General features: G+C 69.4%; 86 protein-coding genes and 21 pseudogenes. 66 read left to right on the forward strand and 41 right to left on the reverse strand.

What is annotated here, in order from left to right; all coding sequences use genetic code 11:
- Positions 1–218 precede the first annotated feature (218 nt).
- Both ACH4F6_RS36685 and ACH4F6_RS36690 read right to left on the reverse strand, forming a co-directional pair.
- Entirely contained in the window at positions 219–1,340 is a 1,122-nt protein-coding gene (locus ACH4F6_RS36685) for a hypothetical protein (protein ID WP_397964774.1), read from the reverse strand.
- 418 nt (positions 1,341–1,758) lie between these two features.
- Positions 1,759–1,971 (reverse strand): annotated as a pseudogene (locus ACH4F6_RS36690) (hypothetical protein); the annotation flags it as partial.
- 542 nt (positions 1,972–2,513) lie between these two features.
- Between ACH4F6_RS36690 and uvrA the strand changes: the two are divergent.
- The 4 genes from uvrA (at position 2,514) to ACH4F6_RS36710 (ending at position 6,235) form a co-directional block, all read left to right on the forward strand.
- On the forward strand, positions 2,514–4,982 hold the full coding sequence (uvrA, locus tag ACH4F6_RS36695) for an excinuclease ABC subunit UvrA (protein WP_397964775.1): 2,469 nt from the start codon (positions 2,514–2,516) through the stop codon (positions 4,980–4,982).
- Positions 4,983–5,157: 175 nt separating this feature from the next.
- Entirely contained in the window at positions 5,158–5,820 is a 663-nt protein-coding gene (locus ACH4F6_RS36700; RefSeq protein WP_397964776.1) for an SDR family oxidoreductase, read from the forward strand.
- A 23-nt stretch (positions 5,821–5,843) separates the two neighbouring features.
- Entirely contained in the window at positions 5,844–6,074 is a 231-nt protein-coding gene (locus ACH4F6_RS36705; RefSeq protein ID WP_397964777.1) for a hypothetical protein, read from the forward strand.
- Positions 6,071–6,235 (forward strand): hypothetical protein, encoded by a 165-nt coding sequence (locus tag ACH4F6_RS36710; RefSeq protein ID WP_397964778.1) that lies wholly within the window; start codon positions 6,071–6,073, stop codon positions 6,233–6,235. Before ACH4F6_RS36705 ends, ACH4F6_RS36710 begins: the two co-directional genes overlap by 4 nt.
- Before the next feature lie 64 nt (positions 6,236–6,299).
- Here the strand turns inward: ACH4F6_RS36710 and ACH4F6_RS36715 are convergent.
- Positions 6,300–6,555 (reverse strand): annotated as a pseudogene (locus tag ACH4F6_RS36715) (thioredoxin family protein); the annotation flags it as partial.
- A 218-nt stretch (positions 6,556–6,773) separates the two neighbouring features.
- Between ACH4F6_RS36715 and ACH4F6_RS36720 the strand changes: the two are divergent.
- On the forward strand, positions 6,774–8,555 hold the full coding sequence (locus ACH4F6_RS36720) for a PucR family transcriptional regulator (RefSeq protein WP_397964779.1): 1,782 nt from the start codon (positions 6,774–6,776) through the stop codon (positions 8,553–8,555).
- A gap of 76 nt (positions 8,556–8,631) precedes the next feature.
- Here ACH4F6_RS36720 and ACH4F6_RS36725 read toward each other — a convergent pair.
- Positions 8,632–8,831, reverse strand: a pseudogene (locus tag ACH4F6_RS36725) (transposase); the annotation flags it as partial.
- 427 nt (positions 8,832–9,258) lie between these two features.
- Between ACH4F6_RS36725 and ACH4F6_RS36730 the strand changes: the two are divergent.
- Positions 9,259–9,579 carry a DUF2795 domain-containing protein gene (locus tag ACH4F6_RS36730; RefSeq protein ID WP_397964780.1) on the forward strand — a complete coding sequence of 107 codons (321 nt, stop codon included), beginning with the start codon at positions 9,259–9,261 and terminating at the stop codon, positions 9,577–9,579.
- 31 nt (positions 9,580–9,610) lie between these two features.
- Here the strand turns inward: ACH4F6_RS36730 and ACH4F6_RS36735 are convergent, their stop codons facing one another.
- The gene (locus ACH4F6_RS36735) at positions 9,611–9,868 is read right to left on the reverse strand and encodes a hypothetical protein (protein WP_397964781.1); all 258 of its coding nucleotides are present in this window, start codon (positions 9,866–9,868) and stop codon (positions 9,611–9,613) included.
- A gap of 408 nt (positions 9,869–10,276) precedes the next feature.
- Here ACH4F6_RS36735 and ACH4F6_RS36740 point away from each other — a divergent pair, with 408 nt between their 5' ends.
- The gene (locus tag ACH4F6_RS36740; protein ID WP_397964782.1) at positions 10,277–10,447 is read left to right on the forward strand and encodes a hypothetical protein; all 171 of its coding nucleotides are present in this window, start codon (positions 10,277–10,279) and stop codon (positions 10,445–10,447) included.
- A 196-nt stretch (positions 10,448–10,643) separates the two neighbouring features.
- On the opposite strand, the gene ACH4F6_RS36745 is transcribed toward ACH4F6_RS36740, so the two are convergent.
- The 3 genes from ACH4F6_RS36745 to ACH4F6_RS36755 all read right to left on the reverse strand — a co-directional run bounded on the left by ACH4F6_RS36745 (position 10,644) and on the right by ACH4F6_RS36755 (position 12,879).
- Positions 10,644–12,068 carry an NAD-dependent succinate-semialdehyde dehydrogenase gene (locus ACH4F6_RS36745; protein ID WP_397964783.1) on the reverse strand — a complete coding sequence of 475 codons (1,425 nt, stop codon included), beginning with the start codon at positions 12,066–12,068 and terminating at the stop codon, positions 10,644–10,646.
- A 143-nt stretch (positions 12,069–12,211) separates the two neighbouring features.
- Positions 12,212–12,493 (reverse strand): glycogen debranching N-terminal domain-containing protein, encoded by a 282-nt coding sequence (locus tag ACH4F6_RS36750; RefSeq protein WP_397964784.1) that lies wholly within the window; start codon positions 12,491–12,493, stop codon positions 12,212–12,214.
- A gap of 8 nt (positions 12,494–12,501) precedes the next feature.
- On the reverse strand, positions 12,502–12,879 hold the full coding sequence (locus tag ACH4F6_RS36755; RefSeq protein WP_397964785.1) for a DUF2267 domain-containing protein: 378 nt from the start codon (positions 12,877–12,879) through the stop codon (positions 12,502–12,504).
- Between the two features lie 684 nt (positions 12,880–13,563).
- On the opposite strand from ACH4F6_RS36755, the gene ACH4F6_RS36760 reads away from it, so the two are divergent.
- The 13 genes and pseudogenes from ACH4F6_RS36760 (at position 13,564) to ACH4F6_RS36820 (ending at position 26,766) form a co-directional block, all read left to right on the forward strand.
- The gene (locus tag ACH4F6_RS36760; RefSeq protein ID WP_397964787.1) at positions 13,564–14,013 is read left to right on the forward strand and encodes a DUF1931 family protein; all 450 of its coding nucleotides are present in this window, start codon (positions 13,564–13,566) and stop codon (positions 14,011–14,013) included.
- A gap of 220 nt (positions 14,014–14,233) precedes the next feature.
- Positions 14,234–14,800, forward strand: coding sequence for a type 1 glutamine amidotransferase domain-containing protein (locus tag ACH4F6_RS36765; protein ID WP_397964788.1), 567 nt, complete (start codon positions 14,234–14,236; stop codon positions 14,798–14,800).
- A 534-nt stretch (positions 14,801–15,334) separates the two neighbouring features.
- On the forward strand, positions 15,335–15,862 hold the full coding sequence (locus ACH4F6_RS36770; RefSeq protein WP_397964789.1) for a general stress protein: 528 nt from the start codon (positions 15,335–15,337) through the stop codon (positions 15,860–15,862).
- An 81-nt stretch (positions 15,863–15,943) separates the two neighbouring features.
- The gene (gene dnaK, locus ACH4F6_RS36775) at positions 15,944–17,848 is read left to right on the forward strand and encodes a molecular chaperone DnaK (RefSeq protein ID WP_397964791.1); all 1,905 of its coding nucleotides are present in this window, start codon (positions 15,944–15,946) and stop codon (positions 17,846–17,848) included.
- A gap of 10 nt (positions 17,849–17,858) precedes the next feature.
- Positions 17,859–18,443 carry a nucleotide exchange factor GrpE gene (locus ACH4F6_RS36780; protein WP_397964792.1) on the forward strand — a complete coding sequence of 195 codons (585 nt, stop codon included), beginning with the start codon at positions 17,859–17,861 and terminating at the stop codon, positions 18,441–18,443.
- Between the two features lie 6 nt (positions 18,444–18,449).
- Positions 18,450–19,388 carry a DnaJ C-terminal domain-containing protein gene (locus ACH4F6_RS36785; RefSeq protein WP_397964793.1) on the forward strand — a complete coding sequence of 313 codons (939 nt, stop codon included), beginning with the start codon at positions 18,450–18,452 and terminating at the stop codon, positions 19,386–19,388.
- Positions 19,385–19,759 (forward strand): chaperone modulator CbpM, encoded by a 375-nt coding sequence (locus ACH4F6_RS36790; protein ID WP_397964794.1) that lies wholly within the window; start codon positions 19,385–19,387, stop codon positions 19,757–19,759. The genes ACH4F6_RS36785 and ACH4F6_RS36790 overlap by 4 nt, the downstream gene beginning before the upstream one ends.
- The gene (gene clpB / locus ACH4F6_RS36795) at positions 19,750–22,389 is read left to right on the forward strand and encodes an ATP-dependent chaperone ClpB (protein ID WP_397964795.1); all 2,640 of its coding nucleotides are present in this window, start codon (positions 19,750–19,752) and stop codon (positions 22,387–22,389) included. The genes ACH4F6_RS36790 and clpB overlap by 10 nt, the downstream gene beginning before the upstream one ends.
- A complete protein-coding gene (gene trxA / locus ACH4F6_RS36800; protein ID WP_397964796.1) occupies positions 22,386–22,832 on the forward strand; it encodes a thioredoxin in 447 nt (148 codons plus the stop codon). The genes clpB and trxA overlap by 4 nt, the downstream gene beginning before the upstream one ends.
- 5 nt (positions 22,833–22,837) lie before the next feature.
- Positions 22,838–23,101 (forward strand): UBP-type zinc finger domain-containing protein, encoded by a 264-nt coding sequence (locus ACH4F6_RS36805; RefSeq protein ID WP_397964797.1) that lies wholly within the window; start codon positions 22,838–22,840, stop codon positions 23,099–23,101.
- Positions 23,101–24,915, forward strand: a complete 1,815-nt coding sequence (locus tag ACH4F6_RS36810) for an FAD-dependent oxidoreductase (protein WP_397964798.1) — start codon at positions 23,101–23,103, stop codon at positions 24,913–24,915. Before ACH4F6_RS36805 ends, ACH4F6_RS36810 begins: the two co-directional genes overlap by 1 nt.
- Positions 24,916–25,073: 158 nt before the next feature.
- Positions 25,074–25,466 (forward strand): DUF2267 domain-containing protein, encoded by a 393-nt coding sequence (locus tag ACH4F6_RS36815; RefSeq protein ID WP_397964799.1) that lies wholly within the window; start codon positions 25,074–25,076, stop codon positions 25,464–25,466.
- Between the two features lie 208 nt (positions 25,467–25,674).
- Positions 25,675–26,766 (forward strand): annotated as a pseudogene (locus ACH4F6_RS36820) (IS630 family transposase).
- Here ACH4F6_RS36820 and tap read toward each other — a convergent pair.
- On the reverse strand, positions 26,763–28,763 hold the full coding sequence (tap, locus tag ACH4F6_RS36825) for a telomere-associated protein Tap (RefSeq protein WP_397964878.1): 2,001 nt from the start codon (positions 28,761–28,763) through the stop codon (positions 26,763–26,765). The pseudogene ACH4F6_RS36820 and the gene tap overlap by 4 nt on opposite strands.
- Positions 28,764–28,985: 222 nt before the next feature.
- Here tap and ACH4F6_RS36830 point away from each other — a divergent pair, with 222 nt between their 5' ends.
- From ACH4F6_RS36830 to ACH4F6_RS36850, 5 genes and pseudogenes are all read left to right on the forward strand, one after another.
- A complete protein-coding gene (locus ACH4F6_RS36830) occupies positions 28,986–30,443 on the forward strand; it encodes an aldehyde dehydrogenase family protein (RefSeq protein ID WP_397964800.1) in 1,458 nt (485 codons plus the stop codon).
- A 7-nt stretch (positions 30,444–30,450) separates the two neighbouring features.
- Positions 30,451–30,954, forward strand: a pseudogene (locus tag ACH4F6_RS36835) (SDR family NAD(P)-dependent oxidoreductase); the annotation flags it as partial.
- Between the two features lie 82 nt (positions 30,955–31,036).
- Positions 31,037–31,330 (forward strand): hypothetical protein, encoded by a 294-nt coding sequence (locus tag ACH4F6_RS36840; RefSeq protein ID WP_397964886.1) that lies wholly within the window; start codon positions 31,037–31,039, stop codon positions 31,328–31,330.
- Complete coding sequence (locus tag ACH4F6_RS36845) at positions 31,327–32,568, forward strand: low temperature requirement protein A (RefSeq protein ID WP_397964879.1); 1,242 nt, start codon at positions 31,327–31,329, stop codon at positions 32,566–32,568. The genes ACH4F6_RS36840 and ACH4F6_RS36845 overlap by 4 nt, the downstream gene beginning before the upstream one ends.
- A 66-nt stretch (positions 32,569–32,634) precedes the next feature.
- Positions 32,635–32,991 (forward strand): hypothetical protein, encoded by a 357-nt coding sequence (locus ACH4F6_RS36850; protein WP_397964801.1) that lies wholly within the window; start codon positions 32,635–32,637, stop codon positions 32,989–32,991.
- A 181-nt stretch (positions 32,992–33,172) separates the two neighbouring features.
- Here the strand turns inward: ACH4F6_RS36850 and ACH4F6_RS36855 are convergent.
- A pseudogene (locus ACH4F6_RS36855) lies at positions 33,173–33,526 on the reverse strand (helicase); the annotation flags it as partial.
- Between the two features lie 116 nt (positions 33,527–33,642).
- Between ACH4F6_RS36855 and ACH4F6_RS36860 the strand changes: the two are divergent.
- The 6 genes and pseudogenes from ACH4F6_RS36860 (at position 33,643) to ACH4F6_RS36885 (ending at position 39,552) form a co-directional block, all read left to right on the forward strand.
- Positions 33,643–36,402: an ATP-binding protein gene (locus tag ACH4F6_RS36860; protein ID WP_397964802.1), complete on the forward strand. Its 2,760-nt coding sequence runs from the start codon at positions 33,643–33,645 to the stop codon at positions 36,400–36,402.
- A gap of 160 nt (positions 36,403–36,562) precedes the next feature.
- Positions 36,563–37,387 (forward strand): alpha/beta fold hydrolase, encoded by an 825-nt coding sequence (locus ACH4F6_RS36865; protein ID WP_397964803.1) that lies wholly within the window; start codon positions 36,563–36,565, stop codon positions 37,385–37,387.
- A 66-nt stretch (positions 37,388–37,453) separates the two neighbouring features.
- On the forward strand, positions 37,454–37,777 hold the full coding sequence (locus ACH4F6_RS36870; protein ID WP_087788960.1) for a putative quinol monooxygenase: 324 nt from the start codon (positions 37,454–37,456) through the stop codon (positions 37,775–37,777).
- Positions 37,778–37,906: 129 nt separating this feature from the next.
- Positions 37,907–38,366, forward strand: a pseudogene (locus ACH4F6_RS36875) (SDR family NAD(P)-dependent oxidoreductase); the annotation flags it as partial.
- Positions 38,367–38,391: 25 nt separating this feature from the next.
- Positions 38,392–39,153: an IS6 family transposase gene (locus tag ACH4F6_RS36880; RefSeq protein ID WP_397964804.1), complete on the forward strand. Its 762-nt coding sequence runs from the start codon at positions 38,392–38,394 to the stop codon at positions 39,151–39,153.
- Positions 39,154–39,318: 165 nt separating this feature from the next.
- Complete coding sequence (locus ACH4F6_RS36885) at positions 39,319–39,552, forward strand: hypothetical protein (protein ID WP_397964806.1); 234 nt, start codon at positions 39,319–39,321, stop codon at positions 39,550–39,552.
- 410 nt (positions 39,553–39,962) lie between these two features.
- On the opposite strand, the gene ACH4F6_RS36890 is transcribed toward ACH4F6_RS36885, so the two are convergent.
- Together ACH4F6_RS36890 and ACH4F6_RS36895 are read right to left on the reverse strand one after the other, a co-directional pair.
- Entirely contained in the window at positions 39,963–40,451 is a 489-nt protein-coding gene (locus tag ACH4F6_RS36890; RefSeq protein WP_397964807.1) for a hypothetical protein, read from the reverse strand.
- Positions 40,452–40,490: 39 nt separating this feature from the next.
- Entirely contained in the window at positions 40,491–41,585 is a 1,095-nt protein-coding gene (locus tag ACH4F6_RS36895; protein ID WP_397964809.1) for a hypothetical protein, read from the reverse strand.
- A 407-nt stretch (positions 41,586–41,992) separates the two neighbouring features.
- Here ACH4F6_RS36895 and ACH4F6_RS36900 point away from each other — a divergent pair, with 407 nt between their 5' ends.
- From ACH4F6_RS36900 to ACH4F6_RS36910, 3 genes are all read left to right on the forward strand, one after another.
- Positions 41,993–42,736, forward strand: coding sequence for a hypothetical protein (locus tag ACH4F6_RS36900; RefSeq protein WP_397964810.1), 744 nt, complete (start codon positions 41,993–41,995; stop codon positions 42,734–42,736).
- Between the two features lie 66 nt (positions 42,737–42,802).
- Complete coding sequence (locus ACH4F6_RS36905; RefSeq protein ID WP_397964812.1) at positions 42,803–44,647, forward strand: FG-GAP-like repeat-containing protein; 1,845 nt, start codon at positions 42,803–42,805, stop codon at positions 44,645–44,647.
- Between the two features lie 206 nt (positions 44,648–44,853).
- On the forward strand, positions 44,854–46,338 hold the full coding sequence (locus tag ACH4F6_RS36910; protein ID WP_397964813.1) for an RICIN domain-containing protein: 1,485 nt from the start codon (positions 44,854–44,856) through the stop codon (positions 46,336–46,338).
- A 420-nt stretch (positions 46,339–46,758) separates the two neighbouring features.
- Here the strand turns inward: ACH4F6_RS36910 and ACH4F6_RS36915 are convergent.
- Positions 46,759–48,990, reverse strand: a pseudogene (locus tag ACH4F6_RS36915) (Helicase associated domain protein).
- Between the two features lie 50 nt (positions 48,991–49,040).
- Positions 49,041–49,469, reverse strand: coding sequence for a hypothetical protein (locus tag ACH4F6_RS36920; RefSeq protein WP_397964814.1), 429 nt, complete (start codon positions 49,467–49,469; stop codon positions 49,041–49,043).
- A 94-nt stretch (positions 49,470–49,563) separates the two neighbouring features.
- Between ACH4F6_RS36920 and ACH4F6_RS36925 the strand changes: the two genes are divergently transcribed.
- The 3 genes from ACH4F6_RS36925 to ACH4F6_RS36935 all read left to right on the forward strand — a co-directional run bounded on the left by ACH4F6_RS36925 (position 49,564) and on the right by ACH4F6_RS36935 (position 54,263).
- Positions 49,564–50,378 (forward strand): IS5 family transposase gene (locus ACH4F6_RS36925; protein ID WP_397964880.1). Its coding sequence is split into 2 segments (ribosomal slippage): positions 49,564–49,906 and positions 49,906–50,378, totalling 816 coding nucleotides; the frame shifts between segments, so codons are not numbered across the junction.
- 603 nt (positions 50,379–50,981) lie between these two features.
- Positions 50,982–53,885, forward strand: a complete 2,904-nt coding sequence (locus ACH4F6_RS36930; RefSeq protein ID WP_397964816.1) for a hypothetical protein — start codon at positions 50,982–50,984, stop codon at positions 53,883–53,885.
- A gap of 12 nt (positions 53,886–53,897) precedes the next feature.
- Positions 53,898–54,263, forward strand: coding sequence for a hypothetical protein (locus ACH4F6_RS36935; RefSeq protein ID WP_397964817.1), 366 nt, complete (start codon positions 53,898–53,900; stop codon positions 54,261–54,263).
- Between the two features lie 129 nt (positions 54,264–54,392).
- Here ACH4F6_RS36935 and ACH4F6_RS36940 read toward each other — a convergent pair.
- Positions 54,393–54,793, reverse strand: a pseudogene (locus tag ACH4F6_RS36940) (transposase); the annotation flags it as partial.
- 48 nt (positions 54,794–54,841) lie between these two features.
- Here ACH4F6_RS36940 and ACH4F6_RS36945 point away from each other — a divergent pair.
- A pseudogene (locus ACH4F6_RS36945) lies at positions 54,842–55,794 on the forward strand (transposase family protein).
- Positions 55,795–55,936: 142 nt separating this feature from the next.
- Here ACH4F6_RS36945 and ACH4F6_RS36950 read toward each other — a convergent pair.
- Both ACH4F6_RS36950 and ACH4F6_RS36955 read right to left on the reverse strand, forming a co-directional pair.
- Positions 55,937–56,929, reverse strand: coding sequence for an alpha/beta hydrolase fold domain-containing protein (locus ACH4F6_RS36950; RefSeq protein ID WP_397964819.1), 993 nt, complete (start codon positions 56,927–56,929; stop codon positions 55,937–55,939).
- A gap of 178 nt (positions 56,930–57,107) precedes the next feature.
- Positions 57,108–58,031: an SDR family oxidoreductase gene (locus ACH4F6_RS36955; RefSeq protein WP_397964881.1), complete on the reverse strand. Its 924-nt coding sequence runs from the start codon at positions 58,029–58,031 to the stop codon at positions 57,108–57,110.
- A gap of 136 nt (positions 58,032–58,167) precedes the next feature.
- Here ACH4F6_RS36955 and ACH4F6_RS36960 point away from each other — a divergent pair, with 136 nt between their 5' ends.
- Positions 58,168–58,791 (forward strand): TetR family transcriptional regulator, encoded by a 624-nt coding sequence (locus tag ACH4F6_RS36960; RefSeq protein ID WP_397964821.1) that lies wholly within the window; start codon positions 58,168–58,170, stop codon positions 58,789–58,791.
- A gap of 66 nt (positions 58,792–58,857) precedes the next feature.
- Positions 58,858–60,142: pseudogene (locus ACH4F6_RS36965) on the forward strand (IS256 family transposase).
- Positions 60,143–60,169: 27 nt separating this feature from the next.
- On the opposite strand, the gene ACH4F6_RS36970 reads toward ACH4F6_RS36965, so the two are convergent.
- Positions 60,170–61,078, reverse strand: a complete 909-nt coding sequence (locus tag ACH4F6_RS36970; protein WP_397964822.1) for a LysR family transcriptional regulator — start codon at positions 61,076–61,078, stop codon at positions 60,170–60,172.
- Positions 61,079–61,216: 138 nt separating this feature from the next.
- Here ACH4F6_RS36970 and ACH4F6_RS36975 point away from each other — a divergent pair, with 138 nt between their 5' ends.
- Both ACH4F6_RS36975 and ACH4F6_RS36980 read left to right on the forward strand, forming a co-directional pair.
- Complete coding sequence (locus ACH4F6_RS36975) at positions 61,217–62,035, forward strand: 3'(2'),5'-bisphosphate nucleotidase CysQ (RefSeq protein ID WP_397964823.1); 819 nt, start codon at positions 61,217–61,219, stop codon at positions 62,033–62,035.
- 41 nt (positions 62,036–62,076) lie between these two features.
- Positions 62,077–62,673: an NADPH-dependent F420 reductase gene (locus tag ACH4F6_RS36980; RefSeq protein ID WP_397964824.1), complete on the forward strand. Its 597-nt coding sequence runs from the start codon at positions 62,077–62,079 to the stop codon at positions 62,671–62,673.
- Between the two features lie 204 nt (positions 62,674–62,877).
- Here the strand turns inward: ACH4F6_RS36980 and ACH4F6_RS36985 are convergent, their stop codons facing one another.
- A complete protein-coding gene (locus ACH4F6_RS36985) occupies positions 62,878–63,246 on the reverse strand; it encodes a Tn3 family transposase (protein WP_397964826.1) in 369 nt (122 codons plus the stop codon).
- Between the two features lie 989 nt (positions 63,247–64,235).
- Complete coding sequence (locus tag ACH4F6_RS36990; RefSeq protein ID WP_397964827.1) at positions 64,236–64,358, reverse strand: hypothetical protein; 123 nt, start codon at positions 64,356–64,358, stop codon at positions 64,236–64,238.
- Between the two features lie 144 nt (positions 64,359–64,502).
- On the opposite strand from ACH4F6_RS36990, the gene ACH4F6_RS36995 reads away from it, so the two are divergent.
- Positions 64,503–65,432 carry an ADP-ribosylglycohydrolase family protein gene (locus tag ACH4F6_RS36995; protein WP_397964829.1) on the forward strand — a complete coding sequence of 310 codons (930 nt, stop codon included), beginning with the start codon at positions 64,503–64,505 and terminating at the stop codon, positions 65,430–65,432.
- Positions 65,433–65,750: 318 nt separating this feature from the next.
- Positions 65,751–66,152 carry a hypothetical protein gene (locus tag ACH4F6_RS37000; protein WP_397964830.1) on the forward strand — a complete coding sequence of 134 codons (402 nt, stop codon included), beginning with the start codon at positions 65,751–65,753 and terminating at the stop codon, positions 66,150–66,152.
- Positions 66,153–66,162: 10 nt separating this feature from the next.
- Here the strand turns inward: ACH4F6_RS37000 and ACH4F6_RS37005 are convergent.
- Positions 66,163–66,303 (reverse strand): annotated as a pseudogene (locus ACH4F6_RS37005) (ATP-binding protein); the annotation flags it as partial.
- Between the two features lie 152 nt (positions 66,304–66,455).
- Positions 66,456–66,620, reverse strand: coding sequence for a hypothetical protein (locus ACH4F6_RS37010; RefSeq protein ID WP_397964831.1), 165 nt, complete (start codon positions 66,618–66,620; stop codon positions 66,456–66,458).
- A gap of 159 nt (positions 66,621–66,779) precedes the next feature.
- Here ACH4F6_RS37010 and ACH4F6_RS37015 point away from each other — a divergent pair, with 159 nt between their 5' ends.
- Entirely contained in the window at positions 66,780–68,006 is a 1,227-nt protein-coding gene (locus ACH4F6_RS37015; protein ID WP_397964832.1) for an ADP-ribosylglycohydrolase family protein, read from the forward strand.
- A 142-nt stretch (positions 68,007–68,148) separates the two neighbouring features.
- On the opposite strand, the gene ACH4F6_RS37020 is transcribed toward ACH4F6_RS37015, so the two are convergent.
- From ACH4F6_RS37020 to ACH4F6_RS37040, 5 genes and pseudogenes are all read right to left on the reverse strand, one after another.
- A complete protein-coding gene (locus ACH4F6_RS37020) occupies positions 68,149–68,664 on the reverse strand; it encodes a GNAT family N-acetyltransferase (RefSeq protein WP_397964834.1) in 516 nt (171 codons plus the stop codon).
- A gap of 840 nt (positions 68,665–69,504) precedes the next feature.
- Positions 69,505–69,786 carry a hypothetical protein gene (locus tag ACH4F6_RS37025; protein WP_397964835.1) on the reverse strand — a complete coding sequence of 94 codons (282 nt, stop codon included), beginning with the start codon at positions 69,784–69,786 and terminating at the stop codon, positions 69,505–69,507.
- Positions 69,783–70,515, reverse strand: a pseudogene (locus tag ACH4F6_RS37030) (GntR family transcriptional regulator). Before ACH4F6_RS37030 ends, ACH4F6_RS37025 begins: the two are co-directional and overlap by 4 nt.
- Before the next feature lie 7 nt (positions 70,516–70,522).
- Complete coding sequence (locus ACH4F6_RS37035) at positions 70,523–70,747, reverse strand: hypothetical protein (RefSeq protein WP_397964837.1); 225 nt, start codon at positions 70,745–70,747, stop codon at positions 70,523–70,525.
- Positions 70,748–71,270: 523 nt separating this feature from the next.
- On the reverse strand, positions 71,271–71,549 hold the full coding sequence (locus ACH4F6_RS37040; protein WP_397964882.1) for a hypothetical protein: 279 nt from the start codon (positions 71,547–71,549) through the stop codon (positions 71,271–71,273).
- A gap of 119 nt (positions 71,550–71,668) precedes the next feature.
- Between ACH4F6_RS37040 and ACH4F6_RS37045 the strand changes: the two genes are divergently transcribed.
- The 8 genes and pseudogenes from ACH4F6_RS37045 (at position 71,669) to ACH4F6_RS37080 (ending at position 76,545) form a co-directional block, all read left to right on the forward strand.
- Positions 71,669–72,208, forward strand: coding sequence for a transposase (locus ACH4F6_RS37045; RefSeq protein ID WP_397964839.1), 540 nt, complete (start codon positions 71,669–71,671; stop codon positions 72,206–72,208).
- Complete coding sequence (locus tag ACH4F6_RS37050; protein ID WP_397964883.1) at positions 72,205–72,753, forward strand: transposase; 549 nt, start codon at positions 72,205–72,207, stop codon at positions 72,751–72,753. Before ACH4F6_RS37045 ends, ACH4F6_RS37050 begins: the two co-directional genes overlap by 4 nt.
- Positions 72,754–72,776: 23 nt before the next feature.
- Positions 72,777–73,534, forward strand: a pseudogene (locus tag ACH4F6_RS37055) (GntR family transcriptional regulator).
- Between the two features lie 597 nt (positions 73,535–74,131).
- A complete protein-coding gene (locus ACH4F6_RS37060) occupies positions 74,132–74,266 on the forward strand; it encodes a hypothetical protein (protein WP_397964840.1) in 135 nt (44 codons plus the stop codon).
- 3 nt (positions 74,267–74,269) lie between these two features.
- On the forward strand, positions 74,270–74,758 hold the full coding sequence (locus tag ACH4F6_RS37065) for a hypothetical protein (protein ID WP_397964841.1): 489 nt from the start codon (positions 74,270–74,272) through the stop codon (positions 74,756–74,758).
- A 56-nt stretch (positions 74,759–74,814) separates the two neighbouring features.
- Entirely contained in the window at positions 74,815–75,069 is a 255-nt protein-coding gene (locus ACH4F6_RS37070; protein ID WP_397964843.1) for a hypothetical protein, read from the forward strand.
- 17 nt (positions 75,070–75,086) lie between these two features.
- On the forward strand, positions 75,087–75,347 hold the full coding sequence (locus tag ACH4F6_RS37075; protein ID WP_397964844.1) for a hypothetical protein: 261 nt from the start codon (positions 75,087–75,089) through the stop codon (positions 75,345–75,347).
- Positions 75,348–75,426: 79 nt separating this feature from the next.
- Positions 75,427–76,545, forward strand: a complete 1,119-nt coding sequence (locus ACH4F6_RS37080; RefSeq protein WP_397964846.1) for a hypothetical protein — start codon at positions 75,427–75,429, stop codon at positions 76,543–76,545.
- A 183-nt stretch (positions 76,546–76,728) separates the two neighbouring features.
- Here the strand turns inward: ACH4F6_RS37080 and ACH4F6_RS37085 are convergent.
- The 5 genes and pseudogenes from ACH4F6_RS37085 to ACH4F6_RS37105 all read right to left on the reverse strand — a co-directional run.
- A pseudogene (locus ACH4F6_RS37085) lies at positions 76,729–76,986 on the reverse strand (DUF6236 family protein); the annotation flags it as partial.
- 21 nt (positions 76,987–77,007) lie between these two features.
- Positions 77,008–77,514 (reverse strand): annotated as a pseudogene (locus ACH4F6_RS37090) (transposase); the annotation flags it as partial.
- Positions 77,490–78,086, reverse strand: coding sequence for a transposase (locus tag ACH4F6_RS37095; RefSeq protein ID WP_397964847.1), 597 nt, complete (start codon positions 78,084–78,086; stop codon positions 77,490–77,492). The gene ACH4F6_RS37095 and the pseudogene ACH4F6_RS37090, both read right to left, overlap by 25 nt.
- Before the next feature lie 313 nt (positions 78,087–78,399).
- Entirely contained in the window at positions 78,400–80,247 is a 1,848-nt protein-coding gene (locus tag ACH4F6_RS37100; protein WP_397964849.1) for a leucine-rich repeat domain-containing protein, read from the reverse strand.
- 596 nt (positions 80,248–80,843) lie between these two features.
- Positions 80,844–81,326 carry an Lrp/AsnC family transcriptional regulator gene (locus ACH4F6_RS37105; RefSeq protein ID WP_397964850.1) on the reverse strand — a complete coding sequence of 161 codons (483 nt, stop codon included), beginning with the start codon at positions 81,324–81,326 and terminating at the stop codon, positions 80,844–80,846.
- Positions 81,327–81,414: 88 nt separating this feature from the next.
- Here ACH4F6_RS37105 and ACH4F6_RS37110 point away from each other — a divergent pair, with 88 nt between their 5' ends.
- Positions 81,415–82,425 carry a DMT family transporter gene (locus ACH4F6_RS37110; RefSeq protein ID WP_397964851.1) on the forward strand — a complete coding sequence of 337 codons (1,011 nt, stop codon included), beginning with the start codon at positions 81,415–81,417 and terminating at the stop codon, positions 82,423–82,425.
- A 921-nt stretch (positions 82,426–83,346) separates the two neighbouring features.
- Here the strand turns inward: ACH4F6_RS37110 and ACH4F6_RS37115 are convergent.
- Positions 83,347–83,952 (reverse strand): annotated as a pseudogene (locus ACH4F6_RS37115) (SARP family transcriptional regulator); the annotation flags it as partial.
- Positions 83,953–84,027: 75 nt separating this feature from the next.
- Between ACH4F6_RS37115 and ACH4F6_RS37120 the strand changes: the two are divergent.
- Complete coding sequence (locus ACH4F6_RS37120) at positions 84,028–84,906, forward strand: alpha/beta fold hydrolase (RefSeq protein WP_397964852.1); 879 nt, start codon at positions 84,028–84,030, stop codon at positions 84,904–84,906.
- A 940-nt stretch (positions 84,907–85,846) separates the two neighbouring features.
- Here the strand turns inward: ACH4F6_RS37120 and ACH4F6_RS37125 are convergent.
- A complete protein-coding gene (locus ACH4F6_RS37125) occupies positions 85,847–86,431 on the reverse strand; it encodes a TetR/AcrR family transcriptional regulator (RefSeq protein ID WP_397964854.1) in 585 nt (194 codons plus the stop codon).
- 90 nt (positions 86,432–86,521) lie between these two features.
- Here ACH4F6_RS37125 and ACH4F6_RS37130 point away from each other — a divergent pair, with 90 nt between their 5' ends.
- From ACH4F6_RS37130 to ACH4F6_RS37155, 6 genes are all read left to right on the forward strand, one after another.
- Positions 86,522–87,400: an SDR family oxidoreductase gene (locus ACH4F6_RS37130; protein ID WP_397964856.1), complete on the forward strand. Its 879-nt coding sequence runs from the start codon at positions 86,522–86,524 to the stop codon at positions 87,398–87,400.
- 69 nt (positions 87,401–87,469) lie between these two features.
- Positions 87,470–88,207, forward strand: coding sequence for an SDR family NAD(P)-dependent oxidoreductase (locus tag ACH4F6_RS37135; RefSeq protein WP_397964857.1), 738 nt, complete (start codon positions 87,470–87,472; stop codon positions 88,205–88,207).
- A 252-nt stretch (positions 88,208–88,459) separates the two neighbouring features.
- Positions 88,460–88,831 (forward strand): DUF2255 family protein, encoded by a 372-nt coding sequence (locus tag ACH4F6_RS37140; RefSeq protein ID WP_397964859.1) that lies wholly within the window; start codon positions 88,460–88,462, stop codon positions 88,829–88,831.
- 454 nt (positions 88,832–89,285) lie between these two features.
- On the forward strand, positions 89,286–89,558 hold the full coding sequence (locus ACH4F6_RS37145) for a hypothetical protein (protein ID WP_397964860.1): 273 nt from the start codon (positions 89,286–89,288) through the stop codon (positions 89,556–89,558).
- Between the two features lie 430 nt (positions 89,559–89,988).
- Positions 89,989–90,558 (forward strand): hypothetical protein, encoded by a 570-nt coding sequence (locus tag ACH4F6_RS37150; RefSeq protein WP_397964862.1) that lies wholly within the window; start codon positions 89,989–89,991, stop codon positions 90,556–90,558.
- A gap of 484 nt (positions 90,559–91,042) precedes the next feature.
- Positions 91,043–91,267: a hypothetical protein gene (locus ACH4F6_RS37155; protein ID WP_397964863.1), complete on the forward strand. Its 225-nt coding sequence runs from the start codon at positions 91,043–91,045 to the stop codon at positions 91,265–91,267.
- An 8-nt stretch (positions 91,268–91,275) separates the two neighbouring features.
- On the opposite strand, the pseudogene ACH4F6_RS37160 reads toward ACH4F6_RS37155, so the two are convergent.
- A pseudogene (locus tag ACH4F6_RS37160) lies at positions 91,276–91,615 on the reverse strand (IS5/IS1182 family transposase); the annotation flags it as partial.
- A gap of 223 nt (positions 91,616–91,838) precedes the next feature.
- On the opposite strand from ACH4F6_RS37160, the gene ACH4F6_RS37165 reads away from it, so the two are divergent.
- The gene (locus ACH4F6_RS37165) at positions 91,839–92,240 is read left to right on the forward strand and encodes a hypothetical protein (protein ID WP_397964865.1); all 402 of its coding nucleotides are present in this window, start codon (positions 91,839–91,841) and stop codon (positions 92,238–92,240) included.
- A 474-nt stretch (positions 92,241–92,714) separates the two neighbouring features.
- Positions 92,715–93,182: an SLC13 family permease gene (locus ACH4F6_RS37170; RefSeq protein ID WP_397964885.1), complete on the forward strand. Its 468-nt coding sequence runs from the start codon at positions 92,715–92,717 to the stop codon at positions 93,180–93,182.
- Here the strand turns inward: ACH4F6_RS37170 and ACH4F6_RS37175 are convergent.
- Together ACH4F6_RS37175 and ACH4F6_RS37180 are read right to left on the reverse strand one after the other, a co-directional pair.
- Positions 93,111–93,389: pseudogene (locus tag ACH4F6_RS37175) on the reverse strand (transposase); the annotation flags it as partial. The gene ACH4F6_RS37170 and the pseudogene ACH4F6_RS37175 overlap by 72 nt on opposite strands.
- A complete protein-coding gene (locus ACH4F6_RS37180) occupies positions 93,362–94,807 on the reverse strand; it encodes a hypothetical protein (RefSeq protein WP_397964867.1) in 1,446 nt (481 codons plus the stop codon). The pseudogene ACH4F6_RS37175 and the gene ACH4F6_RS37180, both read right to left, overlap by 28 nt.
- 614 nt (positions 94,808–95,421) lie before the next feature.
- On the opposite strand from ACH4F6_RS37180, the gene ACH4F6_RS37185 reads away from it, so the two are divergent.
- Positions 95,422–96,597 (forward strand): MFS transporter, encoded by a 1,176-nt coding sequence (locus ACH4F6_RS37185; RefSeq protein WP_397964869.1) that lies wholly within the window; start codon positions 95,422–95,424, stop codon positions 96,595–96,597.
- A gap of 228 nt (positions 96,598–96,825) precedes the next feature.
- The gene (locus ACH4F6_RS37190) at positions 96,826–97,401 is read left to right on the forward strand and encodes a TetR/AcrR family transcriptional regulator (RefSeq protein WP_397964871.1); all 576 of its coding nucleotides are present in this window, start codon (positions 96,826–96,828) and stop codon (positions 97,399–97,401) included.
- A gap of 39 nt (positions 97,402–97,440) precedes the next feature.
- Here ACH4F6_RS37190 and ACH4F6_RS37195 read toward each other — a convergent pair whose 3' ends face one another.
- The gene (locus ACH4F6_RS37195) at positions 97,441–99,114 is read right to left on the reverse strand and encodes an amidase (RefSeq protein ID WP_397964873.1); all 1,674 of its coding nucleotides are present in this window, start codon (positions 99,112–99,114) and stop codon (positions 97,441–97,443) included.
- Between the two features lie 118 nt (positions 99,115–99,232).
- Entirely contained in the window at positions 99,233–100,648 is a 1,416-nt protein-coding gene (locus ACH4F6_RS37200) for an amidase (protein ID WP_397964875.1), read from the reverse strand.
- 459 nt (positions 100,649–101,107) lie between these two features.
- On the opposite strand from ACH4F6_RS37200, the pseudogene ACH4F6_RS37205 reads away from it, so the two are divergent.
- A pseudogene (locus tag ACH4F6_RS37205) lies at positions 101,108–101,821 on the forward strand (CocE/NonD family hydrolase); the annotation flags it as partial.
- Between the two features lie 333 nt (positions 101,822–102,154).
- Here the strand turns inward: ACH4F6_RS37205 and tnpA are convergent.
- Together tnpA and ACH4F6_RS37215 are read right to left on the reverse strand one after the other, a co-directional pair.
- Positions 102,155–102,457, reverse strand: a pseudogene (tnpA, locus tag ACH4F6_RS37210) (IS200/IS605 family transposase); the annotation flags it as partial.
- A 15-nt stretch (positions 102,458–102,472) separates the two neighbouring features.
- Positions 102,473–103,281 (reverse strand): IS5 family transposase gene (locus ACH4F6_RS37215; RefSeq protein ID WP_397964877.1). Its coding sequence is split into 2 segments (ribosomal slippage): positions 102,473–102,939 and positions 102,939–103,281, totalling 810 coding nucleotides; the frame shifts between segments, so codons are not numbered across the junction.
- Between the last annotated feature and the right edge of the window lie 134 nt (positions 103,282–103,415).

Raw genomic sequence — 103,415 nt, forward strand, 5'->3', positions numbered from 1 at the left:
TCCGTGGCTCCGGCACGCCTCTGCGGGCCGCTCACCCGGATCAGGTGGAACGGTGGTTTGGGCCGTCGGCCCGCCAGGCGGAGCTCGGCGCTCCGGCGGCGTGCCGCCCGGGTCCCCGTCGACCGCCGACGCGAAACAGCCACGCACCGACCAATCAGCGGAATCTCCGGACCCGGACGACCACCAACCGGCGGCACATCTCCGACTGAGGTCATCCGCTAGTCACCGTGGTCGTCCTGCAGCACGCTGCGACGCTCCTGTTCGCGCTTGGAATAGGCGGCTGCCCGGATCGCCTCGTCGCTCTCCAAGCCCGATCCCAGCGCGCCGCCCACCGTGGCGACCGAAGCGACGAACCAGGACAAGGTCCAGTACTCCGCGGCATGCAGCGGGGTTCGTGTCGTGGAAGCGAACACCCGGTCGTTGAGGATGAACAGCGCCCACACCAGGTTGATGACCACCAAACCCACGTAGCAGACGATCACCCCGATACCCACGGTCACGACCGTCGAGGCGTTGTAGAGAGCCGCCTTCTTCCTCGCTTCCGGCGAAACCTCATCCGTTCGATGCCACAGGTTCGCGTCCACGATCAGCCAGCCGATCATGAGCGCGACGGACCCGACTGTGGCGATCACTAGGCGTGGCGTGCTCAGGGAGGTGGCCAGGTTCCAGATGGTGGAGTTCACGGTGGCAGCTGCTCCCGTGGCGAGGGCGGCCGCCAGGGCTTTCGACAGACCCGGCACCAAGCGCCACGGCCGGTTGGCGCGGACCATACCGGCGAGCACCCTCAGGTAACCGCGCGGCCCAGTGATGACGTACCGCAGATCGGCGATCTCCTCCTCACCGACCTGGCCCGGATGGATGGGCGCGAGACGACCGATGAAGGGCCCGCGCAGCGGCTGACTTCCCGGAGGCCCCTCAGTCCCTGTGGCCTGCGGGCCCGCCAAACTGAGCACGGCTTCTTCCACGGCCTGCCGGGCCTTGGTCTGCAGCCGGAAGCCCCCCAGCGTGGGAAGGGACAGCAGCGCCAAGCCGTGTTCGTGACTCAGATCCACCACGAGCTTGCGCCCGTGCGAGTGCAGCGGAAGATCGGTGAGTGCCACGACGATGTCCCAGTTCCCCTCACTTCCGCGGTCCATGATCCGGCGCGTCAACGTGGAGAGGTCCTCGGTCCTCGCGGTGAACGGCTCACTGACCACCTCGACGTCGAACCGTCGCCCTTGGCCTGACCTGTCGGCGAGCCGATCAGGAAGCATCCGGGCCATGCGCCGTGCGATCTCCGTCGGCGTATCCGGATCCGCCAGAAGAGCCACCACCGTAACGCCCTGAGACGACACCCGCATGACTCCCTCTCGTCGGCTGCCCCCGCGATCGCGAATGCCCACAGGATGCCCTCGAGGTAACGCCGACGCCGCGTGACACGCTGGCCCCTGCCAGCAGGTGCAGGGGGTACGGTCACATCTCCTCGTCCTCCGCCGTGCAGGACCTGCCCCACCACCGGGCCACACGGCTGCGTGCGCCACCACGAACACCGGCTCCGCGCCACCCCGGTCCGCACCGCACGCCGTGCCACCGGCCACCCCGCTTCGATGTCCGGCCTGGGAGCAGCGGCTCGATCCGCGCCCACGGCGCGTCGGTCAACGGCGCGCCCCGACTAGCGATCCGATGATCCGAACAAAACGGCTGACCTGGGCGGGATGGCCCGCGCCAACCGGCCCAGGCTGCTGTTCACGAGTCTCTTCCGAGCGCTCGCCGGCGTGTTCACACCCGCGACGTTCGACCTCGTGAGCAGCTACCTCCTGGCCACCTCTCCGTGGGGCCGCTCTGCGACACGGCGTTCACCCTGTTGTCGATCACCGCGTTTTCCCGGTGCTCGTGCACGAGGCGGATCGCCATGGCACCCTCACCGACCGCCGAGGCCATCCGTTTGACCGAGCCGCTCCCGACGTCGCCGGCGGCGAAGACCCCGGGAAGGGGGGCTCCAGCACGGGCGGGCCGCACTGGTTCGACATGTGTCAACATAGGCAGGTCTCGCCCATCAAGGCGCTGCCGCTGCTGGAGCCCAGGTTTCCGGTGCGGTGGTGTCGTGCTGGCCGTCCTTGCCCCCTCGGTCATGGCCGCCATGGGCGCACGCTCGCGACTTGGGGCTGAGCCGCCAGGCGAGTACGCCACCGGGAGGCGAACCACCGCGTTCGCCGAAGCGCGCCGGCAGGGGGCAGGCGAAGGCCCCGACTGGTTCGGGGGATCCCCAGTCGGGGCCGATCGAGAGTGGGCGCGAAGAGCGGTCGCCTCGCGGCGGGAGCTCCATGAGGCTTAAGCCGAACGATCGTCCTCAGGGGCAAAGGGTGAGGCCCGGGGACGCACTTCCCCTCACGCCACATGCGAATCAACGGTGACACACTCTCGAATGTTCCCCGGAGTGTCTCATACCGGGATTTCCCCGAGCGCTCGTGTGAGCGGGGCCCGGTGACGGCGCCTGTCGCGCGGTTCCCGGCGCGATCAGGTAATCAGAAACGGTGAACAAGGACGCGACCGACCCCTTCGTGCATGTCCGGGGCGCCGGCGAGAACAACCTGCGGAACATCGATGTCGACATTCCGCGGGACGCGATGGTCGCCTTCACCGGCGTCTCCGGTTCGGGTAAGTCCTCGCTCGCGTTCGGCACGCTCTACGCGGAGGCCCAGCGGCGCTACTTCGAGTCCGTAGCACCGTACGCCCGAAGACTGCTGCAACAGGTCGGCGCACCGCACGTGCAGGAGATCACCGGACTGCCACCGGCCGTGGCCCTGCAGCAGCGACGCGGGTCACCCAGCTCGCGCTCGACGGTCGGCACCCTCACCACCCTGTCCAATCTGCTGCGCATGCTGTACTCCCGCGCCGGCACCTGTCCACCCGGCGCCGCACGGCTGGAAGCCGAGTCGTTCTCCCCCAACACCGCGGCCGGCGCCTGCCCGGAGTGCCACGGACTGGGCGTCGTGCACGACGTCGCCGAGGACCTGCTCGTCCCGGACCCCTCGCTGAGCATCCGCGAGGGGGCGATCGCCGCATGGCCGGGCGCCTGGCAGGGCGCCAACCTGCGCAGTGTCGTGAGCGGCCTGGGGATCGACATCGACCGACCGTGGCGCAGGCTCAGGAAGAAGGACCGGGACTGGCTGCTGTACACGGACGAGCAGCCCTCCGTGTACATCGAGCCGGAGGAGGACCGCGTCGACTACGGCTACCAGGGCAAGTTCTGGAGCGCTCGCAAACACGTCATGCACGTTCTTGCCGACTCCAAGAGCGAGAAGATGCGCGAACGGGCGCTCCGGTTCGTCAGGAGCGTGGCCTGCCCCGCGTGTCACGGCAGCGGACTGCGGCCTGAGGCGCTCGCCGTGACCTTCGCCGGACGTTCCATCGCCGAGATCAACGCGATGCCGCTCACAGAGGTCGTGGCGCTGCTGCGGCCCGTCGCGGGGCGGTCCGAGGCCGACGCCACCACGTCGACCGCCCGATCCGGGGAGACGACCGAGGTCGCGGTCCGGATCTGCGGCGATCTGGTCGCACGGGTCGACGTACTGCTCGACCTGGGCCTCGGATATCTCAGCCTCGGGCGCCGCTCGACGACCCTGTCGCCAGGCGAGGCGCAGCGCCTGCGGATCGCCACCCAGCTGCGCTCGGGGCTGTTCGGCGTCGTCTACGTCCTCGACGAACCCTCCGCGGGCCTGCACCCGGCTGACGCGGAACCGCTGCTGGACGTGCTGGACCGCCTCAAGGCGGCGGGCAACTCGCTGTTCGTCGTGGAGCACGACATGGACGTCGTCCGGCGGGCGGACTGGGTGGTCGACATCGGCCCCGGTGCGGGCGAGGGCGGCGGACGCGTGCTGTACAGCGGCCCGGTCGCCGGTCTTGCGCGGGTCGGGGAGTCGGCCACGAGCCAGTACCTGTTCGGGCGCGCCCAGCCGCTCGATCACCGCCCGCGCGCACCGCACGGCTGGCTGCACCTGCGCGGCGTCTCCCGCCACAATCTGCACGACGTGTCCGTCGACGTACCGCTCTGCGTGCTGACGGCGGTGACAGGCGTGTCCGGTTCCGGAAAGTCGACGCTGGTGACGCAGGTGCTCGCCGAGGTCGTCCGCAGCCACCTCGGACTCGTGCCCGAGGAGCCTGACGAGGCGCAGTTGGAGGTCGATGTCCAGGACGCGTCGGGGGTCGAGTCGTTCGACCGGCTGGTCTCGGTCGACCAACGGCCCATCGGCCGAACCCCCCGGTCCAACCTGGCCACGTACACCGGGATGTTCGACGCGGTGCGCAAGCTGTACGCGGCGACGGACGAAGCCAGGGCGCGCGGCTACTCGGCCGGGCGGTTCTCCTTCAACGTGCCCGAAGGGCGGTGCGAGACCTGCCAGGGCGAAGGATTCGTCGCGGTGGAACTGCTGTTCCTGCCCGGCACCTACGCGCCGTGCCCGACCTGCGAAGGCGCCCGGTACAACGCCGAAACGCTGGAAGTCACCTACCGCGGCAAGAACATCGCGGAAGTACTGGCGCTGTCCGTCGACGCCGCCGCCAAGTTCCTGTCCGCCGTCCCGGCCGCCTCCCGCAGTCTGGAGACCTTGCGCGAGGTGGGACTGGGGTACCTGCGGCTGGGCCAGCCCGCGACGGAACTCAGCGGCGGGGAGGCGCAACGCATCAAACTGGCGGCCGAACTGCAGCGAGCCCGCCGCGGGCACGCGCTCTACCTGCTCGACGAGCCGACGGCGGGACTGCACCCCTCGGACATCGCACTGCTGCTGCGACAGGTGCACCGGCTCGTCGACGCCGGCAACACGGTCGTCCTCGTCGAGCACGACCTGGCCACGATCGCCACCGCCGACTGGGTCATCGACCTCGGTCCGGGCGGCGGCGACGCGGGCGGGCGGGTGGTCGCGACGGGTCCGCCGGCCAAGGTGGCGAGGGCCCGTCGCAGCGCCACCGCACCCTATCTCGCGGCCCGGCTCGCGCGCTCCTGACGACAGAATCGCGATCGCGAACCACCGAGCACCTGCGGCGCGACCCGGTGGCCGGGTGGTCTCGCGCACCAGCGCGGTGCGCGAGTACGCCGACTTTGCGGCAACCGCGGGACCCGACCTGCCGCGGCAGTCCCGCAGCCCGGCGGGAGCGGTCGCGTGTGGCAAGAATGACCCCATGCACATGGTGATCGCGGGTGGACACGGAAAGATCGCGCGCCGGCTGACCCGGCTGCTCTCGGCGCGCGGCGACAACGTCACAGGGCTGATCCGCAACCCAGACCACGCCGACGACCTGCGCGCGGACGGTGCGGAACCGGTGGTGTGCGATCTGGAGCACGCCTCGGTGGACGAGGTGGCCGGCCACCTCGGCGGCGCCGACGCGGCACTGTTCGCCGCGGGCGCCGGACCGGGCAGCGGCGCGGCCCGCAAGCAGACGGTGGACCGGAACGCGGCCATCCTCCTCGCCGACGCGGCCGAGCGCGCCGGGATGCGCCGCTTCCTGGTGATCTCCGCGATGGGCGTGGACAGCCCGCCGCCGCCCGGCACCGACCCGGTCTTTGCCGCCTACCTGAAAGCCAAGGGCGAGGCGGACGCCGACATCGCCTCCCGTCCGGGACTGGACTGGACGATTCTGCGCCCGGGGACGCTGACCGACGACCCCGGTAGCGGCCGCGTCACGCTCGCCGAGCACACCGACCGCGGCCAAGTGCCGCGCGAAGACGTGGCTGCGGTGCTCGCCGCCCTGCTCCACGAGCCCAGGACTGCCGGGCGCATCCTCGAGCTGATCAGCGGGTCCACCCCGGTCGAGGAGGCGGTGCGCGCCGTGGCCGGCGGCTGACGCCGCACTACGCCCTCGCCCGGGTGCGGGCAACGACTCACACCCGGGCGCCTTCAAAGGCGCTGCCCAGCGAGGCCGACACGGTGTTCCGCAAACTGAGGGACATCGCCGCGCCGAGCGGTACACCCTTCGAGCACCAGTCGATCGGCTACGCCTTCGGGTATGTCGAGGCGATGTGGGAGAAGGGGCACGTCGAGGAGGCCTGGGACAAGCGGGGGAGGATGCATGTGAGCGACGAAGGATGCCCGTCATGAAATCCGGAGCCCGTGATGACGACGCCTGGTACTCGCGCACACCTTCGCAGGCCGAGGGCGAGCGGGACGAGACGGGCGAGCGTACCGCAACGGAACAGCACCTGGACGTCCCCCGGAACGAGCCGTCCCAGGCGGAGGGCGAGCGGGGCGACGACGCCTAGCGCCACTGGACGACCCGTCGCCGGGGGCCGGGCGAGGGTGCACTTTTTCCGGCACTGTCACCGGTTCCCGGCCCGCCATCGCTTGCTCGACCCACGAGCACAGGACGTGCGCAGGTGCCGCGCCGACCCTGCCGGCGAGCGTCTCGCCCTGGTCCAAACGACGAGGAGGGCCGGCACCGCCTGCACCTCGAAGCCGCCGACTGACCCGTGGATTTTGTTGATGTCGACCTTGACGGGCTTGATCCGTCCGGACAGGTCGCGGGTGACCTGTCCGAGGGCGCGGGGCCGACCATGCGACAAGGGCCGCACCAAGTGGCCCACGCCGGGTTCCTACCGGTGCACACGGCGAGTCTCGAGCACTCCCCAGGGTGACGAACCGGGTGGCTCCACGCCTGCGTCTGGCGAGTCAGGAATGCACAGGTCCGGTCGCCCCACGAGTACGAGAGAAAGGATCCACACATCTCGGGTAAGTCGCCCGTGAGCGGGTAGGCGACATGCCGCTCGGTTCTCTGAAGGCGTCGAGGGACGGAGTGGTCCCATGGCCGGCAGTCGGGCGCGCAGCCTGTACCACCGCTACTCCCACCGGAAGGGCGGCCTTCTGCGGGGCAGCGCCGGGCGGCGCCCCACGGCCGCGCGCGGAGGACCGCGCCCGCCCGCTCGCACCTCAGCCGACCATGCCCTCCACGAACTGGTCGCGCTCTCCCGCGCCCTGTTCGGCACTCTGGACGAAGTCGAGATCGTGCGCCTGGCCATGGACCACATAGCCGCCGCGGGGCCATACACTGCCGAGGCCGGATACCTCAATGTGGGCGGCGACCTGGTCCCCAGTCCAAGGGACGGGCAGATGCCTGCCTTGGCCGTGAGCCGGAGGGTGCGGGAGCTGGCCGGGCAGGACGGCAACGTGACGGTACCTGGCAGGTCCTGGGGCCGGGCCCTGGGGCTACGCGGACTCGAGGGACTCCACGGCTACCTCGTGGTCACGTCCCGCTCCCCACCCACCAAGGCCGAGCGATCCCTGCTCGCCACGCTCGTCCGGCACACCGCTGCTGCACTGTCAGTCGCCTCCGCACACCGCCGCCAACACGAGGACGCGCTGGAGCTGCACCGACTGAGGGACGAACGCACAGCCCTCCAGCGGCAGCTGATCTCTGTGGTGGCCGAGCTGGGCTACGAGCGAGCCGTTCACGCGCTCATGGTCGGCATCGCTGCCTCGGGTGGCGGCGAGGAAGCTGTCACCCGCGCGCTGCACGGGCTCACTGGACTTCCTGCACTGGTCGAGGACCGCTTCGGTCGGCTGAGGTCCTGGACCGGCCCCAGCCGCCCCGTCCCCTATCCCGAACCGGACCCCGTGCGCCAGGACGAAATGCTGCACGCCGTCGCCCGTCAGGCCGGGCCGGTGCGGATAAGGGACCGGCTGATCACCCTGATCCGCCCGCACGGCGAGATCCTGGGCGTGCTGGCCCTGGTCGATGCCCGGGACGAGGCCGACGAGTACACCGTGCTCGCGCTGGAACACGCTGCCGCGTCACTCGCCCCGGAGCTGACACACGTGCGTAATCTGGCCGAAGTGGAGCTGAGGCTGCACCGCGAGCTGGTGGACGACCTCCTGGCAGGGACGGACGAGGTGAGCGCCTACGCCCGGTCCGAGGCAGCCGGACACGACCTGCGCCGCAGCCACTACGTCGTCGTGGTGCAGTGGTCGAACCGGACCGCCGACGATTCCTTCGCACAGACCGTGGGGCGGGCGGCCTCTGCCGTGGGCATGCGCTCGCTGCTGACCCGACGCTCCGACCACGTCGTCCTGGTCGCCGACGACAGGCCGCACCCCCGTGCGCTGTACGACGCGCTCACCCGGGAGACCGGAACACGGTCCGGGACGATCGGGGTGAGCGCCCCTTCCGACTCCCTGAACGACATCCCCCACCACTACCAGGAGGCGCAACGCGCCCTGGACGTGCGCCGCCACTCCCGCGAGCGCTACGGCACGTCGTTCTTCGACCAGCTCGGCCTCTATCGCATCCTGGGACCCGGCAACGATTACCGGGAACTGGAGACGTTCGTCCAGGAGTGGCTCGGGAAGCTCATCGACTACGACTCCCGGCATCACGCGACCTTGGTGGAGACCCTGTCCCGGTACTTCGACTGGGGCGGCAACTACGACGAGACCGCAGAATCCCTCGCGATACACCGCAGCACGCTGCGCTATCGGCTCCAGCGCATCCGCGACATCAGCGGCCACGACCTCGCGAACGTCGAGGACCGGCTGAACCTCCAGGTGGCGACCCGAGTGTGGAAGATCGTGCTGGGCGGGCCCGGCTGACGCCTCGCTGGAACTCCTGTGGGAGTGGTGTCAGCAGCGCTGCAGTGGGTGGGCCGGGCGGCGGCATCCGGGCCGCCCTGCGGATGCCGGGACGGCCGGCGGCGACCTGGTCGAGCAGCCGGGTGCCGGCTGCGGAGTCCTGCATACCGGCCGCGGTGACCAGCACCGTCAGGAGGAGGCCGATAGGTCGGTCACGACGCGTCGCTTGCGGCCCACGATCTTCTTACCCGCATCCGCGCTCTGGCCGGCGGAGGGAACGCTGATGGAGGTCTTCAAGCCCGTGCTCGGGCGGCAGGCGGAGGTCCAGGCGTGGCCGCGGTGCTCGAAGCCCCGGGCTGCAAGAACCGGGCTCATGTGTTGGCCTTCTCGATGCGTCTCCAGCAGACAAGGATGCAGGCGACGGTGATGAAGGCGTCGTGGAGTTCGGTGCGCCGCTCCCAGCGGACAGCGGGACGACCAGGACGCCGAGCCAACCGCACCAGCCCGGCCCCGACCGCTCCGCCTCCTTGCGAGCCCTCGCGCGCTCGGTGTCGTACTTCTTGCTCCCGGGTTCGGGCACGACGATCACCTCCTGCCGGGCCGGGCCCCCGGCCCAGACCGGGCAAACCAGTGGAAATCCGGCGGATGAAGGAGGTGAGCGAGCGGCCCCTGCCGGTTACCCGGGTGGCCCAGGATTCCGGATTCCGATGAGGGAGAAGAGGCCATGACCCACAGTACGAGCGCCCGGGACGTGGTGGAGGCCATCAAGGATGTCGACTTCCCCGCAGGCAAGGACAGGCTGATCGAAGCGGCGAGCCGGTCGGGCGCCGCGCCGGATGTCGTGAAGGCGCTGCGCGGCATCCCGGCCGAGCAGTATGCCAACCGTGAGGAGGTGGCCCGGTCGGTGCGCGTGGATCCCGACTCCGACCTTGGGCTGAGCCCGGCGCAGCGTGCCGAGCAGGCCCGCAAGGGCGGCAGGCCGGGGCAGTCCCAGCATCTGCGCGATGTGCCGAAACCGCCAATCGAGGAGGAGCTGGACAGCTGACGGCCGGGCCGCTCGGTGCCGGCCGCGCCCCTCAGCGGGCGTGCCGCCTCGCCGCCCGGTCGGCGTCGCCGTCGGCGCCGAGCGGCCCGGCCGGAGCGAGGTTCTCCTCGACCTCCAGGCGGGGCAGCCTGCCGGCGAGCCACGCGCACACCAGTGGTGGCAGCATGGCCCGCACGGACTGGACCAGCCGCAGCCAGGCGGGCGCGCACACGGCGGTGCGGAGCCGCTCCAGGCCGTCCACGACGCGGGCGGCGACCTTCTCGGCGTCGTACACCCTGCGTGCCCCCACTGCCCGCCCGCGATCCGGACAGGGCCGACACCGTCGCGGGCCCGGGCGGGGGCATCCGCCCGCCGTAGCTGTGTAGCCCCGCGACGGTTCGGCCGCAGGGGTGGCGGAAGGCGCTGACGGATGGAATCACCCAGCTGGCAGGTACGACGACGGGCTGGGCGGCCGTGCGAATGAATGTCTGCGCTGGCACGGCGAGGCGGCGTCGGCGCAGGGAGCTGGATCCGTTGGCAGCACCGCAAGCCAGCAGGCGCGGGAAGCGCTGGCTGATCGTGGGGGGGGGAGGCCATGTGTACCCACGAGACTGTGGCGAGCACACTCGCGGCACTCGCCGCCGCCTACGGGGAGAGGGGCGTCGAGCAGAGCCCACGGCGTGAACCGTCCGCCCCGTGGACAAGCAATGGAGTAGTCATGACCGTTCCCGAGGAGAACCGCCCGAAGACGACCTCCACCGACGACGTCATCGGCACATCTGACGAAAGGAGATCCGCCGGGCAGGACAACGGTGCCAGCGGGCGCACCATCGGGGAAGCGATGGAGGAAGCCGGACTCAGCTCGGACGGCGTGCGCGACGAAACCTGACCCGGTCCGCCGGGTGACTTCCTCGTCAGCGCGCGGGAATGCAGGCAGGGGCCATGGGCCTGGCCGTCCTCATCACTGCCGCCAACGTGCACGGCACCACCGCGTCCGGCGAGCTACTGCTGTAACCGCTCGAGCGCCGGCCTGTCCCGCTCCCACACCAGCTCGCCGTGGAGAGCGCGGTCGACCGGCTCGTAGGTCAGCCCAGCACTTCTTCGATCGGGGCGTCGGCGTCCACGTAGCGCACGAGCTTGCGGTTCGCGAATTCCACGATGCCCACGTCACCGAGCTCGCGCCCGTAGCCGGAACGCTTGATGCCGCCGAAGGGCAGCTCCGGTCGGGACGCGGTCGGGTGGTTGATCCACACCATGCCCGCCTCCAGCCGGTCCGCGACCCCCCGAGCACGTTCCGGGTCGGCGGCGAAGACCGCGCCTCCCAAGCCGTAGGGGGAAGTGTTGGCCAGTGCCACGGCCTCGTCCTCGTCGGCGACCCGGTAGACCGTGGCGACGGGGCCGAAGAGCTCTTCCCGGTAGGCCCGCATGTCCGGTGTGACGTCGGTGAGAAGGGTCGGCTCGACAAAGGCGCCCGGCAGGTCGGGCCGCCCGCCGCCCAGCACCACCGTGGCTCCCTTGTCCACCGCGTCACGGACCTGCTCCATCAGGAGTTCGGCCGCGGCCTCGGAGGACAGCGGGCCGAGCGTAGTGGCGGGGTCGACCGGATCTCCCGGTTGCATCTCGCTCATCCGGTCACCCAGCCCGGTGACGAAGGCGTCGTAGACGTCGGCAAGGACGATGAAGCGCTTGGCCGCCACGCAGCACTGCCCGGTGTTGCCCATCCGGCCGAGGAACGCGGCGTACACGGTGCGCTCGAGGTGGTGACCGTCCAGCACGACGAAGGGATCACTGCCACCCAGCTCGAGGACGGACTTTTTGACATTGCGGCCGGCGATCTCGCCCAAGCTCACGCCCGCCCGCTCGCTTCCGGTCAGTGACGCTCCCTGCACTCGAGAGTCATCGATGATCTTCCCGACGTCTCTGCCCCGCACGAAAAGATTGGTGTAGATCCCGGTCGGCATGCCCGCTTCCGTGAACAACTGCTCGAGTGCCAGTGCGGACTGGGGACAGTTACTCGCGTGCTTGAGCAGGACGGTGTTGCCGAGGACGAGGTTCGGACCCGCGAATCGGACGACCTGATACAGCGGGAAGTTCCAGGGCATCACACCGAGAATGACGCCGAGCGGCTCGTTCACCAGCACGGCCGTGCCCTCGGGCACCGGCAGGGGTCGTTCTTCCAGCAGCTCAGGGCCGTGCTCGCCGTAGTAGGTGAGGATGTCGGACGCGAGGTCGACCTCTGCACGGCTCGAGTTGATCAGCTTGCCGACTTCAAGGGTCAGGAGGTGCGCCAATTCCTCCTTGCGCTTCCTCATGAGGCGGCCGGCGCGTTGCACGAGGGCCCCCCGGTCGGCCGTCGACCGGGCACGCCAGTCTGGAAAGCCACAGTGCGCCGCGTCGATCGCGCGCCCTACTTCCTCCGCGCTCAGCGCCGGGAACTCACGAACCCTTTCACCGGTGTACGGGTTGACCGTGGCGATGGGGCTTCCCTGGGCAGTGACATGGGCGTCCATGACGCCTCCCTGGAGTCGGGCTCCTCGGGTTTCCACGCCCGGAGTCGCTCACACGTGCTGATTCGTCCCATGCCACGGCAAGCTGTGGCACCCGGGTCCTGTGTGGTTCACGTCGAATGCGCAGAGTCGCCGCCCGAGTTCGGCTACGTCGGCGCGGTCATGGTGTGGCTCTTTGCCTGTGTGCAATACGAGGAGCTCAACCTGGCCGGTGAGGCCCTGCACACCACGGTGCACGGAGGCGTCAAGCTGTGGGTAGTCGTGGTCACCCGCATGTCGCGGAAGAACAACCCCTGCGGCACCTCGGCCTCCATGTCGCCCGAGGCGCCCGAGACGCAGAACGTCGGCCCTTCGACCAGGGTGACAGTGGCCTCCGTGAGCACGGCCGGTTCCGTCTCCTCGATGACGGCGCCGACCTCGTCGGCCATGGCTCCTCCTAGCCCGGGGCGCCGACGAGAGCTTCGAAGTCCCGGGGCAGCTGGGACATGACCTGGCGGAACTCGCCGTCACTGACTGCGTCCCTCAGGGTGCTCAGCTCGGCCCGTACGCCCTCGCGGGCCTCGTCCGGGCTCACCCCTGCTCGCCTGCTCACCCGATTGACGAACTCGTCGAGTCCGAAGGGCTCGGCCTCCGGAGTGGGAGAGACCAGCGGTTCCTTCAGCGGCTTGGGCAGTTCGGACGCGAGGTCCTCCGCCTCACCCCTGGTGAGCCGCTCGGCCAGTGTTTCCAGGGTGGCGCGGGTGAGGGGCTCCGTCTTTTCCGGGGGGACAGGGGCGCGCCGGGTGATGGTGTCGATGAAGGTGTCGTAGTCCATGAGTGGTCCTTTTTCTGAAGCCTTGCAGCTGTCTGGGGTGGGTCCTGAGACAGCCACCGAAGGGTGCAGCGTGCGTGTGGGGTGGTGGGCTGATGCGTGTCAGGGTGCGTGCGCTTCGGCAGAGGCCGAGTGACATTGGGCATCTCTATGCTCGAGATGCGGGCCGCACTCTGCCTGCTCCCTGCGGGAGGAAAAGCAGTGGGCTCGGTACACCTCCGAGCACAAGTGCAGACGGCCTCCACCACGGCAAGGCCGCGGTTCTCGGGGACGCCCGGCGCCGGTCTGCCAGATGTGCGTCGGGGCGCTGTGCCTGTGGGCGCGGTCGGCTTTCCCCCCCGTCGCGTTCCGGCCGGCCCGTTCGCCGTCGAGAGCCTGATGCGGGCGAGCTGCCGGGCGATGTCCGTCAGCCACACTTCCAGTTCGATGGAGACCGTGAGGGCGTGGCTGGGACGGCTCTCACCCGCACCCAAGAGATGGGAATGACCTCGGACGGCCGTACGGCTGGCCGGAGGATGCCTGCGCATTTCATGCTGCTCTGCCAGGGTAGGAGGCAGCGTTCTTTTTAGGCCTCGGGTGCGGAGGTGCTCAGCAGGGGGCTCTGCGAATCTCGACCGGGTAACAGCCGATGGCGGCGTGGGCGTGAGCGAACGACGCCGTCCGGTTCCTGGCGAGGAGGCGAGAGGCATGACCGTGATGGGTGTGTCGAAGTTCGAGAGGTTCTTCCGCGCCGCTGCAGGCCTCGATGTGGACAAGAACGACCTGAAGCGGTACGGCGACTTCGTCGACGCCAAGCTCTACGACCTCCTGGTCGTCGGCCAGGCGTCGGCCAAGGCCAACGGCCGGGACACCGTCGAACCGTGGGACCTGCCGATCACCAAGGGCCTCCAGGAAAGCATCCACCGGTTCCGGCGGCTCGACGAGGAGGTCGAGCTGAAGCCGATCGTGGAACAGCTCGCCGCGCACCCTCCCCTCGACAGGACACCCACCCGGGAGACCGAAGAGCGCTACCCCGAGATCATCGGCGGTCTCAGCGTCGCCCTCGCCGAGACGTTCAAGATCATGTACCCGGATGTTAAGAACCCCCAGACCGGCCACTGGGAGGGCGTGACCGCGGTGTTCGACCGGCTGCTGTAGCAGTCGCGCCCCGGTGCATGCCGCCGCTCGCGACGACGGCTGGAGCAAGTTGTCCTCCACCGGGACGGCAGTTCCGGCTGGTCGCGCGCACATACGCGCTCGGGGCCCCCTCGACCGGGCCTTGCGGTCCCCGGTCCGGAAAAAGGGATGCGGACGGGCTCTGCCGGGTGTTCCTGCCGCTCGCCTCGTACAACCGGCGACTCGTGAAGGGAGCCGTATCATGACACAGGAACTCCGGGGGATGCGGGTGGGAATCCTGGCCACCGACGGCGTCGAACGCGTGGAACTCGACCAGCCGCGCGGTGCGTTGCAGGGCGCGGGGGCGAAGACCGAGATCCTCTCGCTCCATCACGGCGAAATCCAGGCCCGCCAGTTCGACCTGAACCCGGCGGGAACCTTCCCCGTGGACCGCCTGGTCGCCGACGCCTCCGTCGACGACTACCACGCCCTGCTCCTGCCCGGCGGCACCATGAACCCTGACCAGCTGCGCATGGACCGCGACGCGGTGCAGTTCGTCAGGGACTTCATGGCCAGTGGGAAACCGGTCGCATCGATCTGCCACGGCCCGTGGACCCTGGCGGAAGCCGACGCCGTGCGCGGCCGCCGCCTGACGTCCTGGCCCAGCATCCGCACCGACCTGCGCAACGCCGGCGCGGAGGTCGTCGTCGACCAGGAGGTGGTCATCGACGGGCAGCTGGTCACCAGCCGCGGCCCGGCCGACCTGCCCGCCTTCTGCGCCGCCGTCGTGGAGCAGTTCGCCCAGGCGCACCACCCCATGCCCGGCTGAACCAGGGGTCTGGTCGCCGCGGCGAGAGCAGGCGGTGCACGGCGAGGTGGGCCTGCTGGGCCCGCCTTCCATCCCACGGGCCGGTCGGCCGTGGCGTTGCTCCGTACGGCCGCCGGTCCGTAGCCTCTTGCAGCCGCGTCGACCGCCACGCCCGGGACGGGAGCGCCCCGGTGCGCCGTGCCGGCGTGGAGGGGAGGAAGAGGTCCTGCGTCCCGGGTGGGAACCCAGGACAGCCGTCCGCCTGCTGAGCGTCGGTGGAGACAGTTCCTTGTGCCGGACGGTCGGCCCCGGGATCGATCCGTTTTCCCTGGGCTTGGAAGAAGTACATCCGTCGGCCCCGCACCTCGTGCCGGGCCGGACCCTGAGGACCCCGCCACGAGCCGCCCACCGGAATCGTCGTCCCGCTCCCTGCCCTCGCAGACCGAGCGCCGGTGTCACTTTTCGACCCGCTGGGCGCAGGCGGGGTGACCGGGAGAGCAGCCACTCTGGGGCCTGCAGGGACCGCTCGGCGGTCCGACGGCGGAAGGAGTGGCCATGACCGAGCAGGCCCGCAGGACCATTGCCTCGTACGCGACGTACCAGGAAGCCGAACGCGCCGTCGATCACCTCGCCGACCAGGACTTTCCCGTTCAAAAGGTGGCGATCATCGGTCAGGACGTGCGCCTGGTCGAACAGGTGATCGGTCGAGTGGGGTATGGCGCGGCCGCCCTCCACGGCGCAGCCACCGGAGCGCTGCCCGGCGTGCTCATCGGCTGGATCTTCGGGCTGCTGAACTGGCTGAATCCGGTCGTCTCCGGTCTGCTCCTCGCGCTGTACGGGCTGATCTTCGGAGCGGTCGTCGGTGCGCTGCTCGGCGTGCTGTTGCACGCGGCCCAGGGCGGCCGCCGGGACTTCGCCTCGGTCCGCTCGATGGAGCCCAGCCGGTACGACGTCGTGGTGGACGAGGACGTCGCCGATGAGGCCGTCCGGCTGGTCACCGGGCTGGACAGCAGGGCCGGCACGAACACGGAGAGCGCCTCCTCCAGGGGCCGGCGCCCGCGCAACGACCTCGCCCCCAGCTGAACGAGTTTCGAAGCCGGGCGGACAGGGCCCGGAGGATGAACGGTCGCCGACGGACGTCGACCGCCGCGGAAGGAGTTCCTCATGGCCAAGGCAGTGGGCATCGACCTGGGCACCACCAACTCGGTGATCGCCGTGTGGGAGGGCGGCGAGCCGTCCGTCGTGCCCAACAGCGAGGGCAACCGCACGACACCGTCCGTGGTGGCCTTCACCGACACCGGGGAACGTCTGGTGGGTCAGCTGGCCCGGCGCCAGGCGATCCTCAACCCCAAGGGCACCATCTACTCGGCCAAGCGGTTCATCGGCCGGCACTTCGACGAGATCCCCGACGAGGCCAAGGCCGTCGCCTACGACGTCGTCCCGGGAGACAACGGCGAGGCCCGCTTCAAGGTGCGTGACAAGCTGTACGCGCCTGAGGAGATCAGCGCCCTGGTGCTGCGCAAACTCGCCGACGACGCCTCCAAGCAGCTGGGGGAACGGGTCACGGAGGCGGTCATCACGGTGCCCGCCTACTTCAACGACGCCCAGCGCACCGCGACCCGTGATGCCGGACGGATCGCGGGACTGGAAGTGCTGCGGATCATCAACGAGCCGACGGCGGCCGCCCTCGCGTACGGCATGGACAAGAAGCAGCACGAGACCGTCCTCGTTTTCGACCTGGGCGGCGGCACCTTCGACGTGAGCATCCTCGATGTCGGCGACGGCGTGGTCGAGGTGCGTTCCACGGCGGGTGACAGCCATCTGGGCGGCGACGACTTCGACCGGCGTCTGGTCGACTACCTCGCGGACGACTTCCAGAAGGAGAACGGCATCGACCTGCGCAAGGACCCGCAGGCGCTGCAACGCCTGTTCGAGGCGGCGGAGAAGGCCAAGACCGAGCTCAGCTCCGTCACCCAGACCCAGGTCAGCCTGCCGTTCATCACCGCCGACGCCTCCGGGCCCAAGCATCTCACCGACTCGATCATGCGGTCCACGTTCGAGCAGATCACCGGCGACCTGGTGGAGCGTTGCCTCGGTCCGGTCCAGCAGGCCATGGCCGACGCCAAGGTCGGCGAGAGCGACATCGACGAGGTCATCCTCGTCGGCGGTTCCACCCGCATCCCCGCCGTCCAGGCCCTGGTACGCCGGCTGACCGGCGGCAAGGAACCCAACATGAGCGTGAACCCCGATGAGGTCGTGGCCCTGGGCGCCGCGATCCAGGCCGGGGTGCTCAAGGGCGAGGTCAAGGACGTCCTGCTGCTCGACGTCACCCCCCTGTCGCTGGGCGTGGAGACGCGCGGCGGAGTGATGACGAAGATCATCGAGCGGAACACCACCATCCCGGTGCGCCGCAGCGAGACCTTCTCCACCGCCGAGGACAACCAGCCCGCCGTCGACATCGTCGTCCTCCAGGGCGAGCGCGAACTGGCCGCCGACAACCGGGTCCTCGGCCGCTTCCAGCTCACCGACATCCGACCGGCGCCGCGGGGCGAACCGCAGATCGAGGTCACCTTCGACATCGACGCCAACGGCATCCTCAACGTCAGCGCGCGCGACAAGGACACAGGCAAGGAACAGGGCATCACCATCAGCGAGAGCTCCAACCTCGACCGCAGCGAGGTCGAACGCATGGTCCAGGAGGCTGAAAGCAACCGGGGCCAGGACCAGGCACTCCGCGAGGCCGTCGACGCCCGCAACGAACTCGACGCGATCGCCTACCAGGTCGAAAAGCGTCTGAACGAACTGGCCGACGCCGCGCCCGCGCACGAAAAGGCGCGAGCCGAGATGCTGGTGGCAGAGGCCCGCGACGCGGTCAAGAACGAGGCCGGAGTGGACAAGGCCAGGCCGTTGATCTCCGAACTCCAGCAGGTCCACGCCGGGCTCGCCGCCCACCAGGCCGAAGCCGCGGCGGCGAGTGGTCCGTCGGACACCACCGGGCCGGACGGCTCCGGGCAGGGCGGTGCCGGCGCCGACGAAGACGTGATCGACGCCGAGTTCGACAAGGGCTGAGGTACCCGCCATGCCGATACCTCCCCAGGACCGATCGTCCGACCTGCCGCCCGAAGGCGCCGCACAACCGCCGCAGGGCCACCTGCCCGAGCCCGCGCCGCCGACCACACAGGCCGAACCGGGGCCCGACGCGGCCACCGGTCCGGCCGGGGTCGAGGACGAGTACACGGCCGCGCTGAAAGAGGTCGAGGACCGCTGGCGGCGTGCTCTCGCCGATCTGGACAACCTGCGCAAGCGACACGCCAGGGAACTGGACCGGGAGCGCGCGATCGAACGCGCCCGCACGGCCGCGGCCTTCCTTCCCGTCGTCGACAACCTCGAACTGGCCCTGAACCACGCGGGCTCCGACCCCGGGGCGATCGTCGAGGGGGTTCGCGCCGTGCGCGACCAGGCCGTGTCCATCCTTGAACGCCTTGGTTACGAGCGTCACGCCGAGACAGGCGTCCCGTTCGACCCCTCCCGGCACGAGGTCGTCGGCGTGGTCCAGGACCCCGACGCCGAACCGAACACCGTGGCGCAGGTGCTGCGCCCCGGTTACGGCGAGGCCGAGCGGCAGCTGAGGCCGGCCGCCGTGACCGTCGCCAAGCGGGAGTGAGCGGCCATGGCACGCGACTTCTACGAGGTTCTCGGGGTCCCGCGAGACGCCGACAAGGACGAGATCCAGCGGGCGTATCGCAAGCTGGCCCGCAGGTACCACCCAGACGTCAACAAGGACCCCGCGGCGGAGGAGCGGTTCAAGGAGATCAATGAGGCCTTCAGCGTCCTGTCCGACCCCGACCAGCGGGCCCGTTACGACCGCTTCGGCGAGGACTTCCGGAAGGTTCCCGAGGACTGGGAGGAGCGGGTCGGTGCCGGCGCGGGACCCGGCGGCGGCTTCCGCTGGTCCACCGGGGACGGCCCCCGGGTCCGGTACGCCACCAGCGGCTTCGGCGCGGAGGGCGTCGACGTCGACGACCTGTTCGGCTCGTTCTTCGGCGGCGCCGGACGGATGCGTGTCCCCGGAGCCGACCAGGAGGCCGAACTGCCGCTCACCGTCGAGGAGGCCTACCGGGGAGGCCGTCGCACCGTCACGCTCGCCGGTCCCACAGGGCAGCCGCGGCGGTACGAGGTCGACGTGCCACCGGGTGTCACCGACGGGCAGCGTATCCGGCTGGCGGGCGAGGGCGGCCGGGGCAACGGTGACGCCCCCGCGGGGGACCTGTACCTGCGGGTGCGGATCCAGTCGCACCCCCAGTTCCGCCTCGACGGCCGGGACGTGTACGTGCAGCTTCCGGTCACACCATGGGAGGCCGCGCTGGGCGCGACAGTTCCGGTGCCCACGCCGAGCGGGGCGACGGCGAAGGTGAGCGTGCCCGCGGGCTCGTCCAGCGGCCGACGGCTGCGGCTGCGCGGTGAGGGCATGCCGAACCCGCGCGGCACGAACGGCAACCTCTACGCCGAGCTCCGGATCATGGTGCCCTCCAGGCTCAGCGACCGGGAGCGCGCGCTCTTCGAGGAGCTCGCCGCCGTCTCCTCGTACGACCCCAGGAGGACACGATGAGTGACCCACGCGCCGGGGCACGCCAGGCGTCTCGGTTGACAGCTCCCGCGCCGGCACGCGTCCGGTACGCGATCGTGCCGGTGCCCAGGCTCTCTCTGCAGGCCGTGGCCCGCCGCTCCGGCGTCCATCCCGACCTCATCCGCCGGTTCGTCGCTCTGGGCCTGGTCGAGGCCGAGCGCGACGCCTCCGGAGGGCTGGTGTTCGCCCCCACGGCCCCGGCCGCCCTGGCCCGCGTCCAGCGGTTGCGCACCGGGCTGTGCCTCAACTACGCATCCCTCGGTCTGGTGCTCGACCTGCTGGACCGCATCAGCCTGCTCGAAGCCGCACTGCGCCGCGCCGGTACGAGGAGTGAAACACCCCCATGGACATGAACCGTCTCACCCAGAAGTCCCAGGAAGCCCTCCAGGAGGCCCAGAGCACGGCCGTCGGCATGGGGCAGACCGAGGTCGACGGGGAACACCTGCTGCTCGCGCTTCTCGATCAGGAGGACGGTCTGATCACACGGTTGCTGCGGCAGGCCGGCACCGAGCCGAAGGAGCTGCGCGCTGCCGTGCGCGAGGAGCTCTCCCGCCGCCCGAGGGTGACCGGCCCGGGCGCGGCGCCGGGCCAGGTCTTCGTCACCCAGCGCCTGTCCCGCCTGCTCGACGCGGCCGAGCGGGAGGCCAAACGCCTCAAGGACGAGTACGTGTCCGTGGAACACCTGCTGCTGGCCCTGGCCGAGGAGGGCTCGGCGACCGCCGCCGGGCGCCTGCTCAAGGAGCACGGCGTGACCCGGGAGTCGTTCCTCGGCGCGCTCACCCAGGTCCGCGGCAACCAGCGGGTCACCTCCGCCAACCCCGAGGTGGCCTACGAGGCTCTGGAGAAGTACGGCCGCGACCTGGTTCTCGAGGCCCGCTCCGGGCGGCTGGACCCCGTCATCGGCCGTGACGCGGAGATCCGCCGCGTCACCCAGATCCTCAGCCGCAAGACCAAGAACAACCCCGTCCTGATCGGCGACCCCGGCGTCGGCAAGACCGCCATCGTGGAGGGCCTGGCCCAGCGCATCGTGCGCGGTGACGTGCCCGAAGGACTGCGGGACAAGACGGTGTTCGCCCTCGACATGGGCTCGCTCGTGGCGGGCGCCAAGTACCGCGGCGAGTTCGAGGAACGCCTCAAGGCCGTGCTGAGCGAGGTGAAGGCAGCCCAGGGGCGCATCCTGCTCTTCGTCGACGAACTCCACACCGTCGTGGGAGCGGGCGCCGCCGAAGGGGCCATGGACGCGGGCAACATGCTCAAGCCGATGCTCGCCCGCGGTGAACTCCACATGATCGGCGCCACCACCCTCGACGAGTACCGCAAGCACATCGAGAAGGACGCCGCCCTCGAACGCCGCTTCCAGCAGGTCCTGGTCGACGAACCCAGCGTGGAGGACACCATCTCCATCCTGCGCGGACTGCGCGAACGCCTGGAGGTCTTCCACGGCGTGAAGATCCAGGACACCTCGCTGGTCGCGGCGGCGACGCTCTCCCACCGTTACATCACCGACCGGTTCCTGCCCGACAAGGCCATCGACCTCGTCGACGAGGCGTGCGCCCGGCTGCGCACCGAGATCGACTCGATGCCCGCCGAACTCGACGAGATCACCCGCCGCGTCACCCGCCTGGAGATCGAGGAAGCCGCCCTGTCCAAGGAGACCGACCCCGCCAGCAAGGCCCGCCTGGAGGAGCTGCGCAGAGAACTGGCCGACCTGCGCGCCGAGGCCGACGCCAAACGCGCCCAGTGGGAGGCCGAGCGGCAGGCCATCCGCCGCGTGCAGGAACTGCGCCAGGAACTGGAGCAGGTCCGCCACGAGGCGGAGGAGGCCGAACGCGCCTACGACCTCAACCGCGCCGCCGAACTCCGCTACGGCCGCCTCCAGGACCTGGAGCGCCGGCTGAAGGCCGAGGAGGAGCAGCTGGCAGCCAAACAAGGGCAGAACCGGCTGCTGCGCGAGGTCGTCACCGAGGAGGAGATCGCCGAGATCGTCGCAGCCTGGACCGGCATCCCCGTCGCCCGCCTCCAGGAGGGCGAACGCGAGAAGCTGCTGCGCCTCGACGAGATCCTGCGCGAGCGCGTCATCGGCCAGGACGAGGCCGTGAAACTCGTCGCCGACGCCATCATCCGCGCCCGCTCCGGCATCCGCGACCCGCGCCGCCCCATAGGTTCGTTCATCTTCCTCGGCCCCACCGGCGTCGGGAAGACCGAGCTGGCCAAGACCCTCGCGGCGGCCCTGTTCGACTCCGAGGAGAACATGGTCCGCCTCGACATGAGCGAGTACCAGGAGCGGCACACCGTCAGCCGGCTCATGGGCGCACCACCCGGATACGTCGGCTACGAGGAAGGCGGCCAGCTCACCGAGGCCGTACGCCGCAAGCCGTACTCGGTCGTGCTGTTCGACGAGATCGAGAAGGCGCACACCGATGTCTTCAACACCCTGCTGCAGGTCCTCGACGACGGCCGCATCACCGACTCCCAGGGCCGCACCGTCGACTTCCGCAACACCGTGATCATCATGACGTCGAACATCGGCTCCGAGCACCTCCTCGACGGCGCCACCGCCGAGGGTGAGATCAAGCCGGACGCCCGCGCCCTGGTGATGGGCGAGCTGCGCGGGCACTTCCGCCCGGAGTTCCTCAACCGCGTCGACGACATTGTGCTGTTCAAGCCGCTCGGCGAGCGGCAGATCGAGCGGATCGTGGAGCTGCAGTTCGACGAGCTGCGCCGTCGCCTCGCCGAACGCCGCATCACCGTCGAACTCACCGACGTGGCACGGGAGTTGATCGCCCACCAGGGTTACGACCCGGTGTACGGGGCCCGGCCGCTGCGGCGTTACATCTCCCATGAGGTCGAGACGATGGTCGGGCGCGCCCTGCTGCGCGGTGACGTCCAGGACGGCGCGACGGTCCGCGTCGACGCCGAGGCGGGGGAACTGGTGGTCACCTACGACCAGCACGAGGACGTGAAGGGAGCGCGGGCGGCATGAGCACGATGCAGGCGACGACCGTCAGATGTCCCCACTGCGGGCGCACCAACCGGGTACCCGTGGCCGCGGAGGGCCGCCCCAAGTGTGGCCACTGCAAGCAGCCCCTACCGTGGATGGTGGACGCGGGCGACGACGACTTCACCGAGGTCGCCGAGCGGGCCGACGTCCCCGTCGTGGTCGACCTGTGGGCCACCTGGTGCGGCCCCTGCCGCATGGTCAGCCCCGCACTGGAGAAGGTCGCCACCGATCTCGCCGGCCGAATCAAACTCGTCAAGGTCGACGTCGACAAGAACCCGCGACTGTCGCAGCGTTTCGAGGTCCAGGCCGTACCGACACTGCTGGTCCTCGACCGGGGCGAGACGGTCGCCCGGCAGGCGGGGGCGGCGCCCGCCCCCGCTCTGCGCCAGTGGGTGGAACAGTCGATCACCGCCAGGAAAGGTTGATCCGGATGACCCTGCATGCAGACTCCCACCTCGCGCTTGTCCGGCCGGTCCAGCCGCTGACCCCAGAAGGGTGTCAGGAGTGTCTGATGCTCGGCTCCCCGTGGGTCCACCTGAGGCTCTGCCTGACCTGCGGGCACGTCGGCTGCTGCGACTCCTCGCCGAACAAGCACGCGCGCAAACACGCAGCTGCCGTCACCCATCCGATCGTGCAGTCGTTCCAGCCCGGCGAGGAATGGCGCTGGTGCTACGTTCACGAGGCGTTCGTCTGATGTCCGGCGACCAGTCGCTGCCGGGCGAAGAACCGGTGCCGGAGAAAGCGGACGAGGCCGCCTTCTGGGAGACCCCGGACATCTACGGCGCGTATCCGCGCCTCACGGAGGACCAGATAGCACGTCTGGCGGAGCACGGGCAACGCCGGAACATGGATCCGAACGACGTGCTGATCCGGGAGGGCGAGCGCTGCGAGACGTTCTTCGTCGTCCTCAGCGGTACCGTCGCCGTCGTCGAGGACTACGGCACTCCTGAGGAGCACGTGCTGCGCGTGCACGGCCCAGGTCGCTTCATCGGCGAACTCGGCCTGCTGTACGGACAAGTGGCCTTCTACACCGCTGTCGCCAGGGAGCCGGGCGAGGCCCTTGTCGTCTCCTTGGACCAGTTGCGCCACCTGGTGTCCCAGGACTCCACCATCGGGGACATCGTGCTGCGCGCCTGTCTGTGCCGTCGCGCGCTGCTCGTCGGACAGGGCGCCGGCTTCCGCATCATCGGCTCGCGCTACTCGCCCGACACCAGACGGCTGCGCGAGTTCGCCCTCCGCAACCGGCTGCCGCACCGCTGGATCGACCTGGAGACCGACGAGGAGGCCGAGGAGCTGCTGCGCCGCTTCGGCGTCGGCCCGGCGGAGACACCACTCGTCATCTGGCGGGACACCACCCTGTTGCGCAACCCCAGCAACGCGGAACTGGCCCGGCTCATCGGCCTGCCGTCCCTACCAACCGGAAACCGTCACGGCGACGTCCTCATCGTAGGCTCCGGACCCGCCGGCCTCGCTGCCGCGGTCTACGCCGCCTCCGAGGGCCTGAGCACCACGGTGGTGGAGGCGATGGCCACCGGCGGCCAGGCCGGCACGTCGTCCCGCATCGAGAACCTGCTCGGCTTCCCATCCGGCATCTCCGGCGCCGAACTCACCGAACGCGCCGTACTCCAGGCCGACAAGTTCGGCGCCAGGATCAGCCTTCCGCTGGAGGCGACCAGTCTCCATCCCGAGGACGACGACCACTACGTCGTGGCGTTCGCCGACGGCAGCGAAATCGCCGCCCGCGCCGTCGTCCTGGCCATGGGTGCCCGCTACCGCCGGCTCCGGGTGCCCGGCATCGAACGCCTGGAGGGAACGAGCGTGCACTACTCGGCGACCGTCTACGAGGCCCAGCAGTGCCGCACCGACCCGGTGGCCGTCGTCGGCGGAGGCAACTCGGCGGGCCAGGCGGTGCTGTTCCTCGCCCGGTACGCGCCGAAGGTGCACCTGCTGGTCCGAGGAGCCAGCCTTGAGGCCAACATGTCCCGCTACCTGGTCGACCAGGTCGAGCGCCATCCGCGGGTGGAGGTCATGCTGCACACCGAGGTCACCGAGGTCATCGGCCAGGAAGTGCTGGAGGAGCTCGACGTGGTCGACAACCGCACGGGCGGGCACCGCCGGCTCGCGGTACGGAGCCTGTTCGTCTTCACCGGCGCCGACCCTCACACCGAGTGGCTCGCCGGCATCATCGCCCTCGACTCCCGCGGCTTCGTCCTCACCGGGCCGGAGGCCCAGGAAGCCTGCGCCTCCCCCGAGGTGTGGCACGGCCGCGGGCGCTCGTGCATGACCCTGGAGGCCGGCCTGCCCGGTATCTTCGCGGTCGGGGACGTCCGCAGCGGCTCGGTGAAGCGGGTGGCCTCCGCGGCCGGTGAGGGCGCGATGGCCATTCACTTCGTGCACCGGCACCTGGGGCACTCGGCCGTACCCGGCACCACGGGCACGTCAGCTGTTGCGGGCCACTCGGACGTCTCCCCACGCATACGTCACAAGGAGTCCGCATGGCTCGCATGACGAATGGCGGACGATGAGATCACGAGAAGAGAGAAGGAGGCGATGGCGATGGCCATGCCAGTCCGGCAGCTACGCGCCGGCGGACGGACCCGGTCGGTCCGCCGGCGCACCGGGCGGCCCCCATGACCAGCGGTGACCAAGGTAGAAGGAAGTCCGCTATGAAATACGACGGATTCCTCGCCCGTGTGCGCGAGCGAGGCGAATACAACGACCAGGACGAAGCCGCGGACGTCACCAACGCCGTGCTGGAAGTGCTGGCCCAACGGATCAGCCCGGGAGAGGTCAAGGACCTCGCGTCCCAGCTGCCCGGCCCGCTGGGACAAGTCCTGGACCATGCCGCGCCGCAGCAGGCGCGAAGCTTTGGGATCGAAGAGTTCTACCGTCGGGTCGCCGAGCGCACCCATGCCCGGCCGCGTACGGCGCAGTGGGACGCCAGCGCGGTCCTGACCACCGTCGCCGACGCTGTTACTGGCGGAGAGCTGAATCAGGTCATCAGCCAGCTCCCCTCCAGTTACGCGGTCCTGTTCGGCAAGGCCGACCTGGCGGACTGAGCCCGTGAGGCGCGGTGGTTGCTGAGCGTGATGATCGTCTGACAGTTCTATGGGATGGATTTTCGTGGTTCTACTGCCGTGGCCCAGCGCGAGGTGAGGTCGTCCCTGCCTCATCACTCCCGGCTCTGCGGCGGCTGCCCGTCCCGGAGCGTGATTGCCGGAGCCGGTCCGCTGGTGACCTGAGTCGGAGATTCATCGTTGGTCGGGCATGAGTCGTCCGGGTCCGAAGATTCCGCCGTTGTCGCTGACTGATGCCCAGCGAGCTGTGCTGGAGGGCTGGGTGCGTCGCCGCACGACGGCCCAGGCGCTGGCCCAGCGGTCGCGGATCGTGCTGGAGTGCGCCGACGGGCACTCGATCATGGAGGTGTCACGTCGGCTGCGGGTCTCTCCGGACACGGTCCGCACCTGGCGGAGGTGATTCCTCGAACGCGGCCTCGACGGCCTGTCCGACGAGCCACGGCCCGGTGTCCCCCGGAAGATCACCGACGCAGACGTCGAGCGGGTCATCGTCAAGACACTCGAGGAGGAACCGAAGAACGCGACCCATCGGTCGACCAGGTCAATGGCGGCGGCCACGGGCATGTCACAGTCGGCGATCTCGCGGATCTGGCGGGCGTTCGCCCTCGCGCCGCACCGGTCGCAGACGTTCAAACTGTCCACCGATCCGCTGTTCATCGACAAGGTCCGCGATGTTGTGGGCCTGTATCTCGACCCACCGGAGAAGGCTCTGGTCCTGTGCGTGGACGAGAAGTCCCAGATCCAGGCCCTCGACCGGTCCCAGACCGTACTGCCGATGGTTCCCGGCGTTCCCGAACGCCGCAGTCACGACTACGTCCGCACCGGCACCACCACCCTGTTCGCCGCACTCGAAGTCGCCACCGGCAAGGTGATCGGCTCCCTCCGCCGACGCCACCGGGCCGTCGAGTTCAAGAAGTTCCTGGCCAAGCTCGACAAGGAAGTTCCCGCTGACCTCGATGTCCATCTGATCCTGGACAACTACGTCACCCACGAGACGCCTGCGGTCAAGCAGTGGCTGCCGGCGCACCCACGCTTCCCTCTCCACTTCACACCGACGAGTTCGTCCTGGCTGAACCTGGTGGAGCGGTGGCTCGCCGAGCTCATGCAGAAGAAGCTCAAGCGAGGCGTCCACCGCTCCGCCCAAGCCCTGGAACGGGACATCCGCACCTGGCTCGCCGACTGGAACGAACACCCCAGGCCGTTCATCTGGACCAAGAGCGCCGACGAGATCCTCGACGAAGTGGCCGCCTACTGCCGACGAATCTCCGACTCAGGTCACTAATCTTCTGAGTCAGGAATTCTGTTCAGATAGCTGGCGAGGCGTTCGAGGATCTCGTCTGCGGTCTTTGTCCACACATAGGGCTTGGGATCGGTGTTCCATGCGGCGATCCAGGTGCGGATGTCCTTCTCCAGGGCCTGGACGCTTCTGCGGACGCCTCGCTTTATCCGCTTGTCCGTCAGCTCGGCGAACCACCGCTCGACCAGGTTGAGCCAGGACGAGCCGGTGGGCGTGAAGTGCAGGTGGAAGCGGGGGTGGGCGACCAGCCAGGTCTTGATCGCCGAGCTCTTGTGGGTGGCGTAGTTGTCCAGCACCAGGTGCACGTCCAGGCCCTCCGGAATCTCCTGGTCGAGTTTGATCAGGAACTTCTTGAACTCCTCGGCCCGGTGCCGGCGGTGCAGGGAGCCGACCACCTTCCCCGTGGCCACCTCCAGTGCGGCGAACAACGTGGTGGTGCCCGACCGCACGTAGTCGTGAGTGAGACGCTGCGGGACACCGGGCATCACCGGCTGCGAGCGGTCCAGCGCCTGGATCTGCGACTTCTCGTCGACGCAGAACACCAGAGCGCGTTCGGGCGGGTCCAGATACAGGCCGACGACGTCGTGGACCTTGTCGACGAAGTACGGGTCCGTGGACAGCAGAGACGTCTCGGTGCGGTGCGGCTGCAGGCCGAAGGCCCGCCAGATCCGCGACACGGTCGACTGCGACAGGCCCATCTCCTTCGCCATGGCCCGCGTCGACCAGTGCGTGGCAACGTCCAGCGGGCTGGGCCCGTCGGCGGCGTAGACGGCGCAGTCGGACAGGACCGCGACCGGGTAGCGGCCGGTGGCCGCGGCCAGGGCGACCATCTTGCGGTGCATGTTGATCCGGGCCCGGGAGATCACGGTGGCGCGGATGTCGGGGCGCCAGGTCGGCCGCGCGAGCGCGGGCCAGGCCTGTCCCGGCTCCCAGCCGCCGCCGCGCGCCTTCTCCTGCAGCTTGCCGATGCCGCCCTTGAGGGTCATCTTGACCGCGTCCACGACGATTCCCAGCTCCGGATCGCGGCTCTTGTAGCCGTCCATCGCCTGAAGGAACTGCGCCGGGCCGAGTTTGTCCGCGACGCCGAGGTCGGCCATGGTGGCGACGTAGGCGTCGCGCAGTCGCTGGTACCAGCCGTCCAGGAACCGGCCGCTCTCGCGGCGCACCCACGCCTCGACGGGGGCCACGTCGTACCCGAGCTCGACGGCGTGGGCGACGGTCGGCGTGGCGTACCAGGCCGGACCCGTCGGGCGTTCGCCGGTCGGCGTGAACGGGCTGGGCAGCAGATCCCCTTCGAGGTCACGCCACTGCTTGCCGACCTTCACCCGGGACAGGTCGACGTGGGACAGATCCACCAGCCAGGAACCGGGGACGGCCGGGTCGAAGGCGGGGTTGGTGACGTGCACGGGCGGGCAGGCCGGACCGACGACCGCGCCGTTGGCGGCCGCACCGAAGGCGAGATTGACGTCGATGCCGACCAGGTAGCGCTGCATGCACTCGGCGTCGGTCAGATCCCGCGCCCAGTCGTAGGCCTCCTCGAACAGCCTCTCCTCGGGCCCGCGCACATGGAAACGGGGCAGGTGGGCCAGGACCGGGTGCCCGTCGGGTGCCTCGCACGGCGCCGGATCGATCGGCTCGGCGTCCAGCGACCCGGGCCGGTGCTCGGAATGCCGATGGCCGTCCCCGTCCGGCTTGCCCGTCCGCGTGGGCGGGTTGAGTGCGCTCATCAACTGCAGACCCGTCACAGCGGTGGAGCCGACCGGTGTCATCACCCACTGTGTGTACACCCCCAGCACCCGGGCCAGCTCCGCAGGCTCCAGCCGGGCGGCATGGCCCCAGGAGCGGTCACCGAGGGCGTGCCAGGAGGGGATGAACAGCTGCACGCGACGTCGGCAGCCGCCCTGGGCGGGGCGGTAGATCCGCGCCCACGGACCCAGCCCGCGCTTGGTGAGCTGCCAGTCGGCACGCTGGAGCTGCTTGATGACCTTGAGCCCAACTCAACCCGGACGAGGCCGCTACCAGAAGCGGACTTAACGTCCACTGAGAGATACCGGTCGGGTCCCAGCACTGCCCCGGTACTGACGTAAGCGAGCCGTCGGCCGGATGTCAGTCAGCTGACGGAGGCTGTCGGCACGGCGGCCGAGCCATTCTCGTGGAGACATCGAAACCGCCCGGTACCCGGGCGAGACCACGAGGAGCGGACCATGAACACCGTCGCGCAGCACTGGATCAACGGACAGTGGACCGGCTCCGGCTCGGTCCTGGAATCGATCAACCCGGCCGACGGCACCGTCGTCGGCTCGTTCTACGACGGTGGCGAGGCAGAGGCCTCGGCCGCCGTGGACGCCGCCGCCGCCGCGTTCGAGACCACCGCATGGGCGCGCACTCCCTCGCTCCGGTCGACCGCGCTCAGCCGGCTGGCCGACGCCCTCGAGGCCCGGGTGCCCGAGGTTGCGGCCATGTTGTCCCGGGAGAACGGCAAGCTTCTGGGTGAGACCACGTGGGAGGTCAGCGGTGCGGTCGGGTGGCTGCGGTACGCGGCGGCCTCTGCGCGCACCCAGACCGCCGGGCGCGCCGCCGAGACGGCACCCGGCCAGTACACCCACTCGGTGCCCGAGCCGCTCGGTGTCGCCGGGATCATTTCTCCCTGGAACTCCCCCGTCATGCTGACCGTGCGGGCACTGGGCCCGGCGCTGGCCGCCGGCTGCACCGTCGTGGTCAAGCTTCCGGCTCAGACGGCGCTGACCAATGAGCTTTTCGCGCAGGTCCTGGCCTCGGTCCCGGAGATCCCGGCAGGTGTGGTCAGCGTGTTCACCGAGTCCGGCAACACCGGGGCCCCGTTCCTGGTCTCCTCGGACAAGGTCGACGTGATCAACTACACCGGCAGTACGCCGGTCGGGCGCCGTATCGCGGCCGCGGCCTCCACCACGCTCAAGCGGCTCGGTCTGGAACTGGGCGGCAAGGCGCCCATGGTGATCTTTCCCGACGCCGATCTGGACATGGTGATCCCCACCGTGGTGCAGTCGCTGGTGCTGATGAACGGGCAGTTCTGCTGCACCGGCTCCCGTGTACTGGTTCACCGGGACATCGCCGACCAGGTGCGCACTCGGCTTACCGCCGCGCTCGCGCAGGTGTGGCTCGGGTCGGGCGACGACGAGAAGGCCCAGCTCGGCCCGGTGATCGACCGGGCGTCCGCCCAGCGGGTGGACGCGATCGTCGAGGAAGCCACCTCGTACGGCACGGTGCTGCTGCGCGGCGGTGTGGTCACCGAAGGCCCGCTGGCCGCCGGCGCGTTCTACCGGCCGAGCCTGATCGAGGTGGACCGCACCGACGTCCGGATCGTGCAGGAAGAGGTCTTCGGTCCGGTCCAGACGTTCGAGGTCTTCGACGACGAGGACGACGCCGTGACCAAGGCGAACGCCACCGTCTACGGCCTGGCCGCCTCGGTGTTCAGCTCGGACTCGATGAAGGCCCGCCGGATCGCCCGGCGCATCCGCACCGGCACGGTATGGATCAACACCTGGGGAGCCATCAGCGAGGACTTCGAGGAGGGCGGCGTCAAGGGAAGCGGTTACGGCTACCTGTGCGGCCCGCGCGCGATCGAGGAGTTCCAGGCCCTCAAGGTGTACGTGGAGCAGGACCACACCCAGTCCGCTCACTGATCAGATCATGACCTGGCCCGGCGCCCACCTGGGCGCCGGGCCGTCCCCCTGCACGGGAAGGTCGCACCAGGCGTCGATTCTGATCACCGGAGCGACGAACGGTCTTGGTCTCGCTCTGACTGAGGAGCTTGCGGAAGCCGTGCACCAGTTGCTTCTGCACGGTCGTGCCCCGCAGCGACTGGTGCCGATCGCGCAGCGTTTCGGGGCCGAGCAATACATCGCCGACCTGCCCGCTCTGGCCGAGACCCAGCGACTCGCGGCCGAAGTGGCGGCACGGCACGATCGCCTCGACGTGCTGGTCAACAACGCGGGTGTGGGCTTCACCTGGAACGGCGCCATCCGAAGCATGTCAGCAGACGGATACCAGCAGCGGCTGGCGGTGAACCATCTGAGCCCTGTGCTGCTCACCCGGCAACTGCTGCCGCTGTTGCGCGCGGGCAGCCCCTCACGCAGCGCCGACATCGCCTCGGTCACGCAGGAACCGATGGAATCAAAACGATACGCAGCATGTCGATTGGGAGTGGTCCATGAACGAGAGAACTGTTTCCCATGCCTACGGTGCCGACGATCCTGGACTGCCAAGCCCACCGGCAGTGACAGACATCCGGCACACGCTCCAGGAGCAGAGCCGGAACGCGTTCGCGAACGCCGAACCCCGGCTCGGCCCCACCGTTCCGGCCGCCGTCCGGCGTTGGAAGCTGTGGCTCCTCACCGTGTGCGGTATCTACCCCACCATCGTCCTGCTGGGCCTGGCCACGAACCCGGTTCTGGAGGATCTGTACCTGCCGGTGCGACTCGCTGTACTCGTCCCGGCAGCGGCAGCAGCGATGGTCTGGCAGATCAATCCCCGACTGCAGCGGTACTTCGGAGCTTGGCTCACCAGATGACAAGCAGCCCGGCTCCGCCGCCGGTGTGCTCCGCGGCGCCCGCACACCACAGACCACTGCGCAGGCTCACGGCGCGAGGCCGCGACGAGACCCACCGCGGCGTCTCCTCGCTGGAGCTCTTCTTCGACCTGTGCTTCATCGTGGCCATGGCCCAGGCAGGCGCCCAGTTGGTGCACGCCGTAGTCGAGGGACACACGGGCGAGGGGATCCTCGACTACTTGATGATCTTCTTCGCCATCTGGTGGGCGTGGATGAACTTCACGTGGTTCGCCTCGGCTTACGACAACGACGACGTGCTGTACCGGATCGTCACGCTGATCCAGACAGCCGGCGTGCTCGTCCTGACGGCAGGCGTCTCCCAGGCGTTCGAGGAACACGCGTACCTGGTCGTCGTCCTGGGCTATGTGATCATGCGGCTCGCCATGACGGCGCAGTGGCTGCGCGTGGCGCGGTCGAGCCAGGGCCCCGAGCGGACGATGGCGCTGCGGTACGCCATCGGGCTGTGCCAGATCGGCTGGCTGGGGCTACTGGCCCTGCCGGAGGCCGGCCGCCCGTGGGTCTTCCTGGTGATGGCGCTGCTGGAGATGGCCGTACCGCTGTACGCGGAGCGGGCCCACCCCACGCCGTGGCACCCCCACCACATCGCCGAACGGTACGGGCTGCTCACGCTCATCGTGCTCGGCGAGACCATCGCGGCGGCCACCGTCGCCGTGAAGTCGGGGATCGACGAGCACGAGGCCCTGGGCGAGTTGCTGCCCATCGCCGCCGGCGGCCTGCTGATCATCTTCGCCGCCTGGTGGGTGTACTTCGCGGTCCCCATCCACGGGCACCTCCGCTCCAACCGGCAGTCCTTCCTCTGGGGCTACGGCCATTACCTGATCTTCGTCTCGGGTGCCGCGATCGGGGCCGGCCTGGAGGTGGCGGTGGAGCAGGCGGTGGGCAAGACGCACCTTTCGGCGCTGTCGGCGTCGGCGGCGGTGACGCTGCCGACAGCGCTGTTCCTGCTCACGGTGTGGGCGCTGCACTCACGCTTCTACAAGGTGGGGATCGCCCAGCAGTCGGTGCTGCCGGCCACGGCGCTGCTGGTGGTCGTCTGTACGTTCCTGGGTCACTGGGCGGTGCTCGCGGCAGGGCTGGTGGCGGCGCTGGCGGTGGCAGCCGGGGTGACGCTGACGGCGCTCGGGGCGAGCCCGGAGCGCGGGAGGGGCGAGGAAGGCGTCGCGGTGCCAGTTCTGTGAGGGAGCCCTCGCCGCCGCGGGAACCTGGCCGGCACGGCGTACGACGGCGCCCGTGCCGTGCGCCCGGTGCACCTGCTCAACGGCGGCGACACGTTGTTCACGCCGACGACGGGGACGCACCCGCTCGGCACCGCGAACCCGCCGGCCCTGGACAACGTCCTCACGGCGGGGCGCGGACGCGGTGACCCACGCGACCGTACGCGCTGTGGGCACCGCCGAGTAGGTCGCGCCCTCGTCGACGGAGCCGAGACCACCAAGGTCCTCAACGCCGCTCAGGCCGCCGACGTCGACGCCACCCACATCACCGTCATCAGCCAACTCGAAGGGCTCCCCGGGAAGGCTGACATCGAGGACCTGTTCTCCGCCAAGGACTACCTCTGGCTCCACAACAGGGCCACGTCACCATCAACGAGGCAGACCTGAGTGGACGTCAAGTCCGCTTCTGGTAGCGGCCTCGTCCGGGTTGAGTGAGGAAGCCTTGGCGGGTGAGGCGCCCGAGGCGGCTGCGGGTGATGTCGACGGATGCCTCGTCGGTGGGCATGCCGAGGCGTTCGTGCAGTTCACGGGCTCAAAACTCTTGATCGGGATGCTGGTTGGCGTCGGCGTCGTAGTGTTCCTGGTCTTCGCCGTCGCCCTCGCCGCCGGTGCCGGCGCCGATGATCCGTCCGTCTTCGTCGCGTCGGACGTGGATCTTGCGCTGTCCGCTGGTGTGGGCGCGGGAGGCGAGCTGCTCGACGAGCCGTTCATCATGACTGCGCAGGCCTCTGGAGGACGGCGACGAGGGGGCGGTAGCCGGCGGAGGCGACCGTGTCGGCCGGTCTTTGCCGGGCGGGAGGAAGACCGGCACGATGGTCCGCGCGCCCTTGGTGCTGCCGTTGCGGTGGGGCCGCAGCGCCCGACGGGTGTTCTGCATGATCTTCGTTGGGGAGCTGCGGGTGTCGGCGAAGCAGACGGTTTCAGGCTCCGTTTGCCGGTGGGTGCAATACTTCCTGGTCAGGTGCGTGGCTGGTGTTTCGACTGCTTCGCGAGGCAGGACGAGGGACGCGGCGGATGTGGGCGAAGTCAGGGACAGGCATGGGCGTCGGCCCGACCGGGCTGGTCGGCCGGGAGGGCGAGCTCGCCGAGCTCGCGGCGTTCCTGGACGCGGCCGGGACGGACGGAGCCGTCCTGCTGCTCACCGGTGATCCGGGCGTGGGGAAGACGGCACTCCTGGACGCGACCGCCGAGCTGGCGGTGGCGAAGGGAGTGCGGGTCGTCCGCGGGAGCGGTGCCGAGTACGAGACGGACATCAGCTTCGCGGGGCTCCATCAGCTCGTCGGCTCGCTGCCGGACGAGCTCGGCCGTCTGCCGCGTTCCCTGCGGGAGGCCCTCGAGGTCGCCCTCGGTCTCGGCGCCGGTCCCGCGCCGAGCCGGATCGCCGTCCTGAACGCGGCACTGTCCCTGTTCGACGAGGCCGCGAAGGAGCGGCCGTTGCTCCTCGTGGTCGATGACCTTCATGTCGTCGACCAGGCGAGCCGGGCCGCGGTGGGCTTCGTCGCCAGAAGACTGGGGGGCCGCCGCATCGGGCTGCTCGGAGCGCAGCGGGCGGAGTCCGGCGAATCCTTCCGGTCCGCCGGTCTGCCGGAGCTCGAGGTCGCGCCGCTGGGTGACGCGGACGCCCTGCGGCTGCTGTCCCGACGCTTTGCTCACCTTCCCCGCCGGGTTCTTTCGACCGTGGCCCACGAGGCGCAGGGAAATCCCCTGGCGCTGCTCGAGTTCGCCGGGTCCACCGGGGTGTCCGGCGACCAGCACGGCCACGGGGCGGGGTGGGCGAGCGGCCCGGGACGGGATGTCCGCGCTCTGTACGGCGCCCGCGTCGGACGACTGCCGCGGGGAACGCGTGAGGTACTGCTGCTCGCGGCTCTCGAGGGCTCCGGCGACATCGGCGTCCTCGAGGCGGCCGGCGGGCCGGGCAGCCTTGAGGAACTCGCTCCCGCGGAGCGTGACCACCTGGTCATGGTCACGGAGAACGGCCGCGCGGTGCGCTTCAGGCATCCGCTGGTCAGGTCCGCGGTAGTCGACGGTTCCACCGGTGAACAGCGGCGCGGCGCCCACCGCCGGCTGGCCGACGCGCTGGCCGACCAGCCCGAGCGGCGCGGTGATCACCTCGCGAGAGCCACGACGGCGCCCGACGAGGCGGTCGCCGCCGTCGTGGAGTCGGCGGCCCGGAGCAGCCTGCGGCGCGGTGACGCCGACGGCGCGATAGCGAGATTGCGGCGCGCGGCCGAGTTGAGCCCCGACCGAACGGACCGCAGGCGCCGCCTGTCGCAGGCCGCCTATGCCGCCGCATGGGTCGCAGGCCATCTGGAGGTCAGCCACGAGATCATGCGTGAGGTCGAGGGCAATCCGGCGGCCCGGTCGCTCTCGGCGGCCGCGACGGCCGGCTTCCTGGTGCTCGTCACGGAAGGCGACGCCGATACGGCCCATGCACTCCTGATGGAGGCGGTCGAGCAGGCCCCGGTGATGCCCGGACCGTCGCATGAGGAGCTGGAGACCGCGCTGTTCACCCTCACCCTCGCCAGCCAGTACTCGGGCCGGCCCGAGCACTGGCAGCCTCTGGTCGACGTGCTCGTCCGGTTCCCCGAGGCGGCGCCCGCCGCCGCGGCGTCGCTGGGGCGCGTCCACCACGACCTCGGCTCCGTCACCGACGGCATGCTGCGCCGTCTGGACGAGGAGATCGCGCGGCTGAGGGACCAGAGTGACGCCGACGTGGTCATCCGCACCGCCCTGACCGCCTCGTACCTCGACCGGCTTCCGGGCTGTCGCGAGGCCGTGTCCCGGGTCATACGCGACGGCGGCGCGGTGGGGTCGAGCATGCCGGCCCTGATGTTCGTCGCCATGGACGACCTGTACGCCGGCCGGTGGCAGGCGTCGGCCGGCGCCGCGGACGAGCTCATCGCACTGTCCGAGGAGACGGGGTACCACCTGTTCGCCCAGGTGGGGCACTACGTCGCTGCGATGGCCGCGGCCCAGCGCGGCGCCCTCGACGCGTGCCGGGAGCACTGCGAGGACATCTGGGGGTGGTCGGGTCCCAGGGGCCTGCGGCGGCTGGAGAACTGCGCCCACCAGGCGGCGGCCCGGGCGGCCCTCGGCGCCGCCGACTTCGAGACGGCGTTCCGGCACGCCACGGCGATCTGCGCCCCGGGTGTGCTGCCGGCGTTCAACCCCGAGGCCGTGTGGTCCGCGCCGGACCTCGTCGAGGCCGCCGTGCGCTCCGGGCGGCACGCGGAGGCGCGACGGCACGCGGACGCGCTGCGCGACGCCGGTGTCGGTCACCTCTCGTCGCGGTTCGCGCTGAGCGCGGCCACGGTCACGGCGATGACATCGGCTGCCGAGGACATGGTCCGGTGCTTCGAGGAGGCCCTTGGGCTGCCGGGCGTCGAGCAGTGGCCCTTCGAGGTCGGCCGTGCTCATCTGGCGTACGGCGAGAGGCTGCGCCGTCAGGGGCTCAACCGCGAGGCCCGGGTGCAGCTGGCCGCCGCCCGCGGCCGCTTCGAGGAGCTCGGGGCCCGTTCGTGGGAGGCCCGGGCCGCGGCGGAGCTCCGCGCCACCGGGATGACGCGGACCGGCCGGGGCAAGGCCGGCGATGCCCTCACCCCGCAGGAGCTGGAGGTCGCCAGGCTGGCGGCGACGGGGCTGTCGAACCCGCAGATCGCGTCGCGTCTGTTCCTTTCGCCGCGGACCGTGTCGTCGCATCTCTACCGCGTGTTCCCGAAGCTGGGGATCACGTCGCGGGCCGGGCTCCGCGACGCTCTGGAGGCGCTGCCTCCCGAGCCTCCGGCCCCCCGGCTGTGAGAGCTACCGGTCGGGTCTCAGCACTGCCCCGGTACTGACGTAAGCGAGCCGTCGGCCGGATGTCAGTCAGCTGACGGAGGCTGTCGGCACGGTGGCCGAGCCATTCTCGTGGAGACATCGAATCCGCCCGGTACCCGGGCGAGACCACGAGGAGCGGACCATGCCGTTCGTCACCACCGGCGACGGAGTCGAGATCTTCTACAAGGACTGGGGCTCGGGCCGGCCGGTCATGTTCCACCACGGCTGGCCGCTGAGCTCGGACGACTGGGACGCCCAGTTGCTGTTCCTCGTCCGGCGGGGCTACCGCGTCGTCGCCCACGACCGCCGCGGGCACGGGCGCTCCGCCCAGGTCGGCCACGGGCACGACATGGACCGCTACGCGGCGGACGCCGCCGCCGTGGTGGCGCACCTCGGCCTGCGCGACGTCGTCCACGTCGGCCACTGCGCCGGTGGCGGAGAGGTCGCCCGGTACGTCGCCAGGCACGGTGCCGGCCGGGTCGCTAAGGCCGTCCTCATCGCAGCGGTCCCGCCGCTCATGGTCCAAACGGAATCCAACCCCGCAGGGCTGCCGGTGGAGGTCTTCGACGGCTTCCGCGAGGGCGTGACCACCGACCGCTCCCAGTTCTACCTCGACATCGCCTCCGGGCCGTTCTACGGGTTCAACCGTCCGGGCGCGGACGTCTCCCAGGGCATCATCCAGAACTGGTGGCGCCAGGGGATGGCCGGCAGCGCGCAGGCGCACCACGAGGGGATCAGAGCGTTCTCGGAGACGGACTTCACCGACGACCTCCGGGCGATCGACGTGCCCACGCTCCTCCTGCACGGCGACGACGACCAGATCGTCCCGATCGCCAACTCCGCCCGGTCGGCGGTCACGTTGGTCGAGCACGCGGACCTGAAGGTCTACCCGGGCCTGTCGCACGGCATGTGCACCGTCAATGCCGACACCGTCAACGCAGACCTCCTGGACTTCATCAAGAGCTGACCCGGCTCGGTACCGGCACACAGTCCGTCAGCACGGAACACGACACGGAACAGAAAAGGAATCACCATGACCGCAACACCCACCGGCTACGTGACCGTCGTCTGGGACGCGAAGGCGAAGGCGGGCAGGGAGGACGACCTCAAGGCGTTCATCACCGCCGCCGTCACCCCCTCGCGCAACGACCCCGGCAACATCGACTACGAGTCCCACGAAGTCGAGGGCCGACCCGGCGAGTTCGTCATCTACGAACGCTGGGAGACACGCGCCCACCTCGACGCACACCTCGCCGCGCCCCGGATGCGGGAACTCGTCCCGCAGATGCTCGAACTGATCGACGGATCCATCGAGGACGGCATCCGCCTGCTGCGTCCGTTCCGTCCCGCCCACTAGAGCAGGACGCCCGCCGACGTCGGCGTCGACGCCGACGGAGCGCACCGCCGCGAACCAATCCCTTGGGTGCTCCCGGTGACCGCTTTCCGGGAGCACCCGCTCCGACGACACGCACAGGAGAGACACGACGTGACCACCACATTGACCACCGGCGGCAACAGGGGCCTCGGCCACGAGATCGCGCGCCGACTCGTCCAGGCGGGCCAGACGGTCTGGAGCGGAGCCCGGGACGCCGGGAACGGACGCAAGGCCGCCGACCGGCTCGGCGGTCGGCGCGGCGCGCGCGGGCCACCTGGACGTTCTCGTCAACAACGCCGGGATCCTCGGCGAAGTGACCGCACCCGAGGACATGACGGCCGACCAGATCCGCCACGTCCACGAAACCAACGTCTTCGGCCTGGTGCGCGTCACGCACGCGTTCCTGCCCCCGCTGCGGAAGGCGGCCGCCCCCTCCGTCGTCAACGTCACCAGCGGTCTGGGGTCGTTCACGCTGACCCACGACCCGGAGCGGGTCGAGTCGCAGTATCCGCTCGCCGCCTACGGCTCGTCGAAGAGCGCGGTCACCATGCTGACCATGCAGTACACCAGGAGGCGCTGTCACGTTGGCTGATCGGGTGGAATTATTTTCTGATTGGTCGTGCTGGGAGGGGGCGTCCGTGGACAACGCACCGCCGTCGTACAAGGGGCACCGGTACCCGGTCGAGGTGATCGCGCACTGCGTGTGGCTGCACTTCCGCTTCCCGCTCAGCTTCCGCGAGGTCGAGGAGCTGATGCTCGAGCGCGGCGTGATGGTCTCCCACGAGACGATCCGCCGCCGGTGCGCGAAGTGCGGGCAGTCCTACGCCAACGACCTGCACCGCAGGCGGTCCCGGCCCGGGGACAAGTGGCACCTGGACGAGGTCTTCATCAGGGTCAACGGCGAGCGGAAGTACCTGTGGCGGGCCGTCGACGCCGACGGCACCGTGCTCGACATCCTGGTCCAGAACCAGCGGGACACCGCTGCGGCCCGGCGGTTCTTCCGCAGGTTGCTCAAGAAGGCCTGCTCGGTGCCGCGGGTGGTGGTCACCGACAAGCTGCGCTCCTACAGTGCGGCCCACCGCGAGGTGATGCCCTCCGTGGAACACCGCTCACACAAGGGCCCGAACAACCGGGCCGAGAACTCCCACCAGCCCACCCGGCAGCGCGAGCGTGCCATGAAGGGCTTCCGCAGCGTCGGCGGAACCCAGCGGTTCCTGTCCGCGTTCAGCGGCATCTCACCCCATTTCCGGCCCCGCCGCCATCTGATGACCGCCGTCCACTACCGCGTCGAGATGACCATCCGCTTCGCCATCTGGGACCAGATCACTGGCGCCACCGCCCCGCCCACCGCAGCGTAATCCAGGCCACGCCCCCCTCTACGCCCTGACACGCCCTCAACCGATCAACACCCCACCAACGTGACAACGCCCGTTGAGACCACCGCCGGCATCACGGCCGTGGACATCTAGACCAGCGACTGGCACCGGGAATCGAGCGGCAAGTTCCAGGCCCCGGCCAACACGGTGATCGTCGGTCGGGAACACCAGGGCGGGGAGGACGGCAACACCCGCTGCTGCTACGGCGTCCTGTGCGACCTCTACGGCAAGACGCTCAAGGTCACCGCAGGTCAGTGGACGGCCAGCGAGCCGGAGAGCAGCCACAACGTGCGGGCCCCGCCCCACCACATCCTCGTCGGCCGCAAGCACGCGGGGGACGAGAACGGCCCGACCGCGTACCTCTTCGGCACCGTCGAGTAACACCGCCTTGGCACCATCTGGTCATTCCGCCGGTTCGTCTTCCCGGACGGCCCGACCCAAGTGGTGGCCGTCACCGAGAGGTTCCCGCCGCGACGGGCGGTCTCTGAGCACCTGCGGAACTCCTGCATGCCGACCGCGGGCCCACACAGCCGCGGCGCCGGACTGTCCGAGCAGGCAGGAACGGGCGTCTGCTTTCGCACCGAAGCCAGACGCCCGCTCCCTCCACAGAGCGACGCACCGCAATTGCACGGCGCCACTCCGATGCAGCGCGCGACATTTACCGCAGCTCCGGCCTGTTGGGTCCTGTCGGGTGAAAACCGGCCCACGGGCCACGTCCTGTTGCGGCCGATCGGGTCCGGGAGCTGGTCATCGCAGCGGGCCCGGCCGGCGGTGGGCGTCGTCCCGGTCGCCTACTGAGGTCCGGACTGGCCGTCAGCTCCCGGGTTGGGGGCCTTGGGGGTCTCCGGGGTCTTGGGGGGCTTGGTGAAGTCGCTCTTCTTCGGCCTGTTCTGCAGGTCCGCGTCCATCTGCAGGCCGCTGTGCTCCGTGACCGCCGCGCTGGACTGCTGCATGCGGGCTGATGCGGCCTCGGACACCTTGCCGGGGTCGTTGGCGTACTGGGCCTGCTCGCCGGCGGCTGCCTGCGTGGTGCGGATGAAGGAGCCGAGGAAGCCCAGGACGACGCGTGCTTCGGGTGACTGCTCCTGTACGACCCTCGCGCGGGAGGACGCGCCGTGGATACCGGTGGCGAACAGGCTCGTGGTCGTGTCGTCGTAGGTGCCTTCTTCGGCGTCTTCGAAGTCGATGTCCGCGCCCGGTTGCGGTTTGACACCGCTGGCGATCACCGAGAACAGGCCCGCGCCCTGGCTCGCGGAGTTGAAGATGTTGTCGAACACCATGGTTGTCGCCCCTGTCGTTGTCGTGGCGGTGCCGCCGGGTCAAGGCTGCTTGTACAAGGCCCGGTCGCTGTCGGTGATGGCCTCGTGGTCGAACATCGTGTGGTGGACGTCCAGGGCGGAGACGACTTCGGCGGCCCCGTGCATCAGGAAGACGCCGCCCCCGAAGTCGAGATCCGCGATGGGGCGGGCGACCACATGGTCGAGGTGGGGGTAGTTGCCGGGCTGCGGGGGAGACAGGACCGCTGCCGGCACGTCGTACTTCACCGCGATCAACCCGGAGAAGGTCACGGGGATCTCGTAGCTGTACAGCTTGTGCGAGCGCCGCTGGGTGACGATGACCTCCACGCGGGAGCCCGGCGGGACCTTGCCGGAAATCTGTGACTTCGATGCCCAGCTGGTGGTCAGCGAGCCGCCGACGGAAGCGGCGATGCCCAGGGCCAGCTGGGCGTTGAGCGTGGCGGTGCCTGTGGCGCTGCCCTGCGTGGTGAACCCCACCGAGTTCGTCACTGTGTTCGCCGCGGTGTTCCCCGCCGAGTTCGTCGTTCCGACGTCGGTGGCCGTGGCGTGGTCGGCTCCGACGTTGTCCTTGCTGTTCTTGCTGGTGTCGGTGTTTGTCGTCTTGTTCGTCATGTCGTTGCGCACCTGCGTCTGCAACTGCGACTGAAGGTCCAGGCGCAGCTGGTTCTGCAGTTGCAGCTGGAGCTGCGCACTGACGCTGCCGCCAAAGGTGAGCTTGGCGTCCCCGCTGAGTGACCACGTGACGCCGTTCGACACGGTGAAGTCGACCGAGTCGCTGAAGGTCATTTCGGTCTGGCTGCGGTTGACGTAGGCGCGTGAGGAGAACGTGTCGGGCGGGGGCTGGGCGAGGTTGGAGCGTTCTTCGATCAGCGGTTCTCCGAGGTTCATGTACGCGATCCAGCCGAGATGGTGCGCGGTGCCCGGGAAGGCCCCGAAGCTCGACTTGTTGACGGAGAACCCGACCGGCTTGTGCTTGACGCCGTAGTCGTCGACGTAGACCAGCTTTGGATGATTCAGGAGGGACTGCCAGGTCTGCGCGATGCCCAGTTCCCGCAGGTTCTTTTTCGTCAGCGGCTGGCGCTTGGCTTGTTCCAGGTTGTACGCGGTGGAAGGCATTCCCCGTCCTCGACTGAGCTGGCCGGATTGCGTTCGATAGAAATGGCCGATTGCGTTCGGCGGAAAATCGAAAAGGATCTCCGCAGCTTTTTGGGAGACGAATTTAACATGCGTCCGGTGACCCTGAAAGTCGCCCGCCGCGTATGCACCTAATCGAGTGAAGAGGGGTCAGGGGCCATCCTGACCTCGCTGCAGGGCAGGTAGATTGGGCAGCCGCCAACTACTCGACCCGCGACTCGAAAGCGTTCTGAGCTTATGTCGCGGTCGTCGCCACGTACGGGGAAAAGGCGCCTCGGGCTTTCTTGTGGGTCCCGCGGGATTATGGGGGGCATTCGCAAACCCAGGACCGAAACCCTGCGTTGATTTCTGGTGTTGTTCTGCCCATCGAGAAGAGTGAGGTCTCCGCGATGTACACCCAAGAGCGCACGACGATGTCGAACCTGGTGGTCGGCGGTCCGGTGGCGGTGAACAGCTACGACAACGCGATCGTCGCGGCGCTGGTCGAGAACCGCCCGGTCATGCTCGTCCACGCCTTCAACGGCGGCTACTTGCGACCCGTTGAACTCGACCAGTCCAGCCACGACAAGGGGGTGAAGCTCGCCACCGCGCTCGACCCGGCCACCAAGGAGGCCCAGGGCCACCTGTGGTACGTCACCCCGGCCGGCTTCTTCGGCCAGCGCCCCCTGTACTTCCTGGAGAGCGCCGCCGGTCAGGTCTCGCCCCCGTCCGCCGGCCAGGTCTCGCCCCCGTCCGCCGGTGCGGGTCAGGCCGACGCGGGACGCGGTGACGACGGCGTACCCAAGCCGCAGCGCAGGCGCGTCACCGTCCACCAGGACGCCCCCAAGGCCACGGCCGACACCGTCCAGGTGGGGCTGCCCGACAAGGTCAGCGACAAGTGGCGCGGGAAGAACGGCGCCCCCGAGGACACCCAGCTGTGGGTCATCACCGTGACGCCCTGGGGCGGGATCACCTTCGTGCCGATCACCCACCCCGACGCCATCCTCGGCTTCAAGGACCACATGGTGACAGCCGACAGCGAGGTGTCCCTCACCTACAACTGGGGCGGTGACTTCACCGGCACGATCATCAACACGTTCTACCCGCGGCTGCCCAGCGAGTGGAACGTCCCCTACCACCACGTGTTCACGTGATCCGCACCGCCGCCGCACCACAGCCGTCCCGAGCCCCCGCCCGTACCGCCTGGAAGAGGCAGCCCGATGCCCGTGCCCACGCACGAAATGAAACTGGAGATCGTCAACGTCGCCACGGGGAAGACCCTCGCCACCCGGGCCACGCCGGGCGCGGACGGGGCGCTCGTCGTCCGTGACTTCCCGGACGGCGGCCCGCGCCCGGACCAGTGGCAGCTCACCCCCGCGCCCGCCGGACAGGGCGGCCCACAGGAAGAGGACGGCCAGGTCTATGTGATCCGCAACGCCGTCAACGACAAGGTGCTCGACGACCCCGCCGCCACGGACCGCGGCATCCGTCAGGCGGATGCCGCGGCCGGCGCGACGGGCCAGCAGTGGCGCCTCATCCCGGTCGAGGACGAAGCGGGCCTGTACTTCATCGAGGGCGCGGCCGACGGCGCCGTTCTCGACCTCGCCCACCCCGACCCGGACGGCACACGGATCATCTTGCGCGAGTTGGACGACAGCGCCGCCGGCCAGCGGTGGCGATTCGTGCCGGCCGAACCCGAGCGCACCAGCGACCCCGTGCTGCGCTTCGCACCGCTGAGCCACTGGAACGGCCGTCAGTCCTGGCGGCTGGTGCGCTCGGCCGCACTGCGCCCGGCACCCGGTGCCGCGCCCTCGTTCAGCGACATGCTGCTGGTCCTCGACGTGTTCGGTGCCGACCAGGACGCCGGCGGGTGGGAGAGCGACGGCAGCGGCCCCTCTCCGGTCGGGCAGCCGGGCTGGTGGTCCGGCGTCGGAGCGCGGTTCCTCGCGGACACGACGGGAGCGGGCAGGGCGGACATCGTCGGCCTCAAGCCCACGAAGGGTGCCGTACGGGCGTCCAGCAGGGGCGACGGGACGTTCGAGGACGAGCAGGCCCTGCACCAGGGCCCCCCGGCACCGAACCCGGCGGACCTGTGGACGTTCGCGGACACCACGGGCGACGGCAAGCCCGACCTGGTCGTGCTGTCCGCCGGTGGTGTCCGGGTCTCCACGCTCGACGACAACGGCACGTTCACGCCCAAGGGCGGCAAGCTGGTCCTCAAGGCGTTCGGACACGGCCAGCAGGCCGGCGGGTGGCAGGCCGACAAGCACCCGCGCCTCCTCGCCGACACGACCGGCAGCGGCCGCCTCGACATCGTCGGCTTCCACGACGACGGCGTGTGGATCTCCCTTCAGGACGAGGACGGCACGTTCGCGCCACTCGCCGACGAACCCGCCCTCCGCGCCTTCGGCCACGGCGAGGAGGCCGGCGCATGGCTCATCGACAAGCACCCGCGGTTCCTCGCCGACCTCACCGGCGACGGCCGGCTGAGTATCGTCGGCTTCCACGACGACGGCCTGTGGGTCTCCCTCCAGGACGACGACGGGTTCGCCGAACAGCACTGGCTTCTCCCGGAGTTCGGGACCAACCAGGGCTGGACCTCTGTCGACGAACACCCCCGGTTCCTGCTCCGAACCACCGGGGACGGAGCGGTGGACATCGTCGGGTTCGGCCCGCAGGGCACCGTCGTCTCCCGCGGGAACGGAGACGGGACGTTCGCCTCCCCCCAACTCGTCCTGAACGACTTCGGCCTCGCCCAGGGCTGGACCGGCACCAAGCACCTGCGTTTGCTCGCCGACGTCACCGGCGACGGCAACCCCGACATCGTCGGCTTCGGCGACGAGGGCGTCTGGGTATCGCACAACCGCGGCGACGGCACGTTCGAGCAGGCCCAGCTGGTGTGCCGCGGCTTCGGCCACAACGACGACGCAGGCGCCTGGCGCGTCGACCGCCACCCCCGCTTCCTCGCCGACATCACCGGCGACGGCCGCCTCGACATCATCGGCTTCGGCGGCCCGGGCGTGTACGTGGCCCGAAACCTCCACCGCCAGTTCAGGACCCGGTGACCCCCGCAGACACACGGATCACACCGGCGTCCGGGCCCCCGGCCGTCCTCACCCTCGCCGCCCCGGCCGAACGCCACCACGCCCATCCCCCGCGCCCGACCACAGCTTCGACCACGCGCACCTGGCGAGCCGCACGGTCGGCACCGCTGCCCGTGCAGGCCGCGCATGCGCCAGTGACACGGTTGGGAAACCATGAAGGAATCACGATGAGCACTGCCCAGGCTACGGCCACGAACAGCCCGAGCCCCGGCCCTGTGATCACCACGGTGGCCGGCACCGGCGCGAGCGGGCCCCGCAGTGATGGTGGTCCCGCAACCTCCACGTCACTGTCACACCCGCAGCAGATCGCGGTGGACGGCGCCGGAAACCTCTACATCGCCGAATTCAACGGCCGGATCAGCAAGGTCGCTGCGGACCGGACGATCACCACGGTCGCCGGCCCCGGCACATCCGTCTCGGCATCCGCTCCGCGGGGAGTCGCCGTCGACGGTTCCGGAAACCTCTACATCGCCGATACCGGCGGCAATTACGTTCGAAAGATCGCCACTGACGGGACAGTCACCACAGTCGCCGGGACCGGGACCCGCGCGTCCAGCGGCGACGGCGGACCCGCCACCTCCGCCCAGGTGATGGGCCCCTGGGGACTGACGGTGGACGGCGCCGGAAACCTGTACATCGCCGAGCCCTGGGCCGAGCGGGTCCGCAAGGTCGACGCCAACGGGACGATCACCACGGTCGCCGGGACCGGGACCCGTGGCTCCAGCGGCGACGGAGGACCGGCCATCTCCGCCCAGTTCTACGCCCCACGAGCGGTGGCGGTGGACGGTGCCGGGAATCTCTACATCGCCGACTCCAGGAACGAGCGGGTCCGCAAGGTCGACGCCAACGGGACGATCACCACGGTCGCCGGGACCGGGACCCGCGGATACAGCGGCGACGGAGGACCCGCCAAGTCGGCCCAGCTCTGTGCCCCGCAGGGCCTGGCCGTGGACCGCGCCGGAAACCTCTACATCGCCGACTCCGGAAACGACTGCGTCCGCAAGGTCGCCCCGGACGGGACGATCACCACCGAGGTCCACATCCCCGGCTCCGGCGGCGGCCCGCAGGCCGGCACCGGCGATATGGGCAGCTACGTGCACGGAATCGCCCTGGACAGCGCCGGCAGCATCTACCTCGCCGACACCTTCCACCCCCAGGTGCGGAAGATCGCGGCGCCGACCAGCGCCGCGCTCCCGGCCTCCGGCACGGTGGTTTCCTGGCGCAACGTCCGCAGCACGCTGAGAATGTCCGTCATCAACGAATCCGTCAGCGAGGGCGCCGAGGTCCGCCAGGCCCTCGCCGTAGCCAGAAACCATCAACGGTGGCGACTGCTCGTCGTGGGCCAGGACAATGGCGACAACCTATACACGATCGAGAACGTCAAGAGCGGAAAAGTCCTGGAAGTACTCGGAGCGCAAACCACTGACGGGGCGAAAGTCGTACAGCGCACCTACGCCGGAGCCGGCGCACGCCACCAACAGTGGAAGCTGATTCCGGTGAACCCCACCGCCACCACCGGGCTCGTGTACGAGATCATGAACTGGAACAGCGGCCTGTTCCTGCGCGTCGACACTAACGCCGCAGCGGTGATCAAACAATCCGCATCGGGCAGCGGTGACAAGTACCGTCAGTGGGAGCTGATCCCGGTGTAGGGCGAAGCGAAGCGACCCGGCATGCGTCGAGGAAGAAGAACCGCTCCAGCTCCGGGCGCCTCGATACCACGGCTTACGTGGGTGGTGAACATGCCGCTCTTGGTCAGCGCTGGGCCGTCCGAGGCCGGCCAACGCCGACAGTCGGCACCCACGGGTGACCGCCCCCCACCCCGCTCTGGCCTGGGCTACGCGACACTGGATGCATCATGCCCAAGCCCGGAGAACTGTGCTGAAGCCGCCCCCTAGCCAGGCAGTGGACGGTGGTGCCGGTCCAGGTCGTCCCCGCGGACGGCGGATGATGGGTGGGGCGGGGGCCCCACGCTGATCCCCCGAGCCGACATGAGCCCCGCTGCATGAGCCGAGTGCGCTTCCCGTACGGCATGCGCACGCGACTTTTTGGACAGCCGGGTACTTGCAGGTCTAGGCCCATTCGATGCCCAGCTCCCGCAGCGACTCCAGCTGCTCCACCGTGAGCTCGTCCCGCCTCGATTTGGTGTTCGAGACCCATACGCCCAGCCTGACGGGCACCGGCTCCGCCTCGCCGTCGACCGCGATTTCCATGACAGCGCCGCGCGGTACGGGCCGCTGCCCCTCCTGCTCCACCCACCGCGCCAGGGCTGCCAAGCCCCGCTGGAACGCCGCCTGCGCCTTGCCCCCGGCCTTCCCCGGGCCCCCTTCGCCGCGCTGGCCGCCGCCGGAGCGGGAGACGAGGCCTCAGCCGGCTTGATGCCGAGTCTGGACAGCCGGTCCTGCTGTTCGGGGGACAGTAGTTTCCAGGTGGCCGACTTGCGCTGCTGGTGGAGCCATCGCCCGAGCGGAAAAGCCTTGGTTGCCCCGACCTCGGTCTCGACGTCGTAGGGAACGGCGTAGACGCCGGTGATCTCGTTTTCCTTCCGCCAGCGGAGCAGGGCTTGGTAGCCCTCGAGCCAGACCAGGGACTCGGGCCGGTAGACCCGGGTGCGCAGGAACGCCGCGATCGTGGCCGCGTCGCGGGGAGAGGAGAAGTGCAGCAGGGCGGACTCGGCAGCGGCGTCGGTGCCGTGCTGGTCCTGGTCCTCGCCGTCGCCCTCTTCGCCGGCCCCGACGATCCGTCCGTCCTCATCGCGCTGGAGGTGGACCTTGCGCTTGCCGCTGGTGAGGGCGCGGGAGGCGAGTTGCTCGACCAGGCGCTCATCGTGGCTGCGCAGGCCCTGGAGCACCGCCACGAGCGGCTTGAAGCTCGCGGAGGCGACCATGTCGGTGGGGTCCTCACCGGGCTCCAGGAACACCGGCACGATGATCCGCGCGACCTTGGTGGAGCCGTCGCGGTTGGGCCTGAGTGCGCGGCCGATGTCCTGGACGATCTCGACCTGGGAGCCGCGGGTGTCCGCGAAGCAGACGGCTTCCACTCCGCGGTCGCCGGTGATGTCCACACCTTCCCCGAGCACGCGGCAGCTGGCGAGGAACGCGCGGTGGACTCGGCGCCCGGCCGCGTCGATGCCGTTCGCGAACTGCTGGAGCACCTCGTGCCGTTCGGTGACGAGGTGGTCGCCGCACAGCCACGCCGACCACACCCGGTCCGGCGGTACGTGGCGGCCGGCCTCGAGTTCGTAGAAGGCCGCGTCGATGGAGGACTTCGGCAGCTTGTCGGCGGCGGCCAGGTCGTCGTCGGTGGCGTCGTTGACGTACAGCTCGGCAGAGGTCTGCGGCAGCTTGTCCGCGAACGCGGCGGCCTCCTCGACCTTCTGGTGGAACGTCATGACGGTCTTGAGGTTCCACTTCGCCGCGTGCTCCAGGAGCGCGGTCTGCAACAGGGCCAGGCGCCGGCCGCGCCGCGCCTCTTCGGACTCCCCGAGGACGGGGGAGGGGTCGCGGATCTCCAGGACGTCGATCTCGAACCCGGCGAGGATCTCGCGTTCGATCGCCTCCGAGAGTCCGAGCTCGGCGAGCCACGCGCCGTACGTTCCGTCCGGGTCGTCGGCCATGGTCGCGATCTCCGCCTCCTGGCCACCCGCGCCCTTCTGCGGGCGGGCCGCGGCGAGGATGCGCGGGGTGGCGGTCAGGTAGAGCCGGAAGTCCGCCGGGATGCGGGCGTTGTCGTGGATCGCCGCCCACGGACGACCAAGATCACCGGCGGTGCCGTGCGCCTCGTCCACGATCGTGAGGTCGAAGCCCGCCATGCACTGGCCGTACAGGCGCTCTCCGCCCGCCAAAGCGGCCTCCAGCGGCCCGCGAACCTTCCGCTGACCCTCGGGGGCGTCGATGTCCTCGCGGTCCACGAGAGAGGCGTACGTGGCGAACACGACCACCGGCCCGGGCCCGGCCCACAGGGCGAGCTGGATCGGGTTGGTGGTGGTGCGCACCCACAGCTCGTTGAGAACCGGGTCGTTCTCCAACGAGCACACCGCAACCATGGGCGGGCGGTGACCCACCGCCCGCCCATGGTTGAGCGGTCTGCACGAGCAGGTCCAGGGTCGGCACGGTCACCAGGATCCGGCCCTCGGGGAAGCACTCCAGCGCGCACGCAGCAGCCATGATCGTTTTACCGGACCCAGTCGCTGACACGATCGTCCCACGGGCACCCTGAGGCGGCACAGATGACCTTGCAGGAAACCCGACCCACTTCCGGAAACTCAACTTCTGGTCCACCTGGTGCTCCCTGAGCTGAATCACAGACCCCCTCACCTCCCCCATCTCGACAACGACGAAGACCCAGCGGAGCGTCAGATGTGATTGCGGTGAAGGATGGCACGAACAGCAGCTTCGAACTCACGCACCGCCAAACCGTGTTCATCGCGAGCCGCAACCCAGGCCGAATCCTGCCCGTATGAACCCCGAAGCCGATAGTACGCATCCATCAGACGGGAAGCCTGAGAGCGAAGCTGCTCACTACCAGGAGTCATGAAGAACTGGGTCGTTACTTCATAGCGGAGAGGGTCTGCAGCGGCCAGATCTGACACCGCTACACCAGCTACAGAAGCGTCAAGTATCTGCCCACACATCCGGTTGTACATGGAGGAAAGTCGCGCACTTACTTCTACGAGTCGATTCACTTCCTCCTTGCGCCTTTCGACTCTGCGCCGAATGAAATCACCCAAGAGAACCAGAGTTCCACCGAGAATTGCTCCAAGCAGTGCCAGCACACTTTCCACTTCATTACTCCGCAACGTAGAATCCCCTATATTTCCGCCAACACTACTGAACTTAGACCGTGTCCTACATGGTCAGTTGGTCGTTCGACTGGTTATGGGGAGTGGGCGGTGGGGATGGATCGTGCCGGATGGCCTGTGGGAGATCGCCAGGTCACTGTTGCCGCCGGTGCGGGTGCGGCCGCAGGGTGGCGGGGTCGCGAACATCGACGACGAGGCGGTGTTCGCCGCGATCATCTATGTGCTGGTCAGCGGCTGCGCCTGGCGGGCGTTGCCGCCGTGCTTTGGGGCGTCGAAGTCGACCGTGCACCGCCGGTTTCTCATCTGGTCCCGGGCCGGGGTGTGGGGACGACTGCACCAGAAGGTGCTCGAGCTCTTGGACGGCCAGAACCTCGTCGACCTGTCGCGCGCTGTCCTCGACTCCGCTCACGTCCGCGCTAAAAAGGGGGCGAACTTGCAGGTCCGAGCCCCGTGGGCCGGGGTAAGGCCGGTTCCAAGATGCACGTCCTGTCCGACGCGAACGGACTGCCCCTACGCGTCGGACTCTCCGCGGCCAACACCCACGACAGCCTCGCCCTGAAGCCGATGCTGTCCCACTTCCACATGGGACACGAATCCCACGCGAACGATTCCAAGCCTGGGCGCCTTCACGCGGACAAGGCATACGGCATCCCTCACCTGCGGCGATGGTTGTGGGGCAAGCACATCGGAGTCCGCATCGCCCGCAAAGGCATCGAGTCCAGCGAACGCCTGGGACGCCGCAGGTGGGTCATCGAACGCACCATGTCCTGGCTGACCGGCTACCGCCGACTCAACCACCGCTACGAACGCCACCCCCGCAACTACCTAGCCTTTCTCGGGCTGGCATCCGCCCTCTGCTGCTACAAGCGGTTCCTCAAACTGACCATGTAGGACACGGTCTAAGCAGGTGCAACAGGTGCGGCGATATCGCCGATTCAGGTGAAGCGCCGTCGGCACCCCGGACTGCCGGGTTAGCTGCAGCAAGAAGTCGCTTCTGTGGATATTGCCGGGACAGTGCTTGGGCCGGTCGGGCTTGACGGCGCGGACAATGGCGGAGTGCATCCCTGCCTGGCTTTGCCTGCCGGTGCCATGCGCCCGCTGCGCAACTCGGACACGGCCGGGCTCGACAGCGTCGACGACAGCGCTGAGTAACAGCAACGCCATCTCCCCTGGCGCGCCTGCGTCGGCTACTTGATGACGATGGCGAGAAGGGAAGTGCAGGTCCGGCGCCTGGTCATGCGGTGCCAGCACCCGCCCCGCCTTCACGCAGGCCACCTGCTCGATTTTGACTGACTTTGAATGATTGCAAGACAAATCCGATAGTTCAGTGGTGAATTCCCTATTCCGCTGTCGGACTTGCCGGAGTTCCGGGATGCTGGGCCGTGTTACTGCACGTGTCGTGGCCGGGGGGCGCCAATGACGGCTGGGGACAGGGCACTGTCGGTGGGCGGTGACGCCATCGGCCAGTTCTCCACTGGAGACCACAACGTCCTCGTGACCGCCAACGCTTCGCTGGTACAGGTGCACCAGGCTGCCCCGCGTGTGAAGCCGCAACGGCGGGCGCACATCGAGCGCCTCCCCAACGGCGCCGCCACCCCGTTGGGACGCGAAGACGAAGCAGCGCTGGTGCTGCGATCCATCGCAGACAACGAACCCGTACAGGTGTACGGCGCGGACGGAATCGGCAAGAGCACATTGATCCGGCACGCCGCCCTCGAACTCGACGGCCGCGATGGGGTGGTGTTCCTCGACGGGTACGGGAAGGACCTCGACGACCTGCTTCAGAGCGTCTTTGAAGCGTGCTACGACAGTCCTGGCTACCGTCCGAGCGAAGGGGAGTTGCACGCCCTGCTGGCCGACATCCGGCTCTGCCTGGTTGTCGATGACTTCGACGAGCCGAGCCGGCACCTGGTGCAGCTTCAGGACGCGATACCTGCCGGCACCGTCCTGGTCGCCTCCGAGGAGCGCACGCTCTGGGGACACGGCAAGGCGCTCGAACTCGCCGGTCTCCCGAAGTCGGCGGCGCAGCAGCTGCTCGCCAGAGAACTGCGGCGTGAACTGTGCCCGGCGGACGAAGCCGGCGCGTCCCTGCTCTGGGAAGCGTGCTTGGGGCACCCCTTCAAGCTGCTGCGCGCCGCCGCGCTGGCCCGGCGCGACGCCAGCACAGGACTTGCGCGGTTACCCACTCCGGTCGAGGTTCCTGAGCTCCTCCAGGACCTCATCACGTCCGCGACCGGCGTGGAACGGGAGATCCTCGGACTGCTCTCGGTGGCCCCGGCCGCCGAGGTGACGATCAATCTGCTGACGGTTCTGCTGGCGCCCTCCGAAACTGCCGAAGCGGTACGTACGACCGCCGAGCGGCTCGCCACATTCGGGCTCCTCACCCATGCCGACGAGAAGGTCAGGCTCTTCCGGGACGTCGGTGAAGCCTTTTTCGCCGATCCTGGCCAGGACACGGCCCGTCTCGCCGAGATCACCGACCGGATGGCAGCGTGGGCCACGGCACGTGACACGTCAGCCGCAGCGGTCGCCGAGCACGGCCCGCTCATAGCCGCCTGGATCGAGGCTGCAGGCCGTTCGGGCCAGCCGGACCTCGGAGTCAAGCTGGCCCGGGCTGCCGCTCCTGCCACAGCCTGCTCCCTGCGGTGGGGAGCCTGGGGACGCATCCTCACCCGGGGCCTGACAGCGGCGGAGCAAGCCGGTGACGAGCGTGCCCGTGCCTACTTCACCCACGAGACCGGCGTCCGCTCCCTGCTCACCGGCAAGCGGATCGCCGCCGCGGCAGCCCTTACGGCGGCCGCAGCCGCCTGGCGCTCACTGGGCGACAACGGCAGTGCGGACATCGCTGAGCACGGACGGACACTCGCGGACCCCCACGGCACAACGACCGGGCCGCCGCAACCGGACCCAGGCGCGCAAGCAGGCCAGGGCGGATCCCCTTCCTCGGCGGACGGTAACGAGGCGAGTGACCCGTCCCATGGCGGAGACGGACACCACAGCGGCGCAGACAGTCAGACTGGTCCCACGGACGGCCATTCCAGCGGCGCGGAACATGCGAAGGAGCCAGGGTCCGTCAATCACAGCGTTGGCGACACGCCCCAGCCGCCTCCCCACCACAGGATCGACGGCCACACGCCGCCAGGCGGAGGGCTCCCCCAAGGAGGCCTGACGCTGACCGCCAAGCTCGTCATCGGCGGCGCCCTGCTGGCGATCGGAGGCGGCGGCGTGTGGGTCCTAGGGCAAGGCGGCGAAGCGCATCCCAAGCCCTCGGTGCCGCTGCACGTTCAGGTGGCGACCGACGTCTTCGAGGTCGGCGCGATGCCTGGCACAACCGAGGGAACCTGCCGTGTCGAGGCCGGCCGGACCGACTGCACGAAGGTCGTCCGGGTGGCCAAAGGAGAGCAGGGACCGGTCACGGTCGTGCCCGACGGCCCCCTGCCCACCGGCGTCAAGATCGTCTACTGGGGCTGCGACGAGGGCGCGGCGTCGGCAACCTGTACCGTCACAGCGGACGCCGAGCACTCGGTATGCGTCACAACCACCAGCCCCAAGGACACAGCGGCCCGCAGCAGGTGCGCCGCGCTCGGAGGCACTGGCAAGGAGACATCGGTACCTCCATGGGCGCGGATTCTCGGGGTGTGGACCCGGCAGGACGGCGCAAAGTTCGACTTCGACGGGGCCAACGCGCGATGGCTCCCCGCGAGCCGCGAGGACCTCACAGTGTGCCGCTACACCGTGGACGACCCGTCAAGCAGCACCACCATCACGATGACGTGCCAGGACCTGGACAGCAGCCGGAAGGCAACGATCAGCCTCTCCGCCGCAGGCGATATCGGTGACCGAGATCGCACGCTCACCATCACGGGAGATTCGACTCTGAGCGGCACCTACCGCAGTGAAGCGCCGCCCGTCACTGACACCTCACAACCATCGATCTCGCTACCGCCAGACGGCGCGAACACGGACCCGCAGCCCGCGTTCGATCCCTGCTCAATCCTGAAACCGTCCGACCTGGAGCGCACCGCAGAGTATCTGGCGCTTGCCACGGAGTCGAGCGTGAAGAAGGACTCGAACTCTCCATCGAACAGTGCCGCGTTCTTTGGTATTTGCGGGTATTACACGCCGTACGCCGAGAACATTAAGGGAAACTATGCGTCTGTCGAGGTTTGGTACCATCCCACATCCACTTATCAGGATCCCGAAGGATGTCGTCAGATCAACATCACTGAAAATTCCTGGAATTGCCCCGTCGGCCCGAACGGCGTCAAAGAAGTCCGCGTGCAAATCGATAATGAAACCAGCCTTGGAGTGCGCGTCGGAAAGGTCCCGGAATGGGACTGGATTAACGACATGGCGGCAGCCGAAGCACTCGTGAAGATCATTCTCTCGCGCATCTGAAGGAAGGAAGCCGTGACAGAATCCCCCGGCGCCCGCAGCATCAGTATCGGCGGCAACGCCGTCGGCCAGCTCAACACCGGCGACAACAACGTACTCACGAGCCGACAGGCACCGGACCGTGAGGTCTTGAGCGCCTTCGTCACCATGATGTCCCGCGAACTCGCTGCCATCACCATGGCGGAGGAGCACCGGGCCGGAACACAGGCGGCACTGGTCGAAATCGAAGAAGTCGCCTCGGTCGAGCCGGTAGAGCCCGGACGCCTGCGGGCCGCATTCGCACGCTTCGCCTCATTCCTCGCCGAGGCCGGCCAGCCCGCTCTTACCGCAGTAATCATGACCCTCGCTCTGAACCTCGGGGTGGTCGCGCCACCGAGGTGATCGCCTCTAAACGAAAATTGGTGGCCGCCCAACCGGTCCTGACGGCCGCCTGGCCTACGCGCTGGAGGTTGTCCCGTAAAAATTTTTGAGTGGCCTCGGGCATGGCGGGCCACCGTGCCACCTGTCGAGCTACTGGGCGAGGACGAGGTTGTGCATCCGGGCGATGCCGAGCATGGCGTGGTGGACGCCGTCGCCTTTCAGGCGGCAGTCGCGGAGAACCTTCCAGGTCTTCATGCGGGCGAAGACGTGTTCGACGCGGGCTCGGACCTTGCGGTGCGAGCGGTTGTGTTCTTCTTTCCAGGCTGGGAGTTCGGTCTGCCGGGTTCGCGGCGGTGCGGGATGAGCAGGCCGGTGCCCCGGTAGCCGCCGTCGGCGATGACCGTGGTGCAGCCGACGGCGCCCTTCGCACCGGACAGCTCCCATGCCTTGCAGTCGTTGCGGTTGCCGGGCACGGGCCGGCCGACGGCGACGACGAGCCGGGTGTCGGCGTCGATGACGACCTGGTGGTTGGTGGAGTACCGGTAGCTCTTACGAGCTGGTGTGTGATGGTGGTTGAGGTGTGATCGCGCGAGGGTGGGATGATCCAGTCCGTGGCGGTCACGGTCAACCGGGACATCCTCGCGCATCAGCTGTTCACCGGGGTCTCCCGGTGGCGTCTGGCCTGCTTGGTCGAGGAGTTGGCCGGTCCTTGGGAGGCCGTGGTCGAGGGACGCCGTCGTGAGGCATGTGGCGGGCCCGGGAAACGTGAGGCGGGGGCTGGTGCCCGGCATCGACTGGCGTTCGTCGACCGGCTGGTCGTCACGCCGATCCACCTGCGGCACGATCTCCCGCACTCTGTGCTCGCCCTGTTGTCTGGTGTCGACCGCTCCACCGTCACCCGCGCGATCGGAGAGATACGCGGGCTCCTGGCCGAACGAGGACGCGCGGTCCCCGGCCGGCCCGGCCTGCGGCTGCGGACCCTGGCGGATGTCTTTGCTCATGCCCAGGCCGAGGGCATCGAACTGCGGCTGGATGCCACCGAGGTTCAGGTACGCCGGCCCGCAGCCGGCCGCGGCGGACGAGGGCGTTCGTCTCGGGCAAGAAGAAGCAGAACACCATGAAGGCCACCGTCATCGCCGACCACCAGGGCCGCACGCCGTGGACCGACGCCCTGCGGCCGGGACGCATGCACGATGCGACCGCCGCACGCAACGAAGGCATCAGGATCTGCTTCCAGCACTTCCCCGACGCGCAAGTGCTGCTGGACGACGGCTACCTCGGGCTCCGGCGCGACCACCCCGGCAAGGCGATCACACCGCCCGGAAAACCGAACAAGATCGCTCTGCCGCACGTACACGCCGCCAGAGAAGAGGCCCGGCACAGACACTCATCGAAGCGCATCACCGTCGAGCACGCGCTCGCCGACCACAAACGCTGGAAGCAGCTGACCCGCTGGACGCAGCTGACCCGCTGGACGCACCGACGAGATGTCCTGTCCGACACCTACCGGGCCAACGCAAGCCTCGTCTCCGACCGCCACACCACCGACTGACAAAACCACCACCTCAGGACCGTGCACCCCCAGCACCATCACGCACCAGCTCGTAGGATGCGCCTCCGAGCCGAGGGGGTGGCAATCGGCTCGGAGGCGCCGGTGGGATTTCGGACCGGCGGCATGCTGTCAGACCTGCGGGTTACGCAGCGGTCGGCGTTGCCGGGGCCTTCGTGAGGTGTCGGGCGAGGTAGTCGTTCCAGGTGTGGCGGAAGCTCTCCGCGAGCTGGGACTGCGGGGCGAACAGGTCGAAGGCGTGGTAGGCGCCGGGGTAGAGGTGCAGCTCGACGGGGACGCCGTGGGCGCGCAGGCGCGCGGCGTAGTCGAGGCTCTCGTCACGGAAGACGTCGAGTTCACCGACGCCGATGAAGGTCGGGGGCAGGCCGGTGAGGTCGCTCGCCCGGGAGGCGGCGGCGTAGGGCGTGACGTCCTCGGTGCCGACGCGGTCGCCGAGGATCGCCTGCCAGGCAAGGAGGTTGGTCGCGCGGTCCCAGATGCCGATGTCGGTGATCTCCCGGCTCGAGTCGGTCGTGTTGCGGTCGTCGAGCATCGGGTACTGCAGCAGCTGGAACAGGGGCGTCGCTGCGCCGCGGTCGCGGATCAGAAGCGCGGTGGCGGCGGCGATGCCTCCGCCTCCGCTCTGGCCGGCTAGGCCGATGCGGGTGGGGTCGAGGCCGAGATCGGCGGCGTTGTCGCTGATCCACCGGTAGGCGGTGTATCCGTCCTCGGCGGCGCCGGGTGCGGGGGTTTCCGGGGCCAGGCGGTAGTCGACGGCGACGACGGCGCAGCCCAGTGCCGCGGACAACGGCTTGAGCCAGGGTGTGTCCTGGGCGGCGAAGCCGAGCACCTGCCCACCGCCGTGGAACCACACGATGACCGGCAGCGGTCCGGGCACGTTCTGCGGACGCAGCAGGAGGATCGGGACGTCGGGGGCGTCGGCGCGCGGCACCTGGATCTCGTGGGCGGTGACGGTGGGCTCGTCGGGGAAGGTGTCGGCGATGGTTTCGGCGAGCGCGCGGACGGCCTGGCGTGTGGCGGGGACGTCGGTCAGGTCGAAGACGCCGTTCGGGCCGATCGGCATAGCCTCAAGGGCTGCGGCCAGTTCGCTGTCGATCGCGGGACGGGAGCAGGGCATGGTCTTCCTTACCGGGGTGGAGTCTGCGTCAAGACACGGGAGGGTGGTCAGACCGTCGGTGCGGCGAGGTGGCCGCCGCACCGACGGTCTTCGAGCAGGCCCAGGTGGCTGGGCGACCAGCCGAGCAGGGCCTGGATGCGGCGCGCGGAACGGGAGGGGGATGGAGTGGGGAACGGGCTCAGCTTGTGGGGGCCGCCGGGACGTCGAAGTAGTGGCCTTGACGAAGGTCCTCGATGAGGCCGGGTTGGACGGGCTTCCAGCCAAGGAGGTCCTGGGTCAGCGTGTTCGAGGACGGGTTGTCGGCCGTGACGTGGCCACTGAGGAAGCCGAAGTGGGCGTCGGCCTCGGTCGCCGGGATGCTGACCACAGGCAGGTCCAGTCCGCGGCCGATGGCCTCGGCGATCTCCCGAAAGGGGATGCCCTGGTCGTCGACGCCGTGCAGCCGTGACCCGGCCGGCGCGGATTCCAGCGCCAGCCGGTACAGGCGTGCCGCGTCGAGCGTGTGCACGGCGGGCCAGCGGTTGGCCCCGTCGCCGGCGTAGGCAGCGACGCCCTGGGCCCGGGCGAGGGAGATCAGGGTCGGGATGAAGCCGTTGTGGTCCAGCGAGCTGTGCACGGTCGGAGAAAGCCGGACGACGGACGACCGGATGCCCCGTTCCGCGAGTGCGACCACCGCGTTCTCGGCGTCGATCCGCGGCCCTGCGTCGATCACGTCGGCTTCGGTGGCGGCGTCCTTGAGCCCCGAGAAGGCGAGCAGCATGGTTCCCGACGTGGTCACCAGAGGCTTGCCGGTGCCAGCGAGCGCGTTTGCGAGCGTCTCGATGGCGCGCAGATCCGCCGTGACCGCGCTGGCGAAGTCGCCGGCGAACATGGCCTCGTGCTTGAAGGCCAGGTGGATCACGCCGTCGGCCGCCGCGGCGGCCGCGGCGAGGCCGTCGAGATCGTCGAGGTCACCTCGATGCACCTCGGCTCCGGCAGCCGTCAACGCGGCGGCGGACTTGTCCGAACGGGCCAGCCCGACGACCTGGTGTCCCGCTTCGAGAAGTTCGGGAACGACGGCGGAGCCGACGTGTCCGGAGGCTCCGGTAACGAATACGCGCATGGTGCGCACCTTCCTGCTGCGGGCTCCCCACCGGAAGGCGGGGCCCGGATGTCAGTTCCTGACATCACCGTAGCGCTGATGTCAGGCTCTGTCATCACCCTGATGTCAGAATCTGTCATCGGGGTAGCGTCGGAGCATGAGCCGATGGAAACCCGACGCACGAGGCCGACTGGAGAAAGCGGCGCTGGACCTCTACAACCAGCAGGGCTTCGACGCCACCACCGTCGCGGAGATCGCCACCCGCGCCGGGGTCACCGAACGGACCTTCTACCGGCACTTCGCCGACAAACGGGAAGTCCTCTTCCCGGCCGACAACCCCCTCACCGTCGCCCTCGCCAACGCCTCGGCCGGCGCCCCCGCCCCGCTCCCACCGCTGGAGGTGATCACCCGCGCCCTGACCGAAGCCGCTCCCGTCTTCGAAGAACGCGAAGACCTGGTACGGCAACGTCAGGCCGTCATCGCCGCCAACCCTGAACTCCAGGAACGCGAACTGGCCAAACTTGCCGCATACGCCTCCACGCTCGCCCACGCGCTGCGCGAACGCGGTCTGGAGACCACCACCGCAGCACTCGCCGCGGAAATCGGGATCGCCGCGTTCAAGGTCGCCTACGAACGCTGGGTCAACGACCCCGACCGACACCCCCTGACCCAGCGCATTCGGGAAACCCTGGACACCACCAGGCACCTCATCGCACCCGCCGAACATGCCGCCACCACCGACGACGTGAGCTTCACAGGCCAGGACCCAGGTTCGACGTAATCCAGAGGACCGGGAGCGGGGACTGTAAGAAGAACGGTGTAACTCCGATCATGGAAGAGTGCACCTGTGACCAGCGAGAACATAGCCAAGACGGCCGTTTCGAAGGCTCCGTCGACGACCGTGGATGACCGGTTCATCGAGGAGCTCGTGGTCCGGGCCCGGTCGGAAAGCCTGCAGCTGACGGGCGAAGGCGGGCTGCTCCAGCAGTTGACGAAGCGGCTGCTGGAGTCCGCTCTCGAGGGTGAGATGACCGATCACCTCGGCTATGACCGGCACGATCCGGCCGGGAAGAACGGTGAGAACTCCCGCAACGGCAAGCAGTCCAAGACCGTCGTCACGGAGGTTCGGCCCGGTCCAGGTCGAGGTGCCGCGGGACCGGGAAGGTTCCTTCGAGCCGCAGATCGTCAAGAAGCGTCAGCGTCGGCTGACCGGCGTCGACGAGATGGTGCTTTCGCTGTCCGCAAAGGGTCTGACCCACGGTGAGATCTCGTCCCGTCTGGCCGAGGTCTATGGCGCCGAGGTCTCCGAGCAGACCATCTCCACGATCACCGACTCGGTCATGGAGGGCACGGCCGAATGGCAGGCCCGGCCGCTCGACCGCGTCTGTCCGGTGGTGTTCATCGACTGCATCAACGTGAAGATCCGCGAGGGTCAGGTCGCCAACCGCCCGATCTGTATGGCCTGGGCAGTCACGGCTGAAGGCCACCGCGACATCCTGGGGTTGTGGGCCGGCGGCGAGGGCGGTGAAGGCGCCAAGCACTGGCTCCGGGTGCTGACCGAGCTGAAGAACCGCGGCCTCGAGGACGTCCTCGTGCTCGTCTGCGATGGGCTGAGGGGTCTGCCCGAAGCGGTCGGCGAGGTCTGGCCGCGGACAGTCGTGCAGACGTGCGTCGTCCACCTCCTGCGGGCCTCGTTCCGCTATGCCGCCCGCCAGAACGGGGACAAGGTCGCGAAAACATTGAAACCGGTCCACACGGCGCCGACCGAGGACGCCGCGACCAGCCGGTTCCTTGAGTGCTGCGAGGAATGGGGCGGGAAGTATCCGGCGATCGTCCGGCTCTGGGAGAACGCCTGGGCCGAGTTCGTGCCGTTCTTGCAGTTCGACGCCGAGATCCGCCGGATCGTCTGCACCACCAACGCCATCGAGTCGGTGAACGCCCGCATCCGTCGGGCCGTGAGGGCCCGCGGCCACTTCCCCTCAGAGAACGCAGCTTTGAAGTGCGTCTACCTCGCGGTGACGTCCCTCGACCCGACCGGCACCGGCCGCAAACGCTGGACCAACCGCTGGAAGCAGACCCTGCAGGCCTTCGACATCGTCTTCGACGGCCGCCTCACCGACAACCGCATCTGAGCCCAGAAACCAAACCAGTTACACCGTTCATGGGACAGACCCGCACCTGGCCAGCACGGTCCGCGCCAACCCGCGCAGCCAGGCGTGGGCGTGGTCGGTGTCGTAGCGCTGATGCCACGACAGGTATATCGGCGCCGAAGGCAGTTCGAGCGGGAGGGGGAGCACGACCAGGCCGAGGTCGGCGACCGCGGGCCGCGTGGTGGCTTCAGGGACGCTGATCAGGAGATCGGATCCTCGCGCGAACTCCAACGCGGCCGCTTCCGTGGGCGCGGTCGCCACCACGCGGCGGGTGAGGCCGAGCCGCGCGAGGGCGTCGTCGAGGGCATTGCTGAGGTTTCCACGTCGCGAGACGGTCACGTGCTCAGCGGCGGCGTACTGCTCTGCGGTGACGGTCCTGAGGCGGGTGAGGGGGTGCCCCTGCCTCACGACGATGACGAGGCGAGTCTCGCCCACCTTCTCGGCACGGATGTCCGGTGCGCTCGGGCGGTTGGCGTTCGCCTCCAGGTCGACCTCGCCGCGCCGCAACTCGGGTGTGTCGATGCTCGATTCCGCGACGAAGCGCAATCGCACGCCCGGCGCCTGTCCGCGCACGGCCGCGAGCAGCGCGGGGCCGCTCAAGGCGACCAGGGAATCGTGCCAGCGGAGTGTGAAAGTGCGCTCCAGCGTTGCCAGATCGAGTTCACGGCTCGGTGCCAGCACCCCCTGGACCTGGTGCAGCAGCTCGTGCACCTGTTCCCGGACGGCGATCGCATACGGCGTCGGGGTCATCGTGCGGCCGGTGCGCACCAGGATCTGATCCCCGGTCGTGCGCCGGATTCGGCCCAGACTCCGGCTCATCGCGGGGGCGGTGACGTGCAGGCGCGCGGCAGCCCCGGCCACACTTCCCTCCTCCAGCAGCGCGTCGAGCGCGGTGAGCAGGTTCAAATCCAATTGCATGTGAGTAATCCTAGGCGTGCTTGACATGCATTTGAAGTTAATAAAGGGGCTGTATACCTTCGAGACGAGGGCGCAAGACGGAACGCACACCTTGGCCCGATCAGCCTCAACCCCCCTTCCTCACACGGGAGTACCACCATGTCCGAAACGCTTCAGGCCGCTGACGCCGCCACCTCCGACGCCGACCTGCTCGGCCAGACCGCGATCGCCGTGCGCGCGGCCGGTTCGGCGCTGCGCGAGCGCTTCGGCGAGGTGGTTCGCCATCAGACCCGCGAAGAGCTGATGCGCGCGCTCGCCGCCAACGACGACACGGCCCTCGACATCCTGCGCCCCCGTCTCACGCGCCTGCGCCCGGACGCCGGCTGGGCGGAGGACGAGCTGGACGGCGGCGCGCTGCCGCCCGGTGAATGGTGGGTCGTGGATCCGGCCGAAGGCAACGTCAACCACCTGCACGCCCTGCCGGAGTGGGCGGTGACCGCCACCCTCGTGCGGGAGAACCAACCGGTGCTCACCGCGGTCCACCTGCCGTTGACCGGCGAGACCTACACCGCGCTCACCGGCGCGGGTGCCCACCTCGACGGCGGGCCGCTGCACGTGTCCCAGACCGCGGACCTCGGCCTGAGCCTCGTGGCCACCAGCCAGGCCCGGCCGGACGAGGACGAGAAGGTCGTGAGGCGCGTCGGCTCCTCGATCACCGCGATGCTTTTCGACGCACTCGTCGTCCGCACCGCCGTGCCCGCGACCCTGCACCTGCTGAACGTGGCCGCCGGCCGGATCGACGCCTTCTGGCAGTTCGCCGGCGCCCGCGCGGACCTGCTGCCCGGGGCACTGCTCGTCACCGAGGCCGGCGGACAGATCTCCGACGCCGAGGGCCGCCCCTGGACCCCGCAGAGCGAGAGCTTCCTGGCCGCCGCGCCCGGCGTCCACGCCGAGGCCGTCGCCACGCTCTCACGCTGAGCGCGCACCACCACCTGCACGCACGAAAGGACCAGATCATCATGACCACGATCGCAGTTCTCGGAAACGGCCGCGTCGGCGGCAACCTGGCCACAGCCCTCATCCGGGCAGGGCATGAGGTGACCGTGGCGGACCGCACGCCGGGCGCCGCCGCCGATGCTGCCCGGACAGCCCGGATCGTCATCAACGCCACCCCGGGCGCCGGCTCACTGGACCGGCTCGTCGCCCTGCGCGAGGAACTGCGCGACAAGATCCTCGTCGACGTTTCCAACGCCACCGTCGACGGACCGGACGGACTGCCCGCCGACCTGATCCACCCCGGCTCGAGCCTCGCCGAGCAACTCCAGGAAGCACTCCCCGAAACGCGCGTCGTCAAGACGCTCAACACCATGCTCTTCCCGGTGATGACCGCGCCGACCATACTCGCCCAGACGCCCGACGCCTTCCTCTCCGGCGAGGACCCGCAGGCCAAGCAGACCGTCCGCGAACTGCTCATCGACCTCGGCTGGCGCAAGGAGTGGATCACTGATCTCGGCGGGATCCAGACCGCCCGCGCCACGGAGGCCGCGATACTGTTCGTACCGCACGTGATCCGGTCCAGCGGATTCGCGCCCTTCGCGATCTCGATCGCCCGCTGATCCGCAGACAGTGCACCACCCGCGGCGGGCCCGTATCCAGAACGGAACGACAGCGCAGCCGGGGCCGGCGATTCAGCGCCGGACAGCGACCTGTGGCCACCCTTCTTGGGGCCGTCGGCCTCGCACCGGGGAATCGGCCCAGCTCACGGCGGACGCGCTTGCGGAGCTGGTCGCCGATACCCGCGGTGGCCGCCGGCACCGACTTCACACTCGCCGATCCAAGCACGCGTGCGTGTGCATGGTGCTGGCGCCGGACGACATCACGCTGCCGCTGAAGCAGTGACCTGGCATCGATGGCCAGGCTGCCTGGCCGTAGCCGTCTGCGCCGGGGCCGTCGCCGCGCAGCGGGCTGAAGCCGACGTCCAGGTGCGGGTCGTACGCCTCGGGCTCAAGGCCGAGTTCGTTGGCGGGGTACTCGCCGAAGCGACGGATGTGCTCGGTCAGGTACGGCGAGATGCGGGCCAGGTCCTCGGGGTCGACGACGTGACTGTCCTCCTGGAGCTGGCGCACGATCTGGGCGATGTCCAGGGCGTTGTGGAAGATGACGAGATCACCGAGTGACCGTCGATACACCACTCCAGCGGACGTGACCGACCGGGGTGCCGCACCGGAGGCCGTATCGGCGTAAATGGTCGTGGCTTCGTCCACCCGGTCTCGTATGAAGCAACCCCAGGTGGGGCAATGGCAGAACTACCAGCGACGGGTGTGACACTCGTGCCATCCGGTGCGCTGTTACCGGTGGGCCGAACACCCAGGGGAAGCGGGCGGGTACCTGCAAAAGCGCCCCGGAGCACCGGATGCCAGCGGCCTCCGTTCAGCACCAAAGGCACGAGTGACCTGGCAGGGCCGGCTTCCGAACCCCGCTTCGGCTGAGGAGCCGTCGTCTTCTGATTGATACCGGCGGTGGGGATTCTCATCGGCAGCAGCGTGAACTGCTGCGCAGGGCGACGCGCGTCCCAGGGGATTCTGCGTGACGCGCCGGCCGGCCGTGTTCCAGGGCCGGTGGCTGAGCGTCCCGGCGGTCCGGACCCTCCGAGTCTCCCACGCAGCTACAACATGCCTACCGCACAACTGCGCAATGCGGTGACCTGCGATGGCCAGGCCTGTGATCATTGCGCAGCGTCGTTCTGTCCGAGGTGCCCGCAGTGTGCGGTCGTCGGGGCGGTGTGTGGTCTGCGCAACGTTGTGACCTGCTGTGGTCGCGTCCGTGGGCAGGGTCCGGGTGGTCGTGGTGGGGGCGGGGGAGGGCCGTGGTCGGGGCTGGTGATTGGCGTTGAATCGCCTGTGAGGGCGGGTGTGAGCGGCTACGGTGACGATCACCGTGACGTCATCGCACAGAGGGAAGAGTTGCGCAGGGCCAGCACGCCGAGGACGGACGTGGTCTGCGCCTGCGCAGTGATGCTCATGACGATCCTCGCGGGATACGGCTTTGGCGGCAGCGACGGCCAGGACGCCGACCACGCCGGCGCTGACGCATCGCCGTCTGCGCAGCCGACGAGTCCGGCACCGACGTCTGCGCCGGTGGATCCCGACGCGGCCGTCAAGGCAGCGGTGCTGGCCGCCTACGAGCGCATGACCGCGGAGCAGACGAAGGCGTACCGGAAGGCGTCCGCGAGGGGGACGGAGCTGGAGAAGTACGCCACGCTGGACGCCCTGTCGAAGATCGAGCTGGACCTGTACCGCATGAAGGAATCCGGGACGGTCGTGCGCGGCGGCGCCGGCCACGAGGTGACGGTGACCAACGAGAGGCGTTCGCCGCCGATGGTTCGGGGAGCCGAAGAAGGAGCAGGGCCGTGCGGCCGCCGGCGCGGCACGGATAACCTGCGCGGATGGAGCGGATTCAGCGGGCCGCCGGCGCGGTCGTCGGTTCGGCGGTGGGTGACGCGCTGGGCGGCCCCTTCGAGTTCGGTCCGCAGGGAGCTTTCTCCGCGCGGTTTCCCGCGCCCGGTGCCGGTGGCGAGATGTGCGGAGGGGGTGGCTGGGACCCCGGCGAGGCCACCGACGACACGCAGATGGCCGTCCTGGTCGCGGAGTCGCTGCTGGAGCGGGGCGGACTGGATCTGCCGGACATCTTCGCCCGCTTCCAGCGGTGGGCGGCATCAGAGCCGAAGGACATCGGCCTGCAGACCGAAGACGTCCTGACCAACGGCATGCCCTGGGATCTCGCCGCCGCGATCCATTTCCAGGTCAACCAACGAGCAGCCGGAAACGGCTCCCTGATGCGGGCATCGACCTCCGCGGTCCACTTCGCGGCCGCCGGCCAGGAAGCCACCATGAACGCGGCCCGCCGCATCGCCGCCCTCACCCACGGCGACCGCGCGGCCTGGGAAGGCACCGCGATCTTCCACGAACTCATCCGCGTCACCCTCGAGGGCGCTGACCCCCTCACCGCGCTCCCGGACATCCTGGCCCTCGTCCACCCCGACCACCGCGGCCGCTACACCACGGTCCTCGCGCCCGACTGGCACCCCGATCAGGCCACCGAGTTCAACGGTGCCGTCTGGCCATGCCTGGGCTCCGCCGTCTGGGCCCTGCGCACCACCACCAGCTTCGAAGACGCGATACGCACGGCAATCGACCTCGGTGGCGACACGGACACCGTCGCCGCGGTCACCGGGGGCCTGGCGGGGGCGTACTACGGGCTGGACGCAATCCCCGCCCGCTGGACCCAGCCACTCCATGTCCCTCTTCCAGGCTTCGACGGACGGGTACTGCACCTGGCAGATCTGCTCCACCTTGCACACCGCCTCGGAGGCTGAACCGGGTGCTGCTCCGCGACGGCACTCTCCACGAACTCCAGCCCTCAGCAGCAGTCACCTGACCAGTGGCTCTGCAAGGAGGACGACTCGAACGGCTTCGACATCGAATCCGAGCACCGGATGACCATGGGCACCCTCCGGATGCATCAGTACCGGCGTGCCCAACCGCCGCCCGATCTCCCGCAAGAAGCCGCAGAACACATCAAGTCGCTCCCGCCCTGTCGGCGTGCTCGCCTATGTGCAGAGCTGCGTACGGATGAACGTGCAGAGCGAGGAGACCTGTGAAGTGCGAGCGTCGTGGTTCGAGATGATGGAGCGATGTCTCTTCGCTATTTCAATCAGACCGGCTGGACCGCGATCTTCAATGGCACCGACACCGAGATCGGCCGCATGGTGCGTGTAGAGGGCTGGGACCAGGCGACCGGGACGGCCCTGGTCGTCGATCCGAAGCGTGGCGCCCTGCGTGCGGTGACGGACTACGAGGACTTCTCCCACCTGGAGCGAGCCGATCAGGTCGTGGCCGCGGTGCCTGGTGGAGGGTGGCGGGTGCACTGGAAGGACGAGGGCCCAGGGGGAACGCCGCTGACGGAGCAAGTACTGGCCTGGCTCATCACGTCGCAGGGGCGGGCGACGGCCATCACGGTCGATGCTCGGGGGCATGTCGAGGATGCTGATGGCGCCGACGCCTTCATCCCGCCGGGCGAGGACCCGGTGTCCTGATCGCAGTTGGTCAGGTCACGTCGTTCTCTCGCTCGATGGTCTTGAGGCGGTTCTTGGGCCGGTAGCTGGGGCCGTTGATGGAGATCACTTCGCAGCGGTGGAGGAGTCGGTCGAGGATCGCGGTGGCGAGGACCTCGTCGCCGAAGACCTGGGCTCCTGGACGAGCCGTACCGAGCACGGCGGGCACGACTGGAAGCACTGTTCGCCGAGGGGGTACGGGTCGCGCCGTTCGTCTTGTGCCCGGCCACCACCGACCGGGCGACCGCCGAGGACTGGCTCGACCTGGCATGGGGCGCCCACCGCTCAGCTCCGCCCGGTGCAGACCCGCACCGGGCGGGCGCCCAGCGCCCCGCATACGCACAGCCGGGGGGCGACGTTCAGGCGAGTGGGAAAGATCAACGACCAGGCCGGCAGCGACGCGGCCTCCTCGGCCGACGCGTTGACGACGTGGGCGGTTTTGACGCTCATGCCCGGAGTCCAGGGCCGTGGAGAGTTCCTGCGCCGCAGACCAGGAAAGGGACGCCGAACGCTGACGGTCTTGCTCCTGCCGGTCCTGAGCTGCGGACGAGGTGGTATCACTGCTGTTCGGGGAGAGTGCGGCATTGCGCATTGTTGGAGGGGGAGCGTATGGCTCATGGTGAGCAGGGCCAGAACAGGGTAGAGGTGGATGACGAGCGGTACCAGCCCTACCACCAGGGTGGCATTGTGTGGGACCCGCCTCTCGTGCTCACCCCCGAGCAGGAGCGTGCCAAGCAGGAGAAGGAGCAGGAGCACCGGAGGAAGTTCCTCAGGAACAGGGCGGAGTCTCGAGTACGTGGGATGCTGCTGGGTCTGGCGGTGGGGGAGACGCTGGGGGCCGCTGGGGGCAAGCTGCCGGCCGGTGGCCCGTTGCGGGCCGGTGTGAGTACCCAGTTGGCCTGCTTCACTGCGGAGGGCACCATCCGTGCGATCGTCCGCGGTAACCACAAGGGCATCTGCCATCCGCCGTCGGTGGTCTGGCACGCGTACTGTCGGTGGGCAGCCCTGCAGGGCATCGAGGCCGAGCGGATGCGGCGCCGCTGGGCCCCTTACGACACCGAGACGACGTGGCCGGACGGCTGGCTGGCCCAGATACCAGTGCTGACGGAACGGCGCGGCTCCGCGCCGGCCACGGTGGCGGCGTTGTCGAAGGTCGAGCAGGGCACCCTGGAACGACCGGCGACGGACAGCCGTGGCGACCACGCTCTGACCCGCACCCTTCCGGTTGCCGCGGTCGCCGTCTCGGATCTGGGGTACTGGACCGAGCAGGCGCGAGAGTTCGCCGCTTTGACGCATGGTGACGGGGCGGCGCACTCCGCCACGGCCCGCGCGACCGTGCTGGTCCATCACTGCCTGACCGGCAACGGGGTACGGGATTCACTTCAGGCCGGGTTCTCCGCTCTCCCCTCCCTTGACCGGGGCCTCACCGACGACGAGCACGGGCGGCTCGCTGCAGCCCTCCGGCAGGCCGTTGCTCAGCCCGCCGACGCCGGACGGCTCGCCCAGCTCGCACCGGACGCCACGGCACCGTCAGCACTCCTCGGCGGGCTCTATGCCGCTGCCTCCTTCCCTGACCGTACCGACGTCGAGACCGCGCTGCGCTTCGCGGCCGGCGCACCGAGCGGTGCCTCGGTCGCCTGTGTGACCGGTGCCCTGCTCGGGGCGGCGCACGGTGTCGAGGCACTTCCGGGTGGTCTGGTGAGCCGTCACGAACTGGCCTGGGTTCTCGATACCTTGGCTCGCGACCTGCTGAGCGAAGCCACCGACTCGCCGAGCGGCGGCGAGTACGTTGGGGGCTGGGACCCGAACTGGTGGAACCGCTATCCGGGAGGGTGATTCTGCCGGCAGCCACGCACGGCGGTTGCACTGCTGCATATAGCTACCGCCAGGTAGCGCGTGACGCTGAGTAACCGCCGTAGACCTCGGTTCCCGGCTCTGGCCGTCGGGGTGCGCCTGCAATGCCCGGTCCGATGGAGGTCTAGAGCAGGATGCGGAGGTCGAGCACGGGACCGGTGGTTTCGACCGGGGTCGCGTCCAGCTTCCCGAGAAGGTGGAGCATCGGCTTGTTGCTCGCCGCCACCGTGGCGGCCAGTGCGTGGTGCCCCTCGCGGCGGGCAAGGGTAGCCGCATGTTCCACCAGCGCGGTGCCAAGCCCCCTGGCCTGCCATGCGTCCTCGACCAGGATTGCGAGTTCCCCCACCCCTTGCTGATCGGTGCGCATGACGTTCGTCATGGCGATGATGTACTCCGTACGCTCGGCTGGAGCGGTCACCAGCGTGGTGCCGCGCTCCGGATTAGACAACTGACGCCATTCGGCAGGGGAGATCCCGCTCTTGCCCACGTGGTACCGCAGGGCTCGACTGCCCAGCGAGCAGCGGCGGTGCAGTTCCTGCACTGGCACCAGGTCGACGGGGGACGCCTCCCGGGTTCGGGTGGCGGTTCCATCGATCAGCGTGATCGAGTGTGCGTCCTCTCGACGGTCGGCGTCGGGCATCGATGTTCTCCTCGCATTGCGATCGTGACTGCTGTATCGCAGGCTCCGAGTCCGGAGCGCGGCCTTGCTACCGCAGCAGTCTTTTGCGGGCTCCGGGCCGACTCAAGAGGACTTCGCGTCACATCGATTGCGCTCCGCTTATGTTCAAACACGGAGAGGCGCGAAAATCTGACGGAATCACACCCGTTGTCGACGCCGATGCTGCGTACCACTCACGGCATCGCTCCAGGATTTACACGCAGGGCCAGGCGGCCCTTGCCGCCTGGACAGGCCGATGAACGTCCGAACTTCGCATATGCGATCCACTTCGTACTCCGCCGCGCACCTGATCCGCAGCTCCTGCTCCGTCGGCCTGGCCCACGCCGACGCGCTGCGCCGCCCGACGGCGGCCGGCGAGGTCGATCCGACCCGCCCCTGGACGCTGCTGCGCGGCGCCCTGGAGAACTTCGCCACCGGCCTGTGGCTCTGCTGCGGCGCCGGGTGCAGCGAGCGCCGACACCGCGCCCTGTCGCTGTGGGACGAGGACATGCGCAACCGGCAGCAGCACGGGACGGACACCGGCCACCCCCGCACCCGACCGCGACGGAGGCCGACGCCGCTCTCGCGGCCCTTCCGGACCCGGCGGGCACCTCAGAACAGACAAAGCAACCGTCCTTGTGCGAGCGGTGCTGCTCCCGGCGAAGCGGTGCCGGGTCTTCCAAAAGCATGTGAGCCCACATGACAGAACGGGGAGAGAAGCCCAGGGCCGCGGCCCGGGTTCCTCTCCCCGTCGAGATGAAGCGGAGTGTGCCGTCAGCCGTCGCTGCGCGGGGCCGTCCAGTCAGGGGCGGTGCGGCGCGCTCACCGCCAGGAGGCGTTCCGGCTGGTCGTGACGCGGAGCACGTCTCGCAGGGCCTCGGTCAGTTCCTGTGCCAGCCGGCGCAGGTCTTCCGGTGCGGCGTTCTTGTCGTCGAGGGTTTCCGAGGCCTGGTCCAGCAGCTCGGCTGCCGTTCCCAGTTGTACCGCCTCGATGTTGTCCGCCAGGCGGGACATGTAGCCGCCCCTGTCGTCGGTGCTCAGGTAGCAGGGCTTGCCCTCCGGTCCCGACCACGGGAGGAGCCGCAGCTCGTTCGGTGCCGTCATGCTTGCGTCTGCCTCTCGTCGGTCGTGTGGTGGGTGGTGAAGACCGCGTCGACGCGGTCCCCTGGGAACACCAGGAGCGCGGCCTCGACGACTCGCCCGGTGGGGTCGCTCGCGACGCGTGTGATCGCGAGGACCGGCGCGGTGGAGTTGGTCCGGAGGGTCGATGCCTCGTCCGGTGCCGGTGGACGGGCACAGACCGTCTCCCGGACAGCGGCCGGCGGCACGCCGAGGACGGCGAATCTCGTGATCGCCTCATGGCACGCCGGTTCGTCGTCGAGCACCCCGGCCGATGCCAGGTCTCGCGGGAGGTAGACGCGTGCCAGTCCGTGCGGTGCCTCCCCCTCGTGACTGACGCAGACGAACTCCGCGAGGGGGCTGCCCGGCGGCACCTTCAGCAAGGCCGTCAGATGCCCGTGTGCCTGCGTCATGGTGCTGCGTACGGTGACGCGCAGGGCGGCTTCAGCGGCCGTCCACGGGTCCAGCGTCCCCCATCCCCCGACGTGCACGAGCTTGCGGAGCGAGCGGCGGACGGAAGTTGCCCTTGCCGTGGATCTTCTCGACGAGACCTTCGCCCTGGAGGACCGCGAGGGCCCTTCGCAGGGTCACCGTGCTGACCTTGTACCGGTCGGCCAGGCCGGCCTCGGACGGCAGGCGTTCGCCGGGTTTGATGCGGCCGGTCCTGATGCGGTGCCGGGGGTCGTCGGCGATGTCGTGGTGGCGCGAGGACACGGACCGGTCACCGCCTTCTCGTCATCCGCACGGCGACGAGCCGGGTACGCGTGTGTATGGTCAGCAGCTCGCCCGACTCGAAGAGCAGTTGCTTGGTGCCCTGGGGAAGTTGGAAGAGGTCCTGCACCCGGCGGGCCCGGCCGCCGAGCTGGATGACGTCGCCGCGCTGCACCGTGGCCGCGGTCACCTCGATGTGGGAGGCCAGCGCGCTCCTGGGGGTCCGGTCGATCACCGTCCCACCTCCGCACGCGTGGACCGGTCGACCATCGAGTGGCACGTGCAGTCGCACGCCTCGTAGACCACCGGGAGGTCGACCGGCGCCGATGCCGGGGAGGATTCCGCGCAGGCGGGATGCGTGCCGATCCGGCATGCGGTCGATCCGTAGGGGACGGCCGCGGTGTCGGCGAGGTGAGGCCGTTGGCGAGGTGTCATCCGTGGACCCCCACGAGAGCTGACCATGCCTCGGCCGGCAGACGGGGAGCGACGACCACGGAACGCATCCGTACGCGCCTCTCCCGAGCCGGCACGTACGGGCGGACAAGCGCGACGTCCTCGCCTGGGAGGGGGTGCCTGCGGATCGCGCCGTCGATGGCCTGGCCCGGGGTGGCCGTCGGTTCGTCGGCGGGCACGAGGGAAGCGGGAACGGCCGGCGGTCGGTGGGGCGTTAAGGGGCGGCGGTGCCTGCCCTTGGGGAAGTACCGCGCTCCGGTGAGCGAGGCGGCACGGCGGATACGGTTGAACACGCTGCTCAGCTCCTATCGCTGATGGCTCGGTCCCCGGACATCGCCCGTCGTGAGGGCCGCTTTGCGTACGGCCGCCCAGAGGGTGCGGCCGTTCAGGCTGGTGGCGAGGAGCCCGAACCGATCGGCCTCGGCCACCGCTTCGAGGACCTCCCGCCACAAGTCGGCCGAGAGCGATTCCGGTACCTCCGCCTCGACCGTCGTGTGCCGGTCGTGCTCCTCCACGCGGGTGAAAAGCCCGACGGCGGACAACCGGGCGGCGATGGCCGCTGCGCTAACTCCCGAAGCGGGCACAGGGCAGCCTCCGGCACCGGTGATCACTTTCAGTGAAGCTGGCTAACTGGATTACTGACCTTTGTGGCGTGATGTCGTTGGGGGATGACGATGTGTGATCGTCGCGGTATGCCGGTTGTGTGAGATATCCGCAGGGTGGTGGGCTGACGCCTGAACGGCAGGCGTTTCGCGAGCGGATCCGGCTGGAGGCCGCGGAGCGATTCGCAGTCGGTGCCTCCAACGCCGAGGTCGCCAAGGAATTACGGGTGAGTGTGCGCTCGGTGCAGCGGTGGCGCCGGGCCTGGCACGACGCCGGCGCGGAGGGGCTGCGGTCTGCCGGACCGGTATCGCTGCCCAAGCTGAGCGAGAAGCTGTTCGCCGTGCTCGAGCAGGAGCTGGCCAAGGGGCCGGTCGCCCATGGCTGGTCGGACCAGACGTGGACGCTGGCGCGGATCAAGACGCTGATCGGGCGCCGGTTCCACAAGAGCATGACGCTGTCGGCGATCGCGCGGATGCTGCACCGGCACGGCTTCAGTCACCAGGTCCCGGCCCGCCGAGCGGTCGAGCGCGACGAGGATGCCGTCACCGGCTGGGTGAAGGAGACCTGGCCCCAGGTGGAAGGTCCGTGGCGGCGCTCGACGCCTGGCTGTGCTTCGAAGACGAGGCCGGGTTCTCGATGACGCCGCCCACCGCACGGACCTGGGCCCGACGCGGACACACACCCCTCATCCGGGTGAGGGGACGCTCCCAGCGCCGCTTCTCCATCGCCGCTCTGGCCTGCTACAAGCACGGTGAACGCTCACGGCTGATCTACCGGCCCAAGCGGCATCTCGATCACAAGCGCGGCGGCAGACGCAGTTTCACCTGGACCGACTACCGCGACCTGCTCATCGCCGCCCACCGGCAACTCGGCGCACCGATCGTGCTGGTGTGGGACAACCTCAACGTCCACAGAGACCGCCGTTTGCGGGAGTTCATCGACACCCACGACTGGATCACCTGCTACTTCCTGCCGGCCTACGCGCCCGACCTCAACCCCGTCGAGGGCATCTGGTCCCTGCTGCGGCGCAGCAGCCAGACCAACACCGCCTTCACCGACCCCGACCACCTCATCAGCACCCTCCGTCGTGGTCTCCGCCAGATCCAGTACCGCAGCAACCTCATCGACGGATGCCTCGCCGAAACCAGCCTCACCTTGACGACACCACGGCGCCAACGTCAGTAGAGCTAGTGGACTAGATTTTCCATATGCCTGGGCAGCCGCCCTATCTCCGCGTCGCCGACGAACTCCGGCGGCGGATCGCGGAGCACGTGTGGGAGCCGGGGGATCGTCTGCCGTCCCGCGCCCAGATCTGCCAGGAGTGCGGGGTCGGGGAGAACGTGGTCCGTCGGGCTCAGGAGCTGCTGATCTCCCAGGGTGTCCTGGAGGGCCGTGCCGGTTCGGGCACGTACGTCGCCGAGCCCCGGCAGCGCGTGCGCATGGTCCGGTCGTCCGCGCGCGAGCGGCCCGACGGGTCGCCGTTCCGTGCGGACATGAAGGCCTTGGGCAGGCAAGGGGACTGGGAGAGCCGGACCGACGCCAAGGTGCCGGCGCCCGCGGACATGCGGCGCGGCTCGGCATCGCCGAGGGCGACCTGTGCGTCCGCACGACGTACGAGTTCCTGGCCGACGGCAGGCCGGTGCAACTGTCGACGAGCTGGGAGCCCTACGACCTCACCGCCGGCACACTCGTCGTCCTCCCCGAGGGAGGGCCGCACGCCGGGGCGGGCGTCGTGAACCGCATGGCCGCGATCGGCGTCACCGCCAGCCACGCCGTGGAGCAGCCGGAGCCGAGGCAGGCGACCGCCGAGGAGGCCCCGCTCCTGGGCATCCAGAAGTCCGCCCTCGTCACGCACGTCCGCCGGACGTACTACAGCGACCAGGAGCGCCCCGTGGAGACGGCGGACATCGTGGTGCCCGCCGCTCACTGCGAGATCGTCTACGAGATCCCCGTCGACCGTCCGTAGCGGCCCGCCGGATCGCGAGAAGCAGGTCTGCGGGTGCCTCCTTCACCTTCGGCGCCGGACGTACCAGCCCGCCACCAGCACGATGAACATGGCGATCACGAAGGCCCACACCGTCGTTGCGGTGTGGTACGAGCGGTAGGCCACCAGAGCGAGCATGTACAGGCGGATACCCGGGGCAGGTGGCTCCAGCCGGCATGCGTCGCCCGCCCCTCTGCCGAATGGGTGTCGAAGACGCCGCACACTCGTGGCCACCGCCCGAAGAACCCGAGGTCAGAGGGCACGGGCCGGTAGTCTCGCCAGGTGCCTTCCAAGGGCCCGGGCTGTCGCCTCCGCCTCCGGACTGGGTGCGCTGCCGAGGGCGGCGGCGAGCTCGGCGCGGGCCCGCTCGGCGTACTCGGCCCGGGTCGGGGTGGGCCGACGCGATCGGCCCCGTCGGCCAGCAGCGCCACACATCCCAGCCCCGTCAGAACAGGGGAGGCCGTGACTGCTGAAGGGGAGGCCAACCGGCCAGCGTATGGCTGATCTGAGTCTTTGCCCTGTCAGGGTCTCGGGGCGGATCGAGAATCGGGAAGTTGGCGTCCGACATGGGAGAAACCCTTGATCGACCTGCACAAACCGCTGGAACCGTCCGACAATTACCTCGGCGACGGCGTGAAACGCTGGCACGGCGCTACGGCCACGGCCGCCTTTACGGGGCGCCGTGGGTACCGGCGCACCGCCTTCGAGGAGTAGACCATGTGGCCCAGCATCGTCGCCGTGCTCGGCACCCTCGCCGGTGCTGCTCTCGCGGGCTACGCGCAGCGCGCGACAGACCAGCGAGCGCGGGACGCCGCGCACCGTCAGGAGGTGACGCGCGCTGTCGCGGATCTGCTGGAGGCCGTGGTCCGGCACCGGGAGGTGCACTGGCTGGCCGTGGCTGCCCGGCGAGCGGGCGATTCCGAGACGGTGGAGGAGCGCTCCGCGCGGGCTTCAACCCGCAGTGCGGCCACCGTCGCGCGGGACCGGCTCGGGCTTTTGGTGCTCACGGATCCCGCGCTCCTCGGTGCCGCTGAGACAGCCTGGAGGACGGCGATAGAGCTTCCCGACATCGCCTTGGGCCCGGTAGTCGACGGGCGATTTCAACCCGACGTCGAGACCGCCCTGGAGGCCGCCCGGGAACGGTCCCGGAGCGCGCATACGGCACTGCGGATAGCGGGGGCGGCATACATCAATGCCGACCACTGATCCTCCGACGAGCAGTCCCGTCTCCGGCGGGGGAAGGCCACCAGGAGTTCGGCTCTATGATCTGCGCGAGTCCGGCACAGAAGGCGGCACGCGGGCAGCAGCCGAAGACCGCGGTCGCGGACGAGACCGGTGCGCAGGCCTGCCCGCCGGACGTCTGGTACAAGGTGGTGTCATCGGGCGCCTCCTACGAGGCGATCGGCAGCACGGCCGGCAGGTACAACGCGAGCTCCACGGCGTCGACCCTGCGCTACGACCTGACGGCCACCAAGTCGAAGCAGACGAGCTGGGGCGCCGAGCTCGGGGGAGCGTGAGCTGGGGGATCGTGCAGGTGGAAACCAAGACGAGCTTCGACATCACCAACTCCACCACCAGTGGCAAGACGGTGTCGAACACCATCAACGTTCCGGGCAAGAGCTACGGCTACACCACGCCGAAGATCGAGCGGCGCAGGTTCACCGTGGAGAAGTGGCAGGACACCGCCGGCTGCAGTGCGCGTTTCCTGGGCAGCATGGGAACGCTGAGCGGGATCACCGCCTACCCCTTCTTCTCGGAGTGCACGGCCAGGAGTGCCTGCACGCCCAAGCCGTAAGGCCACCTCGCCGGGAGCGGGCCGACCACCCGCTCCCGGCACCAGGTACGACCTCTGACGACACTGGGGGGAAAGCCCGATGGTCCACAAGACGACTCCCATCACGATGCGCCGACGGCGATGGGGTGCCCTGCTGGCCCTGGGCATGCTCACCGCCATGGCCGGCGCGTGCGGACCGGGCGAGGACGACGATGACAGCCGGTCCGCACCGCATGACATCGTGGTCGATCTGGGGGGCGAGGTAGCCGTCCTGGACGATCTGAACGCATCGCCCCGGGTGGTCGGCCCCCGGCCGGCCGGAGCCGAGAACGCCGACTCCTACCGCCTGGCCGGTCCGCGACAGCTGGCCTCCGGCCAGATCATAGGCATCCGCGACGGCGGCGTCGTGGCCATCGAACCGCGCAACCCCGACAGAGCGGTACTCCTCGGCCGGGCCGGCGCCTGGTTCCCCGCCGCGGACGGCGAGCGGCTGTGGGCCGTCACCGAAGAACCGGCCGACACCGCCTGCCCCGGACAAGAACTGCCACAAACAGTTACGGCTCGCTACACCGCGACCCTGTACGAGACGTCCGGCCGCCCCTCCCGCACCACCCTGAAAGCGGCCTGCGGCCTGCAACCGGTCGCCGACACCGCCCAGGGCCTGCTCGCCGTGCGCACCACCGGCGACGCGCAAGGAGGCGGCACCGGCGTACGAGCGGTGACCGACATCGTGCTCCTCGACGCCCGGGCGGCCACAGCCACCGCAACCGTCGCCACCGACGCCAGCCTGCTCGCCGCCACCGGCGACCACGTGATCTGGCACGACGACACGTGCACCAAAGCCACCTGCACGCACGTCTACGACCTCGACCAACGCAAGAACGCGCCCGCTCCCTCCTGCAAGAGCGGCGACACCGTGGGCACGGGCACACTCGACCCCAGCGGCCACTGGTACGTCAGTGCTCTGCGTACCAACCGCCTGGCGGTCCTCGACCTGAACGACAACACCTGCCACGAACTCGACACACCTCCCGCAGCCGGCTCGAGCGACCTCGACCAGACCTTCGCGATCGCCTGGGCAGGCCCCCACGTACTCCTGCTCGACCAACGCTCCGGAGACCTCACCTCCGTCAACGCCTCCCACCACAGGACCGACCAGCGCACCGAACCGCTCCCGGTCGTCGACCAAGCCCAGATCTGGAGCGCCTCCACCGACTGAGAACGGCGGCGCGCCGAAACCCGTCGCGCAGCCCGCCGCCACCTGCTGCCTGTTCACCGGTGCAGGGACTGTGCTGTAGCCGTCTGAAGTGCCTGACGCTATGCGTCAAGCGGCACTTGGACGAACTTTCCTTTCACCTTCCGGAGTGGAAATGTCCCTGGCGGCGCCTCGCCTCGTCGCGCGTCACGTGAAGCGGGTGATCCGGCGGAGGAGTGACGGCGGTGTGAGGCCGCGCTGGACGGCCAGGAGGTACGCGGCCGGGTTCTGTGCCTTCAAGGCTTTGGTCTGCTGGAGGTGCGTGTGGCGAAGGTTTGCGAAGGTCAAGGCTGCTCCCACCGCGCCGCCGAGCAGCGAGTGACCGGCGAGGGCGCCGGCTCCGCCGGCCAGCGCGGGGATCTCGAACTTCACGTTGAGGGCGCTGTAGACGGTGTTGATTCCTTGTCCCTTACTGACTTCGGCTGGTCAAGGTGACGTGGGTTCGTCGGGGGTCAGGCCGGTGCCGGCTATGAAGCTGTCGAGGGTGCCGGGCCGGTACTGAAGGCGCTTGAGCCGGTTGCGGACGAGGGCTTCGAGCCGGTCCAGGGCAACGACGGCAAGGTGGGCCAGAGTGCGTTTGACGTGTGCCCATACCCCTTCGACGGGGTTGAGGTCGGGTGAGTAGGCGGGCAGCAGGAACACCGTCAGCCACTCGCGCTCGGCGATCAGCTCGCGCATGGCGTGGGAGACGTGGGTGTTCAGCCGGTCCCGGACCAGCACGACCGGTGCCTTGACGAGCTGGTGGACGCCGTCGACAAGCGCGATGAAGTCCCGCTCGCTTATGCTGCGGCGTGTGCTTTTGCCCGCTCGGTGGGTGCGCAGACGGTGGCACAGCCGGGTGCGCGAGCCCGGCCGCATCGCGATCAGCCCGGCCACCGACAGACGCCCCGAGCGGCGCCCGCTGACGGTCACGACCGGGGTGCGCCCTCGCCGGCCCCAGGTTCGTCCCCGGGGCGGCTTCCGGGTGAACCCTGCTTCGTCCTCGAAGCAGAGGTAGCCCCCGCAGGCCGCCCGGGCCCTTTTACCTCCGCCCAGGTCCCCTCCTTCCACGCGGTCACGGCCTGCTCGTCGCGCTCGGCGACCCTGCGTGCGGGGACCTGCGGGCTGAAGCCGAGCCGGTGCATCAGCCTCGTGGCGCCGGAGACGCTGTAGGAGACGTGGAACTTCCTGCCGATCAGCGTGGCCACCCTCGAGGCGGTCCACACCTGGTCCTCCACCCAGCCGTGGGCAGCCGGGCCCTCATCGAGGTACGCGGCCAGTTTCTCCAGGCAGCGCGGGGACAGCCGGCAACGGGATCCGCGCGGGCCGCGGGAAGCGAGAGCTTCACGACCGCCATCCCGCCACAACTGGTGCCAGTGGTAAGCCGACTTCACGCTCACCCGCAGCCGCCGTGCGACCTCCGACGGCTTGATCTCCTGCTCGAACCACTCGGCCGCCTGCATCCGTACTGACTCACGGCGCCGACGTCCCGCAGGGGGCAACCCGCCCCCATCCGCATATCTCACACCACACGGATACAGCCGCCCACCCACACCCATCAGAGGCTTCGCAAAGATTCACCCTGACGAGCCGAAGTCAGTAAGCAGGGCTCTGTCGACGAATGGCGGAAAGCAGCGGAAGCGCACTCACAGCCATAGTGCGCCGGCACCGCCCCTTTGAACCGTGGTTCTGCGACCGTGATCCGGGGGCGTCACAGGGTCGGGATGCAACCGGTTCCGCAGGAACCTCAGTCGACAGCCCTCCGCCCAGGCATTCGCCGCCGCTCTCGCACCATGAACCTGCAACGTTGCGACGATCAGGCGAATCCGCCGTGAGGGCCTACTCGTACCGTGTGACTCCCCGGGCGGCGAGTGCCTCCAGCACCGGATCGGTGCCGCCGTCCTTCTCTCTTTCGTACATCTGGTAGCGCGGTGGCTTGAACCGGTCAAGGGCCGGGATGTCCAGCAGCGGGCTCCAGTCCTTCAGCGCGGTGCAGAAGTCGATGTCGACATCGGTCAGGCCCGGGAGAGCCGTCAACGCACCGATGTCCGTCAACTTCTCCGAGAAGAGCCGGATCCTCCGCAGGGCGGGACCCGCCCGCAGGCCGGACAGGTCTGTCCACGGCAGCTCGAAGAGCAGGACGTGCCGGCACTGCTGGGCGGGAAGCGTCCGGATCCGGGGGCAGCGGTACACCTCCAGCGTGCGCAGCCGCGGCAGTTGTGCGACAGCGTCGAGGTCCGTCAGGATCGGCAGGCCCGACAGGCTCAGCTTCCTGGCTCCGCAACCGGCCAGTCCGGACAGGTCGGCCAGGACCGCACAGCCGCTGATCCTTATGTCCTCCAGGGCGGACAGCGTGCCGAGGGAGCCGACCGCGGTGAAGGAGGGGCAGTCCTCCACGCACAGCTCGCGCAGGGCCCTCAGATGGCCGACCGGCCCGAGCTCCGACAGGTTCTGGCAGCTGTCGATGCGGAGCTCGGCCAGCCGGGGCAGCTCGCCGATACCGCCGAGACTGCGCAGCGCGGGGCACCACCTGACCGACAGGGTCTCCAGAGCGGGCAGGGAACCCAGCGAGGCCAGGTCACGGAGCCCGTCGATCTCCTGCAGGTAGAGCAGGTTCAGCTCGGGCAGCCCGTCGAGCGGGGCGAGGTCGCTCACCGCGGGGCACGCCTCGATGTCCAGGACGACCAGCGAGGTCAGTGCCTCCAGTCCGGCGAGGGACGTCAGCCGTTCACAGGAGGTCAGGTGCAGGGACCTCAGGCCGGTCAGGGCGGCGAGGCCACGCAGGTCCCGCAGGACGGGGCACTCCTCCACGCGGACGCGGTCCAGGTCGGGGTGGGCGCCGAGACCGTCGAGGCTTGCCAGCCGGCTGCACTTCTCCAGCCGCAGTTCGGTCAGCCGGGGTAGTGCGTCGATGCCCTTGAGGCTGGTCAGTCGTTTGCAGCTGACGAGGTCGAGGGTGTGGATCCCGCTGACGCCGGTGAGGCCGTCAAGGTCGCGTATGCCGGTCCAGCCGAGGTTCAGCTCGGTGAGTGCCCCAAGACCGGCGAGCTGGCCCGCGTTCCGGAAGGAGCGGCAGCCCTGGAGGTTGAGCTTCTCCAGCCGGGGGAAGGCCGCGCCGAACCCGGCGGCACTGCGCACCTTGGTCATGCTCAGGTCCAGGTGGCGCAGGTTCTTCAGGGTCAGCAGCGGCCGGGTGTCCTCGATCGCGCGGCAGCGGTGCAGGGTGAGGCTGGTCAGCGAGGTCAGGCCGCTGAGCGGGGTGAGGTCGTGGATGCCGGCGCAGCCGTTGAGGTCGAGTTCGACCAGGCCGGTCAGCGCGGCCAGATCGGTGATGTCGGTGATCTCCTTGCAGCGCAGGACGGTGAGGCTGCGCAGCATCGTGAGGTGGCGCAGGCCGCGCAGCGACGTCACCGAAGTCAGGAACAGGCTGGTGACACCCTCGCGGGTCATCGCCGGGGCCAGCAGTGCGGCGCAGAACCCGTCCGGGTCTGCAGCCGACAGCCACAGCTGCAGCAGCAGTTCGTGCGGTAGACAGGCTGCCGTGACCAGTTCGGCAGCCTGCGTGAGTGCCTCCCCCGAGTCGAGGACGGCGATCAACTCGCGCACGCGCGCCTCGGCGTCGAGCGCGTCCCCTGGGGCGGCGGAACCAGAAGTGGCCCCGGAAGCGGGGGATTTCATGGACGACATGAGCCGGGAGTCTAGGCGTGCGCTCCGACATCGGCCGACGACCACCGGCCCGACCGTCCGCCGGGATCCGCCCGAAGCGTGAACATCGGCGTACGCATGCGGGACATGTCCGATGCCGTGATCCGGGTGCCGGCTGAGGGGTGACACCGTCTCGCGGTCCTCGCGGAGTCCTGCGGGACGTCGATCCGCGCATTGCTCACTGGGTGACCAGGCAGGGATGCGAGCGGTGGTGAGTGGCTCAAGCCAGTCCGGTAGTGGGGCGGCGCCCGCGAGGACCAGCTCGCAGTCGGGCAGGACATCACCGACCTCGACACCGCCACCGCCGGCCTCACCCCGCCCCGAAGCTCCGAGGTCGTCGAAGGACATGGGAACCGGGTGAGAACACTCAAGTGGGCCATACACGGCCGAACCTCGCCCGAACTCCTCCGAACCCGTCCCCTCCCCCAGCCTTGACCGTCACGAAACCGCAGACAGAACCTTGGTAATCCCCGGGTCTGCTCCTCGCCCGGTTGGCTGCCGGTTCAATCCGAGGGTTGGGCGGGTTCGGGGGGCGAGCGTGCGCGCCCGGGTGTCTGCCTGCGGCCCGTTGCTGTTGTTCACCGGTGTCGCCGGGTGGGACGGGGCTGTTCGGGGGCGGTAGCCGGTTCGATGATGCGCGACTGGACGTGTTCGTACGCCATGGTCGTCTGTACGTCGGCCACCTCCCGCCGTTCGGTGAGCCGGTCGATGACGAAGGCGTAGACCCCGTTCACGTCCGGCACTGCGATGTGCAGGAGAAAGTCGTAGGCGCCGGAGGTGACGAACATGGCGATGACTTCCGGCAGCCGCTGCGCCCACTCCCGGAATCCCTCGATGACCGGCCGGGCCGGAGGACGGATCCGTACCGAGATCAGCGCCTGCACGGGCCGCCCGGCCGCCTCCAGGTCCAGTGCGGCGTGATAGCCGGTGATCAGGCCGCGCTCCCGCAGCAGTCGCACCCGTTCCAGCGACGTCGACGGCGAGACGCCTGTCTTCGCGGCGAGGTCCCGGTTGGTCTGCCGTGCATCGTTCTGCAGCTCCCGCAGAAGAGCCCTGTCCACCGCATCAAGTTCCACAATTCTTCCATTTTCCCTTATGACGTTCGCTGCCTGCTCAATCGTGGCGCATACTTGCCTAGCCTATAGCGGCATGAGGCGACAGAAGCAAGGTTTCTCCAGCGGTGCCGGACTGATCCTCGGGGCCGCACTGCTGTGGGGCACCGTCGGACCCGCGCAGGCCCTGGCCGGCGCCTCCATGGGCCCGGCCGCCCTAGGCGGCTGGCGGCTGCTGGTCGGCGGCGCGGTGCTGGCCGCACCCGCCTGCCGCCGCCTGCCCGCCCTGCTCCCCGCGCTGCGGCACGGTCTGGCCCGCCCGCTGCTGATCTGCGCCACCGCCACGGGCATCTACCAGGCGGTGTTCCTCTACTCGACCGCCCGCACCGGCGCCGCGCTGGCCACCGTCGTCGCCCTGGGCACCGCCCCCGTCGCCACCGGCCTGATCGCCCGGGCCGTATGCGGCGAACGCCTCACCCGAACCTGGCTGGTCTCCACCGCCTCCGCCGTGATCGGCTGCGTCCTGCTGATGGCACCCACCGGAACCGGCGTCGACGCCCTCGGACTGCTGGCCGCCACGGTCTCGGGCGTCTGCTACGGCCTCTACACCGTGTACGCCAAGCGGCTGGCCACCGACCACCCGGACGTCCACCTGCCGATGGTGTCCGCCCTCTCGTTGCTGCTCGGCGCCGTTCCGCTGGTGCCATGGATGGCCGCAGACACCGCCGCGCTCGGGCAACCCGCCACGCTGAGTCTCATCGCCTGGCTGGGGTTGGCCACCACCGCCCTGCCGTACGGCCTGTTCTCCGCGGGCATCACCTCCACCAGCGCGGCGAGCGTGGGCACCCTCAGCCTCGCCGAACCCCTCACGGCATCCTTTCTCGGCGTCTTCGTCCTGCACGAGCGCCTCACCGCGACCGCCGCCCTCGGCAGCCTGCTGATGCTCGGCGGACTGGCCGCGGCCTGCCTGCCCGCGCCCCGTACACGACCCACCACGCCGCCGAGCGAGCCGTCCGTCACTCCGTCCGACCAACCTCAACCGGCGGCAGGACACGCCGCTGCCACGTCCCCGTCCAGAAGCACCAGCCGTGTCCCCCGAACGAACTGACCACCGACGATGTCCGTACTGGCCTGTCCACCCGGCAGGCGAAGCTCAAACGGGTCCGTCCTCATCGGCGCCGCCCTGCCCGCCGGACGGCAGGCCGACGCCGATGCCTGCATCGCCGTGGGCATCGGCCGGCAACTATCCGCAACCCCCGGGCGCCGAGCGCGAGGACGACGCCAGGCTCCTCCATCCGGGGCCTCCCCAGGCCGGATGTCGGGCTCCGGCCGCCCGCACCACGACACTGAACGCCCTGCGCAACAGGGCAGCCGAGGAGGAAGACGTCGTCATCGCCGACAGGTCCGGACACGCGCAGGCAGCAAGGGTCCACGACCAGGAAGGATCCGGAGCAACTCGCCGGCACGCCCCGAGGCGGCGGACCTCACCTGCTGCGCAGTCGGCCTCCTCGGCCCCCGCGACCACGTCGACAAACCCGTCGGGAAACTCCCCCTGTTCCGCTGGCCCTCGCTCGCCGAGAGACTCGGCATCGCGCCGTCCACCTGTCCGGAACGCACCAGGCTGCTGCACAGACGCGGCATCATCCAGGGGTACAGAGCCCAGGTCTCCCTGCACGCACTCAACCACCCGGTACAGGCAATGGTGGCCACTCAGGTCCGGTCGCTGCGCCGGGACGTCGTGGCCGCCTTCGAACAGTCGGCGACCCGGCTACCGGAAGTCGTCTCCGTCCACACGATGACTCGGGCTCAGGCAGCCTCCGAAAAATGCGGAGCCGGCGCAGAGGGCGAGCGCGGCAGCCATACAACTGCCGTGGTCCTGCCCCGCGTGGCATCGAGACCGTCGCCGGCACACCAGCCGCCCGGCGCCGACGGCGAATGCCACTGGAACGTCATGGCGACCTGATTCCGCCGGGGCCGTGGGGGGGCAGGTGAGCGCCAACGGGTCCGTGATGCGCGGAATCTGGGCCGCTCACCCCGCTTGGGCGCATGCCTGGGTCGCTGCCAGGTAGCGGGCCACCGGGCCCAGGGTCAGCATTCCGCCGGCGGCGCCGGCGTGTTCCGCGCGGGCACCGCGCAGGGCGGCCGCGGCGTGCGCGGCGATTCCGCGTTCGCCGAGGCGTACGGCGGCGCGGGCGGTCAGGCACCACATGGCCTCCCGCATGTGGTCATGCGGTGGTTCGGGCACCGCGGCGAGGGCGGTACGGGCCTGCTCGCCCCGGTCCTGGGCGAGCAGCACGAGGGGTCGCGCCCAGGGCCGGTACGGACCCCGGTCGAGGTGCGGGTCGGTGGGCGCGGGCCGGTCGTGCAGCAGGCGCAGTCCCAGGAGGGCGAGCGGGAACAGGCCGCGGTGCAGCCCCGGTATTCCGGCCGTCCGGAGGGTGTCCTCGGCAGCGCGGTGGTGCGCTGCGGCCGTGACGGCGGTCGGTCCGCCGGGTTCGGTGCTGCGGGCTGCCGCGGCCCGGGCCCGGAACCACCTGGTGAGGACGAGGACGAGGGATGCCTCGGTGGCGGCGACGAGCTGGTCGGCCGCATCGGCGTGCGCGGTCGCGGCGTCGTGGTCGCCGGCCGCGCCCGACCGTACTGATCCACTGCTGATCGCCGTCGTCCAAGCTGATCCGGTCGTGTCCCCGACCCGAAGCGATGGTCCCTCGTGATGCTCACCATTCCCGGCTTCGAGCACGTCCGCCTGCCCGGTGCGGGCGGTGTGGAGCTGGCCGCCGCCGTCGGCGGCAGCGGCAGCCCGGTCGTGCTGTTGCACGGTTTTCCCCAGACCCATCTGATGTGGCGGCACGTCGCCGAGCGGCTCGCCGGCGAGCACACGGTGATCTGTCCTGACCTGCGGGGTTACGGTGCCAGCGACAAGCCGGCGGCCACCGGCCCCGATGTGTACGCCAAGCGCACCATGGCCGCTGACGTCGTGGCCCTGGCGGCGGCGCTCGGCCACGAGCGCTTTGCCCTCGTCGGCCATGATCGGGGCGCCCTGGTCGCTTTCCGGGCGGGGTTGGACCACCCGGAGACCGTCACGCACCTGGGCATCCTCGACATCGTGCCGACGCTCGACATGTGGAACGTCCTGCACGGTGCTTCGGCGGCGGTCGGCTACCACCTCTTCCTGATGGCGCAGCCGTCGGGCCTGCCGGAGGCGATGATCGCGGGCAGTGCGGACGCGTTCTTCGGCTCGTTCCTCGACGCCTGGGCCGACGACCCGACCGCCATGCCCGAGGAGGTGCGTGCCGAATACCTGCGGGCGAGCGGCGCGGCGGTGACGTCGATCGTCGCGGACTACCGGGCCTCGGCGGGCATCGACGTCCTGCACGACCAGGCTGACCTGGACGCCGGATCGCAGTTGGCCATGCCCGTGACGGTCGTCCAGCAGGACTGGGGCGCGCAACTGGGCTACGACGCCGCCGGGGTGTGGAAGGCGTGGGCGCCGGACCTGGACCACCGGCTGACCCGAGCGGGACACTTCATGGCCGAGGAGGCGCCCGACGAGATCGCGGCGGCGATCCAGCACCTGCTGGCCCGCTGAGCCCTCTGGTCTCGACCTGTCGGCTGGGGCACGGACGGTCGGCGAGCCACGAACGTACGGGCCCCTGAGGCCGGTGACGCGGCCGGCGGATGGTCAGCCCGCGCGGTGTGTCCACGGGCTGACGGCAGGTGTGCGGGCACTCGGCCAGCGCCGCACACCGATCGACCTGTGCACAGCAGGGCCGATGCAGGGCCTGCGGTGGCGTGGGCACGTCCGTCGGCGAGGCACTGCTGAACGTTTCCGGGGGAGGGGGCCCTCGCGCTCGTCCTCGATGAGCATCCGCTTGTGTCGACCGGCACGCAGGTTCCGCAGCCCGGCCTCCGTCCGAGGATCGGGCACCGGTTCCCCGCCCCTTGCGAGTCCGGGCCGCCGTACTCGCTCTCCGGCCCCCACAGCCCGCCGTCCGCACCGTCCGCCTCACGGCCGACGACGCCACCGGCAGCGGGGCCACCGTCACCATCCGGCTGGCGCATCCGCCCTCCCCGCGCTTCCCGTGACCGGCAGACCGGCAGACCGGCAGGGCGAGGCTCGACCGCGTCGAAGCCCTGCCGGGCACGGCCCCGTCTTCCTGGCAGGTGCCGGGCGCAGGCGTCCGCAGCGGACCTCCGCGGACCAGGAGCCGTCGAACAGCCACGTCCCCCGACCTTGGGAGAAGCCTCCTGTGCCACGACATTCCGATGCCGGCTGCCCGGCCGCGCCCGATGCCCGGGAGTTCGACGACCTGCCCGGCCGGCACGGCAAGGGCACGGTGCCCGGCACGACCGAGCCGGCCCCCACCGGCCACCTGCCGCACCAGGGGACGTCCGCGCGGCGGGTGAGCGAGCCGGGTACCGAGGCCACGGAAGGCGGGGGACGGCTTCGGGAAGGAAGCTGTGCGGCCCGCCGTGCGCCGGCCGCCGCCTCGGCTTCGCCATGGGCTGTCCGGTGCGGACGCAAGCGCCTAGGAGTGGGGTCGGGGCGGCTGGACGAGTCCGGCGACGGCGGCTGCCACCGCGTCCCGGCGCCGCGGCGAGAAGGAGGCGGGGCCGGTCCGCGCCTGCAGTGCCTTCAGCGACCAGGAGGCGGTCTCCCAGCTCATCACCAGCGCGACCGTCATGGCCAGCAGCTCCGTCGCCGGAATGTCGGTGCGGACCCGGCCCGCGGCCTGCGCCGCCTCGATCGCGGCGACGTTGCGCCGGTATTCCGCGACCTCGGCGTCGATGGGCCGCTGGCGTTCCAGTCCTGCCCACAGGTACAGCCGCCGTACGTGGGGCCGCTGCTCCAGCCGGTCGAAGAGCTCGCCGGCGTACTCGGGCAGGCTGCTCGCGTCGATCGAGACCGCCTTCGCCAACTCGACCATGCTGTCGGCGACGACCATGTCGAACAGCTCTTCCTTGGTCCCGAAGTGCATGTAGATCGACCGTTTGTTGGCTTTGGCCTTCTCGGCGATGCGGTCGACCCGGGCACCGGCCAGGCCGTACCCGGCGAACTCCTCGACCGCCGCCTTCTTCAGTCGCCGCTTGGTCTCCGTCGCATCAGGTGGCATGCCTCCATCGTACATAACCATCCGGGTATTTACACGGCCGCTGTCGTGGGCTATGAATGTATCCGGTTAGTTACCCACCGAGGAGCACCCATGACTCGCACCTGGTTCATCACCGGCACGTCCTCCGGCTTCGGCCGCCACCTCACCGAACAGCTGCTCGCACGGGGGGAGCGGATCGCCGCCACCGCGCGGCGGCCGGAGACCCTCGACGATCTGGCGGCCCGCCACGGCGACCGGCTCTGGCGCGCCAGCCTGGACGTCACCGACACCACCGCGCTGCGCGAGGTCGTGGACCGCGCGTTCGCGGAGCTCGGCCGGATCGACGTCGTGGTGTCCAATGCCGGCTACGGGCTCTTCGGAGCGGCCGAGGAACTCTCCGACGAGCAGATCGACCGGCAGATCGCGACCAACCTCACGGCCTCGATCCAGCTGGCCCGCGCCACCGTCCCGCACCTGCGCGGACAGGGCGGCGGACGTTACATCCAGATCGCGAGCATCGGCGGCCAGGTCGCCTTTCCCGCCATGAGCCTGTACCACGCCACCAAGTGGGGCATCGAGGGATTCTGGGAGTCGGCCGCCGCCGAACTCGCGCCCTTCGGCATCGGCGTCACGGTGGTCGAGCCCGGCGTCTCCCGCACCAACTTCGGCGGCACCAGCGCGGAACTCGGCGCACCCCTGCCCGTGTACGCCGACGGGCCCTCGGGACAACTGCGCGCCAGCCTGTCCGGCGACCTGCCCCCGCTGCCCGCACCCGGCGACCCCGTGAAGATCGCGCGCGCCATCATCGCCGCCGCCGACCAGCCCGAGGCCCCGTTCCGCCTGACGCTGGGCTCCGATGCCTACGCCATGGCGACCACCGCCCTGCGCGACCGTCTCCAGGCCCTGGAAGCCGGGCGGGACCTCGCTCACTCCACCGACGCCGACGACACCATCCCTGCCAGCAGCCCCACCCGCCCCGTCGGCAACTGACCCACCCCGGCCTCACGACAACCCACCCACCACCGGCCTCGCCGACAATTGAGAGGACCAGCAGTTCCCATGTTCGACTTCACCGGCAAGACCGCCCTGATCACCGGAGCCACCGGCGCACTCGGCACCGCACTGTCCATCCGCCTCGCCCAGGCCGGCGCCAACACCGTCGTCACCGCCCTGACCGGCGCCGACCAGCTGGCCGCCGGACTCGGCGGCCCCGCCCTCGGCGTCCGGCTCGACGTCACGAACGAATCCGACTGGTCCGAAGCGATCGACCGGACCGAGGCCCGCTTCGGACCACTGGACATCCTGATCAACAACGCCGCCCACCTGAGCGTCGGCACCACAGAAAGCATCCCGCTCGACGAGTTCCGGCGCGTGCTCGACACCAACCTCATCGGCGCCCTGCTCGGCATCCGCGCAGCCGCCCCCTCCATGCGCAAAGCCGGCGGCGGCGCGATCGTCAACGTCAACTCCATCGCCGGACTCTCGGCCGCCCCCGGCCTCGTCGCCTACAGCAGCAGCAAGTGGGCGCTGCGCGGCCTCCTGCGCGCGGCCGCCAAGGAACTGGCCCCCGACAACATCCGCGTCAACGCCGTCCACCCCGGCATCATCGAAACCCCCCTCGCCTACGGCCCCGACGGCACCGAACTCGTCCCCGTCGACAACCTGCCCATACCCCGCCGAGCCGCCCCGGAGGAGATCACCGACTTCATCCTGTTCACCGCCTCCGACCAGGCACGCTTCGCGACCGGCTCCGAAATCGTCGCCGACGGCGGCTTCACCCTCGGCCCCCTCACCTGACAGGCACCGCCCGGACACCCGGACACCACAACCCGCACACCGCACCTCGCACCCGGCCGCTGCGCACACCCAGCCAGAAAGACCCTCGTACGGCAAGGCGGGGGCGCGGGCGGGAAGTCACCGCCACCAGTGTCCGACCGCGGCCCGGGGCGCGGCCGGCGCGGCAGGTATCGCGTCAGCCGGTTCGTGGCGGCGTATCACCTCACCCTGATCCACCATCCGATGATCTCCGAAAGCGAGTCACCTACCGCCATGTCCCCCTGGCCGGCACAGACCCTCAAGACAGTCGCCTCCACCGACGACCTGCACGTCGCTCCCTACCGCGAAGACGGCGTGACACCAGGAACCCTGATCTGGGTCTGGTCCGTCGTCGTCGGCAACAGCGTCTTCGTCCGCTCCGCCAACCCCCGCTCCCGCTGGTTCGCCGCGGCCATGCGTGAACGCGCCGGCATCGTCCGCGCCGCCGACTACGAAGGCCCGGCCACGTTCACCCTCGTCACCGACGAAGAACTCAAGAACCGGATCGACGCCGCCTACACGGACAAGTACGCGCACGACCCCTACTTCTCACCCACAATCCTGGAGAAGTCCCGGCAGCAGATCGCCGAGATCCGCCCCGCCTGAACCGGCCGATGAACAGCGGCCCCGGGACGTCATCGTCCGAGAACACCCGGGGCCGCCTCTGTGCCCGGCACTCACCGGCTTGCGGCCTGGACGATCCCCGGCACGAGGCGGCCAGGCGACGTCGGCCCGGCCAGGGCGACCGTCAACGGCACTGCGAGCACAGGGCGACGGTGGACCACGCAGCCCGAGCCGGATGACGAGAACCAGGCCCACAAGGACCGGGAGCAGCAGGACGAGCAGCCGGGCGGCCCCAGGCAGACGTCCACCGCCACGGCCTCGTCCCGGTCATGGGCCTGCTTTACCAGCGACGTGTGTCGGAGGGCGGCGGCCCGTTCGCATCGTCCGCCTGGACCGCGAGGTCAACGGGCCGATGCCCACACCGCTCACCCCCGCCCAGCAGCAGCGCAATATGACGGCTCATGGCCGGCCCCAAGGCCGCGTAGGGGGGGCCGGGATGTTCACCGACTGGCATGAGGCCCTTGAAGCCTTCGACGGCCTGCCCCTGAACCCTGCCAACACCGAGCAGGAAACCGCCGCGGCCCGGACCCTGGCCCGGGGCGCCACCAGCAAGGAGGACCTGCTCCCCCTCCTGGACGCGGTCGGCCTGCCCAGCGACGACGACACCCTGATGCAGCGCGACTTTGGTCGGTCACCCCGTCTACCGGAGCCTCCTTGCGTTCGTAACGGCCTGATCATGCCGGCTCGACGCCCGCTTCCAGCCGCCTGATCACGGCCTTGTGCAACACCCTCAGAGCAGACGCTGGACGCGTTCAAGGACCACCAGCTGCGACGGCCGAGCCAAACACGCCGCGGCAGCCCGGCAGGGATCGATGACGCCGCCTGGAAACTGTTCTTCACCAGCAACCACTTCCTCATTACGGTCGCCGACATCGTCACCGCAGCCCGGGGCGCACCCGCCGATCTCCCACGACGGTGGCCGTGGGCATCGTACGTGCCCCGGTCCGGTTCACCCACCGTCGGTACAAACGGGAAAACCTGTTGGTCTTCCGTGCCGTTTTCGTTCAGCGGCCCGCAAGGAACCGCTAGCCCATGCCTAAAGTCACCGACGGTGCTATCAGCACAGCCCATACGGCAGGTGCTGATAGCCATGTCAGCGCGGTGCGCACCTGTACCTCCGAACTCCCGAGGAGAACGCGATGAGCGTCACTGACTCGTCCCCTGGCTTCAAACGCGACGTACGCTCCGTGCCCGTACCGGTCCAGACGTCTGGCAGTGTGGAATACCAGGTGCAGTCCGTGCCGAACGCCGCCGCGCGGATCATCCCGACGGGTGGACGGGGCATCGCGTGGGATCGGCTGCGGCTATGGCGTACATACGGTGATCGGTATCGCGAGGCAATGACTGGCGCGGCACAGGCATTGACCCGGTCTCTGGGCCCTCCGGGTAACGTCCGTCACAACCGTGTCGAGGCGCTCGCCGATCTGGCGGCCGTCCACCTTTACCTGACGGAAGAGTGGGAGAAACTCGACGAGGCGTTGTCGGAGGGAACGGTGGGGGAGCACCTGTCCCTCGCCCGGTGTCTCGCTTCGGGACTGCGTCGGCTGGCCTCCTACCGAGGTCCGGCGATCGTACGCACCAACGCGGTCGGACCGGTGACCGAGTGGTACCGCGAGAACCAGTTCGTGACGGAGCATAGTTTCTGGACGGCCTCGGCGTCGTCAGCCACGCTACGGGCGGGGGACCCGCCTTCGTCGTGTGGTCGCTGACCGCACGACGAACTGCGGCGGTAACCCCGCACGCCCCGGAACAGGTGATCTTTCTACCCGGTACACGATTCAAAGTGCTGCGAGTGATTGACGGACGACAGCCCCTCGTGCTGATGCGGGAATTATTCCCGCAGGAGGCGGCCGGGCACCCATCCCACCCTGCCGGCGGGGAGGGATCCACATGGCTGGATGAGAGCACATTGGCTGAGCTTGAGAGCATGACACACGCCGACTCACGTGCGGCGGATCCGCTCATGCCGGTCGCCTCAATTGTCTCCGGTCCGCGGCAACGACCCCCCGGGCTGATCGTCACACCACGGACCGGCAGGCACCCCGCTCACTGAGCGACTCTGTCAGGGATCTTGAGGGCCTGGTTCATTTGCCTTGCCGCCACCAGCATTCCCAGGTCAGATCTCGTAAGTCGAGGCAGCGCTGGAAGGCACTGCCGTAGCTCTTTAACACATCGATCTCACGGAGGTTCACTGTGAAGCGTCACTCTTTGCCCCTCGCTGTCGCGCTCACCGCAACTGCGGCCCTGCTGCTGACGGCATGCGGCGCCGGGGAGGACAAGCCCAGCGGCAATGACAAGATCGCAGGCACCGACCAGCCCTCGCGGGAAACGGCGAAGACGGCAGGGGCGGAGAAGGACAAGCCGGAGAAGAAGAACGAGGTGGTGACGATGAACGACGGTTCGAACTTCATCAATTAGACCGTGTTCTATGCGGTGAGGCGGACGAGGCGCTTGTAGCAACACAGGGCGGCGGCCAGACCAAGAAAGGCCAGGTAGTTGCGGGAATCGCGCCGTAGCGGTGGTTGAGGCGGCGGTAGCCGGTCAGCCGGGACATTGTCCGCTAGATCGCCCACCTGCGCCGACCGAGGCACTCGCTGGACTCGATGCCTTTGCGGGCGATGCGCACGCCGATCCGCTTGCCACGCAGCCATCGCCGCAGGTAGGGCACGTCGTAGGATTTGTCGGCGTGCGGGCGTTGGGGCTTGGAGTGGCGGCCGCGGTGGGGGCGTGTCTCGTTTGGTGACCGGCCACCATCGGAGCCACCCCCACCCGGCATCCCGCCTCACCCGGCCGACTGTCCGAAATACCGGATGCCCCGCCCTTCGGATCCTCATTTGCGGTCCACCGTTTTCGGTATTTCTCGCCACGCTCACAAGCAGGACATTCCGGAGCAATTACCAGGAGGTCCGAAATTGATTGCTTGACCTTTCAATATTGAAGCGATAACCTCTATTCCGGTTCACCCGCCTCCGTGCAGATGGGAATAGCCATGACGTTACGCCCCCTTGCCCTCGGTCTCGCCTCCGCCGCTTTCGTGGCCGCGATGGCCTCCGCCCCGGGCGCCTCGGCCGCCGGCTCCGCCGCCTCGGACGAGCCCTGGCCCCCCGGTAACTGTCCCCAGGGCAACTTCTGCGTCTGGCCCAACTGGGCCACCATCCCCGACCCCGCTCCCACGGAGCCGTCGGTGGTCACCAACCAGGACTGGACCGGGAAGGCACCGGCCCTCACCTACTACAACTACACGTCCCGCAACGCCGACCTGGGGTACCTCTACACCCTCCCGGACGGCTCGCAGCAGCCGAACACGTTCTGCGTGCCGGCCCACCAGGGGAACATCTTCTACCTGCCGGTGGAGGTCACCAAAGTGACGTTCCGCGACAGCGCCTGCTGAATCCGGCGTGCCGTCCACCGCCCTCACCGGGGTGATGGCCGCAGTCCCCCGCGCGTCGGCGGCCGTGCCCGACAACTGCCCATGAGGCGATTTCCGCGTCTGGTCCGTGCGAGGTTATCCCACCCCCGAGGAAGCCCCCGCCCTGGCGACCGATGGGAAATGGTCCGGACGTGTCCCCGGTGCCTCTCGGTGCCATGTTCGACAACCACACCGGCCGCGCTGGGGATCTGGAGTACGGCGTCGCGGCGGACGGAAGGACGTACGAGTGCTCGGGGTGCGTCCGGGGGAGCGACGGACAGCTTCGTGTCGGTCACGAAGCTGAGCTGGCACGAGGGCGACGGTCCCCGCGACTGCGCCTCCGGCGAAGCCTTCGAGCCGGTCGAGGCGGACTGGCGGATGTGGTTCAACGCCGCCCTCACCCTGCTGCTGATGGTGCTGCTCGTCCTCGAGGTCGCCGACCTCCTGGTGCTGTTCATGGTCGCCTTCGTCCTCGCGCTGCTGGTCAACATCCGCGCCATCGGCGACCAGCAGGAGCTGATCAAGCGCCAGGCCGCCAACGCCGTCCCCGTGATGATCCTCGTCCTGGCCGCCGGCGTCTTCACGGGCATCATGACCGACTCCGGAATGATCAAGGCCATGGCGGACGCCGCCCTCTCGATCGTCCCCGACGGCTGGGGCAGCGCCATCCCGCTGTTCACCGCGGTCCTCGCCCTGCCGCTCGGGTTCTTCATGTCCAATGACGGCTACTGGTTCGGCGTGGTCCCGGTCCTGGCCGAGTCCGCCGCCCACTACGGCATCGACGCCAACGAGATCGCCCGCGCGGGCGCCGCATTGCGCTGCTTGTACGCCTTGCCGCAGCCGACGGCCGACCTGGTCGGACAGCTGGGGTATGACAGCGCGGATTCCGCGTCGCCGGAGATGACTGCGGATTGCGCGGGATGAATACGCACGGTCCGCCAGGACGGCATCGGGTCGGGTTCTGGGCCGACCGGGTCCGCCTCGCAGAACAAGGATGCTGGCTATGACGGTCTCGAAGGCCGGGGCGTCGCCCGCCGGACCTGCGGTCAACGGAACAGCCACCCACCCACCAGCCGTGTCAACAACGGTGCGAATCAATACACCTAACGGGCGGACTGCTCCCCGCTGCCGATGAGTTCGCTCGGCGTCTGCGCCACCCGGTTGACGATGTCGATGAAGGCCCGCGCGACGGGACCGAGGTCCGGCTTGTGGACCAGGTCGATTGTGTCGGCCTTGTCGTAGAGGTACAGCGGGCCGCTGATGAGGCTGATGGTCGGGACGCCGGCGTCGTAGATCAGGTCGGCATCCGTGGGGAGTTCACCGATGAGCGGGACCAGCTTGTCGGCCGACAGGCGGATCGTGCGCTGCAGGTCCTGGGCCGTGACGGCCTCGTCGATGACCGTCTTCAGCGCCGGGCTGACGTTCTCGAAGATGCCGCGGTACTCGGGGCGGTCGAACACCTTCAGCTGACCGTCGGCGCCGACCTCGGCCTGCTTGGCGATGTGCTCCAGCGTGATGTTGGCGACGATCCGGCGGGGGAGGTCCGCGGCGGTGATGAAGGTTTCGACGAACTTCTCGTGCGCCGAGTAACCGGTCCAGTGGCTGTCCATCAGGACGAACATCAGCGTCTTGGGTCGCTCCGCCTGCGGAATCCGGCTGTAATGGCGTGCGAGGGCGAGGACTTCGGCGGTGCCCGACGCGTCCTCGACGCCGCCGTCCCAGGCGGAGTCATGGTGCGACTGGATCATGATGGTGTCGGTGTCGGCGCCCTCCAGGTAGCCGATGACCGTGCGGGCCGGGGTCGCGCGGCGCTCACCGTCGAGGCGGAGGACGGCCTTGGAGGTGCCATGCGCAGTGGCGGCCCGCAAGTCCGCCCCGACGGCCTTCGTCACCCACAGGCCGGGGATGGTGATGTCCTCCAAGTACTCGGTACGGATGTCGTCCGAGTCGAAGTAGTCGGCGAGGACGGCGACGAATCCGGCTGCCCCCCTCTTGATCGCCCGCCCGACGACGTCCTCGTACGTGCTGACGTACGGGTTGGCCGTGTCGAGGTCGGCGGGGTCGAGGGTGCCGTGGGGGTCGTAGATGAACTCGCCGACCTCCAGCAGCGCGCTGCGGGGCATGATGAAACGGAGGTCGAACAGCACGATCTTGCCGTGGACGTCTACCTGCGCGAAGTCGTCCTGCGTGCCGTCGCCCACGTCGACGATCGGCGCCACGATGCCGTCGGGGCCTGTCGTGAAGGGTGCGTTGCCGGTGTCGAAGGAGAACATCACGGGCTCGTGCGGGAAGGTCGTTCCGCCGACCTCCAGTTGGGAATAGGAGGCGTGCCAGTTGAACGACTCGGCCTCCTGCACCTGGATGTCGGTGAGGCCGAACTCGCGGAACTTGTCGCAGAGATAGTCGGCGGAGCGTCGGTCGTCGAGCGTCTGCGTGCCGCGGGCGGCGTATGCCGTGAGGTCCTGGACCCAGGAGAAGATCTCTTCGCTGTCGGGCACGGAGGTGTCGTGACGCTCATCGGCCGTGGGGTCAGATGCGTTCGCGGACATGCCGAGACTCCTTCTTCTGTGGAACGACTGTGCTTTCGCTGTGCATCCGGCGCCGATCACCTCGGTCGCCGTGGCGGTCACCCTGCCGGCTGGTGCGATCGCCGATCGAACGAGACGAGGACGGCCGCTCGGAGCCGAAGGGGCAGTTCGATTGGGCTGCCCGCGGCGTGCGGATCGGCCACCCGGGCCCGGCGGCCCTGACCTGATCTGGGTACCCGTCAGGAAATATATCACACGCTATATAACCGCCATCCGTAGTCACGTAGGCGCTTTGAGTGACGGGTGGATGCGATAGCGGTCACTTGCTTTTGTGTGACAGGTGCTGCAAAACTGATCGGAACACGATGTGACGCACGACCGCATTGCCGTATGCCCGACCTACCGAAAAGGGCATGTGCCCCACCGTGGAGGGCGGCCTCTGCCATGCGAACCCCAACCAAGCTTCCCGACCGGTCCGCCGCATTATCCGACGCGGGCCGCCTCCTCCCGGGAACATCGCTTTCTGATCTTGTGCTGCCGAACCAGATTTCGGCGCCTGCGAGGAATCGAGGTCTAATGTCCGGCCAGCGCTCGTCCCTGGTAGTCCTGACTGCCCCGCCGTCCCGAGCAGGTCGATGAGCGGCGCTGCGGCCCGGTCATCGGCCGGCGCGGTCGGTCTGAGCGTAGGGGCTGCACTCATCACAGGTGCCACGCTCGGCAATCTCGGTTCGACGCTCATGCCCGTGCTGCTGCCGGGCATGGCCGAGCGGTACCACCTGTCGAGCACGAGCACCGGCTTGGTCGCCACCCTGCAACTGCTGAGCACGGCCGTGATGACGCTCGCCCTCACCGCCCGGGTCGCGCGTCCGGGACGGGTGCGCATCGCCCGGCTCGGGCTGGTGATCACCGTGGTGGGATTCGGCATCGCGGCTGTCGCCCCCGACATCACGGTGCTGATCGTGGGCAACATCATCGCCGGTGCCGGTCTCGGCGTGGTGAACGCCGCGGGAATGGCCGCGATCGCCGCTGCCGAGGACACGGACAGAGCCTCGTACGTGGCCGTGCTCGGGGCCACCTTGGTGATCGCCGCACTCATCGTCGCGCTCCCGGAGGCCCAGAATGCCTGGGGCGCCGCCGCGGAGTTCGGTGTGCTGGCCGTGTGCTGCATCCCGGCGCTTTGGCTGATGCGACCACTCCCGGACGCCCCCACGCGAGACCTCAAACCGGCGTCGGCCACACCGATCCCGGTGGTGTTTCTGCTCGCGGTGGCCCTGCTCAGCGCCTCCGACCAGGGCGCCTGGTCCTACAGCGCCACGTTGGGGGAGCGGTACGAGGGCCTGTCCGCCGACACCGTCTCGGTGGTGCTGGCCGTGGCGTCGTTCGCGTCCCTTGCCGGTGTTCTGGTGTGCGGGTTCGCCGTCCCCAGGTGGGGCCGCAACGCGCTGATCACGTTTTTCATTGTCGTCGAAGGTCTGGCCAAACTCGTCATCGCCGCCATTCCCTGGTCGGTCGCCTTCGTCGTGTCGGCCGTGGTCTGGCAGGTCTGCTTCATGGCGTTGCTCGTCCTGGTCCTCGCCGTCGCCGCCTCCGCCGACGGCTCCGGACGTTGGGTAGCGGCCGCCACCGGGGCACTGGCCATTGGTACGGCCCTAGGTCCTGCACCGTCCGGATGGGTCCTCGACACGATGGGTCCCACGGGCTTCGGGATCTTCCTCGCCCTGGCCACGGGCGTGGCCGCGGTGCCCCTGCTGCGTGTCTGTCGGGCCGCTGCCAGCCGTCAGACGGAGGACTGCCTGCCCGCCCTGCTGTAGCCCCCTGTGGGGGCGCGTGTCGGGTCGCTGCCGACCGGGCGTGCCTCCGGCACGTCGGAACGCCCACCGGCTCCCTGAGGGCCCTCAGGCCACCTGAAATCCTTGGGCGGGGCCGGGTGTCCGATCCGCCTCCGGGCCGGCACACGGGATGTGTAGTGTTTGTTCTACAACGCTGGCCAAACCCACCGGAGGTGCCACGTGCCGCGGCAGGTCGATGCCGAGCAGCGGGTGCATGAGATCGTCATGGCCTCGGTGGCCGCCCTCAACGAGGGGGGCCTCCCGGAGCTGACGCTGCGGAAGATAGCCAAGCGCATGGGCGGTTCGATTACCCTTATCACGCACTACTTCCAAGACCGCGAGGCTCTGCTCCAGGCCATTCTGGACTACACCCTGTCCGACGCCGATGCCTTCCTGCTTGAGCTGGCCTCCATCGAGGACCCGCTCGAACGGCTCAGGACCTCCCTCCGGTGGTTCCTCCCGCTCACCGAGGAGACCCTCGCGCTGGAGAAGACCCGCGTCGCCCTGGTGGCCTACCGGCACGCCGAACCGCTCCTGCGCGCCCGCAGCGACGAGCTGGAGCCGGCGATGCGCTCGGTGCTCAGGCACGGGCTGGGGGGATTCGTGCCTGCCGAGCGGCTGGACGCATCCATCGATCTCGCCCGGTCCTGGGTCTCGGGGATGGCCCTGTCGGCCGTGGAGCACCCCGAGATGTGGACCCCGCAGCGGCAGCTCGCCACCCTGGATGAGTTCGTCACGCTGTTGATGCACCAGCGGCAGGTGGCGCGCGTCACGGGCGTCAGCTGAGCGCACCGCACCGGTCACGGCGGCCACAGCCGGCGTGGATCAGGCGGTGAGCAGGCCGGGCAGCACATTCTCAATGAAGCCGGTCTGCTGTTCCCAGGCGCGCGCGAGGCCCATGAGGGAGAAGTCGTCGTGGTTACGGGCGATGACCTGGAGCCCGATGGGCAGGCCCGCCTCGTCGAACCCGGCAGGCATGGCCAAAGTCGGCGCGCCCAGCAGGGTGCCGATCGTGGCGACCTCCATCCACCGGTGGTAAGAGGACATCTGCACCCCGTTGATGCTCCTGGGCCAGTCAAGGGCCGCATCGAACGGCATGACCTGCGCCGTGGGGAGGACGACATAGTCGTACTCCTCAAACAGGGCGTGGAAGGCCCGGTACAGGTCGCTGCGCCTCACGGAGTTCGTGGCGACGTCGATGCCGCTGATGGGGCCGGTGCCGGTGCCGTCGGGGCTGCTGCCGGTGCCGACGAGGCCCTCGTACTCGTACAGCGCCTCGGGCTTCAGCAGATCGCGCAGGCCGGCGTCGATGACCGTCTTGACGCCCATTCCCGCTTGGAGGTGACGGTAGGTCAGCCAGGTCGGCCACAAGTCCTCGTTGCCGCGGAACGTGCCCGCGGCAGGCAGCCCCTCGACCAGCGTGACGCGGATACCCAGGTGGAGGAAGTGTTTGAGGGCGGCGCCAGTGGCGTCCAGGACGGCCTTCTCCATGGGGAGGTAGCCGCCCAGGTCCCCGAGCCAGGCGACCCGCTTGCCGTTCTGGTCGGCGGTAAGGTCGGTCAGCCGCGTGGGGTCCTCGGTGAGGGACAGCGGTGCCTGGCTGTCGTATCCGGACATGGTGCGCAGCAGCAGGGCCAGGTCGAGGGCGGTACGGGCGATAGGGCCCTCGACTCCGCCCTGGGCAAGGAACACGTCGCCGCCGGGCGACGGGACACGGCCGTAGGAGGGGCGCAGGCCCAAAACGTTGTTCCAGCCGGGCGGGTTGCGCAGTGACCCCATGAAGTCGCTACCGTCGGCGACGGGCACCATGCGCAGGGCGACCGCGACGGCGGCGCCCCCGCTGCTGCCTCCGGCAGTCCTGGTGGGATCGTAGGCGTTGCCGGTGACCCCGTGGACGTTGTTGTATGTGTGGGAGCCCAGGCCGAGTTCCGGGGTGTTGGTCTTGCCGATGAAGATGGCGCCCGCGGCCCGCAGCCGCGCCACGAAGAGCGAGTCGGCGTCCGGGCGCGGGGCCCGGCCGAGGGGGAGCAGGCCGTGCGTGGTGGGTAGCCCCGCGACATCGGCGAGGTCCTTCACCGCGTGCGGGAAGCCATGCATCCAGCCCTGGTGAACACCCAGCGACAGCAGACGGTCCTTCTCCCGTGCCTCCCCGAGGAGTTCGGCGCGGGGGCGCAGCGAGACGATGGCGTTGACCCGCGGATTGACGGCCGCTATGTGATCCAGATGGGCCCGCATCACCTCCTCGCAGGAGACAACGCGGCGACGGATGGCGAGGGACAACTCTGCGGCGGTCCAGTACGGAATGCGGGACAGGTCGTCCGGGCGCCGGACGTCGCGAAGTCCGCCGTCCCGCCCGCCGACGCCGCCGACCGGCGCCGGCGGGTACATGACGGGGTGGGCGGAGGGGCTCGCGGCTGTGACCGGCACCGCGGCCTCGTCGGCACGGCCGCAGGGGGAGACGTCGTGCGCGGAGAGGGCGGAGTGAGCAGTGTCCGTCATGTTCTCGTCCTTTGCGGTGCCCGAGGGAGATCAGTGGCCCACCCGGTGCGGGCGAGGGCTGATGACGGACGACCGCCGGACCCCCGTGAGGGGGCGGCCGGCCGGACCGCCGGGAGGCTCAGAGCGAGGGGTGCCGGGTCCACCAGTCGGTGGAGCGCTCGTAGCGGGCGGCGGCCGAGACGACGGCCGCGTCCGCGTGCCGGGGGCCGATGAACTGCAGGCCCACGGGCAGTCCCTCGGACGTGAAGCCGCATGGCACGGAGATGGCCGGCAGGCCCGCGTGGCTGGGGCTCTCGGTCAGCCGGTGCAGATGGCCACCGGGCAGCTCCAGCGACTCGCCGTTGACGCTCGCGGGGCCACCGATGTCGCCCGCATGCGGGAAGGCCGGGAAGGGGGTGGTCGGGGTGACCAGCAGGTCGAACCGGCTGAACACGTTCGCGTAGGCGAGGTAGATCTCGGTCTTCGTGTCGCGCGAGGCACGGCTGACCTGCGCGGGGGTGAGGGTCGCCGCGCGCTCGGCGATACCGGCGGTCAGTGGCCACACGTCGAGGCCGTTCTCGACCATCTCACTGACGTAGTTGATGTATTCGGGGCCCCAGTAGGCGACGAAGAACTCCAGCGGGTCGGGGAGGTCGACCTGGAGCTCTTCCACAACGGCCCCGGCGGCCCTCAGCTCATTCAGGGCGGCGCTGAAGACACGCTCGGTCTCCTTGTCCACCGGGCCGTGCTGGCGCCCGTGGTCGGCCGCGATACGCAGGCCGCTGAGGTCGCCCTCGGCGAGGGCGGCCTCGGCGTAGCGCTCGCCGGTGGCCGGGAGGGAGAAGCGGTCGAGCGGGTGCGGACCGACGGTGACGTCGAGCAGGAGCGCGGCGTCCACGACACGTCGGGCCAGCGGGCCCTCGGTGCTGTCCGGCTCGGTGTTGTCCTTCAGAGGGATGCGGCCGGTCGACGGCTTGATGCCAACCGCCCCACATAGCGACGCGGGGACGCGGATCGAGCCGCCACCGTCGGAGCCCCAGGCGATCGGGGCGATACCGGCGACTGTGGAGGAGGCGGCACCGCCACTGGAGCCGCCGGCCGCGCGGGAGGTGTCCCAGGGGGTCCCCGTGGTGCCGGTCAGCTTGCTCTCAGTGACGCCCAGGAGGCCGAACTCCGGGGTGGTGGTCTTGCCGAGCAGGATCACCCCGGCCTCCTTAAGCCGGGACCACGAGATGGCGTCTTCAGCGGGCACATACTCGGCGTAAGCGACACAGCCGTAGGTGGTGCGCACACCGGCAGTCTCAGTGAGGTCCTTCACTGTGATCGGGACGCCGTACAGCGGGGGCAGGTCGCCACCGGCGGCGAAGCGCCGTTCCGCTTCTCGGGCCTGCTCGCGAGCGGTGTCGGCCGTGATGGTGACCATGACATTGAGGCGGTCGTTCACCTGCTCCGTGCGCTCCAGCGCGGCCTCGACCACCTCGACGGGCGACAGCTCCCGGCTGCGGTACTGACGGCCGAGTTCATGGGCGCTGAGCCACGTCAGATCGTCGGTCACGGCTGCTCTCCTTCAGTCTTTTATGAAGCAGTTGCTATATCAACGCCTCGGGGCCGGTTACGTCAAGGGCGAAGGAAGGGCGAGTGCGCGATGCGGCTGATCCCTGCGGCCCACTTGCGGACGGCTTCGGCGGCGCGGAGGTCCAGGAGGTCAAGACCCTCCGCATGTGTCCGGTTCACCAGGGCAGCCGGATACGACACCCCCTTGGTGTGACCTTGACGGTGCCTCATCTCCGAGTCAAGATCCCGTCGCAGGCGTTATACAACACTGCTTCTGTTTAGCTGATGGCCCAGACACACCGACCGCCCGCCCTGGCCGGACCCGCCGCTCGCCTCCACGCGCTCCGGACCGCGAAGATCGGAGTCAACCCCTATGGAACTCACCTTCGGGACATCTACAGGTGCCGCCGGGACGCAAGTCACTGGACCCGCGCCGGTCGATCCGCGCGCCGATTCGGTCATGGTGACCCTGCCGGACGGTGTCCAGCTGGCCACCGACGTCTATCTGCCCGAGGAGGCGAGCGCGCCCCGGCCGGCGGTTCTCGTCCGACTGCCATACGACAAATCCGGCCGCTACACCCTCCTACCGAAGATCGCCGCCAGGCTGACCGCCCACAGCTTCGCCACCGTGGTGCAGGACGTACGCGGCAAATTCCGCTCCAGGGGCAACTAGGTCCCGTTCGTCAACGAGGCCGCCGACGGAGCGGCAACTCTTGACTGGATCACCGGGCAGCCCTGGTCCAACGGGGTTGTCGGCATGATGGGCGACTCCTACTACGGCTTCACCCAGTGGGCCGCGGCCTCCACGGGACACCCCGCGCTGCGCGCCATCGTCCCGAGGGTGACGGGATCGGAGTTCTTCCGGATGTTCTCCCCGGACCAGGTGCCCAAGCTCCCGCTGTACGAGTGGATCGTCCACACCTTCTCGGTGCCCGGGATGCTCGAGCGGCCCTTCGCGGATGCCTCGGACAGCGGCGGCGCCCGTTACCACGTCCCGGAGGAGGCGCCACATGTGGCGGGGCTGCTGAGAGACCTGGTGACCGCGAACGCCGATCTGTCACTGCCCGGCCGGGCCTTCCCCTCCGGCACGCCCGCCGCGCGTCTCGCCCTCCCGGCGCTGCACATGGGCGGATGGTGGGACAACCTCCAGCGGTCCCAGCTCGCGGACTGGCGCGCGGTGAACGCCTCCCCGGCAGCGGCGCACCAGTTCCTCCGCATGGGTGCCACCGATCATGAGGACTTACGTCTCCACGAGGACGACGAGCCCCACCACGACCACGAGACCAACGACGGCGCGCTCCGCCGCTACCTCGACGTCATGATGGCCGACCCTCTCGACTTCTTCGACCACTACCTGCGTGAGCGCGGGGGAGTGTGGCACGCCCCTCGAGTGCGCTACCGGGTCTATTTGCAGTGCACCGGGCTTCAGCCCGGTGGTGAAGCGAATCTTTGGCCCGTTCTGACCTGGGCTGTGTGCACGGATCCGCGCTGTTCGCCTCGGTTCAGGTCAGAGCGGCCGGTTCTGTTGCTCGATGTACTGCTTCACGATGCTGAGCGGTGCGCCGCCGACCGACCCGGCGAAGTACGAGCCGGACCACAGGCGTTGTGCCCGCCAGTAATGGCGGACGAGGTCGGGGAACTCTTGGCGGAGCCTGCGCGAGGACACGCCCTTGAGGGAGTTCACCAGCCTGGACACGGCGACCTTCGGCGGGAAGTTCACCAGCAGGTGGACGTGGTTGGCCTCGCCGTTGAACTCGACCAGCTCGGCCTCGAAGTCCTCGTATACGGCCCGCATGATCTCCTCGCACCGCATTGAGACGTCGTTTCACTTGGTGAGTCGGCGGTAGCCGATGAGGGCTGCGGCTATGCCGACGAAGGCCAGGAAGTGTTCGGCCTTTCGCTCGTAGCGGCGGTGCAGCCTTCGGCATCCGGCCAGCCAGGCGACCGTTCTCTCGACGACCCAGCGGTGTCGGCCCAGCCGCGTGGAGGACTCGATTCCCTTGCGTGCAATGCGGTGGCGGATGCGACGCTCGCGAAGCCATTTCCGCAGGTGGTCGTAGTCGTAGCCCTTGTCGGCGTGGAGCTTGGCCGGGCGCCGGCGGCGCGGTCCGTGGCGGGAGCGGATGGGCGGGATCCCGCGCACGAGCGGCTGCAGGCCGAGGCTGTCGTGCGTGTTGGCGCCGGAGATGCCCAGCGACAGGGGCAGTCCGTTGCGGTCGGTGATCAGGTGGATTTTCGATCCCGGCTTGCCGCGGTCGGTCGGATTCGGTCCGGTGAGTGGCCCCCTTTTGCCGCCCGGACGCTGACAGAGTCGATGGCGCATCGCGACCAGTCCAGCTCGCCCCGAGCGCCGAGTTCGTCGAGGAGCACCCGGTGCAGCCTGGCCCACACCCGCTCTCGGCTCCACTGGGCGAAGCGCCGGTAGACGGTGGGCCAGGCTGGTCCGAACACCGGCGGCAACTGCCGCCAAGTGCAGCCCGACGTGGCCACGAAGATGATCGCCGCCAAACATTCGCGGTCCCCGGCTCGTCGGCGGCCGCCGCCCTGCGGGCGTATGACCTCCGTCGGCGGGACCACCCGCCGGAACAGCGTCCACAACTCGTCCGGCACCAACCGCTCGATCAGATCCGTCATGCACGGCTCAACGAGCGATCACACCATCAGAAACGACGTCTTAGACCGTGTCCTACATGGTCAGTTTGAGGAACCGCTTGTAGCAGCAGAGGGCGGATGCCAGCCCGAGAAAGGCTAGGTAGTTGCGGGGGTGG

Origin of the sequence: Streptomyces sp. NPDC017936 (assembly GCF_044328485.1) — a bacterium.
Classification (GTDB): Bacteria; Actinomycetota; Actinomycetes; order Streptomycetales; family Streptomycetaceae; genus Streptomyces.

Coding starts and splice junctions, on each gene's coding strand:
- ACH4F6_RS36685 (WP_397964774.1), bottom strand. CDS start 1,340: ATGCGGGTGTCGTCTCAGGGCGTTACGGTGGTGGCTCTTCTGGCGGAT.
- ACH4F6_RS36700 (WP_397964776.1), top strand. CDS start 5,158: ATGCACATGGTGATCGCGGGTGGACACGGAAAGATCGCGCGCCGGCTG.
- ACH4F6_RS36710 (WP_397964778.1), top strand. CDS start 6,071: ATGAAATCCGGAGCCCGTGATGACGACGCCTGGTACTCGCGCACACCT.
- ACH4F6_RS36720 (WP_397964779.1), top strand. CDS start 6,774: ATGGCCGGCAGTCGGGCGCGCAGCCTGTACCACCGCTACTCCCACCGG.
- ACH4F6_RS36730 (WP_397964780.1), top strand. CDS start 9,259: ATGACCCACAGTACGAGCGCCCGGGACGTGGTGGAGGCCATCAAGGAT.
- ACH4F6_RS36740 (WP_397964782.1), top strand. CDS start 10,277: ATGACCGTTCCCGAGGAGAACCGCCCGAAGACGACCTCCACCGACGAC.
- ACH4F6_RS36745 (WP_397964783.1), bottom strand. CDS start 12,068: ATGGACGCCCATGTCACTGCCCAGGGAAGCCCCATCGCCACGGTCAAC.
- ACH4F6_RS36750 (WP_397964784.1), bottom strand. CDS start 12,493: ATGGCCGACGAGGTCGGCGCCGTCATCGAGGAGACGGAACCGGCCGTG.
- ACH4F6_RS36755 (WP_397964785.1), bottom strand. CDS start 12,879: ATGGACTACGACACCTTCATCGACACCATCACCCGGCGCGCCCCTGTC.
- ACH4F6_RS36760 (WP_397964787.1), top strand. CDS start 13,564: ATGACCGTGATGGGTGTGTCGAAGTTCGAGAGGTTCTTCCGCGCCGCT.
- ACH4F6_RS36765 (WP_397964788.1), top strand. CDS start 14,234: ATGACACAGGAACTCCGGGGGATGCGGGTGGGAATCCTGGCCACCGAC.
- ACH4F6_RS36770 (WP_397964789.1), top strand. CDS start 15,335: ATGACCGAGCAGGCCCGCAGGACCATTGCCTCGTACGCGACGTACCAG.
- dnaK (WP_397964791.1), top strand. CDS start 15,944: ATGGCCAAGGCAGTGGGCATCGACCTGGGCACCACCAACTCGGTGATC.
- ACH4F6_RS36780 (WP_397964792.1), top strand. CDS start 17,859: ATGCCGATACCTCCCCAGGACCGATCGTCCGACCTGCCGCCCGAAGGC.
- ACH4F6_RS36785 (WP_397964793.1), top strand. CDS start 18,450: ATGGCACGCGACTTCTACGAGGTTCTCGGGGTCCCGCGAGACGCCGAC.
- ACH4F6_RS36790 (WP_397964794.1), top strand. CDS start 19,385: ATGAGTGACCCACGCGCCGGGGCACGCCAGGCGTCTCGGTTGACAGCT.
- clpB (WP_397964795.1), top strand. CDS start 19,750: ATGGACATGAACCGTCTCACCCAGAAGTCCCAGGAAGCCCTCCAGGAG.
- trxA (WP_397964796.1), top strand. CDS start 22,386: ATGAGCACGATGCAGGCGACGACCGTCAGATGTCCCCACTGCGGGCGC.
- ACH4F6_RS36805 (WP_397964797.1), top strand. CDS start 22,838: ATGACCCTGCATGCAGACTCCCACCTCGCGCTTGTCCGGCCGGTCCAG.
- ACH4F6_RS36810 (WP_397964798.1), top strand. CDS start 23,101: ATGTCCGGCGACCAGTCGCTGCCGGGCGAAGAACCGGTGCCGGAGAAA.
- ACH4F6_RS36815 (WP_397964799.1), top strand. CDS start 25,074: ATGAAATACGACGGATTCCTCGCCCGTGTGCGCGAGCGAGGCGAATAC.
- ACH4F6_RS36830 (WP_397964800.1), top strand. CDS start 28,986: ATGAACACCGTCGCGCAGCACTGGATCAACGGACAGTGGACCGGCTCC.
- ACH4F6_RS36845 (WP_397964879.1), top strand. CDS start 31,327: ATGACAAGCAGCCCGGCTCCGCCGCCGGTGTGCTCCGCGGCGCCCGCA.
- ACH4F6_RS36860 (WP_397964802.1), top strand. CDS start 33,643: ATGGGCGTCGGCCCGACCGGGCTGGTCGGCCGGGAGGGCGAGCTCGCC.
- ACH4F6_RS36865 (WP_397964803.1), top strand. CDS start 36,563: ATGCCGTTCGTCACCACCGGCGACGGAGTCGAGATCTTCTACAAGGAC.
- ACH4F6_RS36870 (WP_087788960.1), top strand. CDS start 37,454: ATGACCGCAACACCCACCGGCTACGTGACCGTCGTCTGGGACGCGAAG.
- ACH4F6_RS36890 (WP_397964807.1), bottom strand. CDS start 40,451: ATGGTGTTCGACAACATCTTCAACTCCGCGAGCCAGGGCGCGGGCCTG.
- ACH4F6_RS36895 (WP_397964809.1), bottom strand. CDS start 41,585: ATGCCTTCCACCGCGTACAACCTGGAACAAGCCAAGCGCCAGCCGCTG.
- ACH4F6_RS36900 (WP_397964810.1), top strand. CDS start 41,993: ATGTACACCCAAGAGCGCACGACGATGTCGAACCTGGTGGTCGGCGGT.
- ACH4F6_RS36905 (WP_397964812.1), top strand. CDS start 42,803: ATGCCCGTGCCCACGCACGAAATGAAACTGGAGATCGTCAACGTCGCC.
- ACH4F6_RS36910 (WP_397964813.1), top strand. CDS start 44,854: ATGAGCACTGCCCAGGCTACGGCCACGAACAGCCCGAGCCCCGGCCCT.
- ACH4F6_RS36950 (WP_397964819.1), bottom strand. CDS start 56,929: ATGCCCTGCTCCCGTCCCGCGATCGACAGCGAACTGGCCGCAGCCCTT.
- ACH4F6_RS36955 (WP_397964881.1), bottom strand. CDS start 58,031: ATGCGCGTATTCGTTACCGGAGCCTCCGGACACGTCGGCTCCGCCGTC.
- ACH4F6_RS36960 (WP_397964821.1), top strand. CDS start 58,168: ATGAGCCGATGGAAACCCGACGCACGAGGCCGACTGGAGAAAGCGGCG.
- ACH4F6_RS36970 (WP_397964822.1), bottom strand. CDS start 61,078: ATGCAATTGGATTTGAACCTGCTCACCGCGCTCGACGCGCTGCTGGAG.
- ACH4F6_RS36975 (WP_397964823.1), top strand. CDS start 61,217: ATGTCCGAAACGCTTCAGGCCGCTGACGCCGCCACCTCCGACGCCGAC.
- ACH4F6_RS36980 (WP_397964824.1), top strand. CDS start 62,077: ATGACCACGATCGCAGTTCTCGGAAACGGCCGCGTCGGCGGCAACCTG.
- ACH4F6_RS36990 (WP_397964827.1), bottom strand. CDS start 64,358: ATGCGGTACAGGTCCAGCTCGATCTTCGACAGGGCGTCCAGCGTGGCG.
- ACH4F6_RS36995 (WP_397964829.1), top strand. CDS start 64,503: ATGGAGCGGATTCAGCGGGCCGCCGGCGCGGTCGTCGGTTCGGCGGTG.
- ACH4F6_RS37000 (WP_397964830.1), top strand. CDS start 65,751: ATGTCTCTTCGCTATTTCAATCAGACCGGCTGGACCGCGATCTTCAAT.
- ACH4F6_RS37010 (WP_397964831.1), bottom strand. CDS start 66,620: ATGAGCGTCAAAACCGCCCACGTCGTCAACGCGTCGGCCGAGGAGGCC.
- ACH4F6_RS37015 (WP_397964832.1), top strand. CDS start 66,780: ATGGCTCATGGTGAGCAGGGCCAGAACAGGGTAGAGGTGGATGACGAG.
- ACH4F6_RS37020 (WP_397964834.1), bottom strand. CDS start 68,664: ATGCCCGACGCCGACCGTCGAGAGGACGCACACTCGATCACGCTGATC.
- ACH4F6_RS37025 (WP_397964835.1), bottom strand. CDS start 69,786: ATGACGGCACCGAACGAGCTGCGGCTCCTCCCGTGGTCGGGACCGGAG.
- ACH4F6_RS37050 (WP_397964883.1), top strand. CDS start 72,205: ATGACGCCGCCCACCGCACGGACCTGGGCCCGACGCGGACACACACCC.
- ACH4F6_RS37065 (WP_397964841.1), top strand. CDS start 74,270: ATGTGGCCCAGCATCGTCGCCGTGCTCGGCACCCTCGCCGGTGCTGCT.
- ACH4F6_RS37070 (WP_397964843.1), top strand. CDS start 74,815: ATGATCTGCGCGAGTCCGGCACAGAAGGCGGCACGCGGGCAGCAGCCG.
- ACH4F6_RS37080 (WP_397964846.1), top strand. CDS start 75,427: ATGGTCCACAAGACGACTCCCATCACGATGCGCCGACGGCGATGGGGT.
- ACH4F6_RS37100 (WP_397964849.1), bottom strand. CDS start 80,247: ATGTCGTCCATGAAATCCCCCGCTTCCGGGGCCACTTCTGGTTCCGCC.
- ACH4F6_RS37110 (WP_397964851.1), top strand. CDS start 81,415: ATGAGGCGACAGAAGCAAGGTTTCTCCAGCGGTGCCGGACTGATCCTC.
- ACH4F6_RS37125 (WP_397964854.1), bottom strand. CDS start 86,431: ATGCCACCTGATGCGACGGAGACCAAGCGGCGACTGAAGAAGGCGGCG.
- ACH4F6_RS37130 (WP_397964856.1), top strand. CDS start 86,522: ATGACTCGCACCTGGTTCATCACCGGCACGTCCTCCGGCTTCGGCCGC.
- ACH4F6_RS37135 (WP_397964857.1), top strand. CDS start 87,470: ATGTTCGACTTCACCGGCAAGACCGCCCTGATCACCGGAGCCACCGGC.
- ACH4F6_RS37140 (WP_397964859.1), top strand. CDS start 88,460: ATGTCCCCCTGGCCGGCACAGACCCTCAAGACAGTCGCCTCCACCGAC.
- ACH4F6_RS37145 (WP_397964860.1), top strand. CDS start 89,286: ATGTTCACCGACTGGCATGAGGCCCTTGAAGCCTTCGACGGCCTGCCC.
- ACH4F6_RS37150 (WP_397964862.1), top strand. CDS start 89,989: ATGAGCGTCACTGACTCGTCCCCTGGCTTCAAACGCGACGTACGCTCC.
- ACH4F6_RS37165 (WP_397964865.1), top strand. CDS start 91,839: ATGACGTTACGCCCCCTTGCCCTCGGTCTCGCCTCCGCCGCTTTCGTG.
- ACH4F6_RS37170 (WP_397964885.1), top strand. CDS start 92,715: ATGGTCGCCTTCGTCCTCGCGCTGCTGGTCAACATCCGCGCCATCGGC.
- ACH4F6_RS37180 (WP_397964867.1), bottom strand. CDS start 94,807: ATGTCCGCGAACGCATCTGACCCCACGGCCGATGAGCGTCACGACACC.
- ACH4F6_RS37185 (WP_397964869.1), top strand. CDS start 95,422: ATGAGCGGCGCTGCGGCCCGGTCATCGGCCGGCGCGGTCGGTCTGAGC.
- ACH4F6_RS37195 (WP_397964873.1), bottom strand. CDS start 99,114: ATGACGGACACTGCTCACTCCGCCCTCTCCGCGCACGACGTCTCCCCC.